Genomic DNA, 115,343 nt, shown 5'->3' on the forward strand with positions numbered 1-115,343 from the left:
TTTCTATTCTAAACAATGGTAATTTGCGTAAATCAAAAGGTTTTATAAAGTTCTCTATCACTATTTCTATAGGTTTTGTTTCCCTTCTGCTGTTTAGGCTAAACTCATAATCACTTACTACTTTTTGTACTATTTCACCATCAACAATTTCAAAATAAGTTCTTAATGCTTCATGTCTTAAAACTAACTTTTTAAATGTATCTTCTATTTTACTTTTATCAATAGAACCTTGAACTTCAAAAATGCAAGGCATGTTGTAAGCTACATTTTCTTTATCAAAGTCTTGAATTATATACATTCTCTTTTGTGATGATGATGCTTCATAGTATTCTCTTTTCTCTATTGTTTCAATACCTTGAAATATCCTATTTTCTTTTGATTCTATGCATTGAGCTATTTCTTTTATTGTTTGTAACATAAATATTTCTTTCATTGAAATTTCAACATTAAACTCTTTGTAAATTTTTCCTACTAGTATAGCTACTGTCAACGAATGTGCTCCAGTATTAAATATATTATCATTTATACCAATATTTTTAATTTGTAATACCTCTTCGAATATCTCCACTAGCTTTTTTTCTATTTTATTTGTTGGTGCTACATATTCATCTATACTATCTATTTTTTCTTCGATTTTTAATAATTGCTTCCTATCTATTTTTCCATTTGGAGTTAATGGCATACTTTGTAAATAAATAAAGTATGATGGCATCATATACTCTGGAAGATCTTTCTCAAGAAAATCTTTTAGCTCATAGCTGCTATACTTTTCTTCTGATTCATAATATGCACACAAATATTGATTTGTAATCTCTCCCTTAGCTAATACTACTGCTTCTTTTATTCCATCAAGTTTCTGTAAATTACTCTCTATCTCTCCTAGTTCAATTCTAAATCCTCTTATCTTAACTTGGTAGTCTATCCTTCCTAATAATTCTATATTTCCATCTGGTAGCCATCTTCCTACATCTCCTGTTGAATACATTTTTTCATTACATTCAAATGGGTTTAAGATAAATTTTTGCTCTGTTAATTTCTCGTTATTTAAATATCCTCTTCCTATTCCATCACCACTTATATATACTTCTCCTATAGCCCCTATTGGCCTCAATGTTAATCTTTTATCCAATATATATACTTTGGTGTTTTGAATTGGTTTACCTATATTTATCCTATCCTCATTTTCAATTTTTCTTATAGTACTCCATACAGTAGTCTCAGTAGGACCATACATGTTATATATGTCTAAACTGTATTTTTTCAACTCATTTAATAAAGTAATAGGTAATGTGTCTCCTCCAATAAGTAAAACTTTAACCTTTTCTAAACTCTTTCTAAACCTACTACTTTGTAAAAACAATTTCATTCTAGATGGAGTGCTTTGAATTACTTTTATATCATCTTTCTCTATTATTTCTCCAATCAAATCTCCATCTATACTTATATCATCTTTTGTTATGGATACCGTTAACCCTTTAGTAATTGGTAATAATGTTTCTAAAACAAAAATATCAAAGGATATGGTTGTTATGCACAATATACTTTCATGTTTTATAATGTTCGTTTCATTAGCTACACCTTCAATAAAATTGTTAACCTGCTTATGTTCTATCATAACCCCTTTAGGATTTCCAGTTGACCCTGATGTATAAATCACATACGCTAAATCATTGCTATTATTTAATACTATAGGATTATTTGAGTCTCTATCCACCTCAATTTCATCTATGTTAACAATCATACCATCATAAGTGACATGACTTTTCCACTTAGAACCTGTTATTACAATAGGAGCTCTACTATCTTCTAAAATAAAATTAATTCTATCTATAGGATAATTAGGATCTATTGGTAAATATGCAGCTCCTGATTTAAGTATAGCTAACATTGCTACAATCATATCTTCAGATCTTTGAAGAAATATACCAACTATATCATCCGATTTTACTCCTTTTTTACGTAATACTTTTGAAAGAGCATTTGCTTTTTGATTTAATTTATCATATGTTATCTTTCTGCCATCAAATTTCAGAGCAACTTTATTAGGAGTTTTTTTTACTTGTTCCTCAAATAGTTCTTGTATTGTTTTTTCCATAAAATATTCTTTCTTAGTTTCATTGAATCCTACTAATAACAATTCCTTTTCTTCTTTTGACAAAATATCAATTTGATCAATTTGTATCTCTACATTATTTAGTACACTCTCTAATATATTTTCAATATGTTCAAAAATTTTATTTGTTGCCTCATTAATATAAAACTCTTTATTATACTGAAGAGTTAAATATATTCCATATTCCTCCAATGAAAATATAAAGCTTAGTCTTCCATTTAAATTTTCTATTAACTTTTTATCTTGCAGATTATCCATTAAAAATACAATATCTGTTAATGGGGACTCTTTATCATAATTTACTTCATCCACTAAATCATATATTTTATTAATAGGATAACTTCCATTCTCATAAGATTGCTCTATGGTACTCTTTGCCTTTAATAATACTTCTTTAAAAGTATAAGTTCCTAAAATTTCTTCAAAAAAAGGAACTACTGAATTCATTACATTTTTATCTTCTTTTTGCTTAAATATAGGCGATTCTATAGCTATATATTTATTGTTTGTGTATTTATAAGCTAACACTACTAATGTTGAATATAAAAACATAAATATTTTCTCTTGTGAATTTCTGCATATTTTTTGTATTTTCCTAAAATTGTCTTCTTTTATACCATGAACGGTTACCTTATTAGTGTATCCTTCATTGCTTTCATAATTCTTAAAAGGCATTGTTGTTTTAATGAATTCATTGTTTAATTTTGATTTCCAAAACTCTCTCTCTCGTTGCATCATATTACTTACAATATCAATGTTTATATTTCTCTCCATATATACAAAACCCCATTTTATTTTAAATTTAACTTTATCCAAATTTAAATGCAGCTACTTATAATTTACACTTCAGATAAAGTAAAATTTACCTGAAGTGTATTTTTATTTTACTAAATTATAATTTTTTATATTTAAAAATCAAAATCATCATCTAATTCGATGTTTTCTATAGTTTCAAAGTCATTAACTACATTCATCTCAGATAATTTTACTTTTGAGTTAACAGCAATTTGACTTAACATATCTATATAATTCTTTGCAAAGGTTTCAATAGTTTCCTTTTTAAATAGTTGCTTATCATAACTTATTGTTGCATATATTCCTTCTCCTGAATCATATGCACTCATTGTCATATCAAATTTTTCTGCTTTGCTTTTTAATTTATACTCCTTTAATTTCATATCATTCATAATCAATTTGTTTTCTTTTGTGTTTTGCATTACAAACATAAAATCAAATAAAGGATTTCTACTTAAATTTTTGGGTATATTTAATTTACTTATTAAATCCTCAAATTGATAATCCTGGTTTTTGAAAGCTTTAAAAGTTTTATCCTTTACTTGCAACAAGTACTCTTCAAAAGTATCTTCATCTCTAATAGTAGATTTTAAAACTAAAGTATTAACAAACATACCTACAATACTTTCGAAATCATCTAAATTTCTTCCTGCTACTGCAGTACCTATTAGTATTTCTTTTTGATTACTGTATTTAGATAACAATATTTTATAAATAGACATTAATAAAATATTGAGTGTCGTTTCTGTTTTATTCATAATACTTTTTAAACTTGGTATTATTTCTTGTGGTAATATAAACTCTAAACTCTCTCCATTGTATTGCTTTATTTTTTGTCTTTGAAAATCTGTTGGTATATTTATTACTGGTGCTTTATCTTTTAACTCATTTATCCAATAATTCTGTTGATTTTTATATTCATTGCTCTTTATAAACATATTATGCCATTCAGAATAGTCTTTATATTGAATATTCAATGGATTTAAAACTTTACCTAAATATATTTGTGAAAATTCATTTGCTAGTATAGACATAGTTGTTCCATCTGCAATTATGTGATGGAGATCAAATACTAATATATGTTTTTCTTCCGTTATTTTTATAAGTGCAGCTCTTAATGTAGGTGCCTTACTCAAATCAAAAGGTCTAACAAAAGAATTAATTATGTTGTCTATTTCCTCATCATTATTCTTATTAGTTTGTTGTAAAGTAAAATTAATATCCTCAACGTTATATATCTTTTGGGTTATATTGTTATCAGCTTCCTTAAATGCAGTTCTTAAGTTTTCATGTCTCTTTATTAATCCTTTAATTGATTCTTCTACCTTAATAAAATCTAATTTACCATCAATTTGAAAAGCAACACTTATGTTATATGCAGTACTTTCCTTATCAAATTTTTGAACCATATACATCCTCTTTTGGGCCGAGGATGCTTCATAGTATTCTTTTTCTTCTGCTTTTTCAATTTTAAAATAAGGATTTTCTTCTGCACTTTCAATAATTTTGCTTAATTCTCTTATAGTTGGTGCTTTAAATAATTCATTTAAACCTATTTCCTTATTTAACTGCTTGCGAATTTTAGCTAATACATTCATTGCTTTTAGTGAATGTCCCCCTAAATCAAAAAAGTTATCATTTACACCTATATTCGATTTCCCTAGAACATTACTCCATATATTTGATAATTTGTATTCTAATTCATTTTCAGGAGCTTCATACTCATTTAATTTATCCTCCAAATTCGGCATAGGAAGAGCTCCTTTATCAACTTTACCATTGGATGTTAATGGAATATTTTTCAGATATTCAAAGTATGTTGGAATCATATATTCTGGTAATTTTTCTTTCAAATATTCTCTTAAAATTGATTTATCAATTTCTTTTTCACTTACTATATATGCACAAATATATTTTTCTTGTTTATCTTCTCTCACTATAACTAAAACTTCTTTAACATGCTCATGCTGCAATAATTTATTTTCTATCTCTCCAAGCTCTATTCTAAATCCTCTTATTTTAACTTGATTATCTATTCTTCCTAAGAATTCTATATTTCCACTTTGTAGCCATCTAGCTAAATCCCCTGTTTTGTATATCTTTGTACCTTGTTCAAATGGATTATCTATAAACTTCTCTAAAGTTAATTCTCTTCTATTTATATATTCTCTTGCAACTCCGTCTCCACTTATACATAGCTCTCCTGGTATCCCTATTGGTAGCAATTTATTATTCTTATCTAAAATATATATCTTAGTATTTTTTATTGGTTTACCTATTGGAACTAACTCACGTACATTTTCATCTCTTTTCCATATACTTGCACATATCGTTGTTTCTGTTGGTCCATAAGCATTTATATATTGAATCTCTCTAGGAATTTTGCTAACCATTGATTTTTTAGCTTCACTTCCAGCTGTTATAATTAATTCAACCTTAGATTCCTCAAAATCAATTTCATTCGCAATGAATGGTGGTAAAGTCAATACATTTATATACTTGGATTTTATATAATCATTTAATTTAGATGTATTCATTAATACTTCCTCAGATATAATATGCAACTGTGCTCCAAATAACAGCCCCATATAAATCTCATAAACAGAAGCATCAAATGCTATATTTGAAAATTGTAATATTTTTTTTGTTGAATCAATATTAAAATCATTTCTAAAAACATTTATTAAGTTAACTATACCTCTATGTTCTATAGCAACTCCTTTTGGCACTCCCGTAGTTCCAGATGTATATATTATATATGCTAAATCCCCGCATTCTCCTATTCTCTCAAGATTATCCCTATAATTATCAAATAATTCCTTATCACTCAAGTCTAATACTTCACAATCAAAACTCTTACCACGTATTAGATTGTTTTTTGACAATAAAATCGTAGCATTGCTATCAGATATCATGTAATCTATTCTGTCTTTAGGACATTTAGGATCTATAGGTAAATACGCACCACCAGCCTTTGATATACCTATTATACCTATTATCATCTCTAATGATCTCTCCACCATTATTCCAACTATTGAATTTTCCTTAACCCCTTTACATCTCAATATACTTGCAATACTATTTGCTTTTTCATTTAATTCTTCATAAGTTAATTTATCATTTTCAAATACTAATGCTATATTATTTGGAGTCTTCTCCACTTGAGATTCAAATAATTCTTGTATTGTTGTTTCTTTATTATATTCTAAATTTGTTTCATTAAATTCATGTAAGATTTGTTTCATTTCACTTTCTGGTAATAAATCAACTTCACATATCTTTATTTCATAATCATTCACTATCTTCTCTATTATTGTGCAATAATGATTTATTAATCTTTCTATTGCACCCTTATTAAAGAGTTTTGAACAATATTCTATGCTACACTTTAACGTATTACCTTTATCTAGCACATTTAAAACCAAGTCAAATTTAGATACTTTACTTTCAATATTGTATATTTTTAATAAAGCGTCGTTTAATTGAATACTAGTAACCTCATCACCATCTTCCATATTGAACATTACATCAAATAACGGATTCCTGCTCATATCCCTCTTTAAATTTAACTTTTCAATAATTTCTTCAAATTGATAACTTTGGTTTTCATATGCCATTAAAGAATTTTCCTTAACTTCGTTTAAGAAATCTATATATCTCTTGCTTCTTTCTGGCCTATTTCTTAAAGCTAATGTATTTACAAACATTCCCATTATATTTTGAAGATCAAAATGTGTTCTTCCTGATATTGCAGTTCCTATTATTATATCTTCCTGTCCACTATATTTTGATAAAAGTATATTAAAAGCAGACAATAATACCATATGCATTGTTGTTGAAGTTTCTTTTGAAAGTTTTCTAAGATCCATCGTAATCTTTTCATCAATTTGAAAATTTATACATCTACCTTCAAAACTTTGAATTGCTGGCCTCTCATAACTGTAAGGCAAGTTTAAAGTAGGCACTTGTCCACTAAATGCATCGATCCAATATTCTTCTTGTTTTTTTAGTTGTTCCGATTTTAAAAAATTGTTTTGCCATGTTGCAAAATCCTTATATTGAAATTTTAGTGATTCTAATATTTTTTCATCATATAAATCTACAAATTCTTTTGTTAATATCTCTACAGACACTCCATCTGATATTATATGATGCACATCTATAAGCAAGTAATGTTTCTCACTACATGTTATTAACTCAGCTCTAAATAATGGTGCTTTATTCAAGTCAAAAGGTCTTATGAAATTTTTTATAATCTTTTCTATATCATCATCTTGCTTCTTTATTAAATTAAATTCATAAAACTCATTGATTCTTTGTACTATTTCTCCATCTATAATATCAAAATATGTTCTTAAAGCTTCATGTCTATTTACTAATTGATATAAAGTTCTTTCAATTTTGTCTTTATCTATTTTTCCTTCCATTTCAAATATTATAGGCATATTATATGCAACATTAGCTTTATCAAAATTTTGAATCATATACAATCTTTTCTGAGCTGATGTTGCCTCATAAAATTCCTTTTTCTCTATCTTATCTATATTTAAATAAATAGTTTCTTTTGTTGACTTAAGAAGATGTGCTAACTCTCTCAGTGTAGATAGTTTAAATAGTTCCTTAAATGAAATTTCTCTATTAAATTCTTTATGAATTTTAGATATAAGTATTGTTGCTATTAATGAATTTACTCCTAATTCGAACAAGTCATCTTCTATACTTATATTTTTAATATTAAGTATTTCTTCACATATTTTTATCAACTTAATTTCACTCTCACTTAATTGTGTATTATCATACACCTGTTCTATTATTTGTAGTTTACCTACTGCAACTTTACTATCATTTAATGGCGGTATTTCATCTATTTGTACAAAATATGATGGAATTCTAGATTTTAAGCTTCTACTTTTTATATATTTTGCAAGTTTTTCAATATCAACCTTTTTATCTTTGTTACTTACAAAATAAGCTACTAAAATCTTCTCATTTTTTTCTTGAATATATACTTCCTTAATAAAACTTTGCTTTATATCTTCATTAAGATTTAAAATATCTTTAATTAAAGCTATATCAATATAATCTTTTTGTTTATAATTTTGTTTAGTACATATAAGCTCTAAGTTTCCATCATCTAAAAATCTAGCTATTTCTTTAACTTCATATAACTGTTTTTTGTTTGATAATTGTGTATTTTCAAAACACCCTCCCGATATACATAAGTTTCCTGGTACTCCAACTGGCATATCATACTGTACATCGTTTTGTATATAAATTTGATTATCATATATTGGTTTACCAATTGGTACTCTTTTTAATATTTCTTGAAAATTCCTATCATCCTTAAAATCATAGAATGTAATTGTAACTGGAATTCCTGATGGATTATAAGTGTACACTAACTTAATTTCACTTAGTGAACTTTTCTTAAAATCTTTTATGTGTTCATTTAATAATAACCCATCACTAACTGAAATTACCTTTATCCTATTATTTAGTTGAACTTTTTCTTTTAAAATACTTTTAAATATATCTGTAGTGATACATAATGCATCAACACTATATTCTTGAATTTGTTCTAAGTCAAACATATCATTATTATTCTCTAAAACAACTTCACATCCATTAAATAGTGCTGCAAATATTTTTTCTAATGTTATATTTGAACATACTTTTCCTATTTGAAGTATTTTATCTCCTGGTTTCATCATTAATACCTCTTTAATTGATATATATTGTTGACATAGTGCACGATGTGATATACTTACCTTCTTAATAGAATTTTCTTCATCTTTACCATATACTATAGTTGCTATATCATTAGGAGATACTCTGTTGTTTATTAACTCTACATTTTGGTTGTATATTTCTTTTTTGTTTAAATCTAGTAAAATTAAATTACAATTTTTATCTTCAATCTTATCTAATAGAACATAATCTGTTAATATTGTAGTAAACTTTTCACATATATTCTTTTCAGAATCTAAAATAGTATATGATTTACCAGATTTCAATACAGATAATATACCCACTATTATATCTAATGGATTTTTTAAATATATAGCTATCGTATTTTCATTATTCAACTCTAAATTAATAATATAATTAGCCACTTTACTTGAGCTATTCTCTAAATATTCATAAGTTAAATTTTTTTCTTTATATGATATAGCTGTTTTTTTACTATAATCTTTTGCTACTTGCATAAAAAAATCTTGAATACACATATTCTTATGATTTATTTCTTTTAATGATGTTCCATGAAATTCATAAGGTGTTATTAATGGTATATTAGAAATTTTATTTTGGTGATTTCTCATTCCTTGCGCCAATAAATATACTAAATATTCCATCCAATACTTAACCATATTTTCTTCAAATAAGTCGCCATTAAAACTATAATCTATTCTTATTTTCCCTTCTATTTCTACAATATTTATACTTATGTTATGCTTTACATATTTTGCAGGATATGCAACAAATTCTGTTTCCATATCCATATATTTTGTTTTATCTACAGGTAAATCCATATTAAACATAACATTCACATTAGGTATATTGGTTATTTTTCCTTGTTCCTTCAATTCGCTTAATATCTTTGCAACAGAATAACGTTGAATTTCATATACATCCATCATTTCATTCTTTATATAATTTACATACTCACAAAAATTCAACTCATTTTTAACTTCAACGCAAAGTGGAATCATGTTTACACACTGTCCCATCAAATCAGCAGCTCTCATTAATACTTGTCCAGAAGTAGGAATTCCTAACACTATATCTTTTTGTCCAGATAATCTATCCATTAACACAGCAACACCTGCTAAAAAAGTAACAAATACTGTATTTTTATTTAACTTACTAAAATTTTTGATCTCTTTAGTAAATTCAGCTCCTAATTCAATATAGTCATTTTTTCCTTCACAATTATTAAATTGCTTCTGCAAAGAACTTGTAGGTAATTTAATATCTGGTATTACCTTATTAAACTTCTTGATCCAATAAGTTTCAGCCAAACTTTTTCCTTCATTTTGACTCTCCTGCCACAATGTATAATCTCTAAATTGTCTAGCTTCTTTAGGTTTATAGTCCCTTCCATTAATCTCTGCAAGGTAAAACTCTTCTAATTCTTTCAAGAAAATATTGATTGACCACCCATCCGCTATAATATGATGAAAAATAGGAACCAATCTGTATCTATCATGACTTAACTTAATTATACATACACGGAATAACGGTCCTTCTTCAAGTATAAATGCTGTATTACTTTCTTTTTGAAACCATTCATCTATTTCTTTTTTCTGTTCTGATTCCTCAAGATTTGAAAAGTCTACTAATGATAAATTTGTTTTAATATATGGCAAAACCTTCTGATTCTCTCCATCTTCACATATAACAGTTCGAAGTGCTCCATGTCTATCTACTACTGATTGAAGTGCCTTATTCATAGCTTCAATATTCAATTTACCATGTAGTTCTAATACGATAGCTTCATTATATGCTATAGATTTCTCTCTACCAATCTGTGTAAGAAACCATAACTGTTTTTGTTCTTCTGTCAACTTAAATATATCTATATTGTCTTTGCAATTATTAGATTTTTTTAAAAAAAAACCTGCATTTTGCATCTCTCTTATACTTTCTTTAACAACCTTAATTATATAAGCTACATCCTCATCTGAATGAGATGTAGATAAAAAACAATTTCTCCCTTCCCATACATACACTCCCTTATCAAGCATATAATAGAATAGGAGCTCAATATTCTTTCTTGATGCAAATCTAAATAACGATCCAAAATGAACTAATTCTATAGGTACATCTTCTTCACGGAAAAATGCATTTAATTCTTCTGCCATCTTAGCAGTCTTATTATTTAACTTCTCTTGAAGTTGTGGCCCTTGTTCTTTTAAATATGTCAACATTGCTATAGAAGCCGCCATAGCAAGTGGATGATGACAAAAACTTCCTGCAACAAAAGTTCTTTTATCCTCATTTTGTGGATATGAATCATCTCCAAAACTCCACATGCCTCCATCAACAGAGTCAAGATATTCAGCCTTTCCTGCTACTACCCCTATAGGCATTCCGCCACCTACTATTTTCCCATAGGTAACCATATCAGCCTTAATACCAAACCATGCTTGAGCTCCACCTTGATGAATACGAAATCCTGTAATAACTTCATCAAATATTAACGCAGTTTTTGACTCTTCTGTTATTTTTCTCAATTCCATTAAAAACTCTTTTGGCTGAAAATCTGGACGTCTACTCTGTACAGTCTCAACCAAAACAGCTGCAATTTGATGCGCATTCATTCTTATTGTTTCTAATGCTTCTTCACTACCATATTCCAAAACTAAAACATCTTCTACAACACTATCTGGTACACCTGGTGCCATAGGAATTGCATGTGATTTTTGCCCTGATTTATCCATACTTGCTCTTGCTAGAATTCCATCAAAGGTACCATGGTAACTTGCTGAAAACATAACAATCTTAGAGCGTCCTGTACAGGCTCTAGCTAGTCTTACTGCTACCATTACTGCCTCTGTTCCTGAATTATAAAATGCTACTCTTTCTGCTCCTGTCAATTCTGAAATCAAGCTTGCAGCTTGACCAGCAAGTGATGTCATTGGACCAAGTACTCCTCCATTTTTTAATTCCTTCTCAACTGCTTCTATTATAAATGAAGGTTTATGTCCTAAAAGGTATGTTCCAAATCCCATCGATATATCAATAAATTGATTATCATCAACATCCCACACCTTACTACCATGTCCATTCTTAACAATGAGTTGATATACCATTTCTTTTATTGATGGTCTAAAACCTGCTACATTTCTATTATTAGCTAATACATGTCTATATTCTTGAGTAAGTTGTTTAGTTCCTTTTGTACGTTTAGTGTATCTTTCTATTAATGCACTTATATGCTTTTGTTGTTCAACTTTATCTGAAGTACTACCTTTTATGTTCAATTTTTGATATGGAACATAAGGTATGTTTATTTTTTCAGTTTCTTTTATTTTTTGTTTTTTATTAACTTGTTCCTCAATTTTTATCACTGGTTTTTCTTTTTCCTCTTCTATCTTTAAAGGATTTATGGTAGTTTCAACTTCACGTACATTGCCTTTTAACAATTCTAACTGTTGAGCCATAATCTGAAGTTGTTGATTTATTACATTCTGGATATCACTTTTAGCTGATACATAAGTTTCTTTATTATCAATTTGTATTTTTGTACTATTTTCATTATCAATTAATACCTCATTGCTGCTCTTTTCAATTATACTGTTATTAATTGTATTATCTATTTCTTCCTCCATTGTGCTTTCAAGATAAAGAGCTAAATTATAAGGGCTTGAAAGCTCCTTGTAAAATTTACTTATTGCTATTTCCTTCCCAAAAGTATCTTTAATTGCATTCATTACTTCAATCATATGCATTGAATCTAATCCAATCTCTTGGAAATCGCAATAAAAATCTATCTCATTAGGCATTAATCCAGTATATTCACATAAAATATCCTGTAATTTATCAAGAATACCGTCAAGTCTCTTACTATTCAATTTATTATTTTCAACATTAACTTCTTCCATAACCTTAATTTCCTCCTTACCATTTGCTGATTTGTTGTTATAACTTATATCATTGGTATTAACACTTTGTTCATTCATATTTTGTGTATTTATATTCCCATAATCTATCCAACATCTTCTTCTTTCGAAGGCATATGTTGGTAAACTCACTACATTTCTTTTTTCTCTGCTATAAAACCTCTCCCATTCGATATTTGCACCCTTAACATAAGCCTCACAAACAGAAACTATATATTCATAATCCATGCATTTTTTATTTATTTTAATATTAATATTACTGCTTAATTCATTAATTTCACGCTGTGTAAATTCACAAGTTTCTTTTACTGGTTTTATTTCTGGAACTATTTTATGTTTAGAATAAAACATTTCCTTATCATTAATCTTTTCAAGACACCCTATTCTTAATGATTGTATTTTTCTTATTAAATCTTTAATATCTTTTACAATTATAGCCACTCTATAATTATAGTGCCCTCTACCTATATTGGATGTATAACATATATCTCTATAATTTAAATTTTTAAAACTCTCTGTTGAATTTTGATATCTTACAATAAGTTGCTCAAGACTTTCTTGCGTTTTAGCTGATAAAATAAATACTTTAAAATTACTTTGATCATCACCTACACCATTTTCTAATTTAGGTGCTTCTTCTAAAACAAAATGACAATTTGTTCCGCTTATTCCAAAAGAACTAACACCACATCTTCTAATTGAACCATTATTATTCCACTCTTTTAAAGTATCATTTATATAAACGGGGGATGTTTCAAAATCAATTTCTCTATTTGGCTCATTAAAATTAATAATTGGAGGTATCATTTTATTTTTCAACGATATGGTAGCTTTTACCACGCCTAGTACACCAGAAGCATGATCTAAATGTCCCATATTAGTTTTTACAGAACCAATTGCACAAAATTGATTTTTGCTTGTATACCTTCTAAAGGCCCTTTGTATACCATCTATTTCAATAGGATCTCCTAATTTTGTGCCTGTTCCATGCGCTTCAATATAAGATATAGTCTCTGGTTCTATCCCCGCATTGTTCCATGCCTTAACAATAACATTTTCCTGTGACTCTACGTTTGGAGCTGAAATTCCAATTGAATTTCCATCTTGATTTATTGCATTCCCTTTAATAACTGCATAAATATTATCCCTATCTTTAATCGCTTTGTTTAAAGGTTTTATAACCAAAGCAATACATCCTTCTCCTGAACCTGTTCCATCAGCACTGTCATCAAAAGTTTTAGCTTTACCATCAAAAGCTTGTATACCTAAATTTAATTCTCCTTCAATCCTTAAAAGATTTATTCTTACACCTCCAGCTATAGCCATATCGCAATCACCATTTTTAATTGATTGACATGCTATATGCAATGCCACTAATGAAGAAGAACAAGCTGTGTCAATAGCCATTGCTGGACCCTTTAGATCTAACACATATGATAATCTACTTGCAATTATTGATGATAAATTTCCAGCAAACCCATTAGACATAGATTTAGGATCTATATCTAGTATCATCTTTTTATAGTCATATATCTCATCTCCACTAAAACCAATAAAAATACCTGTTTGTGTTCCTTTTAACCTTTTACCACCATAACCAGCATCTTCAAGAGCTTCAAATGAAGTTTCAAGAAATATTCTTTGATTAGGACTTATTAGATTTGCTTCTTTTTGAGTCACGTTAAAAAATCTATAATCAAACTTATCTATTTCTTTTAAATAAGCTCCTTTGCAATAATTACCATCTTTATTTTTTCCAATATATGCTTTATATCTATCCATGTCCTGTCTTCTGTATTTTGGAAATTCATCAATACAATTCAGTCCACACTTAAGATTTTGCCAAAATTCCGAAACATTTTCTGCATTAGGTAACCTTACTGATAATCCTATAATAGCTATATCATTTGAACTAATGTTATTTTTTTTATCCTTTTTAATACTCTCTAATAACTCTACCCCTAATTGTTTATTTATTTTTCCATTTTTAATTCCTTGAAAAATTAAATGAATACTATCACTCATCTTTTCCCTCCATTAAATTAAACATATTTACTACTTCATCTATATTTAATTCATCATTTTGAAGTTTACTAATTAAATCACTTACATCATCTTGCTCTATATCCTTACACTCACAATTCTCTATTTTATTTTGATTCACATATTCACATTTAAACTTTGATGCAATAAATTCTGATAACTTCGAAACTGTTGTGTAAGAAAATAAATCTATTAACTTAATTTTTCCTGGATACTCTTTATCAATTAGAGTAAATACTCTAGAAGCTAATATTGAATCCCCACCAATTTCAAAAAAGTTATCATATATATCAATCTCGTTAAAGCCTAATACCTTTTGCCAAATATCAGCGATACTTTTCTCAATTCCAGTATAGCTATAATCATTATTTTTTTCTTGTTCCATGGTCATACACTTATCTTTATTATCTATACTATTACTTATTTTCTTATACTTATTTAGATTAGCCTCCAAATCATCTGATAATTTGAATGGAAATAGATTCTTCAATTCCAATACATCACTCTCATAATTTAAATTTCCAACTATTACTTTTGATTCTGTTGAATTTATGACCTTATCAAAACAATTTATTGCCTTACTTGGTTGTAAAATGTTAAATAATTGTTTTTTCTCAATTATTTTAGCATCTTTAATTAAATTATCTTTATCCCATGCTGGCCAATTTATAGTTATAGTTCTCATACCTTGATTATTTCTAAATGAAGTTAATGAATCTAAAAAATAATTTGCAGCAGTATAATGACTACTTCCCACGCCTCCCATAAGTGTTATAACTGACGAAAACATAATGAAAAAATCTAATTTATCATCTTTTAGAGCATTGTTTAATATTAAAGTTCCTTTAACTTTAGGTAATAATACTTTTGTAAATATCTCTTCATCCTCTTCACAAATTGGACTTCCTGTAGCCCCAACACCTTCACCGGCACTGTGGATTACACCATTTATTCTTTTATATTTATTTCTAATTTCTTCACATACTTTAATAAACTTATTTTCTTCGCATATATCTACAGAAACACATTCAACTTTCGATCCATTTTTTTCTATTTCAATTATATCAAGAATTCTTTTTTTAACTTTTTCATCACATCCATCACTAATGATCTTATTCCATTCTAACCTACGTGGCATACTAGTACGATTTATTAAAATTATATTTATATTACCTTTAGAAGCTAAATATTTAGCAATTTCTATTCCTATCCTTCCAAGCCCACCAGTAATAACATAAACACCATCTTCCTTCACTGTAAAGTTATCTATGGTTCTATTTTCAATATTTAATTTATCAAGTACCTCGATATATCTTTTATTATTTCGATATGCCACAATGTAATCACTAGAATCGCTTATTATTTCATTAGTTAAAGAACTTGTATTAGTTAATTCATCTATATCTACACATCTACAATTTATTTGAGGATATTCCCATATAAGACTTTTAGTTAATCCAAATAAAGTAGCATTTTGTGGCTTTATGCATTTATCACTGTTTGTTATTTTATTAACAAATTCACTTAATATAATAATATTAATTTTTTCACTAACCCTACTTAAAGGTAGTGCCTTAAGCATGTAAAACAAGCTATAAACTCCCATGTCTTGTGTTTGTTCAAATTCAGGTAGAGTATTAATTGCTTCACATTCATTAATAGTAAAAGTGTGAATGATATAAGCTATATTATTTAAATCAATCTCTTTAAAAAGTTCTGAATAGTTATCTATAGTATTTTCAATTATATATTTATCATTACTTATCTTCTTAAACTTTTTTCCAAGTTCTACATCTATAACAGAATATTCTTGCATTTTTAAATCATATACAAGGTCATTAACCTTTTGTTTTCTACCTTTTAATAATAATATTTTCTTATTTAATTTAATATTGTTTGTTTGTTTAGGCTCATAATTTTCCCATATGGTTTTAAAGTAGAAATTATCATCATATTGTTCTAGTGTCTCATCACAACATGAAAGATTAATCCAACATCTTTCTTTTTTAAATGGATACGTAGGCAAACTTAGTTTCCTATTTCTTTCATTACTATAAAGTAACTCCCAGTTTACATCTGCTCCCTTTATATAAAAATCACATAATCTTTCAAGATCAGTTATACCTTTTTCATCTATATATTTTCGTATACTATCATTAGCTAAATTGCTTAGCTCATTTTGCATGTCAGTGGTTATATATTTAACCCCTTCTTTGCCATTATCTTTTGATCTCACGTCATGTTTCCCATAATACACATGACCATAATTTATATTTTCAAAAGCCTCTAAATTTAAAGCTTCTATTTTTTCTATAAAATCATTCTTTGATTTTCCAATAATAGCAATTCTATGTTTATGATGATGTCTTCCAGTATTCGCTGTATAACAAACATCATTAATATTACTTTCTTTCATACTATATATATAAGCCTTAGACCCCTTTAATAGATTTATAAGTGATTCCTTTGTAACTGCTGAAACAGTTAATATATTAAACTCATTTTCTACTATATTCCCTTCAACTTCTGGTGCTTCTTCTAAAACAACATGACAGTTTGTACCACTCATCCCAAATGAACTAACCCCACATCTTCTAGGAAATTCACCTTCTTTCCATTCCTTTAAAATATCATTAATATATAATGGTGATTCTATAAATTTAATTTTAGGATTAGGTCTTTTAAAGTGAACTATAGGAGGAATCATTTTATTTTTTAATGCTAATACTGCTTTTATCAATCCAACAATGCCAGCTGAACTATCTAAGTGCCCTAGGTTAGTTTTAACAGATCCAACTGCACAAAATTGAGTTTTCTTTGTATATCTTCTAAATGCTCTCTTTAACCCATCTACCTCAATTGGATCTCCAAGCTTTGTACCAGTTCCATGAGCTTCAATATATGATATTGTCTCAGGATTTATTCCTGACTCTACCCAAGCCTTTGAAATAACCTCTTCTTGCGCAACAGCATTAGGTGCTGTTAGACTTATAGAACTACCATCTTGATTTATTGCACTTCCCTTAATTACAGCATATATATTATCTCTATCCTTTATAGCTTTATACAAAGGCTTAAGTAATATTGCAGCTACTCCTTCTCCTCCACCCGTACCATCTGAACTAAAATCAAATGTCTTCGTCCTTGAGTCAGAAGATTCTATCCCTAATCTAACTTGTCTTATAGGCAATAAATATATCTGAACCCCACCTGCAATAGCTATTTCACATTCTCCTTTTCTAATACTATCACATGCCATATGGACAGCTACTAATGAAGAAGAGCATGTTGTATTTACAACCATGCTTGGACCTTTTAAATCTAAGATATAGGAAATTCTACTTGCAATTATTGCTGGTAGGTTTCCTGGTACTGAAATAGGTAAAGATTCTGGTTCAGCCTCTGCTATCATCCTCTTATATTCTGGATCACACATAGCTCCTACAAATACTCCCGTTTTAGTACCACGAATCTTTTTTCCTCCATAACCAGCATCTTCTATTACACTATAAGAAGTTTCAAGAAATAATCTTTGATTTGGATCAATTACACTAGCTTCCTTAGGTGATAATTTAAAAAACTTATAATCAAACTTATCAATCTCTTCTAGATAAGCGCCTTCTTCAAATTTTAACTCATTGATCTTGCCGGTTTTCTTTCTAAAATAACTAGAAATATCATCGGCTCTATTATCACTAATTGAACTTATACAATCTACTCCATCTCTAATATTTTTCCAAAAATCATTGACATTATCTGCTTTAGGCAACTTAGCTGATATTCCAATTATTGCAATATCATTTTTATTTATTTTTTTTATGTTACTCTTATTAATTTCAGATTTATTCAAATTGAAATCATCAAACCTTAGATTTTCCATACTCTATACCATATCTCCTTTTTATAAATTCTTGAAAAATATCCTGTGTATTTGTTTCTTTAAATATCATATTAAATCTATAAATTTGCTCTTCTATAGGTACATTCTTAGTTGTTAAAATTTTATATAATAATTCAACTGATTCATTCATTTCCTCTTGCAATGGTAATTCGCCGGTTTCATCTAACTTGCTTTGAATCTCTCCAATTCTGTTATATGGCTCTATGACACCTTCTTTATATTTATCTTCATTCCAATTTTTATTTTGTGTGCAAACAGCCATAGCTAAACATCTGCTTACAAAACTTATACTTTTATCATTCTTTCCACTCTTCCAAAAATTAACTAATAAGTCTTTATCACTTTTTTGGTTATACGAAAACATTTTTACAGAACTATTACTATCCTTAATCAAATTTTTCAATATACTTTGAGGTCCAATTTCTATACCAACTCTTGTATTTTCATTTTTTAAATACTGAATCGTATCATTCCACAAAACAGGTCTAATCATATGCTCAGTAAGATTATCAACTATACATTGTTGACTTAAATATGGTAATGCATTAATATTAGATATTACTTTATATTTTGGCTTATTAAATGAATATTGTTTTAGCTGTTCCTTATACATTGTTGCAGCCCTACTCATTAAAGGACTATGCATAGCAACTCCAGTAAATAACGGAGTAACTTTGGCACCAAGTTCAAGCAAACTATCCTCGACTTTTGTAACTATGTCTTTATGTCCAGAAATTGCAACTTGATTCTTAGAGTTGAAACATGAAATTGACGCTAATTTTCCATTACCAGACAATCTTGAACAAACTTCTTTTACAATATCGACTGAAATTTCATCTACAATTGTCATAGTGCCATCTTCAATATCGTTTTCTTTCTCTGCTAAAATGCTTCTCATTCTAACAAGCTTAAGTGCATCCTCAAATTTTATTGCCTCACTACAAACTAATGCAGAATATTCACCCAAACTATGTCCAGCAAGAAATTTAGGTTCAATACCAACCTGTTCCATATATACCTTAAAAGTTGCTATACTTACAGTCAATATGGCTGGGAGCATATTTCTTATTCTATTTAGCTCTAATATAGATCCGTCAAAACATAAATCACTTAATTTAAAATTTAAAATATCATTAGCCTCTTCAAAAATTTTTCTTGCCACACTAAATTCTTTGTATATACTCTTTCCCATCCCTACATACTGAGAACCTTGGCCTGAAAAAAGAATTGCCATTTTCTCCATAACATTTCTCCCTATTATCTTTTAACTTAGTTTATATGAAAATAATCCAAAAAAATTTATTTATTGACTATAAAATTTATTAAATTTATATAGTTTTGTACAAAATTCTCCATATGGTGACTATCAAAAACTTTACTATTATACTCTAAGTAATATATTACTCTCCCATCAATCTTTTCAACTGACATAACAATATTCAAGCTGTCAGAATTAATAAAATCTCTTGTAATATTTTCATTATCATAGAAAAATAAATATACACTTCTCTCATTTTGATAACTTATGGTTTTATTTACATATCCATTTTTATGATAAAATTCATTTTCTTTATTAATAGTTTTTCTTACTACTCCAAACATTTCTTTGAAGTTAGTAATTGAATCAAACTCAAATTTTACTGGTACTACTTTATCAATATCATAAATAGCTGTTTGTACAAATATATTACTTTCATTAGTTATCTTATAGAATAAATAAGCATATAAAGATACAAATATATCATTCAAAGTACTGTTTTCTTCTATAGCAATATTTTTCATTTTATCTATTGTTTCCAAATCTACTTCAAATTGAAATGATGATTGTTTACTCTGAGTCCAAGAAGTTGCATAATATTCTTCTGGTAAAATAAATGAATCTAATCTAATTACATTATTAGATTCACCTTTTATATTATTTCTTATAAAATCTCCTAACTGCCTAATTGTAGGATATGAGAATAAATCAGCAATTGTTATATTTACTTTAAACTCTTTTTCTATCATAGAATGCATATTAACTAACATTATAGAATTTCCACCCATGTCGAAAAATGGATCATTTATGCCTATTTTATTTATATGAATAAGAGCACTCCAAATCGCAACTAATTTTTCTTCTATTTCATCTGTTGGTGCTACATATTCTACTCCAATAGAAGCACACTCTAATGGATCTGGTAAAGCTTGTTTATCAATCTTTCCATTTGCTTTACATGTTAATTTGTAGAGTTTAACAAAATATGAAGGAATCATGTAATCTGGTAATTCATTTGCAAGTGCATTTCTTATTGAATCTATATCAATATTACCCTCACTAACCAAATATGCACAAATATATTTCATGCCCTCCTTATTTGTAAAGTCCTTAACTGCAACTTCTTTTACTTCTTTAATTTTTAATAACTGATATTCAATTTCTGAAAGTTCAATCCTAAATCCTCTTATTTTTACTTGCAAGTCTTTTCTTCCAATAAATTCAACATTACCATCTGGCAACCACTTGCCTATATCTCCTGTTCTATACATATAAGTTCCAGATACAAAAGGATTAATAACAAATTTCTCTTTACTAAGGTCTTCCCTATTTAAGTATCCTCTTGCAATTCCATCCCCAGAAATGCATATTTCTCCTTCGATACCTATAGGTTGGAGTTTATCATTTCCATCTAATATGTAAATATTAGTATTACTTATAGGCTTTCCAATAGGCACAATTTTCCTTTGATTCCATGGTGTACAATCAAAATACGTTACATCTACGGTAGCTTCTGTAGGACCATATAGGTTATGTAATGTTACATTATACTTAGCATTTAATTCTTTATTAAATTTAACAACTTGATTAACATTTAAGACCTCTCCACTTGAAAAAACACGTTTTAAACTAGATAATTTTTCTACACCATTATTTATGCTATATTCCAAAAATACATTTAGCATAGGAGGTACAAAATGAAGTGTAGTAATTTTATGATTACATATAGTATTTACAATGGATTGAGGATTCCTTTCCTCTCCCTGCTTGATTAAGCAAACTTGTGCTCCAACAAATGTCCACCAAAACAATTCCCATACAGAAACATCAAAAGTTATTGGAGTTTTTTGCATTATCACATCATTCTTATCAAGTGGATATTTATTTTGCATCCAATTCAATCTATTTATAACAGAGTAATGTTCTATCATAACACCTTTAGGGTTTCCTGTAGACCCAGAAGTATAAATAACATATGCTAAGTCTTTAGAAGAGTTTATTTTTTCTAAATTATCTTTATCACCTTGATATATATTATTATCATCAAGGCAAATAACTTCTAATTTTTCTTGAATCTTATCCTTTAAACTTCTTTGAGTGAGTAAAACACTTGCAGAACTATTTTCTATCATATACTTAATTCTTTCTAAAGGATAATCATAACCTATAGGTAAATATGCAGCTCCAGCCTTTAATATACCAAATATCCCGATAATCATTTCAAGAGATCGTTCTACCATAATTCCAATTACATAATTATGATTTTTATTAGGTTTATCTTTAATCTTATTTCTTATAAGTCTTGCAAGCTGATTCGATTTCTCATTTAATTCTCTATAAGTCAATTTGTTTTTTCCATATACTACTGCAATTGCTTCAGGACTTCTTTCTACTTGTTCCTCAAAAAACTCATGTATTAATTTCTGCTTATCATAATCTAATTTAGTATTATTAAAAACATTCAATATTAAATATTTTTCATCTTTTGACAATAACTCTACATCAGATAGTTTTATGCCAATATTGTTAATACATGCTTGAAAGCAACTTATGAAATTCTTCACTAAATTCTCCATAGTTTTTTTTGTATACACTTTTGCATTAAAGTCTAACTTACCTGAAATATTTGTTTCATTTCTAGAAAAAGCTATTTTTATATTAGTATTTAATGTTTCTATATTTTTGTCACTATGAATATTTTCAAGCAAAATAATTATGTCTACTAATGGATGTGTATTATGTATTACCTTTAAATCCAACTTATAAAATATATTTTCAATTGGATAGTTTTGATTCTTATTAGCTTCATTTATCTTATTTTTTACTTGTATTAACAACTCTTTAAAACTTATTTCTTTATCAATTTTACTTCTTATAGGAAGAATTTTATTGACCAAGTTTTCATCTATAAATTCAGTTAAAATTGGTACGCCTAAAATAATATCTTCTAATGCTAAATATTTATAAATTAATGTATTAAAAGCTGCAACTAAAATACTATGCAATCTTAAATCTGAACCATTACTAATTCTAAGAACCTTTGATGATAGCTCTTTTGGTATATCAAACTCCAAATACATTCTCTCATTATTACTAAAGCCATTCTCCTTGAAATCAAATGGTATTGAACTTTTCACAAGCTCTCCTTTCAAATTCTCCAACCAATAATTTTTAGCACTAATTAATTCTTGACTATCAAATGTATAAATATTTCCTCTATTCATATATATCCTCTTTCTTTTATAAAGTTTAAAATAACATGTTTTTTATTTACAAACTTATTTTTATAATAAAATCTTTTTCTTTAATATGCTTCTACTTTAAATAAACCTAAAATCTCTCATATTCTTATTAGTAATATATTAGTCAAATATAAAGTCATCATTATTTACTGCCAGCTCTTGATCTTCGTAACATTTTCTCACTTTTTCACCAAAAAAATTTTTTGATAAATTCTCTTCAATAAACAAATATTCAGTCATGTATTGTTCTATAGTAGCTTTAGGATATTTTATAATACTTTTTAAAATATTGCTGAAAAGATTAGATAATTTTCTTATATATGTTTCATTAAATAACTTATTGTTATATATAAAATCAATTTTTATATAATCAATCATTGATATTACAACAGTTAAATCATACTGAGTTGTTTCAAAAATTGATCTGAAGTTTAAATTTAAAGTAGTAGATTCACTTAATAACACTTTATCCAATGGATAATTTTGTATAACAATAACTGTATCAAATAGCTCCTTGGTTGGTTGTATATTTGCATAGCTATTAATATCACTTAATGATGTATATTCATATTCTTGTCTTACTAGTAATTTATTGAAATTTTCTTTTAATAACTCAAGAACTGTTTTGTTATAATCTATTTTAAATCTATGGGGTAATGTATTTATAAATAATCCTACCATATTTTTAATATTTTTTATTTCTGCCTGTCTTCCTGATACAGTTGTTCCAAATATCACATCATCTATAAATTTGAATTTATGTAATAGTATACCCCATGCAGTATATATAATTGTAGCAAAAGTTAATTTATGTACTCGTTTAAAGTTATCAATATTATTAACAAGTTCGTTATCAAGTTTAATACTATATTTCCAATTTTTACATTCATCATTTTTAATATTATTATCTTTTAAAAACTTTTTATCAAAATTTTTAAAATCCTGAAAATAATTTATCCAATATTTTTTTTGAGCGCTTTTATCTTGTATCTCTAACCATTTAACATATTCTTTAAATTTACCTTTAATCGGTTTTATTGGTTTCTCATTGTTCATAAAACTGCTATAAGCTATAATAAACTCCTTTAATACAATTCCTGTGCTCCACCCATCTAATAAAATGTGATGATAGTTTAAAATCATAAGGTATTTATTATCATTAAGTTTGCATAAACTAACCCTTAAAGGTTCAGTTGTAATATCAATTTTTCTATTTAAATCATTAATTAAAATATCATTTATAATATACTCATCATCTTCTAACTGATATGAAAAATCATACATTTTAATCTTTAATTCAAAGTTCTTCAGTATTATTTGTACTGGTTTTTTTATTTGTTTCCACCTAAAAATGGCCCTAAGCATTTCATTATTACTTACAACATAATTCCAAGACTTTTTAAATATTTCAACATCTACATCACTATTTATTAATATACTTAATTGTTGAAAATATTGTGTTGTATCATGTGTGTATATGTAATAAAAAAGCATTCCTTCTTCCATAGGAGTTAACGATATTACTTCTTCCACATTTTTTTTGTCGATTTTCTCCATATTTATTACAACCTCCATTCTTCTTTTATAGATACAATTTTTAATATATATCCACCTATGAACCCTTATTTTTTTATTAATTGTAAAATAATAAAAAATCCATATAGTAATAAGTATAAAATAGCTTTATATAGCTTTTAGAATACTTAAAATAAACCGAAGTGAAACTCTTACATTTGCACCTCGGCATTATCCAATTAAATAATCTTAATTTACACTCCTAATTATTTATATATAAAGTTTACTATACTATGGTGCTAAATATTCATCTGAATTATATGTGACGCTTTTAGGCAATATATAGGTAAGTTCTTTTATGCAATCAGGAATTAATAAATTAGATTGTTGTATATTTTCATTAAGACCTACTTTCAACTTTCCATTATAATAAAGTTCTTCTGCTGATTTTAATCCAGTAAGAAGTGGAACAAAATCATGAATTGTAGTGATTACTTCACAATCTATTTTTTCTTCTTTCATAACTTTTCCATCCATTGAAATTATATATGCCCCAGTATTACTCTCCAACTTATCATCTTTTACATAAATAGAAATTTCTCTTTTGGGTGGAAATACTATTAACTTTTCCAATAAGCCTCTAAAATCTATTATACGAGCCATTCTAGAAATCATCCTATTGTGAGACAAAAATCTATCATTTGCCCATATATTACTTATTAATATATCAAGCGGAAAATCTTCAGGAATACTTGAAAAATAAAAACTAGTTATTTCATTATCTATATTTAAAATAAAATTTTTAATTGCATAAAATCCATTTAAATTCATATATCTAAATGACTTTATATACATTCTAGTCTTTCCTATATTATACAGTGCATATGCTATAGGTTTGTCATTATCATCATATGCTACAACAATTTTTACTTCATAATCTAAAAATTTAATATCTTCATAACATTTAGGCCACTTCATTTCATTGTATCTGGAATTCTGCCAAAACCAATTACTAAGTTCTTTGTAATCACATTGTAACTTTTTATTTTTTGATAAAAAACCTGAACTTATTTTATAATTAAATTTGTAATCTTTTGTCTCATATAAAAAATCTCGTGGAATAAGTGTTGCATATTTATTTAATGCAAATTCAAATCCAAATTTTCTATATAATGAATCTCTAGCAGGATCTACAAGCATTAAAGGTATATTATTACTAAGACACTTTTTTGCATCATTTAACATTTGTGTAAATACAAGTCCTTTATTTCTGTACTCAGGTAATGTTGCTATCCCATCAATATAATGAGCCCTGACCTCTTTATTTCTTATAAGAACTTTTACATCCAAACTTAAATAAGTTGATATAAGTTTTCCATCATCTATCCATCCATATGCTTGATTCCATAAATCATCCTGACTAAAAAATCTCATACTGAATTCTTCCTCAAATGTTTGTGTATCTAAAAATGAATTTCTCCAAACTTTCAAGAATTCTTTATTAAAGTTTTCATTCAACCTAATTAATTCCACTTTAATAACCCTCCCTCTATTTTTATACTTCTAACTCTCTATAATGACCTTCATATATTTAGGAAATTTTGGCTCGAACTCCATATTATGTTCAAGAATAATTACATCATCTTTCTTACCTATTTCATGAAAACCTGAAAATTTGTACGTAATATACATCATACGATTTCTATCATTAGTTACAAATTCTGCACATAACCTTACATTATTTTTCTTGGACATACTTATAATATGATTTATAAGCACAGATCCCACACCTCTCGACATAACTCTGCACGACATTAATAAAAGCTTTATAGTCCAAACTTCACTTCCACATTCCACAAGCCCAAGACCTATTTTTCCATAAGTCCCATATTTATCACCTAAGCATGCCATAAGCAGCATATGATTATCTGACTTTCGAAATAAACTCAGCTCTTCAATAGAATAAGTATATCCTGTAGTATTTAACTGATGTGTTCTTAATGTTAATTCTTCTGCTCTTTTTAGATCATCATCTGTTGCTGGTGATATTTTAAATACCATATCTAAAGAAGATAAAAACTCTTCCTTAGGTCCGATAAAATCCTCTTCATCTTTTTTTCTATTAATATCATTTATATACATTTGTCTTCTATTATGGGAATCTTCCGTTATAAACCTTGGATTAAATTCAGGAGTATCAATTACTTTACTTATATCATTTACATTTATACACATTACTTGTGGTAATGAAAAACTTACCTCATCTAACTCATACTGCTGATCATCAATAAATGCAACTGTGTCTAATCCAATATTAATTAATTCTGCAATTTTTTTTATTGATGATGATTTAGAGTTCCAGTTTATCTGAGGATATAGAAAATATTCACTAATCTTTAACGCCTTTAGTTTGTCCATAGTTTGTATGTAATTATTTTTACTTGCTATAGACTGAATTATTCCTCTATTATCTAAAGTCTTAATAATGTCTATGATTCCCTCACATAATGTTACATTTTTATTTTCCAATAATATACCATCCCATAAAGTATTATCAATGTCCCAAGTTACACACTTTATTTTTTTTTCTTTTTGTTCATTCACCTTACTGTAGCTACTCATACTTACCCCCAAGTGATATATATCATTTTTAAAGGATTACCTTAAACCCCTCATGGCATTATTAGCAATTAAAATTTCGTGCATTTGAGATGTTCCTTCAATGATTTCATTAATTCTTGCATCTCTAAAATATCTTTCAATAGGATAGTCACTACAGCATCCATTAGCTCCATGAATTTGCAATGCATTACTTGCCACTTGATTTATCATCTTTGACGCAAAATACTTAGCTACCCAAGTTTCCATTATCGACTCTGGATCACAATTTTGCCTTAAATATCCTGACTTATAACATAACTGACGTGCAGCTTTTACATTTACAACCATTTCAGTTATCATTTTTTGTATAAGCTGATTGTCTTTTAAAGCATTCCCAAACTGCTCTCTTTTGCTAGCATATACAATACTATCATTTATACACGCTTGCCCAAGACCAACACTTCCCCATGCTATAGTATATCTACCATAATCTAGACTAGATAATGCAACGTGAGATAACCCTGTACCAATACTTCCAACTATATTACTTTTTAAAATCTTACAATTACAGAAGTTCAATTCACCAACCATCGATCCTCTAGCTCCGAGCATATCAATAATTGGAGTTATATTGAAACCTTGTGTGTCTCTCTCTACTAAAAATGCAGTTGGTTTCCCATCATATTTTGCAAAAACTAAAAATACATCCGCAATCTGTGCCATAGTAATCCATTTTTTAGATCCATTTAATACATAATGATTTTTATCATCAATAACTGTTGATTTTATACCTTGTGCATTACTTCCAATTTCAGGTTCACTCAATCCAAATGCACCAATACATTCCCCAGAAGCGAGTTTAGGTAACCATTTATTCTTCAACTCTTCACTAGCCCACTTCTGTATAGCTAAAGCAACCATACCATGAACAGTAATTAAATTTCTTACTGTTGTACATCCTCTTCCAAGTTCTTCATTAAGAAGTCCAATCGTGATTGCATCTGCTCCTTTACCACCATATTTTTCGTCTATCATTAATCCTAGATACCCTCTTATTGTAAGTTCTTTTATTATTTCTCGTGGTAAATATTGCTTTCTATCAATTTGCGCTGCTTCCGGAATTATAATCTCATTTACAAATTTATTGAACTCATCTTTATATTTTATCTGCTCACAAGTTAATTCTAATTTCAATATTCTCACCTCAATATACATAAAATGAAATTTACTTTAATATTACTTTAACTACTTTTCTTCTTCTCAATAAATTCTGATATTGCATTTATTGAACTAAAATTATTTAAATCAAGATCATTATTACCTATATTTATAGAAAATTCTTTTTCAATAAACATTACTAACTGCATTGCAAACAATGAGTTTACATATCCTAACTCATAAATATTATCTTCGTCATTAATTTCTGCTTTTTTAAAAAAATGTCCTAAAAACTCTCTAATTTTTTGTTTAATTCGTTCCATATTTTATCTCCTTCTTTAATAAATATTATACTTATAAAAACCTTTACCAGTTTTTCTACCATACAATTTAGCATCGACCATTTTTCTTAACAATGGGCAACATCTAAATTTAGGATCTCTATAACTTTCATATAAAACATCCAATGACTTTACAACAGTATCCAATCCTATTAAATCTGCTGTTTCTAATGGCCCCATTTTATGTCCATAACAGTCTCTAAATATATCATCTACTTGTTCTGGAGTACCAACTTGATCTTGTACAACGTATGCTGCCTCATTCATAAATAAATGTGAAATTCTATTAGAAACAAATCCGGGCAAGTCATTTACTAAAATACATCTTTTTTCTATTTTAAAAGCTATTTTTTTCGTTTCCTCTATAGTACTTTCTGAAGTGTAGTACCCTTTTATAACCTCTATTGTTTTTTTCATTGGTACAGGATTCATAAAATGGGCACCTATTACTTTATCTGGTCTTTCTGTTAGAGATGCTATTTTCGTTATTGATATACAGGAAGTGTTTGCTAAAAAAATACTGTTTTCATTACATATAGTATCTATTCTTCTATATATTTCTTTCTTAATATCAAAGTTTTCTGATGCATTTTCTACTATTATGCTACAATCTTTTAACTCATTATAATCTGTTGTAAATTCAATGCGGGAAAGTATTATATCTATATCGTCCAAATTCTCTTTGCTATTACACAACTTATATAGTTTTATATTCCTGGTTATTTCTCCCTTTGTTTTCTGAAGAATATCATTACTAATATCAACTAAAATAACCTTAAATTTGTATTGTGCGAAACTTTGAGCAACACCTGCCCCCATTACCCCTCCACCTATAATTCCAATTTTATTCATAATATTATCTACCCCTTATTGTTATTATTTATTTACCAACAAAAACATTATTTGTTACATATATATATTACTTTCATATTACTAATCTACACATGCTTATATATCATAATTTTTACTTATGGACATAGCTTCGCTCTTTCGTGAGCTATTACTCACTACAATAATACAATTCTATGGCATCCTCGGTTTATTAACGTGCCTAAGCATCGATTAACGCCCTTAAATTTTTTTATACTCATATTTACATCCAATTTACTTAACTAATTGAATATATTTTTTATTACATTTTCTAACTTATATTGCATATTATACTATTTAATTTCCTTATTTGTCAATTTTTAAAATATTTTTTTAAAATAACCAAATTTGCTAATATTGAAAATTCATATATCTCTAAATATTATAGATACTTTTCATTTAAATTATATTCTTATATAATAGTTTTATATTGTAATATTACATATTTATAACTAAATTTAATTTGCAAAATTAGGAGGATTACTTATTATGTATTGGTATGCTTTATTTGTACAAACTGGTAAAGAGGAGACTGTATCTAAACACATTAAAATGCATCTAGAGGATTGTATAACTACTCTTATACCAAAACGCATAGTCCCTGAAAAAAGAAATAACATCTGGCTAGATGTAGAAAAAAAACTCTTTCCTGGATATATACTTCTTTATACATATATGGACAACAAAAAATATCATATATTAAAACAAATTCCTTATGTTATAAAACTTCTTACAACTAGTCCACATTATCTCCCTATTACTGAAGATGAGATTTCCTTAATTTTAAATCTTGTTAACAAAAATGGAATTATAGAATACTCAAAAATATCTTGCCAAAATTCAATTATCACAGTTCTTGATGGCCCACTTAAAGGGTACGAAAGGCTGATAAAAAAATTATGCAAACATTCAAAAAGGATAAAGGTTCAAATTAATTTCATAAATAAAACTAAAGTAGTGGATTTAGGTATAGAAATAGCTAATACATCTAAATAGTAGCTGTTGAAGCCACTCAGGACATAAGTTCGATGAATTTTTTATTGAAATCTATAAAAGATATACTTAAAAACTAGTTACACCAATGGTTGAAAAGACATCCTTGCTACCATTTACGCTCAGCACCATACCTTTTAATTGCAACATACAAATGGGGTTTGAAACCAACACCTCAATGTTGGTTTCAAGAAGCCTTCCCTAATTTCTTATAAATCATGAATTGGCATTAAGCAAATTCTTCATCACCCACTTTATCACTTAACTGTAATTACTTTTTTGATACCTGGCTTTACATTATACATACAACTTATTTATTTTTATATTTCCAAATTCCATCTTTATAACCTTATCAGCTAAGTCAAAATACTGATCATCATGGGTTATTGCTATAACACACTTTCCTCTACCTTTAAGATCCGGAAGAAGAGTATTGTAAAAAAACATTCTAAACTCTGGATCTTGATCTGCTGCCCATTCGTCAAATAAATAAATAGGCTTATCTTCCAAATATGATACTAGCAATGCTAACCTCTTTTTTTGACCTGTTGATAGTTTAGTAGTACTAAATTTACCATCTTCAATTTTAACTTTTTTATCAAGCTGTAATACTTCTAAATATCTTTCTATTTCTTCTTTTTTTAGTTCCCACTTTATACCATAAAGCTTATCAAACATATAAAAATCTGAAAAAATAGTAGTATAGTTTTCACTCAATCTTCTTTGTTTTATAGACATACCACTTAAAGATATATAGCCTTTTGTTGGTTCATACAATCCCGTTAATAATTTAGCCAAAGTTGACTTCCCACTTCCATTCCCACCAGTTATAAAAGTTATCTCTCCAGACCTGAACTCATAGCTTATTGGTCCAACTTTGAAACCTTTTCCATCCTCTTTTTCATATTCATACTCTATCTCATGTAATTGAAGCTTGAGGTTATCCTTCCTACCACTCTTCTCACTACATAACTCACTATTGTCTAAAACAGATAGCTCATCAATTAAACTATTAATTCTCTTTAAACTTATTCTTACTTCTATGGCATTAGGTATGGTATCCAATATTCCATGAACGGGTCCTGTCATATATAGAAGTATAAAAACATAACTTGCAACGCTTGTACTTTCTAAATTCTTTAAGATTAATGGGAAAATTAGAGCTATAGCTCCTATCGCAATAGTAAATAATAATTCACCTATTACAAACATGTTTGCAAAAGCCAAGGATGATTTTCCTCTTTTAACTCTGTACTTATCACAAGTACTTTCCATGTCCTCTTGGAACTCGTGCTTTTTGTTTTTATTAAGACTTAACTCTTTAAATCCACCTATTAAATCATTAATAAATTTAAAAAATACACTTTGAAGATCTCTAGCCTCTTCTCCAATTTTATTTGCATACCTACCAACTAAATAATAGATACTTGAGATTGCTAATATTATTAATACTGCTAACAATAACGCATATATATTTATACATCCTAAATATATAAAGCAACATATAAGCGTAACTCCACTTGTAATTCCACTGATTAAAATATTTACGAATCTACTCATTGTTTCAGTATCATTATTTAAAGTAGACTGAATTCTTCCTTTTTCAATTTTTTCAAATTTATTATACGGAGCCTTTAATATATGCTTAACAATTTCCATTCTTTTTGAATAAACTATACTATTTGTTATGTCTATTAGTTTTCCTCTCATAATTTTTTGTCCATAAACATATAAGATTATTCCTAAAACAAAGTATATTAGAAGCTTAATCTTCATGTTATTACTACTATTTATAGACATATTTATTGTAAAAATTATAAGGGCATTTCCAAATCCACTTGCAACACTTAATAATGATAAAATTAATATAGGCTTATCATCTTTTTTTTTAAAAAAGCTTATTAATAAAGCATAAATATATGCCATCCAGATGCTTGCACAAAATAGATAAAGAGCAATTTTTATACTATGAGGAAGCCATACAAACACAAAACTCCATGATATTCCATTACCTAAGATATATGGAATTAAATAAATGCAGTATGTCACACCCAAAATAGATATTAAAGAAATAAATACCTTCAAAAAGGTTTTTATAGATATACTATTGAAATTTCTTTTTTTCGTTATTATTTCTTTAATTAATTTGATTATGAAATATAGTGTACTTATTATAATTAAACTTGCAAAAGCTATGATAAATATAGATATACTATCAGCTCTCTTGTTTAAATCCTTTATATTTATATTGTTATATTCTTTGCCATTTAGTATTCCACTAATCCCTCTACATATAAATTCTACATATTCTGAATTAGTGTTACTTAATACTGCTACTCCCTCTTTTTTTTCTGGTTTAAAAGTTATAAATGAAGAATAGTTTGGATTAGATCCACCATGAGAAATTTTTCCTCCTATGTCTTGATAAACATCCCATCCAGCAGCATATGATGAACCATAAGATGTTGGTGGAATTGTTCTATTTTGATCATGAGATTTTTCTATTAAGGTATTATCAAACTTAGATTCTTTTGATGTACTCATTTGAATCTTAAGCCACTTCGCCATATCTTTACCGTTGGTCATAATGTATCCAGCGGGTTTATTTCCTCTATAAACTGGTGCATCATAACTCCTTGGTTTTAAGAATCCTAACTTGTAACCCGTTGCTATATCCTTGCTAATATCTTCATTTTTAAATAAATAAGTATTATTTAGTCCAGATGTTTTTATTACATTTTCTTCTATATACTTTTCATAACTTAACCCTGAAACTTTCTCTATTATTAATCCTAATACATCATAATTTATTGTTGCATATTGATACTTTTCTCCTGGCTTGCTATCAAGTTCTATCCCAACAAGGGTTTTAACTGTCTGATCTATTGCATTATCTTCATTTGAAACAGGAACTTTATCTATAGTTTTAAAGGGTATTCCACTTGAATGATGTAGTAGCTGTTCTAAAGTTATCTTAGTATCTTCTCCTTTGTAACTCACCTTAAACCAAGGGATATACTTAGACACATCATCATTAAGCTTAATTAATCCATCTTGTTCCAACTTTAAAATTGCTAGTCCTGTAAAAGCTTTACTAGTAGATCCTAGTTCAAATAAGGTCTTATCTGTAACAGGAGTTTTATCCTCAATATTTGAATATCCAAAGCCTTTTTGATAAATGGTTTTATCATCTTTTACTATAGTTATAGATATCCCTGGAATTTTACCCTTGTCTATATTTTCTTCTATAAACTTTTCTATCTTAATCCTTTCATCTTGTGTCAATAAATCTATTGGTCCATTATTCTCTTCAGCAAATACTACTGATGATGATAATATTACACTTATAAAAACACTAAATATAACTAGTAGTTTATTTATTTTTTTCATAATACTAATTACTCCTTGCATAATTATTGCCTACTATCATTTCTATGCTCAATATAATCACTAATAAAAATGATAATAGTACATGAGTATGTGAATTTTCAAATTTAAATGTAATCAACTGCTTAGTCTGATTGTGCATTAATCAAACAACGCATCTAAATCATCCTGTGAAATATCAACAGCATCAAAATCTGATGGAGTAAATTCTTTTACATCTTTATTCATGCATTTTTCTTCAATTAATTTTAATGTACTTATATAAGTATCTATCAATTCTTGAATTGTATCTTTATTAAATTTATTTTTACTATAGTTAGCATTTATTTTTAATTCTTTATTGACTATCATGGCTACTATGTCAATTAGTGCTGTTAATGTATTTTCTTCGTCACTATCTAACCCAAATTCAATACTAGATAGGTCTAACTTTTCTTTATCCACAATATTATCCAAATCACCTAGATAGTTGAATCTTACAAGTTTATTTTGTAATTCATCTATTTGCTTTTTTAAGAATCTAAGAGTTCCGTAATTAAATCCTTGGTTCGGTATATTTCTAAGCTGTTCTTTTAAAGATTTTATGTTCCTTTCTGTATCATTAGATTCAACTTTGAAATATGCCGGATACATACTTGTAAACCAGCCTACAGTTCTTGATATATCAATGCCATTACTTATATTTTCTCTTCCATGTCTTTCAAGCTCAATTATCACGTCATTATTCTTTGTAATATTATTAATAGTAAGAACTAATGCAACAGTTAGTACTTCATTCAAATCCATACTATAAATTTCATTTACAACTTTCATTAAAGAATTTAGTGTATCTTCATCTAAAATCCTCTTCAGTTCTTGTGATGTTTTCACTACATCTTTACCCTTATTAAAATCTATTGGATAGTAAAAGTTACTATTAGAAATATTATTCCAATAAGGCATTTCTTTTTCAAAATCTTTTTTACTATAGTTTATTAGTTCATTTGCCCAGTCTTTAAATGAGTGATTTTTCATTGGTAATGATATTTCATTTCCATTTTCCAATTGATTTAATATGGTTGCAAAATCATTTAATATTACTCTCCAAGAAACTCCATCCATTACTAAATGATGAGCTGTGAATAATAAAGCTTGTTTTTTATCCCCTAAGTCAAACATAGTTACATTAAACAAAAGACCATTCTCTATATCAAAATTAACATTAGCTTTTTCAATTAAATTCTTAACCTTCTTGCATTGTTCATCATACCTGCATTCTCTTAAATCAACATATTGAACTGCATCCATATCACTTAAATGTTTGTCATTATAATATAACTTCCTAGATTTTCTATCATAATTAATTCTTAATCCATCATGATGCTTAATTAATTTATTCACAGCCATAGTAACTTTGTTTATATATAAAACTTGATTGTATTCTAATAATACATATTGATTGTATAAGTTCTCATTTTCAAATTTTTCATTAAAGAACCATTCTATAATAGGAGTATTTTCTATTTCACCATGACTTTCTTCTTGGCTTATACTTACCATTTCTTCATATTTCTCTATAGCTGCTGCTATTTCCTCAATAGAATCATAAGATAATATATCTTTTACTTTAATGGTTAATCCTATATTTTTAAGCTTTGAAGATATTTGAATAGCTTTTATAGAATCTCCTCCAAGTTGATAGTAGTTGTCATTCATACTTATATTTTCTATTCCTAATATCTCCTCCATAGCTTTGACTAATTCCTTTTCAGAAGAGGTATTATAGTTAACAAATTCCTTATCACCTGATATTGGCTCTGGAAGTAATGAATAATTCACTTTTCCATTTAGAGTCAATGGTAGACTATCCATAAATATAAAATTAGTTGGTAGCATATATTTAGGTAAGAATTTTAAAAGCCACTCTTTCAATTCTCTTTCTTTAACTTTCCTCTTGCTTACAATATAAGCATTTAGCAATTTGTTTTCTGATGAATCTTCTTTAAATACAACAACGGCATCTTTAACAAATTCATTTTCAGTTAAATGTCTCTCTACCTCTCCTAATTCAATTCTATGACCTCTTATTTTTACTTGATTATCAATTCTACTTACATATTCAATAGCTCCATTTTCTAGATACCTTGCCGTATCACCAGTTTTGTACATCCTTTTTCCTTTAATAAATGGATTTTCAATGAATCTTTCACAGTTTAACTCTTCTTTATTTAAATAGCCCCTAGAAACTCCATCCCCCGATACATAAAGTTCTCCTACTAAACCTGTTGGCACCACATTGAAATCATTATCCAATATATAAATTTGAACGTTATCAGAAGGTTTACCTATTGGTACTGATACTCCTTTATCTTTTTCTTCATTATATTTGTGTATCATACATCCAACTACTGTTTCTGTAGGTCCATATTCGTTACATATTTCTATATTTTTACCGAAACTATTGTAAATTTCTTTTGCTAAACTTACCTTTAAATCTTCCCCTCCAACAATAAATCTCTTTATATTGGAATAACTATTATTCATACCCTTTAATAGAGTTAAATGTGCAGGGGTAAGCTTTATAACTGTTGCCTTATTTTCTCTTAGTATTTTATATAAAACAAATTCTGTTTCATCATTATCATAAATTACAATCTTGTTTCCAAAAATTAGTGGTGTAAATATAGATGTTACTGTTAAATCAAAAGATATTGAAGAATATAATGCCATAACATCCTCTTCATCTTTTAAATACATCTTTTTAGCCCACCATATATAATTTGTAAGCCCTTGATGTTCAATCATTACTCCTTTTGGCTTACCAGTTGAACCTGATGTATAAATAATATAAACCAAATCCTGTAAATTACTTATGTTTACTAGAGTTTCTTTACTATATATATTTAAATTCACATCATTGATATTAGTTATATTTCCTTTAAAACAAATATCATTATTCACCTTAAAATTCGTTAATAACATGCTACTTTCAGAATTTTGAAGCATATAATTTATTCTTTCTATGGGATAACTAGGATCGATAGGTAAATAAGCTCCTCCTGCTTTTAGAACTCCTAAAATACTTACAATAAGTTCTATTGAATGAGTTTCCATGATTGCCACAATGGATTTCTTATCTATACCTTCTTTTCTTAAGTGATTTGCTAATTGATTTGACCTTTCATTAAGTTCTTTATATGTTAATGTTCTTTCCTTAAACTCTAATACAACTTTATTTGGAGTTTTCATTGCTTGTTCTTTAAATAATTCACATACTGTTTTCTTAGGATAACAGCTATTTGTTGAGTTTAATTCATACAGCTTATGGTTAATCTGATATTCATTAAGAAGTTTTACATTACTAACTGTAAGCTCTTCATTTACTATTACTTGATTAATTATATTAATCATAGATTCATACATCGTCTTAATTTGTTGCTCTGTGTATTCTAGTGTTTTATAATCAAAGTTTAGTGTTATATTATTATCTTGCCACTCTTTAACTGTTAACTGCAGTGAATAACTTTGATTTCCACAATAATACTCACTAATCTCTACTTTATTGCCATTAATATCATTAACATAGTTAGAATTATAATAATTTACACACATTTTAAATAAACCATCATATCCCTTCCTGTTTAACTCCAAATCCTTAACTAAAAGATCATAAGGATATTTCTGATTTAAAAAACAAAGTTTTAATTCTCTATTAATTAATTTTATTAAATTTCCTATATTTAATTCAGTATCTAATTCAAATCTAAAAGGTACTGTGCTTGTAAACATACCTACCATACCCTTTTGTTTCTTACCAGTCCTATTAAATACTGGTGTGCCTATTATCAAATCTTCTTTATATATAATTTTGTTTATATATATAAGTAACATTGCTATAAAAAAGGTGTTTAGTGAGTACTTTTTATCATCAACAAATTTCTTTATTTTATTTGATAACTCACTATCAATATTAAAGCACAGTCTCCTACCCTCTATGCTATTAGATGTTTTATATAAAAACTCTTCAGGTATATCATCAAACTTTTCTCTCCAAAAGTTTTTATTTTTCATAAACCTTTCTGATCTTAAATATTCCACTTCTTCCTTTATAAAATCTACATATGAGTAATATTCATCTAGGTAAATCCCTTCACTATGTATTAACTTACTATATATTTCACATATTTGTTTTTCTATAAGACTAATAGACCATCCATCAGATATAATATGATGAATCTTTAGTAATACCCCAGATTCTTTTTCACTTATTTTATATATTGCAAAGTAATATAATTGATTATCTTCCATATTAAAATTTCTTTTAAATAAATTTTCTGACCATTTTTTATATTCTTCTTTAGGCTTTTCATTCTTAGTAAAATCTAAAACATCTATATTTTCCTTTTGAAACGCATGAACATATTGGACTGGTTGTCCATCTCTTTCTGTGAATCTTAATCTTAATCCTTCATTGCTTTTTATTATAAGATTAAGAGTTTCCTGCATTTTATCAATATCTATTTTCTCATTTATGTTTAAGCATCCACCAATATTATGAAGTGAAGAGTTTAAGTTCACTTTGTCTATGTACCATATTCTTTTTTGTGGGTGAGTTAAATTATAATAATTCCTCTCATTACTTCCCATATCAATTCTCCCTTTTAATATTTCTATAGTAAATCTAAATAAATAATTAAATATCCGCTAATTCTATTAGTAAACCCGCATTATTCATAAGATATAAATTATTCTGAAAGTTTTCGTTGATTTTTCCATATCACAATTATCACTTTGAATTTAATTTTTTTACCTAGGTTAATTTCTCATCACCCATAAAACCTACTATATCTATTCTTTAATTTTTTCTGCTGCAATTTGTTGTAACCCTTCATTTCTATTCGTTTCAATATTACCTATTGATCTTATTTTAAAATGCCTGTTATTAATTAAGTCTGATTTATCATAACTCATAAGTTCTAAAAACTTTATATATATAGTTTCTTTCATGTCTTTAATAAATTTATTTCTGCTCTCTTCTTTATCGGTAGGCTCTGGCAATATACAATCTATTATTCCGAAATTTAGAATATCACTTGCAGTAAGCTTTAAATGTGCAGCTATTTCCTCTGCTTTTTTTGAGTCTCTATGTATGATTGCTGCTCCTGCTTCTGGTGAAATAACAGAATATGTTGCATTTTCTAACATATACACATAATCACCATTGCTTATAGCTAATGCTCCTCCGCTTCCACCTTCTCCATGTATTATGGTTATGATAGGAACTCTTATACTAGATATTTCCATAAGGCACCTTGCAATAGCTTCTCCTTGTCCTCTCTCCTCAGCTTCAACATCGCAAGCAGCTCCTGGAGTATCTATAAAACAAAGAATAGGCCTATTAAACTTTTCTGCCTGCTTCATAAGTCTCAATGCCTTTCTATAACCTTCTGGATGTGCACTTCCAAAATTCCTATCAATATTATCCTTTATATTCCTCCCCCTTGCTGTACCTACAATTGTTATTGGCAGATCTTTAAGATACCCTATACCACATATAAATGCCTTGTCATCTTTGAACTTTCTATCACCTTTAAGCTCTATAAAACCTGTAATTAACATATTTATATAATCCTTAAGCCTTATCCTTTCAAGCTTTCTTGCTGCTTTTACTTTTTGCCATGGTGTAAGTTTATCATGGCTTGATTTATAAGATAAGTTCTGATCATATTTTTGCATTTTAGGATATTTTAAATCCACTCTATTTAAGTCATTTTTATGAAACTTTAAAATATATGCCAACGAATTTCTTAAATCTCGTCTATCAATAATACAATCAATAAATCCATGATTTATCATAAATTCTGAGGTTTGAAATTCTTTAGATAGCTGCTGCCTTATCGTCTGCTCTATAACCCTTCTTCCTGCAAACCCTATATTTGCATTTGGTTCTGCAATTATTATATCTCCAAGAGTTGCAATGCTAGCAGTTACACCTCCAAATGTAGGATCAGTAATAACACTTATAAATAAAAGGCCTTTGTCATTGTGCTTTTTTATGGCAGTTGCAACTTTACTCATCTGATATACAGCTATTGTTCCTTCTTGAATCCTAACCCCTCCAGATCCAGTAAATATTACTATGGCTTCATTATTTTCAGTTGCCCTTTCTATTACTCTAGTTATCTTCTCACCTTCTACAATTCCCATTGACCCCATCAAAAATCTATAATCCATTATTGCAAAATAAACTGGATTAGCATTTATTGTTCCATACCCAGTAACAACTGCACTATTGCTTTTTAACTCTTTTCGCAACTCATCAATTTTTTTACTATATGTAGGAAAGTTCAGTGGATTGTTGCAATACATTTCTGTATCAAAATATTTAACTGATTCTGTATCAAAAATATTTTTTATTCTGGTGTTAATATCTAATTTAAAATGTTGTCCACAAATTTTACATACATTTAAATTTTCTTCCATATCATTACTATACATATGATTTTTACAATTGAAACACAATATTCCATCAACCATTTTACTATCTCCATATACTAATTTTTTTGATTTTGATTAGTTAATATTCCGCCAGTATAATCACATATACTCTTTTGTGGATATATTAACTTATAGTAGTTCTTATTATTCTCACTCATTTCCGTTCCCCTTTTGATACTTTTTTGCTTAATTAATGTACAATTTATAACATTAATTATGTTTTCAACATTATTATTTATAAAAAAATGATTGCCTTCGAAATTATAAACTTTAAAACCATTATCTACATGATTTTTCCAAGCTAGTATTTCTTCTAAATTTATAGAATCTTGTTTTCCATTTAAAATTGAAACATCACATTCAATTTTATCTTCTCTTTCTTTATAGTTATAATTTTCTAGAATCTTAAAATCACTTCGAATTACAGGAAGAAATATTTCAAGTAGCTCTTTATTTTTCATTAACTCTTCTGGCGTACCACCAAGTTCAATTACTTTTTTCATAAAATCATAATCAGGTAAAGTGTATGTATTTTCTTTTCTTCTTATAATACTTGGTGCTTTATAACCCGAAAAAAATATATGTCTGGGCTTTCTAAGCTTTTGCTCCTTTATTTTATAATATAATTCGTAGGCTAAAAGGCTTCCCATACTGTGACCATAAATAGCATAATCATCATTCATTATTTTATCTTTAATATTTCTCAATATATCTTCTACAGCTTCATCTAATGTTTCATAAAAAATCTCACTATATCTTTTCCCTCTTCCTTTAAGTTCTATTGATTCTAGCTGTATCGAAGGATTTAAATACTTTTTCCATTTATAATATATAACTTCCGACCCACCTGCATATGGTAAACAAAATAATATCATTGAAATATCTCCCCTACTTACTCAAGATTAAATCTAATATATTTATTAATTAAACTGTTCTGCTCTAATCGTATTATGTTATTAGAAATCTCTTTATTTAATGAACATACAGCTATTTTATAACCTAACTCTATATCAAATAACTTAAAAGTATGTTCCTTATATTCATTATTGCTAACCACTTTAATATTTTCATCTTTCTCTACTTCAATAGAAAATGACTTTAATGGTATTGATAGTCCTTGTCCACAACATTTAATATAACTTTCTTTCAAAGTCCATATTTCATAAAACTTACTTAAGCAAATATCTGAATCATTTTTAATAATATAATTAAATTCACTTATAGTGAAAAAACTTTTAGCTATCTCTTCATACTCAATATATTTTACTTCTTCAACATCAATTCCTATAGGCTTATCATCAATTGCACCTACTACAAACTCCCCAGAATGAGATATATTGAAATTGAACTTTGGATACTCTTTCAGATATGGTTTCCCATATTTATTTTTCTCAAATGTTATATTTTTAATACCCAATTCCTGAACAATTATAACCCTTATCAATATTTCACCAATTAATGCTCTAACTTTATCTTTTTTATTAATAAATTTTTCAATTTTACATTTTTTCTCTAAATCAATCAATAAACATAACTTATTTAACTTTTCTTCGCTAATATCTAAGATTCTCACAGCATAAATTTTCATAAAGTACCTCATTATATATATATTTACAAAAATAATATATTTTTGCTACTTCTATTAAATTTATTATATACCATTCCCACGAATTATGTTGTCATTTTATGTATGTTAATCGCCTTTTTTTGACGACAGCTTATTTCCTTTTTTTGAATTTTATAAATAATATTATTCTCGTTTTTTATTTTTCCACTATTTTTTTAATTGAATTTTATCATTGTACAAAATTTCAGTTTTCGAACTATTTTTATACTTATTTTTAAATAAATACTAAACATTATATAGCCAACAATACAAAATATTCTTTATATTAGTTTTATATAATATATAACATTCATTATCTCTATAAGTATCAAGCTATATAATTCAAATAAAATGCATACCCACACTCATGATGTTTAGAATTTTAGAACCTTACGTTTAAGTTAGTTTTATTTTCTCTTCTTCATTATTGCATTAAATTAAAACTCCTTTTTAAGAAAAAAACTCCTAAGGCAATCTCAGAAGTTATCTTTAATATGTTTCTTTTTTATAGATTTGATATATTTTAATTATTTATTTCTATATTATTAGCCATAATCTAATACACTCTGTTTTAGCATTCGGTATTATTTTAAAATCTATAAAGCCATGAATTACATTCTGATGACTTTATCAACACGCCATAATATGGAATCTCAACCCCTGGTAAATCCTCCATTTTGCTAAAACTTTTAACCTTCCCCTCCATGTATTCCTAGCCTTTTCACCAGATATATTAATCGAAATACTAGCTCCTTATTCTCCTAAACAAGTAATAATCTTTGGATTTGCAATAGCAGTTACTGTGTACTTACAAAAAAGTCTCATCAGATTTTAACTCTTAAAATAAAAAAGAGGACTAAGAGATTTCTCCCCAAGTCCTACTTTAATTCAATCATTATTTCAATTAATAAATCTTTATGAACCTATTGTGTTATCAACGTTAATCCTTTCCAAACTATTTTTTAATACTCTTTAGAAGAGAGCTATTGAAAATCTTTATTGATATAAGCTTTATTTGAAAAAAGCACAGATAAATCCCCTATTAAAAATATAAAAGATGTAGTGAAATTACCTATAAACCTATAAGATATTTATATTTTTAGTGTACATCTTCTTTTATATTTTTTATACTTAATATTGTTCCAATGATAAAGGATGCACATAAAACAGTAATACCCAAAGCATAATTTGTATAAGTTCTTCCATCTTCATGAGGACTTAATATAGTTGGAATACTCCATGGAAATAATGTGTTAAATTTTGTGTTTATGACTATAAGGTTAAGGGCAATAGCACTCACTCCAACTATAATTGTTGGAATTATGCTCTTATTATAAATACTTAAAAATGCTAATATTGGAATTAATGCAAAGTGCATAATAGCCATAAATATATAGGTTTTAGAGTAATATAGTAAAATACTAAGAGTTAAAGGTTCATGTTTTATTATCAATCCTAAAAACACTGATACAATAAATGAAGAAATAAGTGTAATAAAAATAAGAATAAACATAACAATAAGTTTGCCAACAAAAAATTGCATTCTACTTATTGGATAAGTAAACATACTGTTTACAGTATTTTCTTGATATTCCCTTGAAAAAATAAATCCTGCTAATATAGAAAAAAGTCCAATCCCAATCAATAAATTAATCATCATTTCAATAAGTGTAAAATAATCTTTCCAAATGACCATAGGGTATTTTTTATTAACTGCATACATTAAAAATATTAATATGTCGGGGCACAAAGAACATAAAGGAATACACCATAAAACTTTACATTTTCTTAATTTAATAAATTCAGTATTAATCACGGTTGGTAAACTTGCTAGTTTATTCATTTATGTCCCCTCCTATTAAACCAATAAAATAATCTTCAAGACTGTCTCTCGCTAAAGATATTTCTTTAACATCAACATTATTTTGTATTAGTATTCTATTGATGTTTAAAGTCCCTGTTAATTTTTCATAAATCTTAATGATGCCTGGTTCTGGAATTATATAATCTGTTATATTAAGTTTTTCTTCTAGCATAAATACTGCTTCTCTATCATTATTAACTTTCAGTTGGATATAATGCCTGTTTTTCTTTTTTAACGTTTGATAGTCTATCTCTTCAAGTAGCTTTCCCTTGTGTATTATTCCTACTTTTGTGGCTAATTGCTGAATCTCACTTAAAATATGACTTGATATCAATACAGTTATCTGCCTCTTCTGTGATAAATCAAGTATAAGTTCACGTATTTCTTTTATTCCCATAGGATCTAAACCATTTGTTGGTTCATCTAACACTAAAAATTCAGGATTATGAAGTAAAGCCCTTGCTATGCCAAGTCTCTGTTTCATACCCAAAGAAAAATCTTTTGTTTTTCTATTACGATAATCAAATAATCCAACTGTTTTTAAAGATTCTTCAATACAATTTTTGCCCGGTACACCCATAAGTTTTCTATGAATATCTAAATTTTCTACTGCAGTTAAATTTTCATAAAAACCAGGGAATTCTATAATAGAACCAACTCTTGCAAAAACCTGCTTTGTATCTTCACTTACCTTTTCTCCAAACAACTCAATACTTCCATCTGTAGGCTTAATTAGTCCCATAATCATTCTCATAGTAGTTGTTTTACCCGCACCATTTTCACCTAAGAATCCATAAATATCTCCTTTTTCAATTGTTATGTTTGCATTATCAACAACTCTATGGTCTTTGTACTGTTTTGTTAGATTATAGGTTTTTAATATACATTCCACTATCCTCTCCCCCTAAAAATAATTTATCATCATGTTCACAGGATACTATCTTAGTTTTACATAACCCTAACAAATACCTTACAAATACCTTAAATTATAAATAGCTAATATCACTAACGTAGTATGCACAAAATAGACTAGCATACTGACTTGTTATTTTTTGAATGTGCCTAAATCCTTCACTTTACATTAGCTGCTTATATAACGGTAACCCAAATGAAAAAGTGGTTTTCTCATTTGGTATGCTTTTGACTAAAACCTTTCCATTTAATCTTTCTATAAGTTTTTTAACTATTGCAAGACCTAACCCGCTTCCACGTAACTTTTCATTTCTTGAAGGTTCTGCCGTATATAATCTATCAAATATATATGGAATATCCTTTTCAGGAATACCAGCTCCCCCATTCCATATCTCTACCCAAACCATAGAGTTTTTCTCTTTCATCATTAAGCCAATTGTTTTTTGTTCTTTTCCATATCTAAGTGCATTAAGTAAAAGATTAGATAGTATTCTATCAATAGCTTTACTATCTCCCCATACAAATAAATCCTTTTCTTGTATCTCAATAATAGGTTCAATATTTTCCTTTACAAATTCCTGATAAAACTCTACTAATGCGTCTTTAACAATATTAGTCAAATTAATTTTTTCTAATTTAATTGGTACATCTTCAGCTTCTATTTTTGAAAGCTGAAAATATTGTTCAAGTAATGAATATAATCTTTGAGCCTTAATATATACTATATCAAGAAAATATTTTCTTTCTTCTTTGTCTAGCGTTGAATCCTTATGTAGTGCTTCTAAATACCCCAGAACAGAAGTTAATGGAGTTCTTAAATCATGTGATATATTAGAAATCATTTTTTTTCTTGATTCTTCAAGATATTCTTTTTTTTCAACAATACGTTGAAATTCATCTATTATAGAATTTAAGTTAACTCCTAAGTTTTGTAACCCCTTATTAGAGGAATATAAACGCAACCTCATATTAAAGTTACCATCTCTTATTTGCTCTAGTGACCTATTAATTTCGTCTATCTGATTAGAAAAATATATATTCTTAAATATTGAAATACAACATACACACATTAAAAAGATTATAAGAATTAACAAATATGTATTCATATTACTACCTTACACCTCGCCTAACTTATAACCTATTCCCCAAACCGTCTTTATATATTTAGAATTAGAGGAACAGCTTTCAATTTTATTTCTGAGACGGCTTATATGTACCATCACAGTATTTTCATCAGTAATATATTCTTCTTTCCAAACAGCATTGAAAAGCTGTGATTTTGTAAATACCTTATTGGGATAAGTCATTAAGAGCTTTAATATTTCAAATTCCTTTGCTGTGAGATTTATATGTCTTTCTCCCACTTTAAGTTCATAAGTATCTAAATTTAATTGAAGCTCCCCATGTTTTAATATTTCAGTTTTTTCAATTTCATTACTGTTATTAAATTGTAAATATCTTCTTAATTGAGCCTTAACCCTTGCTATAACCTCTCCTATATCAAAAGGCTTAACAATATAATCGTCTGCTCCTAATTCAAGTCCAAATATTTTATCTGTCTGTTCATCTTTTGCTGACAAAATTATTACTGGAATTGTACTCTTTTCCCTAATCTTTAGAAGAACCTCTCCGCCATTAAATTTGGGTAACATTAAATCTAATATGACCAATTGATATGTTTTATTTTCAAATTTATTTATAGCTTCCATACCATCAAAACTACAATCCACAATATACCCTTCTTTTCTTAAATAATTTGCAATAAGATAATTAATTTCTTTATCATCTTCAACTACTAAAATACATATATTCTCCATAATACTCCTTCCATCTCCATAGCTTGTATTTATCCCTATATTATCTTTCTTCATAAATATACTATACTACAAAATTACTATAATCTTAATTACCAATATCCAGACTTTCCACTTTTAAGTATATCCATTCCTGTTATTGCACTTAAAAAATTATTCATTTCTTTGATTGATTTTTACTAAAAAAGATTAAAAAATAAGAGGTAAATAACTATCAATGTGATTAGTTATTTACCTCTTACCTATTTTCTACAATTACATTTTAATTAAATGATGAGTTATAATAACTTCTAATAATTGTAGGTAGTGGTTCATAATATGCACTAGAATTATAATCATCAATAATATTACAAATTTTAGCATTATATACTCGTATTAAACCATGAATATAATCCTCATTTGGTTCCAATGTATTTAGCATTAACCTCTTATATACTTTTTCAACTTTAAAAGTTGATAAATAAGTTGTCATACTCCCCTTTAACCCCTATTTTAAAAGATGAATTATTTTGTTATTCATCAGTTTGCTTAACTAAATTATATTCAGCTGCAATTTTATCATTCATTACAATAACATCACTTTTCCAAATAGTATTGTGATATGATAACTTTTCCTTAAGCGCATCTGATAAAGGCATTAACCACTCTATTCTATGACCTTTAATTACAAGAATAAACCTAAATTTAACTTTGCTATTATCTAATTGAAAAAAATTATCATGTATTTCTCCATAATCATTATTCCTATTCAAAACAGCAGAATAATATAAATTAAAAGAATGTATAAACTTCTCATAAATCTCATCTATATACTCATTAAAACGAATAGTATTTTCTTTTACTGGTCTTGGTGAACTTGATTTTGCTTCAATAAAACTTAATTGATTTTTATCATTTAATAGAATGAATTCTACAACTTTTATTCCATTTCCTATTTTATTATGCAATTTAGATTTTTCAACTTGAAATATTTTATCATCTTGAAAATCACCAAAAGTCATATTAGATTCATTTACTTGAACCACTATTTCATCGCCCTTTCTACTTCATCTTTATAAAGTTGAATGAATGTATCCATAATTGTGTTATTTTTCAAATCTCCAAATTTCACATTATTTTCACATTCTACACCATCATCAGTTTTGTATAATGAGTAATACATAACAACATCATCATCAGAACGTTTAACATCAAAGTATTTTGCAAAAATATAATCATGGGTAGTAATAAAAATTTGGACACCATTTTTTTGTAATTCAAGTAATATTTCTACTAAATTAGGAATAAACTTAGGATTAATATTAGCTTCTGGCTCATCCCATAAAAGAACACTATGGCTAGTTATGTTTTCATTCATTAAGAGTTGCCATAATAATCCTATCTTTTTTAAACCTTCTGCTTCAACTGCAAAATCAACCATATCACCATTATCTTTTTTTATATAAAATTCTTCGTTTTCAAATACTACTTTACCTTTCATCATTTTTTCTAGCATTGGTAAAATCTTTAATGCAATTTTAGGTGGCTGTTTTAATTGCCACTGTCCAGCGACTTTTATAATATCAACCAATGTTTTATCGAATGGAAATTCACTGAATTTATCTGCCATTGATACAAATCCTTTTGAATGTGTAAGCATATCCTTTGCTGGAATAAACGTACATTCAACCTCTTTAGAAGGATATGCAATTTCATATGAACATTCGTCATCACTTCCAGCTGTTGTATTTATTCCATTAACATCAAGTTGTGATTTTCCCATTAAATAATTTTTGTCACACCTATTTTCAATTCCTGAAACTTTTAATTCTAATAACAATGGTTTTAGTTGTCTAACAAAAAAGCGATCATTTATGTTTGCAGCTTTAAAATATTTTGAAATATCATCTATATTTTTACTTTTAGCAATTTGAAGATTTGCATATATTGCTTTAATGAGTTGCGTCTTCCCAGTTCCATTTTCTCCAATTATTACATTTATACCCTTTGAAAAGTCAACTTTTAAATTCTCAAATATAGTAAAATTCTTCAGTTTAATACTCTCAATACTCATAATTTCTCACTCCTAATTACTTTTAAGACCATGTTTTTATATTATACTATCTATGTTTCTATTGTCTTTTTTTACTTTTAATCGTTTTAATAAAACTTAATTAAATCATTCTCCCTTAAATGCCTCTTGCATTAATTAATTGAAGTTATCTTATAATTGAGTTAACCTTAATTTCTAGCTTATCACCAGCATCTACTATTTTTGATAACATAAGTGGAGTTGGAATTTTAAACATAGCATCTCCTATATATTCACTTAAAATCATTGTTTCTTGCTTTTTTATCATGCCAATCACCTGCATTATTTTATAATCTAATTATAACATAAAGGACCTAAAAAATTGTTAAACAACAATTTTTTAGGTCTAATTTTCCGAAAGTCACTTTTTCAGCAGCCTCCTTACATCCATGCTTAGGAGTATTTAAATTAGGACCTGGTCAAACTCTGGAGATTCCCATTTCACGCATGTATCGCTGTACTGTAGGTCTGCTTATATAAAAAAAACCTATATTGTTAAGTATTACACATATGCGTCTAGATCCATAGAAAAGCCAGTGGGCATATATTTCATCAATCTTGTGCTTGATTTTCTATCTCTTATTCTGATACCTTCAAAGATTTTGGCAAGCTTTGAAACTTCTTCATTCTTCCATCTACAGACTTAGTTTAGGTATATATCATGCTCAGATGCAATCTGAGCTATGGACTTTTCTTCTTTTAATATTTGTATTACAACCGTTGCTTTAAATTCACCATTATATGACTTTCTCATATGCTAATTATTCACCTTAAATCTTGCATTTAAACTGTCTAGTTTTTGTTATCCATTATAGATTACACCTAAATTCATAGTTTTATTATAAGTGTCAAATTAGTCATAAACTCTTACAAAGGTAATTTTTTCATTTGTATGTTTTCTGCTAAACTTATAAAACCTAATTCATTATAAAATATTTCTGCATCATTTCCCACTGTAACATTTAGCCTAATAGCTGGATAATTACCAGCTGCTAAATTCAATATCCTTTTCATCATTTTAGTTGCTAATCCTTTTCTTTGAAATTTAGGATGTACAACAAAATCTAATATATAAGGCAATCCATTTACCAATCCGACTATACACGCTGCAATTAACTTTTTTGTTGGAGTATGATAAATTAATGTAGACCAATCATTAGGCACATTCATACATCTTATATGGTCAAAATACACATTTACACTTGAAACTTGAAAATCATAAGATTGAGATGAAATGTATGAAAAGTTACTCTTGCTATATGTTTCATAATATAGCTGTGCCATATCTTCTGAATGTTCTATTTTAGGATTTATTACTTTATATTCTTCTTCCCAATCTACATCAAATGTATTTGTTGCACAAACCATAAGTTTATTAATTATCTTAAGCTTATACCCAAAACTTTCATAATCCTTAATTGATTTTAAATCAGCATCAGAAACTTCGATATCTTCATTCCTGTCAGATATGGAATCAACATATAAACTTAATTTCTCAATCAATATTCTTTTATTATTGAATGGTGGTATGACAAATACACATTTAAGCATATTAGGTTTTATAAAAGCTCCACCTATTCTTTTATTATCTTTTATTACCCAATAACAGAAATCTACTTTTTTATAGCGATCAATTTCACCTTGAAAACTTAATGGCATCCACTCATTAAAATTACTCAATCTATAAATAGCATGATATCTTCCCCATTCTTCTGAATCGGCCTCACAAACTGTATATTCTTCTAAATTGCACATAAAAATTCCTCTCTCTCAATCATTTTATTATTTTTTCCTGAAATACCTTACCTAAAGGTAGCACGCAATTATGTACAAACATTCAGCTAATATATGTAAATATTTTGTCAATCTCTGAGTGGTTCTCAACAATGTTGATACAATTCTTATGCATGAATTTCTGCTATTCATACACTGCTGCACGGCAATTTTCAATTGGAATTTGATACTTATTTTCTTTTAGGTTTTAATGATATTCCTTTACTAAAAGCGGGATGATTACTATCTTTTTCAGATGTTATAATTTTCATTCCTTCTGGAATTGGCCAGTCAACCCCTATTTTTTTATCATTCCAAGGAATACCACTTTCATCTTCTGGATGATAATAGTCAGATAACTTATAAGCAAATTCAGCCGTATCAGAAAGGACTAAGAAACCATGTGCAAACCCTTCTGGAACATATAACATATTTTTCTTTTCAGCTGATAAAACAACACCAAACCATTTACCATATGTTTTAGATCCTTCACGAATATCAACTGCCACATCAAAAACTTCACCACTTGTGACACGTACTAGTTTTCCTTGCTGATATGTTTTTTGAAAATGTAATCCTCTAAGAACACCTTTTTTAGACATTGATTGATTTTCTTGAACAAATTCCATATCAAGTCCAGCTTCTTTAAAATCTTTAGAATTGTATGTCTCTAAATTATAACCTCTTTCATCTGAAAATATTTTAGGCTCTATAGTATAAAGTCCTTCTATATCCAAACATTTTTCAAACTTGAATTGTCCCATTTTCAACCTCCATATATTGAATTAAATCACTTTTTACAAATTGTAATTTGTTGAACTGAGCTACAATTCAAACAATTTATAAGTATTATACAAAATACTTCCATATATGTCAATTTACAAAATATTTTACTTGACAGTCCCTGACTTTGCATTTCTTCTATAGTCGGAATACAACCTTGCTTGAGATTTATTTGCTTTTTCACAGAAGTTTCCTCCTTTGCATGATGTTCTATCATATTATTAATATACCAGGTAGCCATATGAGTATTAACTACAATAAATTAAAATCCCGATTTTTTTAAAATTCGGGATTTCAATCAAATTATCTAACTGTAAATGTCATTAAATAATTCCATATTCTTTTAATAACTTTTCAATGTCTGTTCCTGCTACTTGTTTTAAAACTTTACGTTTAGCCATTGGTGGTAAATCAAGTTTTGGTTTTTCTCCATCTAATAAACATACACCTGCATTTAATAAATAGCGGATATCATATCTTGAAGAAAATACCTCAGGAACTCCTTTTTCAACTCCAGTTAAAACATATACTGCTTCCATAGCTGTGCGTCCTGAGTATTCTATAGTAAATACAGTATCACGGCCTGGATCATCCAATGTTTCAGCAAATTGTCCAAGGAAAGCAAAGTTTACTGCATTCTTTGGTACAACATATGGACGATCTCCAGCTGCACGAGGCATAAATTGAGATGTGATAAATGGCATCATAACAGGAACTGCACTGCATGACCCTGCTAATTCTTCAATTTTATCTGTCGGAACACCTATATGATATAACCATTCTTTTGTGATTTCCTTACCAGTACAATCTCTCATAGGTTTTTTAATATAATCTCCAGGAACATCAGAGAATAAACCATATACCCAAACTAGAACATCTTTTTCTGGTTGTCCATAATATTGTTCTTGACGGTTTATTGTCCAACTCATCAACCATGAAGAATCAAGAGCTGTAACTATTCCGCCTGTTACAGTGCGTCCGCCGTATGGTGAACGTTTTGTGATCTTTTCAATGTACTCAGGAACACGTTCATCATGACAAGTTACTGTACAGGATTCCCAATTAGATTTTTCTGTATCTGTACAGAATTTATCTGGATTTCCAAATTCATCTGATTGAGCTGCTATATTCCTCCATAGGTTCCAGCATCCTTCTGGCTCTCTATTAAATGGTGCAGGAGTATTGTCATCACCATATCCTGAACCTTCAGTCATAGAACCATTAGTGATAAATACTAAGTCATTTTCTGTTAAATCAATAGAGATATCTTTTCCAGTTTTATCTGTTGCAACTATTTTCTTTGCAACCTTTTTATCATCTGAGATTGAGAATTCAACGTTATTAACAGTAACTCCATATTCAAATTTAGCACCATGGTCTTCTAAATATTTAACCATAGGTTTTACAAATGAAGTGAATTGATCATGTTTTGAAAATTGTAAAGCAGAAAGATTTGGAAGTCCCCCAACATGGTGAATGAAACGATTCATATATAATTTCATTTCTAAAGCACTATGCCAATTTTCAAAAGCAAACATTGTTCTCCAGTATGTCCAGAAATCAGTGTTTAAAAGTTCTTCAGAGAAAATATCTTCAATAGATTTATTTTCAAGTTCTTCATCTGTTATATTTACAAAAGCAGCTAATTCTTTTGCCAAGTCTTGACCCAAATTGAATTTTCCATTGTCATAACGCTCACCTTGACTTTTAGTAATACGACAATTGCTAAAGTTTGGATCATCGTAGTTTGTATAATAAAAATGATCTAAAACAGTCATATTAGGGTCTTCTGTAGATGGTAATGAACTAAATAAGCCCCATAAAACCTCAAAATGGTGACCCATTTCACGCCCACCACGTGCTACATAATCCACATTTTGACGAACCTCTCCGTCCAAAGAGCCACCAGGAATGTCTAATTGTTCTAAGAAGGTAATCTTGCTGCCATCCATGTGAGCATCACGAATTAAAAAACAACCAGCAGCTAAAGCACCAATTCCAGTACCAATTAAATAAGCTTTTTTACCTTCAATTCCTTTAGGCTTTCTTGCATTTACTAAAGCATGATAACTTCCATTTGTAAGGGTAAGTCTATCATCATGTGTTTTTAATTTCATTATTATCTCCCTCTTTCTTAATTTCTTAATAGTTTTCCAAATCCTATTATTATATTTAGAGTGCTTCTATATTCACTCTACTAGCATGTCCATATATTGTAATAAATAATAAGTCCTCCCTTAAATTTGTGGATACTTATTATCTGTAAGATCTCTATAAATCTATAATATAGTTTTTTTGTGTCTTTTTCATTAGATAAACAAACTGCGGTGTTCGAATTTCGAACACCGCAGTTTGTTTATCTAATTTTTAGGCATTGAGGTTAAAATGTCTGATAAAAAAGAAATCTCCATATTGCTTTTTACTAGACATTTTAACCAGCACTTCGCTTAAGGGATAGCTCAATGTTTCCATCGAAGAGCTGCCCGATTCGTCTGATTATAGTATCAGGGTCTTCCTTCATTCCAGAAGCAATCCAGCGTAGTACCATTTCAGTGAGGGCACACTGATAAAAGGAAGCAATCAGTTTTCTATCTCCCGAAGAAGCTGAGATACCGTCACTTACCTTTTCAATATACCGAATCATGACATTTCCTGATACATTGTATATATAGTTCACTAATTCTTCTCTCTGCATGGAATTATATACATGATAAATAGCTGTTTTGTTTTCTAAAGCAAATTTAGTAGCCACAATAAAACTCTCCTCCCAGGAGAGTGTATCATTATATTCATCAATGACTGTCTGAAGTTCTGTTTGGAAGATCTCTGACAGAAGTGCATATACATCTGTGTAGTAATAATAAAAAGTATTTCTGTTGATCTCACATACTGTAGCAATATCCTTAACTGTGATTTTGTTAAGTGGACGTTCATTCAGCATCTTTATGAATACCTCATGAATCATTTTTCTAGTATATTGCTGTGCCAAGTCACCACCTCCTTAATACTTTATCTGTATTCAAAATTATAACACATGGTAAGTTATTTTCAAATAATTCATCATCATACGATTTATTATAATTCTCACTCCTTTAAAAAACCGCTGTCATCTAATCTATCAATACAACCACACACTTAAGCCCCTTGGTATATTTCCTCTCACAGAAAAATAAGGATTTCAAAGCATATTATCTACCAGCCAACATCTAGCAAAATTGATGCAATGCTCAGAAGTCCTTATTTACTGACTTTTCTGTCCTACTTATTTTAGCTCTTCTCTATCCTCACCACAGACTCCACATGCGTTGACTGCTAACGGTAGATAAATTCAAATATGTATGTAGCGAAGTTTATTTTATAATTAGACTATATTTAAAAACAGTGTTGATAATATTACAATTTTTAAAGGAAGCCATCTCTTCCCTTGAAAAACACAAGGTATTTAGGTGGTGTTGCAGTTTTATCTTTTTTAAGTGCAAAGTCAACGCCGTATTTTCTCGCCACTTTCTCAAAACTTTTGATGTTTTTCTCTGTAATTTCAATATTGTTCAGGCCTTGATTTTACTTGGCAAGGGCTTTTACACTCTGTTTTCCATGAGGGATTTTAGGGCTATCCCGACTTTTCTTTTGTGCCTCCAAAAATTTGTGTATAGCTTCTTTCAGCACACGTGCCGTCATTTTTGTGGTATTAATAGCCAACGTAACTGACCTATTTTCTATATCTTCCTGCATAAAAACTTGCCTCCTTTCGTAGTGTCTTAATATGACTTCTAAGGTGGAACAACCAATCGTCTAAGTAATTTTTTCTGTACCAACATGATCTCCTTTCTAATTTAAGGTATAAAAAATACGCCTTGAACCTCTGTTAACGAACAGTGTCATAGCGTATCAGGGCCTTCTACTAAAATCGTGATTCACAAGAGCTGCATAGTAATTTCCAATCGTTGATGGAGCATTAAATAATGTTGCTAACAGGTACCTTTTAATGTTCCGAATATAAGTGGTCGTCTTTTCAAGGCAATCAAATACATACTGAATATGCATACTGTCTATTCTCAGCAACTTTTCTTTCACAAGTTGTGCTGGATACTCATCGCCTGCAATATTAATGGTTTCCTTTGTGGAACATAGTATCTCTACCATCAGATCAATAATTTCATCTAACCGTTCATGGTCAAAACATTCTCTTATAATTTCGTATTCTAGATTCTCCAAAATCAATTCTTTTACTTCTTCTATACTCTCACATCCAATCGTATCGTATCCCATCTTTTTTTGTTTCACATCTTTTAATGCATATGGATTTGATGGATAAGGATTTGATCTATCTCTATTTAATAAATCAATATTTTCTAAATTAGTTTTTGATGTATTAGTATTTAATTGATTAGGTTTTTCCAAGACAGACTCACCCTGTTTTAGTTCTTCCTGCATAGGGTTTTCCTGTTCTGATTTTCCCAAGATTGGCTTTTCCTGTTTTGGTAAAAAATCTTTATTCTCAATATTTTGTGGTTGCTCCAATATCGTATATTCAGTACTAGTAAGTTGCCCTCTTTCATTTCGTATACGCTTTCGGATGACATAGCCACTTGCTTCAAGTTCTTTAACCGTAGCACTTATGCTATCAATTCCATCTTTACATATCCTAGAAAGCCCCTTCGTAGTGTAGTCCCAGTTCTCAGGTAAGGATAGCATAAGGGATAATAAACCTTTTGCTTTAAGAGATAGACCCGTATTTCTCAAATGATGATTTGCCATAACTGTATAATCCTTCGTCTTTTCAATCCTAAACACCGCCATAACTATCACTCCCTTTCTTATTTGAATTATTTATCATTCTTGTTGTTGCATTCTCTTTTTGTGCCAGCTTTCAAGTAACTTAATAATAGTAGATTCCATCTGTTGAGGTGTATAGCTTTTAGGAAAATACTTTTTGATTTTATCACCGGTAAGTGTTACCTTCTCTATTTCACCTTTCTTCTCTTCACTCATAATAGCACCCATAACATCAAGTGTTAATTTATCTTGAGCACTAAATTTTTTAAGTCTTTGTGCCTGTGAAAGAGATGGTGTTGCCTGTTCCATATCCATAGCTTCAAGCAAATCTTTTTGTTCCTCTTCTTTTAGATAAGATAACTCAACAGCAGGATTAAAAGCTATTTTCTTTTCATCTACAATTGTAAGTAATTCTGGTATAAGCTCGGTAAGACGAATATAACGATGTACTTGGTTACGACTTGAACCCGCCTGTTCTGCTACTAGATCAACAGATTTTTTACCGTTTAACTTGTGCCCAACTTGGGTACAAGTTAAATCTAACCTTGATCCTTGTCTTTTAATAGCTTCTAATTTCAACTTAAAGGCAAAGGCACGTTCACTTGGTAAGATACTTTCTCTCTGCAAGTTACTATCAACCATAATAATGGTTGCGGCATCATCGTCAATGTTACGGATAATGACTGGCATAGTAGAAATTTCAGCCAATTCACAGGCTCTTTTTCGTCGGTGCCCTGACACAAGTTCATATCCTCCCTCCTTACGAGGACGCGCAATAGCGGGCACAAGTACACCATACTGTTTTACACTTTCATCAGTATCAAACATCGCTTCATTGTCAACCACCTTAAAAGGATGATCTTTGAATGGAAATAATTCTATTAATGATACATCTATCACTTTTTCTCTGTTTTCATCAGCTCTACTTTCCGCTGTAGAAAATAACTCATCTACCGATGTCAGCCTTATGTTTTTGACGGAGCTTTTCAATTTTCAACACCTCCTTTGTAAGATTTCTGTACGCATCTGCTACTTTTCCTTTTGGATCATGAGAAAAAATACTTTTGCCCTCTGCACTACTTTCAGCAGCTCTTATAGAATGTGGAATATTTGTCCCAAATACATTAATACTGCTACCATAGGTTTCTCTAAGCAAAGAACATATATCTTTTGTAAAGTTAGTTCTACTGTCTACCATCGTTAGCAGAATTCCATCTATCTTTAGTTTTGGATTTATCTGCTTATGCACTTTGCCTATTGTGTGTAAAAGCTATTCTAAGCCTTTGGCTGATAAATATTGTGCTTGTACTGGAATAATTACACTATCTACAGCAGCAAGGGCATTGATTGTGAGCATACCAAGAGAAGGCATACAGTCAAGTAGGATAAAATCATACTGTTTTTTGACCGTATCAAGGTATTGTTTTAATATGCTTTCTCTGCTCATTATATTAACGAGAGATACTTCCATACCTGATAACTCAATATTAGCTGGAAGCAAATCAACCCCCTCTGTATGAGTTAATATACCTTCTTTGTTATTAAGGGGAGTGTCGGTAATTACCTTTCCCATAATTGTGGCAAGAGTTGTGGACAGTATGTCCGGCTGTGAGTTTCCCAAACTAATAGATAAGCTACCTTGAGGGTCACAATCCACAAGTAGGACTTTCTTCCCCTCCTGTGCAAGTCCTATACCTAAATTGGTACATGTAGTTGTTTTGCCAACACCACCTTTTTGGTTGGCAATGGCGATTACTTTAGCATTCAATTCTATTCCTCCTTTCAGATTTAGGGTATAAAAAAGGAGTTAGCTATATAAACTAACTCTTATCTTTAAGTACCTATTTAATTACAATATAAAAAGTATCCTACTCAATGACCAAACTACTTTTTATAATCATACTTATCCAATTATATATCTGATTTTACTCCTACAAGTGATGCTATATATATTTAAGACCATATTTATCTTCAATCTACCCTCTTTCCTTTTATAGATAACTATTTCTCTTTACCTGTATTCTTCCTCTTTTTCAGGGATTTTACCGTTACCCTCTCAAAGCTCAAATCTACTATATTAATATATATGAATACACTTTTATAAATAAAAATCTCCTAGATATTATAAGTTAAAACATTTCTCTACAAAATATCAACATATAATCCTGTTACTTACAGATTTTGCGCAACTAACGTTGTAACTATATAATCTTATACAATACCTATAAGGCTTATCCTATGATTATCCATTAACTATATTTAATCTTGTTATTGTGCTTGCTTCAAGAACTTCCTTTGTCTCAGAATCTTGAAATACTTTATAACATAAGTATCGAATCAAAAGTGATGCATCATCTGAAGAATTAATAATGAACTCTCCTCTTTCATTTAATTTTAAATTTAGGATTTCTGCGACCTTCTTTCGGTTGCTATTATCTTTAATACGATTAACTCGCTCTTCTTTTAACGTGATAAACGTCTTGGCCGATTTATATTGCGAAGCATAAGCTTTAAAATCATCTACATTTGAAATAGCCTCAGCACCTATAATCTCATCGATTGCAGCAATTTTAACTTTAGCCATTGTCTTTTCAAGGTCAAACAAAGTCTCAAAAGTATGATTGAATGTATACATTGTTCCGTCAATGACGATAAAATCTACGGTTAGGTATAACCTACAAATATCATCAGTAATCAGATCTAATTCATCATTAGCTGCAGTACTAAAAATAACTGACTTTCTATTTGTTAGTTTTGTAATAGGATTAGCACCCTTGATAAAGGTAACTGATTTTAATTCTTGATTAGTAGGTTGTCCTACTAAAATATACCCATTCAATTTACCTTCGATCTTATCATCTGAAGATGTAATAACAGAATTAACAAAGTTATTCCATTGAGCAGATATAAGTGGATTGTTTAATGATAGTTTATCACAAGTTATTTTAGTATTTTCACCATCATATTCTTGTACTTGGCTTATTGAATCAATTTGATATTTGCTGGTTGCAGACAATAAATTTGATGCATATGTAGACAAATAATTTGGATTTCTAAAGCGAACCTTGTAGGTCTTATAAGGCTGTTGCTTAGAACGCCTATCTATCTTAAAGAAATATAGCATCCACACATATTCGTTTATTCTCATTGATTCGCACATGTTTTTCAAAATGACTTTACTCATATTTATCCCTCCTTATTTATTTGTATATAGATATAATTGTCGAAATCCCAATATGAGATTTCATTATCCTCACAAAGTGTCAAGTCATCCTCGCTAATAATTAAGCTATCACAATAGATGTGTTTCCTATTCATAACATCACACTCAATGTCGCAGGTATACATTTTATATCCCTTAAATTCTAAAAGAATATTGGTGTAGATATTGTTATTTCTAATACAAAGAATAGCTAGTACTACAAAGTAGATAATAAACAGCACTATTTTTTGTAAATTGCTAAAATCAAATGCTATCATGGGCAGAATATAAGCAAGGAGAAACTCTGATGACAGTTTGTTAGCTTTTCTTGCTTTAATTATCTTTCCCTTTGGATTATTCCCAGAAAATTTGCAATCACTTAAAAAAGAATTGATTCCTCTTATGCTTATCAAAACAATTATTACTATAACCACAACACTTATGACTTGTAGCATGCTAGTTTCAAAGCAGGAAGAAATATTAGAATAGAAGGTCTTATCTATATTCCATACTTCAACTGACTGTTTTATTAAATCCCAGATATCCACCACAATTATTGAAAACCACAGAGGAATAAATGAGGTTACAAACATATCCCATCTAAATTTTCTCCACAAATGCCATCCCTCCTACTTATTTATCTACATCTTTTCTTGGATCAAAATTACTGTTCTTTATACCATTCTTCAGGTATCAAGTTATCAGATCCCCACCAATTTTCAATAACAGCATTCTTAAAATCTTCATCTGCTATATCAGCGTGGTCTACTATAATTACCTGTAAATGTTGATTTGATTGAGCTATCCTATCTATAATAAATCTATATAGGCTATTTACCATGGCCCAATCAGTTTTTTCTTCATCATGCTCTGAAGGAAAATATACCTGTGATGGTTGATCTATGAATAAAAATCTTGGAACCGGCCTATTAGCACTTATGAAATATTTTTGCAATGCAAAATATGTAATTAGGTGAACCCCTACCCAGTTAGATCCACTTCCAAGTTGTTTTAATGGCACAGGACGATCTGGCTTATCCACTACAACTGTTGCCTTATTCATATCTAGCCTATAAGGATTTTCACAGTGTTCTAAATCTAAAATTTTTGCCCATTCGCTCATATCCACTGAAATACGTGATAATGCAGACTGTTTACGATCTTCCAAATCATCTACATTAAGCAGTGTATTAATTTCCTCTAATCGTTGCTCATAGCCCTTTATAGTATTTTCACGATTTCCAGAACTCTGATCGTTACTCACACTTTCAAGCCATAAACTGATACGTCCAACAACCTTAGCTCGTCTTGTATTCAAATCCTTTAGCTGTTGTGCTGAGACATTTTGCAAATAAATACCCTCTATTTCAGCTTTAAAATTTCTTATCTCTTCTCTTAAATGTTGACGACTAGATTCCAATTCATCAATATATTTTCTCAACTTTGGCCTTTCCCGACTAACATTGGCAATGCTTAAATCTAGATTAATAATAGCTTTTTTCATCATTTCTATTTCAGGAATAGGAGTTTCAAGAGTTCCTGAACAAAATGGACATGCATTTGGATTAAAATCTATCTGTTCAAAAAGCCCTATGGATTCAAGGCGAGCTTTTTGATGTCCAACCTCTTTTGTATAACCTAATGCTTCACCTGCAAAAACCTTGGCATTATCAATATTATGGTTCACTTCTTCTAGTTCTTCCAATTTCTCATTTAAAACTGCCTGCAAATAACTTAATCTATTCATGCCCGTATCAACGATTGTAATGGCCTGCCACGTTCTATCAATAGTAGATAAGCATTCGAATATAGTATCATAGTCATTTAAATTCACTGTCTCTGATGGATTAAGAATACCTACTTGTTTTGCTTCGGCTATAAGAGAAATAGCTCTAGCCATTCCTCCACCTTGAAGCGAACGTTCTTCTTCTAATCGTCTCTTTTCTGTTACAATTTTTCTCTTTAATAATATTCGTTCGTGCTCGAGTGCTAATGTATCCTCACTTACTATACCTAGAAAATACGGAAGAGTATCTTTAATTGCTTGGGTTATAAAATCATCTGACTGCTTATGGAAAAGAAAATTTTTGGCTGCAATTTCATCTTGATTTTGAAAACAATAATATAACGAATGTCTAATGTTTGCAGCTAAAGCATTCCGTGTTTGTCCCTCAGGTGGTATATTAAGATTTTCTCCAATTCCTAATCGTCTTGATAGTGTTTCCTCTAATCCTGCCACATTTTCATTAGATGAAAAATCACATTTACAAGGCGAGATGATATCTTTGCCGATTTCGACGTAACAATACGAAGTAGTCTGTTGCCCTTGCTCTGGATTCTTACGTGCAACAAATACGCGTTCATCATCAAATTGTAATAATAATCCATACCAAGCTGTATGATCTCGTACTACTCCATCAGCAATATTACAGGAGTCACCTCCAAGGCAATAATCTATAATATCCCCTACAGCAGATTTTCCGGACTTTGATTTACCACAAATAACGTTAAGTTTACCAAGGTTAAATGGTATGGTTCTTTTTTGTCCTTTTTTTCCATATATAATAAGTTCTAGAATTTGCATTAAGGTGTCACCCCCAAACTAATATAAATTGTTTCTGTTTTACCCGCAGTAGCAAACCACTTTGCCACATTACCGCTTTTAAGTATACATTCTCTCACTTCCTCATCAATATATTTAGTTTTACTTAGAGCTTTCTGTGTTTTTACTGTTTCGATTTCCCCATTGACGTTGAGCATCAAGAAATTTGTTTGAAACAAAAATTCCATTGCTTCATTCGTAATACCAACAAGTTCTTTTGCTCTAACGTGAAAGTCAATTAGCAAATGAGGATATCGTTGTATCCAAACCAACAACTGAGTTCTGCTAGAAATAAGTTCCCTAGTCTTTTTATGTAATATAAGGGGTAAAATTAAATAGACTAACGGAACTGGAAATGCCCTCTTTGAGGCTATTTCATATTCCTTGACAGTGTTATAAATGATTCTTCCACAAAAAGCTGGATTCAATAAATATGCTACTTCTTTTGCTCTTTCGTTCCATTCTTTCATATCCTCACCTCTGTTCCAATAGATGTTTTAATCGTTCCATAAAATCATTATGCCATCCTACTTTCAAATTGTTTGATAACATATGATACGAACCTCGCATGACAAAAGCATCACTACACTTAGTTCTAATACGAATATCTTGCTTTTCTATTTCTGACAATAGTTCTTTTCCTTTTGCTCTTTTTCTATTTTCAGTAAGCTCTTCTCCGTATTCAGTCAAATCATCCTGTACCGAGTAAAATGCGTGTTCCCACTCATAGATGAGCCGTTCTTCATATTTATCTAATTCATTAAGATACAACAAATCATTTCTAATCCAGTTAGCTCTCTGTTGAAACGCACGATAATAATCTCTTAGACAAATCTGAATTCTATTATTCCCCAATCCAATTAACTTCAATTGTTCGTAAAAAATCCTATCCTCTGATGAAATATCATCCTCACTTATTCCATCAAAAATAAAATCATCGATTGGCAAGTTATCGTAAGCATATTCTTGAGCCAAAGTGACTATAAAAGATCGAATCTGGTTCTGTGAAAAGAATACTGGCTGTTCTGAGCAAAGAGCCTCAATCGACTTCTTAAACCACCACCCTTCTAATCGTTCCAAAACTAATGATTCATATTGGGGAAGGCTTGCATATTTAATCTCGGATTTAATATCATTTTCTACATCAATGATATTACAAGCTTTATCAATAATGTAAACACTTTTAAGAAGTACTTTGGCTTGCTCTTCCCCTAAAGATTTGAAAGCTCTATAATATGCCTTATGTGCTTCATTTGTCGATGTTTCACTAACACTTTTCAACCTCTGATAAGCCATATTTATATCTCGATCTTCAGTTTCTTTTAATAAATAAGCTGCAGAGTCAGAGGGTGCTTTAGCGGTAGTAATTATAAGGAACTTTGTTTTTATTGGCAGGTCAGGTATCTCTATAATTGAATCAATCCATACTTTTAATGTTCTCCACAAATCGGTACTGGAATCTGTAAGGTTCCCATGATTTTTTACATGATGCTTAAGTTGAATCAATACTTCTGGAGCATCATCTTTATGAAACGATACATCATCAAATTTTTCTATGCTAATTTGCGCTGATTCATCAGGATTTTGTAATAATAAATTTAAAGCATAACGTACTTGGTATATATAACCTATCATTTGCTCCGTTGCTTGATGTGACATATAATTCCCTCCTCATCCATAATATTTTTGTAATACCTGTAAATACCTAAATCTGTTTCACAAATATCCCTCAAAATAATTTATATAGATGCTAACTAATATTTCACCCTAAAGTCTAATCGTTTTTGTACATTGCTTAGTCCCTGTAATTAACACTTATTTTTTTCTCCATTACCTAACAACTTTATTTCCAAGTCTTCTAGCGCCTTAATATAGTCTTTTTCTACTTTATAAACATCACCACTATTCAAGACTTTATACTTTTTATACTCTTCTTTGTCCTTCACTTCAGCAGTCTTAGCACTTATCTTTCCAGCATGAGTGAGAATTTCATGCTTAGATAATTTTAGGAATCCATCAAGTGTCTCCATCCAATCAGACATATACATTGGAATTTTTCTTCTAGCCTGCATCTCTGCAAATTCTAAGTAAACTGATACCACACTATTCAAAGCAGCTAATTCATCTTCTGTACAGTAATTTTTTGCTACTAATGCGTCTGCCTGTGTAGGATATTCACCCTTGAAGCTGAGCATCCCCATATGTGGTTTATCCGCATCCACTGAGTAATAAATTTTTTCAGCAGCAGTTTGCCCATGTGCTGCCCAATGCATTTTATTTTGAACTGTCTTAAAAAATAACATTGAAGATTCCATTCGTGGATCATAATCTACACTAGTAGCATAGATATCAAGAACTTTTCTCCAAAATACTTTTTCTGATGAGCGAATATCACGTATGCGTTCTAACAGTTCATCAAAATACAGCCCACCACCATTATTTTTTAGGAGGTCATCATTCATAGCGAATCCTTTTTTCATATATTCTTTTAAGACATTACTAGCCCAAATTCTGAACTGGGTGCCTCTTAGAGACTTTACACGATAACCAACTGAAATAATGACATCCAAATTATAATAATCAACTTGATAATCTTTTCCGTCAGAAGCAGTGTAGGCAAATTTTGCCCATACTGAATTTTTCTCAAGCTCACCTTCTTTGAAAATATTTCTTATATGCTTACCAATTACACTTCTATCTCGCTGAAATAATTCTGCCATTTGGTCAATAGAAAGCCAAACTGTATCGTCCTCAAAAGTTGTTTCTATTTTAGTCAAACCATCTTCGGTTTGATACATTATGATTTCAGATTTCATATTCACGCTCCTTACATATTCTTCTTTTATTATACATCTTTCATCAAAAGATTTCCATTATTGCATTAAAAAGAGGCCAAGTTAAAGTGTCATTTTATTGACTCAGACTTAGCCTCTAGTATTATGATATTTTCTTTAAGGATACTATCTATATAATACTTAAATAAGTTAAATTAAAGCAAAATACTTCAATGCATCTTTGATTGCTTCTACCTTTTCAGGTGTTGGGTGATTTCTTGAATTTTTCAATTCCTCTACTGAATTTGGTGCATCATACATTCGTAATCCTAAATCTCTCTTTACTTCCGCAATATAGGCAGTATGCACTTTAAATCCATATTTACCCTCTACATACTCTTGTATCATTTTATAGGTAACTCTTTCGCTTGGCTTATACTCCTCAGCTTTTTCAGCTATTTTACCCACAGGAATTTTGCCGTCACCATTACCAAACTCCACATTTACGTTGATATGAGTATCTGCTTTTTTGTGGGAAAGAAGTACTACCGTCTCCACGTGACTACTATGAGGGAACATATCCACAGGTTGAACCTCATCTATAGAATATCCTAAGTCCCTAAGAACACATAAATCTCTAGCCAAAGTACTTGGGTCACAGGATACATAAACTACTCTCTTAGGACTCATCTTACCTATGGCTTCCAAAAGCTCTTTTCCACAGCCCTTTCTTGGTGGGTCCACAACAACAACATCTGCATAAACTCCCTTATCAATCATATATGGAATCACTTTTTCAGCTTCTCCAACGATAAACTCAGCATTATCCACGCCATTCTCCACTGCATTTATCTTTGCATTCTCTATGGCTGGCGCAACTATCTCCACTCCATAGACCTTCTTAGCATTCTTTGATAAGAATAAAGATATTGTTCCTGTTCCGCAATAGGCATCAAAAACAACTTCATTTCCAGTTAATCCTGCATACTCAAGAGCTTTCTTATAAAGCACTTCTGTTTGATCTGGATTTACCTGAAAGAAAGATAATGGAGATATATTAAAGTGAAATTCTCCTATATAATCTTTTATATTATCGCTTCCCCAAAGGGTTATACATTCCTCTCCAAGAACCACATTTGTATTCTTAGGATTTATATTTTGTATTATGCTTTTTATTCCAGTTATATTATTTCTTAAAAGTGCTATCAGCTCTTCTTTACCATTTAAATCCTTTGAAGCAGTTACTATAACCACCATGATTTCTTTAGTTTTATAGCCTTTTCTAACCATTATATGTCTTACTCTATTTTTCAAATCTGCTTTATCCCTTTTATCATTATGATCTTTTTCATCATAAGCTTTTATGTTGTTGTTTTTCATCCAGTGCTTAACTAGTTCAACAACCTTATCAGCCTCTTCATGTTGAATATTGCAGCTTTCCATGCTTATTATGTCATGGCTTCTTGGGGCATAGAAACCTACTTGTATTTCTCCATTACGCTCCCCAACTGGAAGCTGAACTTTATTTCTATATCTATAAGGATTATCATTCATTCCTAAAGTATCAAGAACAGTTACATCATTTATTCTTCCTATTTTACTTAAGCAATCCTTAACTCTATCTCTTTTGAATTCTAATTGTTTTTCATAGCTTAAATGCTGAAGACTACATCCACCACATCTTTTATATATTGGACATACAGCCTCTCTTCTATGTTCACTTTCTTCTATTATTTCAATAAGCTTACCAAAAGCAAAGTTCTTATTAACCTTAACTATTTTTATCTTAACTTTTTCTCCAATTAACGCTCCTTGTATAAAGATTGGAAAGTTATCTATTTTTGCAACTCCCTCTCCCTCATATCCTAAAGAAACTATATCTAACACATAATCTTTATTCTTTTCAACCAATATTAAATTCCTCCTATAATACTATGTATTTAAAATTTATCTTATATCCATCAACTATAACCATTCCAAAAGGCTACGGCCTTTTTAGTGACAAGTTTAAAGTGACAAGTGACAAATTGATGTTGAAAACCACTGGTTTTCTTTAATTATATTTTTTAATTTTAAAATCTTCTCAAGAAGATTTATCCGCAACTTGTCACTTGCCACTTGTCACTCAATAAAGTTCTCAATTTGTTTAAAAACTCCATATGTTTTAATTACTTAATCAAGTTATCCTCAGATTTAAACTTGCTTGTCACTTGCAACTAATAACTTGTAAATTAATAAAGTTATCTCATTTTTTACTTTACTATTGTATCACATTCCTTTATGATTTTGTTTCTTTAATGCTATTAAATATATACCGTCTTCTTATTTTTAATAATAATAATGTTCCCATACCAATTAAAATAATTATATCGTTATTAAGATTAATATCGTAAATTATTGCTATTAAAACATATGCATAAACCATTACAAGTAAAGTTAATACAAACATATCATTTATGCCGATTTTTTTTATTTGTTTCTTGTTAGGATTATACCTTTTAAGTTTTTTCACTATCTCCTCATTATAATAAGAGTAGTCTGAGTTTTTTATAGCTTCATACGCTGATCTTCCTTCTTTTTTTATTATCACTAAAATGAAAAGTGTAACAACTGATATGCTCATAATTATCATGGTGGATTCCTCCTTGTATTTATATATATTTGAAAACTGAGAATTGAAAAGACATGACCTTAATATTATGTGTTTTACATCTAATACCAAGTTCATGCCTTAATTAATCCTTTGAAGTAACTTCTCTTATATTAATAATATTGTTCTTATGTATAAAATATTATTGTTTTTTATATGTATTTTTTTCAATGTGCCTTATTGCAATAAAATTTTTCTAGCATTTCCAAGTTTACTGATTATATTTTGTAAAACTAATGGAAATTCTTTAAATTCTATTATTTTAATATTATTATCAAGTTTTTCATCAAAAAACCTATCAAATTCATAATATAGTCTTTTGGTTACCGCACTTTTATGTATAAAACATGGTTCTGAATCACAGAAATATTCAATACTTTTTTCAACTATAATACTTTCTGAGATTGGTAATTTATAAAGTTCTCCATCATATATAATAGAGCTATCCTCGCTTAATATCTTAATGATTCTTACCATTTTGCCCCCTCCTTATATCTGTATAAGTCACATGAAAGAAAACAACAAGTTAAATATACTAGCATACTGACTTGTTATTTTTTGAATGCGCCTAATTTCATCAAAGTGTAAAAACTACAAATAAACAAAACAAGAAGATTAATATTGCATTAAATAGTTTTATTAGGTATATCTTGTCCACAAAAAATGTTGATACTTTAAACATATCTGTTCCTTTATCAAGAATTAGTACAATTATTATTGGCGGTATAATAAAGGTTAAATCATATAAAAATAAATATAAAAAAGCTTGAAGTGAATATTCACTGCTTTGCTTTATCATATAACTTATACTAGCCAAGTATATTTGTCCTGTACACAAAAATTCTCCTAATGAAATAACTACACCTAATACAAAACTTATTATAATTAAAATTTTACCATTTTTATTTTCAAGGAAATTTTTTATTATATTATGATTAAAACGTCTTACATTCTTTGGCAGTTGATTTTTTATTTCACCAAATTTTTCTTTCCTTGCTTTGAAAAAATCATTCAGATTTAAGTAAATTATTATAGCAGAAAATAATATAACTAATATTTTAATTACATTATTATAAGAATTAAGACTCACCTTAGATATTGATGAATATAATAATGAACCTATTAATAAATATGCTATGAATTTACCTAAAATAAAACTAAAACCAAGTTTCTTTATACCAATATTTTTTACACTTATAAGTGAGATAAAAAATAATAGCATAGATATAGAACAAGGATTAAGTCCATTAATAAATCCTGTAAGGATAAATCCAAAGATGTTATATAATGATACTTTTTTTTCTAATTTAGCTTCATCCAATATTGGTGTTGATTCTATATTGTCATTATCTAAAATTTTTTCTATTACAGGTCTTATGTTAGATTCATCTTTAATATACTGGTTTGAGACAAATATTATTGGTACTTCTGAACTCTTTTCATTTAAATTATATTCATTATTGTACTTTAACAGCAGTTCAAAATTTTCACTTTTACTGATATCATAACTATACACGTTAATATTTTTGTATTCTTCTTGCAAGTTATCTAGTCTTTCTTCAAACTTGTTGCAATTATTGCATAATGGTACCTTGAAATATATTACATCTACTTCATTAGTCTTAGCATATGTTGTGTTTATGTTAAACATATTAAGGCATATTATTATAAGAAAAAATACCTTGAAAATGTTTTTTATTTTTTTACTTATACATATATTATTCATGCACTTATCCCCTTCAATTTTATTATTAATTGATGTAGAGCAAATCTTCTTTTAGAGAGTGTTACAGATGCTAGTCATCAGATAAAACTTCCAGGTAATCTATTTTTTGCTGTTTAATATATTTTCAACAATCTGTTTAAATTCGTCTTCTTTATAAACCCCAACCATTTTTTCAGTACCTAAATATAATGTTGGTATTACCGTAATATTTAGATCTTCTATTTCTTTCTTTATTTCCTTGCTATGATTTTTTCTTTCATTATATAAATCTTCCCCTAGGTAAGATTTTGAATCTTCCTCTGTTTGTGGATTAGTATACTTATCCTTTTCATTAAATATTTTATCTAATTCCTTATAATCCTCAGTAGAGAGTTTAGGAATGTTTAAATACATATTTTCATTTGTCAGCTTAAATATTAAAACAACTTTTTTATCGTTTATGTATTCTAATAGTGTATCCCCAATATTTTCATTAAGCTTTTTGCAATCTGGACAATTAAAGTCGGAGTATTCATATATTTTCACCGGAGCATTAATATCTCCAAAAATCATTCCCTTATCAGTTATACTATTAGCATTATTTTTTTTATTTAACTCTATGGGTTTTATGATAAAAACCCCTACTATTAATAATATAGCCCCCATTAAAATAAGAAGTTTATTCATTTTTGATTTACTCTTCACTGTACCTTACTTCCTTTAAATAAAATATTTTTTAAAACTGATAATATAATAATTATAAGGAATAGCCCTATTATTAAAATGAAATATGAAAATTTAATATTAAATGCATATCCATTATCTCCATTTTTAATAATCTCTATTGTATTAAAGAATATATTTCCACTTTCATGAGTAAACATTTTTGTTAGCATTGTTGCCACTGTTACCACTGGTAAAACTATTATGCTTAGAATAGCTGCTAAGGTATATGTGTTTTTACTAACTTTAACCATATGAATTCCCTCCATTTCTAAATTATTTTATTTCTATATCTCATTATCATTATTTGTTTAACAACATTTTTCCCATCTCCAGTAAATGGCAAGCAATGTATCAATTGAAGAATAAACATAGCTGCAAATATGTTAGCTTGTGAATTATATTGCCATTCTTTAAGCAATGTAGCACTTATTAAGTACATCAGTATCCCTAAAATTCCTGGAATCAATGGTCCTGATAATGATACAATAATATTAATTTTCGGATCTTTCTCTACAGGTCTTACAAATCTCACTCCAAAAGGACTTACCCCCATAAACCCTATGGTTTTATCTCTTTTTTGAATCCAAAAAGAATATACGTGAGATATTTCATGTAGGCTTGTACTTAAAATTAACCCAATAAAAGCAATCGTAACTCCTAATGAAAAATTTAAAGCTAACCTCACTGTAGATGAATTTTCGCTTGTTATATATATGATTTTGCTTAATATATAAAGAATCAATGTCCACACAAAGAAGATTCCTATTTTCTTAATTACTAAGTTATTTATGGAATTGAACGCTGAAAAAAAACTACTGTTATTTATAATTGTTCTTTCCTTATAACCTTTTTTATATTGTGCTATAAAATTTATTAATATCTTTTGCATCTTTTTATTAGAAATATATTTCCAATTTAAAAGATAGTTTTTATTTAACTCGTCTAAAAGATTGTTTACATCCTTATAAAGGACATCATAGTTTATTTTAAATTCTTTATTTGCTTCCTCAGTAATTTCGCTTACGCTTTTCCTTCCATCAACTAACTGTAGTATCTTATTTGTAGTTTCATTTATAGGAACTTTAGCATGTAATTGATTATCTAAAATATAGTCTTCATGTAATTCAACACTTTTAGCTAAATACGGAACTTTTTTTAAATTACTCATAATTAATCCTCCATTTAGCCACTAAATAAAAATTATAAAATAATACAATTATAATTAGTGCAAACATAATTATAAAAGATAATGTTGTAGTTATTGCTTGGCTAAGTATAATTGCTGCTGGTATCATTGTTAAGAATAGAACTACAAAAGCTAATATACCCATATATGGATTTTTTTTATCTACAGGAATTAATATACCTAAAATATACAATATCATTATGGAAGTAAAAACTATTGGCATACTAATCAATATAATATTTAAACTTATTGAAATTCCAAGTATTAAGGCAATTATAATTAAAAATAATGAATATGCAATAATAAATAAAGCTAATTCCTTTAAAAGTAATACCCTTAATAGCTGGGCTCCAGTAGCCTTGTACATTTTGAAGTAATTATTCTCATTTCCAAATGAATTTAATGCCACAGTACTACAAACTAAACTTACCAGTCCTATAACAATTGCATTTGATTCTAGATCTTGTAATTTCAATCTTGCTGCTATTGCTAAAAATAAAAACAATAATATGTTTGTAAAGTTTTCTTCATTCCTAAGTTGAACTTTAACCTCTTTTATCATTAGGGATATATTAAATCCTTTTGACATAGGTAAAAATCTTAGTATCTTGGATGAATTATTTTCTTGAACTTTTTCATTTAAAAATAGTGTACCAACTGCTACAATTGTAACACCTAAAATACAACCTACTACTCTAACATAGCTTACATCATCAAATAGTGTATTATTTAATACTTTCATAAGAATACCATTACCTAAATATAATAAATTATAGTCAAACTTAGTATATGAAGATAAAATTCTATCAACTGAAAAAGTTTCTATAAAATAATAGAATACAGCTATTAATAGAATTGAAAGAGTTATAACCTTTCTATATGCTAGCCCTATTTTAGATATAATAAATATACCAAAATCATATATTATAGAATTCAAGAAAAATATGAATATAGCCTGAATAATAAATGTCAACATAATCACTAATAATAAACCACCATTTAACCCATTCATAACAAATGAAGGTATTAGTAATAATATATTTAAAAAAAACTCAATTGATAAAATAACCAAAAAAATAGGCATTTTATATCCTAAATTTCTTTCAAATGTAGTAAGTGGAAACCAGTTTAGTTGCATTATAAATTCTCCTTGCTCCTGGGTCACTGATTTCACAAGTACAAATAATGATGTGGTCATTATTGACACGTTTACTAAAGTACCAGCTAATAATAAATACATTGACCTGTTATCTCCATTTATAAACGTTGATACTACAGGGTTTACAATAATATATCCAGCTACTACTGATAACAGCAATGTAAATACTATAAATAAACTCGCTCCTAAAACCTTACTTTTAGTGTTTAGTATTTTCTTTATATTTCTTTGCCATATCTTAAAAATCATTTTACAAATCATAAATGGCTTGGTCAATTTTATCACTCCTATTTTTATCAAGAGATGCTATAATAAATACTTCCTCAAGGGTGTCACAATTGTATTTTTTTTTCAATTCACTATTAGTGTCTTCTTCTACTTTTTCCCCTTTGGAAATTATAGCAATCCTATCACTTATATTATCAGCTAAGAGTAAATCATGGGTTGATAACAAAATACTTTTACCCTCTTTTAAAAGTTTAGTAAAAATCTTTTTTGTTATTATCATTGCCTCTACATCTAATCCTCTAAAAGGTTCATCTAGTACTATAAGCTTGCTTCCTATCATAAAAGCTGCAATTAACTGAAGTTTTTTCTTCATACCATGTGAATAGTTTGTAATAACTTCATTCATAGCCTCTTCCATATTGTATATTTGTATCAAGTTTTTAATTTTTTCTTTGTTTATATTTTTATACATTGATGATACAAAATCGATATATTCCTTACCTGTTAAAGCATCAATAAGTAATAATTCATCTGGTACATATGTAATGTCTTCTTTAAATTCTTTTTCACTATTTTTTTTGCCATTTAAGGATATTTCTCCTTTAGTAGGGGAAACAACTCCAAGTAAACAGTTAATTATAGTAGTTTTTCCTGAACCATTTGGTCCTACAATTGCAATTAATTCTTTTTCTTTTATATGTAAATCAAAATTTTTTATTCCCCAAAATCCATTGGAGTATTTTTTGCTAAGATTCTTTATTGATAACATTAGTTTCTTACACCTCCTAGCCAATTTTTAACTCTAATTCTTTAGTAAGATGAGTATGCAATAGAGTTTACATACTCATCTATTTAACTTTTCTATGTTTTTATTGATGTCGTTGTCTTATTTAAAATTTCTAAGTATTAAACGCTTGTCTATAAAGTTAATATGTCTTTTGAGTGAAATTTATTTACACTCGAAATTAACTTTTAATCCCCATTGTACTATTTCATAATTACCAGTAAAACCACCATATCCATTCGCAAGACACCATACTGACATACCGATGAACCAAGTAACACCTATAGCTAATAATACAGCCATAAATACTAGCACCCATGCCTCATCCTCAGTGTTTTCGATTAGGTTACAATCAATTGTAGGACATACATAATTTGTCATAGTTTTTATCCCCCTTTCTATTTATATATATTAGGAGACCATTAGTTCTCCTTATTTTAAATTTTGAAGAGTATCTTCTTATAAATCCCTCCAAAAACTTAAACAAAATTAGAAAATCCATAATTTAACTAACTGCTTCAACCAACTCTCATATTTATTATATGGGATAATCCTTACTAAATCTTAAATATGTAGTAAACACATGTTTTTAAACCTTAAACGCTTAAAAAGCTTATCTCTTTTATCATTAACGCTGGATATTTTGTCGTGAACGCTATTTATAGATCTTAGAATTTTTAAGCAATAAAATAAGAATGACTTATTTAAAAATCATTCTTATTTTACATACATATATTAAATATCATTTTTTATTAGAAATTTATTATGCTAAAACTTGAAGCAACTCCACTAATCCCCTTTATAAATTCCTTAATAAAATCCAACTTATTTTTTCTTTCTTTGTGGTTTTTCAATATCACAAAATATTAACCACCTTTTTATTTTTAATATCCCCGCTAGAACCAAAAGAACCACATAAAATGTAAGACTATCCAGTTTAATATCATATATAAGAACTATAATTCCACTAACAATTATAACTATAAACATAGCTACAAATAATAAATCATTTATTCCCACACTTTTAATTTGCTCTTTGGTTGGATTGTTCTCCTGTAAAATTTTTAGTTCTTTGTCTTTATAACGACTATAATCTGAATAACTAACAGCATAATAAGCAGGTATAAAAAGTTCCTTGTATATAAGAATTATTCCCCAAATAAATACTACCCCTACTATTGTATTTATTAACAAGCTCATAGCTTCTACCACCCCTTCACATTGCACTATACCTTGCTTTTTAAAAATATATAAAGATAATAACTAGTGTTATAAACACTAACTATCATCTTCATAATCTTTAACACACTCATATCCTAAATTAAAAATAAAAAAGTATATTTGAACTTTCTTAAAGTGTTTTTCATTAAGAAAGATACTATTGTATATATGAAAATTAAATCTATAATTTATATAAACCTTAAAGTTAACTATTACCTGAGAAATATTTTTTCACAGTTTTTTCTTATTTATAAGTTATTTTTCATGCTAATAATGTGATAATAACTCACTATTTAATTTCTAATTTTTAATATATTATATCATATTTTACCATATGTTAATATTAGCTAAACCTTAAAACTTCCTTAAAACTCCTATTTAATTCCAAATATGTGCATTGAAATTTTTAGTTTCTCTTATATTTTTGTATTTATTCCCTATTTATTACATTTAAGTTATGTAAATGTATTTTCCTGTTTCATTTCGCTTGTCCTATTGTGAATAATTTAAAAATAAGGATATAATATAATTTTATATCCTTATTTTGTTAATCGTTAAATTTTTTCAATGATTTTGTATCATTTTATTATTTATTTTCCTTAAATGTTTCACAGTATGGGCTGCCTACAGATGTTAATGCATTCTCATTAACAAAGACATCTTCAGCAATGCATTTTTTTTTATGATTATACATACATTTTTCAGCTGAACATAAAACTTCTGGTGCAATTTCAACTTTTTCTGTATTAAATGCTTGTGCAAAAGCTCCTCCTAAGTTTAAATTAGTTGCATTTTTTAAAGCCTCTGTTATTGTTCTTTCTCCAAAAGTTGAGCATTTTACATCTTCACTTTCTCTTGCTAAAACTCCAATCATATTTATAACTCTTGCTGTACAAAACCCCCCCATATTATTAACACATTCTTCAGCTCTACAAATTAATCTATTTTCCATAATCTCCACCCTTTCTTATATATTATAGTTTTTATTTTCCCCCTAATAAAAATGTATATACTTTTTACTTAGGCACATTCAAAAAATCACAAATTTTCTTTAATAACATTTTTTTTATTTTAGATTTCATCCTTAATTGTCAATTTTCAATTCTTAATTAAGTAACTCTCCAACCTTGTACTTCATCAATATTTATAGCTTATATTGATATCCATAAATAAAACTTGTTAACCGTCCCCTTTAAATTTTTTATTTTAAAGAGTATTATGTTTTTATGAGGTGATTTTATGCTTGATTTAACTCTTTTAGGTACTGGCGGAGGAATGCCTATGCCAAATAGATTTTTAGCTTCTCTTTTAATTAACTATAAAGGAAATAAAATTCTTCTAGATTGTGGTGAAGGTACGCAAGTATCTATGCGGATATGTTCTACTGGTTTTAAATCTGTAGATTTAATACTTATTACTCATACCCATGGAGATCATCTTAATGGCCTTTTAGGACTTTTGAGTACTATTGGTAATAGTGATAGGGTTGATCCTCTAACTATCATTGGTCCAACTGGGATAGTAGATGCTATTAATGGATTTAAGATTCTTGTACCCTATTTGCCTTATGATATTAATGTTATTGAGATAAAAGAAAATGAAGATTTTATTTATAAATTCAAAGAAGTGGAAATATGTGCCTTGTATGTAAGTCACTCTTCTCCTTGTGTTGCTTATAGTTTTTATTTACCTAGGAGGCGTAAATTTTTAAGAGAAAAAGCTGAGGAATTAAATATACCTACTAAGTACTGGAAAAGTCTTCATCAAGGAAATCCACTTAATTTAAATGGTAATGTTATAAATCCTGAAATGGTTCTTGGAGAAAATCGAGGTGGAATTAAATTTTCATATGTAACTGATACTAGACCACTTAATTCTATTAAAGATTTTATCTTAAATAGTCAATTACTGTTTTGTGAAGGAACCTATGAAAGTTTAGATAAATTAGATAAAGCTCTTAAAAATTTTCATATGACCTTTGAAGAGGCTGCAACCTTAGCCTTAAAAGGTAATTGTGAAGAACTAATATTAACTCACTTTTCACCATCAATACTAAATCCCGGGGATTATATAAATAATGCCCAAAATATTTTTTCTAACTCATATATAGGAAAAGATCATCAATCTATAATGCTCTCCTTCAATGAAAAATAATATTACTTTTACACAATCTAATAAAAAAGTGGCTACGCTATTATTTAAGTGGCAAATTAAAGAATGAAAAAGCGATTAAATAATAAGATGTTAACCATACCCAATTATTTAATTTCAGTAACATTCTTTAATACTTAAACATACAATATTATATTTGGTAAATATTGTTCAAGGAGATTATTGTATGAAAAATTTAACTTTATTTTGGCCTGAACTTGCTAATTATCACTTGACCAAAGATGTTGGCATTATTCCTTTTGTTCTTAGAAAATACTATGATTATAATTCATGTATTCTTGTAAATAATGAGGGCTTAGTGTATGACGATGCAAAAAAATATTTAGAAGATCTTCCAATTAAATATATAAATAATAATAATGATGTTCTCATAAAAATTCTTAAAGAAACAGATGTATTAATGGTTATTGGTATATATAATTTTAATTTAGATATGATAAATAGGTATAAATCTATACGTCCTGATGGTAAAATTTATCTTAAAACAGATATGAATATACATTGGCTTAATAGAATTAATTTGTCTGATTATATAGTAGATATTCTTAAAAAATGTGATTTAATTAGTACTGAATGTGAAAATATATGTAATATTATGAATAATGCTTGGCCTGTGAAAATAGAATGTATCCCTAATGGTTATTACAATTTTTCCAATTTAGACGGTTCAAAGGTCTTATTCAATGAAAAAGAAAATATAATACTTACTGTTGGCAGAATTGGTACTTTTCAAAAAGCTACTGAAATTTTACTCGATGGATTTAGGTTATGTGAGAGTGAAATACCTAATTGGAAACTAAAAATTGTTGGTACTATTGAAGAAAATTTTAAATCTTATATTGATAACTTTTTAAAATCTAATCCTCATTTAGATTCTAGAGTGGAGTTTACAGGCCCTATAAAGGATAAAAATGAGCTACAAAATATATATAGAAAATGTAAAATCTTTTGTTTACCTTCTCGTTGTGAAGGCTTTCCAATTGTTTTTCCTGAAGCGGCGCATAATGGTTGTTATATAATTTCTACTTGTATAGACCCTTCATATGATATTACAGACCATGAAAAATACGGCAGAATTTTCCCTTTAAATAACCCCAATTATTTATCCCAAGCTTTTATTGAAGTTTGTAATAATGAAGCTGAACTTGAAAGAGTTTGTAATGAAATACAAATTTATGCTAATGAAAATTTTGATTGGATAAAACTGTGTGGAAAAATAGATTCTTTACTTAATTCATAATAAAAGGATTTTTATCTAAACAATAAAATGGAGATCTAAGCAACTTAAGCTAGATGACTACACGGAATATTGTTCGTCATATATTTTGCTAATGCTTAGACCTCCATTTTATTTAGATAATTCTTTATTATTACAATATCAAATTTAATTCTAAGTTTTTTCAAGTAACATCAAGAAAAATATTATTTACTTTATCACTTGTCACTGAAATAAGTTATATTTTTAAATTTTAAATTGGTTTTTAAAAAGATTAACCCATTGACCTAGCGCCTCTTTATTTAAAGAATAATAGGTTTTATTGTCTCTTTTTTCTTCTAGAATCACATTATTAAGTGCTAAAACTTTTATATGATAAGAGATACTTGCTGGTGTTAAAGATAATCGTTCTGCAATTTCAAGAGAATATAGTTCTTCCTCTATAAGTAAATTAAGAATTTCTAATTTATCTTTATCCGCTAAAACTTTAATAACATTTTCAAACCACTGTATGTTGTATCCCAATAAATTATTTTGAACCTTATGATAATCTATTCCTATTCCTATATAAAGATTTTTAGGACTATTACAAGAATAGGTAAAATCAAAACTTAATATTGTTTTAGGATAAATATATATTTTTTCTATCTCATCTACATTAGCATCTATTTTAGTTAATATATCTAAAATTGCATTTAGCTCTTCTTTTTCTAATTTATTCTTAAAACTTATAGCCCATTTAGATCCTTCTTTTTCAAAATACTTTGTTTTCTTTTCTGTTGCCTTATGAACGTTCATTAAGAAATCATAAAACTTCCTTAAGTGTATATTCATATCCCTTATAAATAAAAATATATTCCATTTAAATTTTTCTTCAATGTCTAACTCCTTTAATGTTTCTATTATATACTCTTCTGTAATTTCTTTATCTTTTATCTCTTCATTAACTACTTCATAATCTCCAAACTTTATGTATAGAAGTATTTTTATAAATTTATCTAAAATTTCATCTCTCGTTACTGTTCTTATGTAAAGTAATGCTGTATTTATATCTTTCCCATATATAAGTTCTGTGCTTATTAAAGATGTTGCTATACAATAATCTTCTTTAAACTCTTTAAAAAAGAAATTTAATATATCCTTATCTAAAGTTTTCTCAACATCTTCTAAAAACTTTTTACCCTTATCATTTAAATATAGTCCATAGTCTCTATATGTATTTTCAACTTGATCTCTATTAGCTAAAAAATATAAGGTATCTAGTAATATGTCTAATTTTTGAATTTCTATATCTATAGTAAAATCCATAATTACTCCCCCTTTTTTCTTAGGCACATGAAAGAAAATAACAAGTCAAAGATTCCATGTATATTTTGTGTCAGACAAGGAAATGATATTGGTTCATATAATAAGACTATGGCTAATATCGCTAACTCAGTATGACACACAATAGACTAGCATACTTACTTGTTATTTTTTGAATGTGCCTTATATTAATTTTATCATACATGTAAGTAATATACATATACTTATTCTTAGGTTTATATACTTAAAAATTTGTCTAAACCTTATATATTCTCACTCTTAACTTGATACTTGCACATTTTAGCCTTCCTTAAGTTAAACTTGCCATCCTAATAAAATTGAGAGTATCCACATTTCAAATAGTAAATTATTTGTTAAATTTTTTTATCCATTTTAAAATTAACAAAACTTTAACATTTGTTTCTGTAAATATTGTTTGATTATAACAATATATTTTAACTACTCCTCATATATACCTACTTTTATTAATTTTTTCATGGAATAATACACTTTTTATAATTTAATTTTAGTTACCATCTTTAATAACATTTATTTAGAACGCATTAAACTTTTAAGAATATAACTGCAAATTTCTACTAATAATCTATTATTACATTTTATTTATAAATCTTTATTGGATTTTGTGTTGTTATAAGCTTAGGATCTTATATAATGAAGAATATATGGGAGTATTGCTTTATCAATTACTATATTCCTCAATATTCCCATATATAAATATAAGCAAAAAAAATGCACCTATACAGGTGCAATAGTATATTTGTAGAATCAGTTGCCATTTTTCGAATTCCACTTACTTAAATTAAAATTATATCATTATTTATTTACTAAATATACATCTTATATACCAAACTTTTCTATTTATTTATTAATTTTCTGTTAATTTCTTATATTTTCTATAATTTTTTTAGTTTTTAAAGTACATTCTTTAGTTTTTATACTCTCAATACTTATATCCATATTTTTATTATTCACATTACTTATACTTTCAACTATCCCTCCAGTAGATTTACTTACCTCATTAGATGCATAAGCTATTTGATCCATTTCTTCTACCATATCTGTAATAGTTTTTCCTAATATATTAGTCAATTTTTCAAACCTTGTAATTATATTATTAAAAGACTCTCCATCTTTTGAATACTCTTTGCCTACTTTCACCAATCCTTCGTAATTGGCCGTTACCTTATCCCTCGTAATATTTAAAATATCCTTAGAAGAATTTTGTAATTCTTTTACAGCTTTATTTACTTTATTTACAATATGCTGTATATGATTAACCTTTTCTGACGACTCCATAGAAAGCTTTCTAACCTCTTCTGCCACAACAGCAAACCCTTTTCCTGCATCGCCAGCTCTTGCTGCCTCTATAGCCGCATTAAGGGCTAAAAGATTAGTATTTTCAGCTATACCCAGTATACTTTCTGCCATTACTGAAATTTCTTTTACTACATCAGCGTCCTTCATTGCTTTTTCTAACTTTGCTTCTAATTCTTTGTATGAGATTTCTAATTCATTTTTAGTTGTTGAATTTTCTTTTTCAATATAATAAGCCTTTTCTTTAATCTTGTTTGATAATTCAACACCTTCTTGTATTTTACCCTTTATATCATCTATCTCATTTGTTATTTTAGAACTTGAATCAGTAAGTCCTTGAATAGATGAGGAAGTTTGTTCCATTGTAGCACTTATCTCTTCAGTTGTTGCCATTATATCAGTTATTTCATCCTTTATTTTACCAAATGAAGTTTGAATTTTTTCTGCTGAATCAACACTTTGTATATTTCCTTCCTTTATATCACTTATAAGATTTCTAAATCTGTCATTAGCTTTATTTAGTCCGTTGACTGCTTGTCCAAACTCATCTTGTGAATTTATTTTTTCTTCTACCGTTAAGTCGAAATCTCTTAACCCATTAGCATACATCATTACTATTTCTAAAGGTTTTTTGAAACTTCTACTTAAAAATATTGACCCTATAACACCTAGAACTATGAAAAATAATGTTATAGCAATGAAACTATTTTCTAATGAGTTTATAGATGCTAACACTTGATTTTTATCTGCTACAATGCCTAGGAACCATTCTGTTCCATCTATAGGTCCATAAGCTATTATATTTTCTTGTGCTTTTATCTTATATTCATCTACATGCTTTCCTCCATTTACCATCTTCTTTTCTATTAAAGCTATTTGTTTGAAAGCATCATCATTTTTACTATTTTCTATATCATTATCTTTTTTTACCACAAGATCTAAATCTTCATGAGCTATTTTTTCTCCAATTTTATTTATTGCAAAAGCATATCCATCATCACCTATTTTTGCCTGTTGTATTATTTTATTTATACCCTGTAAATCTATATTTGCTAATAATATACCCTTTAACTTTCCATTACTCTTTATAGGTGTTGCGATTGAGAACATATTCTCTCCCTTTGTTGTCACTATTGGATTGGAAACAGTTGATTTTTCACCTATCTCAACTTCTTTTAAATATCCAATTTCCATATCACTTAAAGAAAAATCCACTTTAAATTCATTTCCATTAGTAAATAATATTACTCCCTCTTTATTAACAAAGCTAAGTTCATTTATTCCTAATCTCTTACTTTCTTCATTTAATATATTGAAACTATCTTTGAATTCATTGTTTTTTATATCATCTCTAGCTGCAATAGACTCCATAGCCTTTACATACCCCTGTATCTCTCTATTAATTATGTCTGTTGAATCTTCCACCTTTTGTAATAAAGCTTCGTTAATATTTTTTGTAAGAATTTTTTTTGTTTCATAAAAAGCCAATGCTCCAAAAGTTGAACATATTAATAATATAAAAATACTAGATATTGCTATTACTTTGTATGTAACCTTCTTTTTTACAAAATTTATCCATTTCATACCTAATTTGCACTCCTATATTTTATTTATTTAGTAATTATAAAATACATTTTTAGACTCATTTTAACAAACATTATAATTTTACACTTTATATGAATTTTTATCCATACTTTTTCAAAAAAATAAAAGTAGCTTTTAAACTACTTTTATTTTTATATAATTATTATACTTCGTGTACTTTCATTAAGTTAGTAGAACCAACTTCATTTACAGCTACACCTGCAGTTATTATTACTATATCACCTTTATTTATGAATCCAGCATTTAAGCTTTCTTCTACAGATTTGTTTATTAATTCATCTGTATTAACTTGTTTTTCAGCTATTATTGGATATACTCCCCAGCTTAATGCAAGTCTTCTAGCAACTTTATCGTATGGAGTTATAGCAACTACTGGACATTGTGGTCTATATCTTGAAACCATTTTAGCTGTACTTCCACTTTGAGTTGCAGCTATTATAGCTTTTGCTCCAAGTTCCATTGCTGTTGCTGCTGAAGATAAACTTATAGCAGTTGGTATTCCTGGAACATGCTCTTTTCTTTTTTTAGATAATATTCTTTCATAATCTAAATCTTCTTCTACAGTTTCTGCTATCTTTGCCATAGTTTGTACAGCTTCTACTGGATACTTACCATTTGCAGTTTCTCCACTTAGCATTATACAATCTGTTCCATCGTATATAGCATTTGCAACGTCTGATGCTTCTGCTCTTGTTGGTCTTGGGTTTCTTATCATAGAATCAAGCATTTGAGTAGCAGTTATAACTGGTTTTCCAACCTTGTTACATTTTTCTATCATTAATTTTTGAGCTCCTGGTACTTTTTCTATTGGAATTTCAACACCAAGATCTCCTCTTGCTACCATTATACCATCTGAAATAGCTATTATTTCATCTATATTGTCAACACCTTCTTGGTTCTCTATTTTAGAGAAAATCATTATATCTTCTCCGCCATTTTCTGTAAGAACCTTTCTTATTGTTGCAACATCTGATGCTTTTCTTATAAATGAAGCAGCTACTAAGTCTACTCCTACTTCTACACCAAACTTTAAATCTGCTATATCTTTTTCTGTTATAGCTGGTAATTTTATTGAAACTCCAGGAACATTAACTCCTTTATGATTTCCAACCATTCCACTGTTTTTAACTAAACAGTTTATTTTATTACCTTCTACATTTTGAACTTCAAGTCCTACTAAACCATCATCTATAAGTATCATATTACCTTTAGTAACGTCATCTGCAAGACCTGCATAAGTTACTGAACATTTAGTAGCATCTCCTGAAACTTCTTCATTACAGTATATTGTAAATGTTGAACCTTCTGCTAATTCTACTTTACCTTCTGCAAAATTTCCTGTTCTTATTTCTGGTCCTTTTGTATCTAGCATTACTGCTATAGGTTTCTTATGTTTTTTAGCTAAAGATTTTACAAGTTCTATTCTTATTTTGTGCTCTGCATGATCTCCATGAGAGAAGTTATGTCTTGAAACACTCATTCCCGCATTCATTATATTAGCTAAAACTTCTTCCTTCTCACTAGCTGGTCCTATTGTACAGATTATTTTTGTTTTTCTCATGTAATACACTCCCTTACTATTTAAGTTATATATTGGGCTTTATTTTAATGTGATAACACCTTTGATATTGCGTATAACTCTTCATCGAAAGTTCTTTCTATTGATAATGCTTCATCTATATCATCATCTGTTATTTTACCTTCTCTTATTCCTACAACTCTAGCACTCTTACCTTCTAGTAATAATTCTACAGCCTTATATCCCATTCTTGAAGCTAATACTCTATCAAATACTGATGGACTTCCACCTCTTTGTATATGTCCAAGTATTGTAGCTCTTGTTTCTATTCCTGTCATTTCTTCAACATATTGTGCCAATTCATTAGCTCCACCAATACCTTCTGCAAGCATTATTAGATTGTGTAATTTTCCTTTTAACTTTCCTTCTAATATTACCTTACAGAGTTGTTCTTGATCAAATTCCTTTTCTGGAACTATTATTCCTTCAGCTCCACCTGCAATACCTGCATGTAAAGCTATATCTCCACAAGATCTTCCCATAACTTCAACTATACTTACTCTTTCATGTGAAGATGAAGTATCTCTTAGCTTATTTATTGCATCTAAAACTGTATTTAAAGCTGTATCAAATCCTATTGTGTAGTCAGTATAAGCAAGGTCATTGTCTATAGTTCCTGGTAATCCTATAGTTGCAACTCCTAATTTAGATAAAAGTCTTGCACCTGTAAAAGATCCATCTCCACCTATAACAACAAGTCCATCAACACCATATACTTTTAAAACATTAGCAGCCTTTTGTCTACCTTCTTCAGTTTTAAATTCCGGACATCTAGCAGTTCTTAATATAGTTCCACCCTTTTGTATTATGTCTGATACACTGTGTCTATCCATAGGGAATAATTCACCATTTATAAGTCCTGAATATCCTCTTTGTACTCCCATAACCTCTAATCCTTTATCTAGAGCAGTTCTTACAACAGCTCTAATAGCAGCGTTCATTCCTGGAGCATCTCCACCACTGGTTAATACAGCAATTTTTCTCATAATATATTCCTCCTATAACCACCGGGACACTCAAAGTCCCACCGGTATCAAAAATTTCCTAAATCACTTCCTAAACATTATACATTTTACATAACATTTCTTATTTTTGCAAACTATATTATAAGTATTTTTATTAAATGTAAACGTACTAAAACCTATAATTAGGTATATTTACTTTCCTTATTAATATTTTTTCAATTTTTACATAATATTTATGTGTTTTTTTATTATTTCTTATAACTAGAATTAGTTTATTTTAGTTCTTTGTTTATATTGTTTTCAAAGTATAAAAAAATATTAGAGAAGTTTTTTCCTTATTTAGGTTCAATCATGAATGCTTTCATATATGTAGCAAAATCTATATAATGTATCTTTAGAAAAGTTATTTTGGATTGTAAATTTATTCTTTTTATATTATTGGTAATTAATACTCATGCTTTAATATAACTGATTTTTTTTGTTTATATAGGTTCTAATTAATAAAATTAATGATTTCTAAGTTAGCTTACTAGTAATTACTAACATTATAATTTAAATGAACAAACTTTTTTAGAAAATATGTATTTCTTATTTTGAATTAGAAATAACCAATATTTAGTAGTTTCATAATATAATATTATTCCAATGATCAACCTCTCTTTGCAACTTGAATAAAATTAGCTACATAATTTTTCTAACATTGGCTTACGACATTATATTCCTTTTGATTAAAATTAATCCCAAAATAGGTATCAATAGATTAAATACCATGAATTAATATTTATATAGTAGTATAAATCTAATTATTAAGAGAATAATATTGTCATAAAGAATGTTTAAAACATTCTTTATGTTACACCAATTATACCAAAATTCAAAGCCCCTTAAACGTTATGTTTTCTCCTAACATTACTAACCGTATCTCTTTATTATTAATAGTATAAGAACTTTTAAAACAACTGTAGCTTATTTTTTGATACAGTTGTTTTTTGTTCTAAGCTTCAGAGAGAGTTAGGTATTTCTATTAAACAAACTCCCTCTGAATCTAAAAACTTCTTGATTTTACACTTCAGAATTCTCAACTATTTTTATACATTCTTCCCCAAATGTAGTTCTTAGTAAAGTTAAAACATCACTATCTAAATTAACCCACATTTCCTTTGAAAGCCTAAATGCTTTTCTTTCTTTTTCAGCAAATAAAATTACTGGATTGGAGCCATTAAAAGGAATAAGCATTTCTCTTAATGATCCCTTTATTTTATTTAAAGTCATAACATCTGAAACCTTTATATAGACTTTTGTATCCCCTACTTTTTCTAGAGGTATTATATTTTCACATATAAGTTTAGGAGGCTCATCCTCCCTCATCATAAGTCTACCGTCAATAACTACCATTTCATCAATTTGAAGCATTGGTGATAGTTTTTCGTAAGATTTTGGAAATACCAATCCATCAATAGCGCCTGTTAAGTCTTCTAGTTTTATAAATGCCATAAAAGCGTTATTTCTAGTTATTTTTCTTGAAAATTCTGCTATTATGCCTCCAACCTTAACTCTTTGGCCATCCTTCAGTAAGTTCTCACCTTCCCCTATACTTTTTTCAATAATATGGTCTAGGTTCTCACCTTCGTCTAAAGTTATATGTTCAAAGGTTTCCTTATAATCTTTAAAAACTTTTTCTATTGTGGTTGAAGTTTGATATTTTAAGCTTATCTCATATTCTTCTAGAGGATGCCCTGTTAAGTATAACCCAGTCATTTCTTTTTCCATTGACAACTTATACTTTTTCTCAAATTCTTTGATATTTGGATATTGTATAGTTACTGCTTCAGGACTTGAATCTTCCATAGCTGCAAAAAGTGAAACTTGACCATCTATATTTTTTTTCTTTTGATTTGCTAGGCCATCTACCAATTTTTCATAAACAGCTAACATTTGTGATCTATATACCTTAAAACCATCAAATGCTCCAGATTTTATTAAACTTTCAACTGCCCTTTTATTTATAGTAGACAAGTCAACTTTATTACAAAAATCATATAAACTAGTATAGCCATCTTTTTCTTCTCTAGCTTTTACTATGCCTTCAACTACATTTAATCCAACATTTTTTATAGCTCCCATACCAAACCTTATGGTATCACCCTTTACTGTAAACTTAGTATAACTTTCGTTAATATCTGGCGGTAAAACCTGAATACCTAAACTCTCAGCAAAATTTATGTAATAAGCTACCTTTTCATTTGTACCCATTACACTATTAAGCATGGCTGCTATATATTCCACTGGATAGTATTTAATAAGATATGCAGTCTGATATCCTATTACTGCGTAAGCTGCAGCATGTGATTTATTAAAAGCATAAGAAGCAAAGTCCATCATTTGATCAAAAATTTTACTTGCAATTTCTTTACTTATACCATTTTTCACACATCCTGGAACTTCAATTGTTCCATCTTCATTTATAATTCCATTTATGAAGTTTTTTCTCTCTTCCTCCATTACCTTGTGTTTTTTCTTTGACATAGCTCTTCTAACAAGGTCACTACGACCCATTGAATACCCTGCTAGTTTTCTAACTATTTCCATTACCTGTTCCTGGTACACCATTACACCATAGGTTACATTTAGAATATTTTCAAGTTGTGGAGTTAGGTATTTTACATTCTCAGGATTTTTCTTTCCTGCTATATATTTAGGAATTTCAGCCATTGGACCTGGTCTATAAAGACTTATTCCAGCTATTATATCCTCTAAACAGTCTGGCTTTAATTCCTTCATGAAACTTGTCATTCCCGGAGATTCTAGTTGGAATACACCCACTGTTTTTCCTTCTCCTATTATTTTATAAACTTCTTTATCATCAAAATTTAAAGCATCTAAATCAACTTTTGCTCCCCTATTATCCTCTATCATTTTAACAGCATCACTCATTACGGTAAGGGTTCTTAGACCAAGAAAATCCATTTTCAAAAGTCCAAGTTCCTCTAATGTTCCCATGGTAAATTGAGTAACTATACTTTCTTCATTTTTTTGAAGTGGTACAAACTCAACTAAAGGTTTAGATGCTATTACAACCCCTGCTGCATGAGTTGATGAGTGCCTTGGTAATCCTTCAAGACTTCTACTTACATCAATAAGCTCTTGAACTCTATAATCTTTTTCATAAAGATCTTTAAGTTCTGGATTTATTTCTAAAGCTTTTTCTATTGTTATGTTCAGCATAGTAGGTATCATTTTTGCTACCTTATCTACCTCACCATAAGAATAATTCATAGCTCTACCAACATCTCTTATACATGCTCTTGCTGCCATGGTTCCAAAGGTTATGATCTGGGCAACACAGTCTTCTCCATATTTTTCAACAACATAGTCTATTACTTCTTGTCTTCTCTCATAACAAAAATCCGAATCTATATCTGGCATACTGACTCTTTCAGGATTTAAAAAACGTTCAAAAATCAATCCATACTTTATAGGATCTATTTTAGTTATCCCTAGAGTATATGCAACTATTGATCCTGCCCCACTTCCTCTACCTGGTCCTGTTGGTATCCCATTATCAACAGCATACTTTATAAAATCCCAAACTATAAGAAAATAATCTACATATCCCATTTGATTTATTATGTTAAGTTCATACTCTAATCTATCTACAATTGTTTCTATTTCTTTATTATTTTCTTTTACTTTTTTTATTTCTTCTATATTAAGTTCACTATTTTTAAATGACTTTAAACAATCATACCTTTCAACCAACCCACTATAGCATTGGTTTTTCATATATTCATAATGATCTTCTCCATCTGTCAATGGGTAATTTGGAAGTTTTGACACATGAAATTCATAATCAAAATTACACTTCTCAGCTATTTTAATTGTATTTTCTAAGGCTTCTGGAACATACCCAAATGTATCCCACATTTCTTCTGGAGATTTTAAGTAAAACTTTTCCCATGGATATTTCATTCTGTTTTCATCATTTACTGTTTTTCCAGTCTGTATACATAAAAGAATATCATGAGCCTTAGCATGTTCCTTTTCTATATAGTGAATATCGTTGGTTGCTACAAGAGGTATATTAAGCTCTTTTGAAAGTTCTACTACTAAGCTATTTACTTTTTTTTGCTCTTCCATACCGTGGTTTTGAAGTTCTAAATAAAAATCCTCTCCAAAAGTATCCTTATAGAAACTAGCCGCTTCTTTGGCTTTTTCTAGTCTTCCATTATTTAAATGCTTCTGGACCTCTCCACCAAGGCAAGCACTTAAGGCTATAAGACCTTCGCTATGTGCTTTCAGGAACTCTCTGTCCGTTCTAGGCTTATAATAAAACCCTTCTATAGAGGCATAGGATACTATCTTCATTAAATTTTTATATCCTTCTTCATTTTTAACCAATAACACTAAATGATAATTTTGATTTTCTGGATCATTTGTTTTTATATGCATAGATTTTGGAACTATGTATACTTCCGATCCAATTATTGGCTTTATACCTTGTTCTTTTGCAGTTTTATAAAAATCCACACATCCATACATAACACCATGGTCAGTTATTGCTATACTGTCCATACCTAGTTCTTTAACTTTTTTAACAAGATCAGTTACTTTACCTGCTCCATCTAGTAGTGAAAAACCAGTATGGACGTGTAAATGACAGAATTTCTTATTTTTATCACTCAATCATTTTTCACCTCCATAATTAAATCCTATATTTAATTATACATATTACACATCCCAATGTATACTTATCATATAATTATTTATATTGAAAAGTGGCTATTCTATTCTTTAAGTCGCAAGATTTCATCCTTTATTAAATTTTTCAAGTCCTCAACTTTAAGAATTAGTTTTTCAAAGCAGGGCAAAAAAAATTAAGGTCAACCTAAAAGATTGACCTTGTTTTAATTTAAACTTTAAATTTACCTGTAGTTTTCACCATATTTTCTGTTAATGTTTCTAATTTTGAGGCAGAAATTGCCACATCTTCACTCGAACTGCCAAGCTCTTCTGCCGATGCTGATACTTCTTCTGTTGTTGCTGCTATTTCCTCTGATATTGAGGATGCACTTTCTATCATCTCAACTATTTGGTTTTTATCCTCAACTATTGAATTATTCTCCTTAGTTATATTATCTATTTTTGGTCCTATTTCTACAACTAGGTCTGCTATTTCTTTAAATGCTCCTATAGACTGTCCTATATTTTCAATTCCTTTATTAAGCTCATCACTCATAACATCACTTTTATTAGCAATAATTTCAGTATCATTTAAAACACCATTTATTACATCAGAGATGCTTTGAGATGATTCTTTACTTTGTTCTGCAAGTTTTCTTATTTCATCTGCTACAACTGAAAATCCTCTTCCTGCTTCCCCTGCCCTTGCTGCCTCTATTGCTGCATTAAGTGCTAAAAGGTTAGTTTGATCTGCAATTCCATTTATAAGATCTGTAATGTCATTAACAGTTCTTATGTTATCTCTCATTTGGTTCGTTGATCCTACAAATTCTTTAAATGATTCATTAAGTACTTTCAATGCATTTACTAACCCTGCCATATCTTTATTGCTTTTCTCAGCTTTATTATTAATGTTTTTAGCCATTACATTTACAGTCTCAATCTCTTTTGTACAATTGTCTAATTTTTCATCAAAGATATTTAGTATAACACTTATTTTAGTCAAATCCTCAGCTTGTCTACCACTACCTTGAGCTGCATCTTCAATTGCTGCATTTATGTTTTCAGTTGCTCCCGTAAATTGCTTTGCAACTTCTGTTAATCCAACAGTTTGTTCATCAATAACATCTGAACTTTCCTTTATGGACAAGATCATACTTGCCATTTCATTCTTAGTGTATTCTATTGATTTATAAATATCTGATATTTCATCATCTACTTTATATTCTCTATTATTAGGTGTAAAATCTCCTGTTGCAAGGAGTTCCACATCATCTTTTACTAGATTAAGTCTAGAAACTATTGAACGTGAATCAATATATCCTATTATAATACCTATTATTATAGAAGCTATAGCTGATATAATAAGTCCTATTTTCAAATTATTAAGCTTAGATAAAATATCTTTTTCATCACATGTAACTGCAACATACCAAGTACTTCCTTCTATAGGTACATAAGCTATATATTTATCTGTTTTTTCATATTTGTACTTTGAGCTTCCTTCTTCACCTTTTTTCATTTTTTCTTCTATAGATGCTAGAGGTTCTAATGATTTATCTTTTTTAGATTCCTCTATAGTATTGCTCATATTTTTAACTAAATCCACATTTTTGTGAGCGATTACATTCCCCAAATCATTGATTACATATGCACTTCCAGTTTCCCCAAATGAAATTTTATTTACAATATTAGATAAGTCTACTCCATCTTTTATTATAATCAATACCCCCACTATTTCTTCTCCATTTTTTAGTGGGTAACTGTATGCTATTTCTAAACTATTATCAGTTTTGCTTTTAAAAGGATCCGTCATTATTCCTTCACCTTTAATTGCTGATTGAAAATACTCTTTTTCTTTTATGTTTATGTTCTCATCACCTATTGTGTTAACTGTAATGTTCCCATCCATATCCACAATACCAATCATTTTATCTTTATTTAATTTTTGGCTATCACTTAAAACTTCTAGCTTTTCTTCATAAGTCACATTGGGGTTTGTTAATGTTTTATTTTGTGCAAGAGTTTCTATGGTAGCAAAAGTAACCATAACACTGTTTGATATATTTTCTCCTGTACTTTTAGCAAATTCTTTCATTAAAATCTGAGAGTTTTCAACAAGAGTTTTTTTACTTATCACATATGCGCTTGACGAAAGAATAATACTTAAAACAAAAATTACAAATATACTTCTAAGTATAAGCTGCCTGTTAATTCCTTTAAATTTTTTCATATATTATGCACCTCTTCAAATTTATATAACGTATTCTATATATTCTTATTATATACATATTTGCACATCTGTTTGTTTATTTTTTGTAAATATGAACTTGTATATCCTACTTTATATCCTAATGCATATTTTTTATAATACTAATTTTTCGCTTTATGTGTTTTTTTATTATTTTGAACACATTTCATTAACAACTTGATAAAATTTCGTTAATACCATTAATTTATTAAATTTAATTGTTTATTAACATTTTTTATTTTTTACTTTCCTCACCACTTATTAATCACTTCTTAACTTACAAATAAGTACTGATTAATAAGTGTATATCATGTATTTATTTCATATAAGCAAATTCAACTTGAATCTAAAAATTATTTGATAACACTTATTTACACTATAAAAAAGTTGAATTCAACATCTTGAAATGCTAAATCCAACTTTTTTAAATTATATTCTATATTTTGAACTCATCAACCTTTGATAATGTTTCTTGTGTAAGTTCTTGAAGCGTACTTGCCGCTGCTGCTACCTCTTCACTTGATGCTGTTAACTCCTCTGTAGAAGCTGATATCTCTTCTGAAGTTGCTGCTATTTGTTGTGATATGGATGTTGAGTTATCAACCTTATTGATTATAACATTCTTATCATCAAATATTTCTCTTGCCTGCTCATTTAAATTTTCAATTTTAGGTGACACATCTAAAACTGAATCAGCTATTTCTTTAAATGTCATTATGGCATTTTCTATATTTATCATTCCATCGTTTAAGTCATCACTTATAGAAGTACTTTTAACTGCAATATCATCTGTTTCATTTAATACATTTTTTATAACAGTATAGATATTTTCAGACGACTCCTTACTTTGTTCTGCAAGTTTTCTTATTTCTTCTGCAACAACAGTAAATCCACGACCTGCTTCTCCAGCTCTTGCTGCTTCTATAGCCGCATTTAATGCCAACAAATTTGTTTGCTCTGCAATTCCATTTATTATTGCTGTTATATCATTAACTTCTTTTATGTTATTTTTCATACTATTTATTGATTTTAAAAACTCTGCAAAAGAACTATTTAATCTTCCAAGAGATCTTGCTAAATCTCCCATTCCTTTATTACTGTCTTCTGCCTTGTTTGTTATACCTTCTGTTACAGAATTTATATCCTGAATTTCGTTTATCATATTATTTATCTTTTCATCAAAATTTTCTAATATATGTTCAATTTCTAAAAGTTCATCAGCTTGTTTAGTGTTTCCATCTGCTGAATCTTGTATTGCTAAGTTGATACTTTCAATTGAACTTGAAAATTCTTCTGATAAAGCTGCTAATGAATTAGAGCTATTATCAACCTCTTTAGAATTACTTTTTACACTAGTAATCATTTCTCCTACAGAAGTTTTAGTGTATTCTATAGATTTATAGATTTCACCAATTTCATCATTTTTTATTTTATCAATTTTACTTAATGTAAAATCTCCTTGTGAAACTTTATTAATTATATTTTTTAATTGAATTAATCTCTTTTCAATAGCACTAGAGAATTTATAAAGTATTAATATTCCTATAGCTATAGCTACTAATGTCATTAAAATTAAAGTTATAATTAATTTATTTAAAGATGATAATAAATCCTTTTCTTGAATAGTAACTCCAACTGACCATCCTGTAAGTTTTACCGGTGTGTACGCCATATGCTTCTTCTCACCATTCCACTTGTATGTACCTACCCCAGTTTCCCCTTTAATCATCTTTCCTTCTATTTCTGCAATAGCCTTTAATGATGAATCCTTTTTAGAATCTTCTATGGTATTAACTTTATTTTTAGTCATTGTATTTTGTGTATCTGCTATTACTAATCCATTCTTATTTATCATATAAGCAGATCCACTATTTCCAAACTTAACATTTCCTACTATGTTTGAAAAATCATCTCCACCTCTTATAACTACTAATACCCCAACTATATTGCCATCTCTTTTTATAGGTGCAGAATAGGCTACTTCTGCACTACCATCTGTGTTACTTTCAAAAGGGTCTGAGATAAACGACTCCCCTTTTAAAGCAGCCTTAAAATAATCTCTATCAGCTATACTAGTTTTAACCCCAGTAGTAGATAACAAATCACCATTAACCTCTGTAAGTGCAACCATTTTATGTCCATATTTTTCCTGATTGCCCTTTAAACTCTCAAGTTTCTCCTCAATAGGTATATTGGGATCAGATAAAACTGGGTTGCTAGCCAGCACCTCTGTAATTGTAAGATACTTCTCTAATTGTCCTTGTATATGACCAGATGATTCTTTAATAAATTCCTCTAGTAACACAGATGAATTGCTTATTAAGCCCATTTTGCTTATAACAATTGCTCCTCCTGATAACAAAACACTTAATAAAACTATAATTACAATACCATTTGTTATAAGTTGAGATTTAATGCCTTTAAACTTTCCCATAAAAAATTCCTCCCCAAAAATATATAAGTAATATTTTTAAATTACCAATTAACTTATTTTAGCACAAAAATACATAAATTTAACTATTGGTCTTTCATTTTTAATAATTATTTAAGTTTATTACAAATTTAAATACAAATTATTATGAATTCTTTATTTAAAAGTAATTTGTTTCGATAAAATTAATTCTTTTCCGAATTTTTTCTATCATTACTCCCTAAAAATTCTTGTTTTAGCCTTATTTAGTACTAAAACTGAACATATTCAAAATAATATCATCTTGAACCTCCTAAAATTGACTTTTTCATTTAGAACTTAGAATTTATCGTTCTCAAAATAAGTTGTCTTAAATTATTATTAATTAAAAAGTATGTGAATTAAAGCTTGTTGCTTTCAATCACATACTTTTTATTTTTATTGTTAAATTTTGAAATTACTAACTTCTTCTTTTAATTTTTCTGTTAAATTTTTCAAACTATTTGCAGACTTAGCAACATTGTCACTAGAAGTTGTAAGTTCTTGAGTGGAAGAAGCTATTTCTTCTGTTGTTGCTGATATTTCTTCTGCTATGGATGAAGAATTTTCTACTTTTTCAAGTATTGTATTTTTATCTTTAACCATTTCCTTTGATGAATCATTTATTGCATTTATCTTAGGAGATATTTCTACAACTAAATCTGAAATATCCTTAAATGATAGAATTGCATTTTCTACATTAACTAATCCATTGCTTAATTCATCATTCATTACATTGCTTTTACTTGATAAATCTTCAGTTTCACTTAGTACATTACTTATAACATTATATATGTCCTGTGAGGACTCCTTGCTTTGTTCTGCAAGCTTTCTTATTTCATCTGCGACAACTGAAAAACCACGTCCTGCTTCTCCTGCTCTTGCTGCTTCTATTGCTGCATTAAGAGCTAAAAGATTAGTTTGTTCTGAAATGCTATTTATCATTTCCGTTATGGCTGTAACAGTTTGTATACTTTCTCTCATTCCATTTATTGATTTTAAAAACTCATTAAAAGAATTCTTAAGTACTGCCATAGATTTTGCTAATTGTCCCATATCTTCATTACTATTTTTAGCTTTTTCACTTATATCAGAAGCCATATTATTTACTTCTTCTATGGCAAGGATTGAATTATTCATTTTTTCATCGAACATCCCTAATATATTATTTATTTCTGTAAAATCCGTAGCCTGTGTTGAGTTCCCCTCAGCACATTCACTTATTGCATAAGATATATTTTCAGATGATGCTACAAATTCGTCTGAAAGAGATGCAAGCATTACTGCATTGTCTTCCATTGCAAAAGAATTTTCCTTCACAGACTCGATCATATTACCAACAGATTTTTTTGTATCTTCAATAGCTACATATATATCCTTTATTTCATCATTTTCATTATCCCTTATTTCATTTAAAGTGAAATCTCCTGTTGATAATACCTCTACCCTTTCTTTTAAATTAACTAATCGCCTTCCTATTTTATTAGCAAACATATATGCTAAAACACAAGCTAATGCTATAAATAAAATACTTATACCACCTAAAGTTCTAACTAATCCTGAAAGACCAGATAACATATCCTTTTCTTCACATGCAACACCAATAGACCACCCTGTTAATTTTATTGGTGAATATGCAATAAATTTCTTTTTACCTATATAAGTATAGTTTCCAGTTCCAATTTCTGCTTTTATCATTTTATTTTCTATTTCTGCTAAACCTTCAAGTGACTTATCACTTTTAGCATCATTGATTGTATTATTTTTATTCTCAACCAAAGATGAATTTCTATGTGCTATCACTGTTCCATCTTTAGATAATATATATCCACTCCCTGTTTCACCAAAGCTAATTTCATTTGATATTTTAGAAAAATCATCTCCATCTCTAATCATAGCTAATACTTTAATAATATTACCATTCTGATCATATATAGGCATACTATATGCTATTATCAGCTTATTATTGACCTTATTTTCAAATGGTTCAGATACAAAAACATTTCCTTTCATAGCTTCTCGAAAATAATCTCTATCAGTTAAGTTAAAATGATTTCCATCAGTGGCAACAATTGTATCTCCATTTGTATCTATAAGCAATAATTTGTTATGATTATATTCTTTTACATTTTTCTGCAAAATTTCTTCTTGATCTTCTAATTTAGCATCTAAACTATGTATCTCTTTACTCATTGATAAAGTTTTTAAGATATCTATATTTCTTTCTAGCTTGTTAGTTATACTTTCTGCCGCTTGCTGTGAAAATTCTTGTAACAAAAGACTAGAATTTTTTGTTAGTGAATTTTTGCTTAAAAAATAAGAACTTGCTGAAAGAACTAGCCCTAAAACTATAACTACAATCAAACTTCTACTTATAAGCTTTGCCTTTATTCCTTTTAATTCTTTAGTTTTTTTCATAATTCATCCCCCCATATTTTTAAAGTTCAGTAAATAGTATAAAATACCATTTACTTACAATGTTATATATCGATTGAATGGATTTAAACTTTATCCTTAATTTATCAGTTGACCTTATATTTTCAATTTTTCTATATATTATTATTAAACACTGTTTTATTTACTTTAAAATAACTTAAATGTCTTTAAATTATTTCCTTATAGTCAAAAAATTGTATAGAGATCCTATTGTTCCTGAATTATTTTTATGATAACATGGTTCTATTTTCACCTTGATATCTTCCCACCATTTTATTTTCTTTAAATGGAATTCTATATTTTCTATAAAATCCTCTCTAGCACTGACCCCTCCTCCAATAAGTATTTTTTCTGGATTCAAAGTTCCTGCTAAATTAAATATTCCATAAGCTATTCTTCTGTACCATATATCTATTATCTTTTTAACTTCAACATCATTGTTCCCCTCATTAAATATGATCTCACCCTCTATATTTACCTTACTATCTATATTTTTTAATTTTTTATACATGTTAATAAGTCCTTTTGTAGATCCTCCATCACTTATTATTTCCATACCTTCATTGTGCATATTCATGCCTTCTGTAATCATAAATCCAAATTCTCCACCCATAAATCTACTTCCTCTAATCATGGATCCATTAGCAAATATTCCCCCGCCTATCCCAGTTCCTATAATCATACATACAAAGTCACTGCATTCTTTTCCATTACCTGTGAATTTTTCAGCTAAAGCAACGCAATTAGCATCATTTTCTATTTCAATCCTTAATTTACATTTGTTCTCTAAAAATTCCTTTATACTCATTCCTTCAAGAAATCTTAGAGCATAACATAGTGATACTTGTCCCTTATATGCATTCACTATACCTGGTATACAAAGTGATACTCCACTTATATTATTTTTTATTTTATGTTCCTCTATTAAATCTATAATAGACATAAAAAATCTTTCTTTATCTTTTGTTTCTGTATTATAACTATTTAATAAAACAGCCTGTCCATCTTCTAATAAAACCCCATATTTCACCTTAGTACCACCAATATCAAAACATAAATATTTATTCATAACTTTATAACCCCCTTTATTTTTTAGTGACAAGTCGTGGTTGAAAATCTAACTTTTAAAATTATTTATTAGTTTTTTAACATTAAAAATTACAAGCTCCTACTGAAATACATCCACCAATAACTCCTGCTCTAAAAATACCATTGTTATCTTTTTCAAAATAATGTTTTACATCTTCACTAAACTCTTTTTTTTAATTTATATATTCGTTTTTATTTTAGATTTACTTTTTCTATATTATTAATAACTTCATTTGGTGTAATTCTCATTTTTTGGGTGTATTTTAGGTAAAATTAAACTTAAAGCACATCTAAACAAACTAGATTTTTCTACATTTTCATTAGCCATTAAGCCCATTTTTTAATTTAAAATTGCTTTTTAAGACCTTCAGATCCTATTATAAACTTATAATTCTTTATAGTTTATTCTAAACCTAGCATTAATGATGCTATCACTTTTTGTGAATTGAGAACTTGTTTAAATGACAAAATCATAGTTACCATTTAATCTTCTAATTTAAACCAATATAAAAAAAACAATTTCAAATTAGAATATTCTGAATATTGTACTTGTAATAACTCCCTTAAATCATACATTAATTGCTTAGGCACATTCGAGAAAATAATAGACAATCATACTGGTCTATTATTTTTTTGAATGTGCCTTACTCAAGGGTGTTTATTTCACCTTTTAATTTTGACATTAACGATTACGTTCTAATTGGCAATTGTGTTTAAAAATATTCTCCATTTCATAAATCTTCTGGTGAAGATTTTATCCAACATTATAAATTATTAATTCAAAAACGCTTACTTCCCAAATACACTATAATATCATAAATTAATAATCCCCAGCTACAGATCCTTCTAACAAAGGCTTTAAATTCTTTAATACATAATTCACGTGATAATCACTAACTTGATATCTATCCATATCTTCCTTTGAATCAAATTTTGTTATTAATATAACATCATAACTTCTTTCACTGTGAACGGTATCAACACCAACCTCTAAATACTTTAGCTCATCTATTTTTCCTTCCATAGAAAGTAAAATATCTCTAGCTTTTTCTGCCTCTTGTCTATCTTTTAATTTAAACATTACAATATGAGTAAACATTTGTATTCCCCCTATTTTAAATACTTTATTATTAAGTTAATATTTTTTAATTTTAATCATTAACTAATTGACTCTATTCAGTTATTCTTATTGCTGATAAAAGTCCCTTTCCTATTAACTCTTTTTTATTATTTAATATATTACATGACACCTTAGAAAACACTCTTCCCATATCAAGTATTTCAACTTCTATTGTTATTTTGCTATCTACTTGAACAGGTTTCATAAAATAAGTACTTACATTATCAACAGATACACTTAAATTATTATGTTTCAATGTATCGATTGCAGTAGCCGTTAAAAGCATATTTAAAGCACTCCATGAGGCCGTTCCTACATTGTTAAGTATTTTTGCAGGTATATTTCCCTCATATATTCTATAATTATTTTCATTCCTACACTTAAAGTTTTTAAGTAAAGTATCTTCTAAACATTCACAATAATCACTGTGAGTATTCATATATTCATAAGCCTTTATAACATCTTTTCTTGTTATAACACCTATAAGTTTTCTTCCATCAACTACAGGACACAATTCTATATCTTCCCATCCCATAATATGAGCAGCGTAAGCTACAGTAGTTTTAGGTGTAACAGTTATTGGATCCTTTATCATTATAGACTTTATACTCTCATTATTATTTGAATTACGTGGTAAATCTTTTGGTGTCACAATACCTACCACCTTCATATCTTTATCTACTACAGGATATCTTATATGAGTAGTCTCACTAACTAGTTCATTCCATCTTTCTATTGTGTCATCAATATTTAGATAAGATGGTTTTTCCCTCATTATATCCCTGATTAAAATGATTTCTCTTCTAATTTTATTTTCAGAAATAGCTCTATTTATCATTGTTGCAATTGAGAAAGTATCATTATTACATGATATTATAGGTAATTCTTTTTCATCAGCCAATCTTTTAACTTCCATGCTACATCCAAAACCACCACTAATTAATACTGCAGCATTTTGTTTTAATGCACATTTTTGAATTTCTTCCCTGTTCCCAACAATAACCAAACTATTAGGTGAAACATATTTTTCAAAGGCTTCTACTGTCATAGCTCCTATTGCAAACCTGTTTAATGTTTTGCTTAAGCCATGTTTTCCTCCTAAAATTGTTCCATTAGTTATCTCTAAAACATCTGAAAATGTAAGATTTTTAAAACTTTTTTTATCCGGTTTTTCAACTCTAACAGTACCAACCCTAGGAATGGTACTTACTAATCCTAGGCTCTCACATTCCTTTATTGCTTTATAAGCAGTACCTTCACTTACATCCATTTCTCCGGCAATAAATCTTACAGATATTTTATTTCCTGGCTCAACTGATTTTATATAGGAAATTATATCTTCCTGCTTAGACATACAGTATTACCTTCCTTCTTTTCTTAATTCTTCTGCAATTTTTTCTATTTTTCTTAATCTATGATTAACACCTGATTTTCCAACTGGAGGTTCTAACATTTCTCCAAGTTCCTTTAAAGACTCATCTGGATATTCTAGTCTTAATTCAGCTATTTCTCTTAGATTTTTAGGTAACCTGCCTAAGCCTATCTCATTTTGTATAAGTCTTATGCTCTCAACTTGCCTTACAGCTGCATTTACTGTTTTACTTAAGTTTGCAGTTTCACAATTCACAAGCCTGTTTACATTATTTCTCATTTCTTTCATTATTCTTATATTTTCAAGCTGGAGCAATGCATTATGAGCCCCCATTATATTTAAAATATCTACTATTTGTTCCCCTTCTTTTATGTAAACTATATAACTGGATTTTCTTTGTATAACCTTAGAATTTAATCCAAATTTATTTATAATTTTACTTAAATCCTCTGCATATTCTATGCTATGAGTCACAAATTCTAGATGATAAGTTTTTTCTGGATTACTTATACTTCCTCCGCCTAAAAACGCACCTCTTATATATGCTCTTTCTTCTTGTTCATTTTTTGCAAGATGAGGATTTATTCCATAATCTAATGACATCATTCCATCCTCTTCTTTTAAAATTCCTGTAAGCTTTAACAGATCTTTTACGCCCATATCTTCTGTTATCATTACAATATATATGTTGTTTTTCTTTAAAGAATTGCTTTTTTTCACCATTAGCTTTGCATGAATACTTAAATGCTCTTTTAAAAGCTTAAACATCAATCTAGCTGTTGCAGGGTTTTCAGTGGTTACCTTAAAACTAACCTGCATTCCACTAGTAAATGATAAAGTACCACTTACCTTCATTATTGCTGATAATTGTGCAATGGCTTCATCTTTCGATAATCCCACATACCTACATAATTCTCCTTTTACCTTAGCTGAAAATGACATCTAATTCTACACCTACTCCTTATTATTGTTTTGTTTTAATCGTTCTGATAAATAGAAGTATTCTACTATTTTCTTTCTGTCATAGAATAATTTCTTATCCATTATTGTTTCTATCAGAATTGCTGCTAAATTATCTGCATCATGTCTTATTAAATTATTTTTTACTTTCACTAAGTTTCCTTCTACAACTTCAACATTTAATTTGTTTAGCATTTCTTTGTCTATTGTTACTAAATTTGATCCATCTAAATGATATTTTTGCTTTAGTTCATCATCTATATCCCCAATATTTGCAACTACATAATCAACAATTCCATAACCACCATGCTTGTATATAGCTGAAATATGATCAGAAACTGTAAATTTATCAGTTTCTCCTGGTTGAGTCATTATGTTAGATATATATATCTTTATTGCATTTGTTTTTTGAAGAGCATTTGATATATCTTTAATAAGCAAATTAGGTATAACACTTGTATAAAGACTTCCTGGCCCAAGTATTATTGCATCTGCTTCTTTTATAGCTTCAACTGCTTCCTTTAAGGCTTTTGCTTCCTTTGGCTCAATAAACAATTTGTCTATTGGGCTCTTTTGTTTTAATGCCTCTTCCGGGATTAAGGATTCACCTATAATTATATTTCCATTTTTAAGTCTTGCTTTAAGTACCATATCCTCTAACGTAACTGGCAAAACTTTTCCTGTTACAGCCAAAACAGAGCTCATTTTTTGAACAGCATCTTCAAAATTATCTGATATACCGTCCATAGCTGCTAAAAATAAGTTTCCAAAATTTTGTCCCTTTAATCTACCATCTTTAAATCTATATTGTAAAAGCTCCTCCATTAGTGGCTCTGTATCTGCTAATGCAAGTATGCAGTTTCTTATATCTCCTGGAGGAAGTATTCCTAAATCTTCTCTTAATGCTCCTGAACCACCACCATCATCACCAACAGTTACTATTGCCGTAACATTTGATGTGTAGTATTTTAGTCCCCTAAGCATAGTAGATAACCCAGTTCCCCCACCAAGAACTACTATTTTGGGCCCTTTTATTAAAAGTCTTTTTTCATACATTAGATTTTCAATTTTTCTAGAATCTAATGAGAATTTCAAATAACCCTTGTTTATAAGTGCTATTATTGATTTTATTCCTTCAGTTACAGAAATATAAAGTATAAATATTCCTGTTATATTTAAAAAAGCAAAGAAGCACTTATAGAAAACATTATACCATCTATAAGTGATCATCTCATTTAAAGCAAATGCTATTACAAGAATTCCAACTAAAGCAAGAAGTATCCACCTCTTGACTTTTATACCAGGTTTTAGCCAGTCGGATAACCTCATAGTTTAACTCCACCTTTATTAATATCTTCATTTATATCTCTGTGCTCTACACTAACTCTTCTTCCTTGTTTTCCAAGAATCTCATATATAGCGTTAGCTATAGCCACTGAACGGTGTCTTCCCCCTGTACATCCTATAGATACTATAAGCTGTCTCTTTCCTTCCTTCTCATAACTAGGTATTAAAAACTCTAGCATATCTTTTAACTTATCTACAAATTCTCTTGTTTCATTTTGACTTAATACATAAGACTTAACTTCTTCATTTTCTCCCGAAAACTTTTTAAGCTCTGGTATATAAAATGGGTTAGGAATAAACCTTACATCAAATACAAGATCTGAATCCACTGGTATCCCGTACTTAAATCCAAAGGATAATACAGTTATTGCAACCTCTCTTTCTATTTGACCCTCTTCTCCATAAACCTCATTTATTTTTTCTCTTAAGTCCTTTATTTCAAGCTTTGAAGTGTCAATTATTATATCTGCTCTATCTTTTAGTTCTCTTAATTTATGCCTTTCAAGACCTATACCTTTTATTACCCTTCCATCTGGAGCTAATGGGTGTTTTCTTCTACTTTCTTTAAATCTTTTAACTAAGACTTCATCTGATGCATCTAGAAATAATATTTCATATTTAAACTCATTATCTTTTAAATATTTTAGACTTTCTACTAGCCCATCAAAGAATTTTCCCCCTCTTATATCCATAACTAAGGCAACTTTCTCAATCCTACCATCACTTTGAATACATACCTCTCCAAACTTGGATATTAATGTAGGAGGTAGATTATCTACACAAAAGTAACCTAAATCTTCTAAATTTCTAACAGCTTGAGTCTTTCCTGCTCCTGATAGCCCTGTAACTATAACAAATCTCATACATCCGCCTCCATATAAATAAATTTTTCTAATCTTAAGATATATTAGTGTCCTAAACCCCAGTTGAAACTAATAATCCCTTTATAAAGTCATTAAAATAAATTTAATCTAAGTATTTTATATAACTGTAACTTAAATTAATATTATATATATTTTAAAACAATGTTCCACTTTACCCTATATTATAGCATAGTAGTGTCTATATATGTATTACAAATTAGCAATAGAGTTTCTTAATCATATAATTAAATGTTTGATTATATTACATATAAACTATAAAACCACTAGTTAAATTAGCTTTTAATTGCCAATTTAAGATTTATTTTTTTATTATTCAGTTTAATATTCATTTTTTGTCATATATAGTATATAATTTACAATATATACTTTATTTCAAAGGTGTGATAATTTATGATAAATTTTACTTGGTTAGATATAACCTTAAGAATTTTACCTGAATCATTGTTATTAATATGGTGCATGTATATTTTTTCAAATAAAAGACTCAATTTATATAAATGGCTTATATCAAGTGTATTAATTTGCTTTTTATTCACTATATCTAGATTTATGATTGGCTCATATATTGTTCACGTCATATTTAATATAGTATTTTCCACTATAGTATGTATTAGAATTAATAAAATTAATATTCATAAAGCTATTTCATTAAATATAGTATATTTTCTTTTAACTCTCATCGCCGAAAATATAAATTTTATAATCCTATGTAGTTTTTTTAATTTAAACTATGATGAAATAAGTTATTCTAGAAGTCTGAAAACTATATATGGATTACCCTCATTTATAATTATAGTTATAATTATATTTTTATCTTACAAATTTAAATTTAGAAAATCAAATAAAAATTGTGCAAAATTCAATAATAAGGATGTAGATAATTATGTTTAGTATTGAAAGTATAACAAAAAAAATGTCTAATGTTATCTCTGAAGAGCTAAATCTTGATAACAATAAAAAACAAGTATTAAATTATGGTGGATTTGCAATAGTACATATATTTATATCTATTACTTTAACAATTATACTTGGACTAATATTTAATGTTGTAGTTGAAGCCTTAATCCTTTCATTTTCTATAAGCATTTTAAGAAAATTTTCTGGAGGAGTTCACGCTTCTACCCCCAATAATTGCCTTATACTTGGAAATTTTGTTTGCATATTTTGCGCAATTATAGTAAAATTTGTTATAATAGGAAATGTAGCGGAACCCAATTTAATTTATTTAGATTTATTAGGATTTTTATGGTGTTATTATATACTTTATAATTTGTCTCCTATAGACAACCCTAATAAACCTCTACGAAATAAAAAGAAAAAATTAGCATTAAAAAAGAAATCTATAATTACTGTTGTTGTTTACCAAAGCATAGTTTTAATTATGGTTTTATATTCACCTAATGAATTGGTAGGATATTCTACAGCATTACTTTTAGGAGCATTATGGCAATGTTTCACCTTAACTAATCCATGTTTTAAAGTAATAACAACTTTAGATTCTTTTTTAAATAAATTATTTTAATTATATAAGGGGGTATTTACTATGAATAGTAAAAAAGCATTATTAACTTTAGCTGAAAAAACTTTAACAAAGGTGGCACAAAATGTTTCATCTAGTGCATGTTATTTTGGAATGTATCAACCAGAAGAACCAGAATGCTTAAAAGAAGACCAAGACGAAGAATAATTTTAAGTCTAAAATAAAAAGGGTACTACAGTTTATTACTGTAGTACTCTTTTTATTTTAGACTTTTATTTAAATCCCCTCACCATTACCTTATAACATTAGCTCCAATTTGGGACTGTTAACAATTTAAAGAACATCATTTAGAACTTGTACCAATTTTCTATTTTGTTCTTTCGTACCTATACTTATCCTTAGCCATTGTGGCATACCTAATAGGAAACCTGGTCTTATTATAACACCCTTTTTTAACATTGCTTCATATACTGGTTTATCATCTCTATTTATATTTACCATAATAAAGTTTGTATTACTATTAACATATTCTAATTTCTTTTCTTCAAAATACTTTGATAAATATTCTCTCTCTTTTCTATTTTCATCAACAACTTCTTTTAAGAAGTCCTGATCTTCTAATGCTGAGACTGCAGCTACTTGTGCAAAAAGGTTTACATCAAATGGATTTATAACTCTATTGATATATCCTACTAGCTCTTCATTAGCAATTCCGTATCCACATCTTAATCCTGCTAATCCATAAGCTTTTGAAAAAGTTCTAAGTGTTATCATATTTGGATATTGATTTAATATTTCTATTGAATCCGGGAAATTTTTATCTTCTACATATTCTATATAAGCCTCATCCATAACAATTATTACATTTTTAGGTATTCTATCTAAAACCTTTTGTAAATCTTCTTTTGTAAAAATGCTTCCAGTTGGATTATTAGGGTTACACATCCATATCATTTTTGTTTTATCAGTTATAGCATTTACCATAGCATCAACATCAAGTCCATTATTTTTCATAGGAATTTTTACACATATTCCACCCATAAGCTTTATATTTGATTCATATCTTGGGAATGTAACTTGGGCTATTATACTTTCATCTCCTGGATTTAAGAACGTTGTGCATAAAACTTTAATTAAAGAATCTGATCCCCCACCACAAAATACTTGACTTACATTAACATTGTAATGATTAGCCAAGGCTTGTTTTAACTGAAAATTACCTGAATCAGGATATAAAGCTGTATTATTAATTAAGTTGTACAATACTTTCTTTACATCAGGAGAACATCCTAATGGGTTTTCATTTGATGCAAGTTTTATTACTTCTTTTAATCCTAATTCTCTTTTTACTTCACTTATTGGTTTACCTGCAACATATTTTTCAGTATCTAATACCTCTTTCCTAATAATTCTTTTCATAAAAAGTCCAGAGAAACTCTCTGGATTCACCCCCCTTTATACGCTTCATATTTTAAATTTTCTTTATTTTCACAATATTATATTACCTTCAATGCTATATATTGTCAAGTTTTGAAATTTTTTTCTAGTTGTTAGCCGTCCCTGCTTTTTAATCCTTAATAACAGATTATTTTTCCGTTATAGCTAAAATATTTTCAAAAAATATTAATATAAAAAATCTACTGCTAAATTTAGCAGTAGATTTTTTGTTTAATCTTCACCTATTATTCTAATCTCTGTATGCAACTCAACATTAAAGTTTTTCTTTACTGTATCTTGAACATGAGCTATTAAATCTAATATGTCCTTAGCTGTTGCATTACCTTTGTTTATTATAAACCCTGAATGCTTTTCTGAAACAGCAGCTCCTCCAATAGATTTACCCTTTAATCCTGAATCCTGTATAAGTTTACCTGCAAAGTACCCTTCTGGTCTTTTAAATGTACTTCCTGCCGATGGATATTCTAATGGTTGCCTTTCTTCTCTTCTTTTAGTTAATTCTCTTATTCTTTCATCTATTGATTTAACTTCTCCTTGCTTAAGTTTTAATTGAACACTTAAAACTACATATCCCATTTTCATTATGATAGATGTTCTATATCCTAATTCTAACTTCTCTTTACTAATTTCTATTACATTACCCTTATCATCTAGTGCTGTAATCATATCTATTACAAAGCTCATTTCCCCGCCATAAGCTCCAGCATTCATAAATACAGCTCCACCTATACTTCCAGGTATTCCACAAGCAAATTCAAAGCCTGTTAAGCCATGGTTTAAAGCTTCTCTTGACACATCTTTAAGTTGTGCTCCACATTGAGCTCTTACCTTATCTTCTTTAACTTCTATATCTGTCAAAGAGGTTAACTTTATAATAACCCCTCTAATTCCACCATCCTTAACCAAAAGATTAGAACCATTACCTATAATAAAATAAGGGACTTTATTTTCTCTACAGTAATCAACTAGTTGTATAATTTCCTCAATAGTATTTGGAATAACCATCATATCTGCTGGCCCACCAACCTTAAAATAGACATGATTTTTCATAGGCTCATTTAATAGAATATTGTTTTCTCCAACAATTTCTTTTAATTTTGATGCATGATTTTCTATATAATTCATTTTTGTACTCCTCAACCCTTATTTATTAGTTTAAATTAAAACTAAATATAGTATAAAATATTTATATAAACTTAATCAAGATATTCTTGCATATAAATTTACATATCTTTTAATTTTCCCTTTAATTTTAAATAATCTATTATCTTATGTCTATTTGTATTCATTATAAGTTCCTCTGGCATTTTTACTGCCTTAAGTATTTCCTTTGAATTATCAAGTATACCTATCTTAGTGCAAAAATGCGAATCACTTCCCATTACAACTTTAACACCATATTCTTTACATAATAGAGCTAGTCTTAAACAATTTTCTTCACATCCAGGTCTAGATCTAAAAGAGCTGTTGTTTATTTCTATTATTTTATTTTTTTCTTTTGCTTTTAATACAACCTTTTCTTGATCTATATCAAAAGCCGGATTTCCTGCATGACCTATTATATCTACATTTTCATTATCCATAGCTCTTAATAGTGCCATAGTATTATCTTCTCTAGTTCCTGGTCTTATACAAACATCATGTAAACTTACAAGCAATAGGTCTAATCTATTTTGAATTTCTTCTGATATATCTATATTCCCTTGAAAATCTATTATATTAGCCTCACAACCACGTAATATAATTAAACCCTCTACAACTCTAGGAACTGCTCTTAAACTATTAAAATAAAACTGATGAGGTCCCCCTGGCATTTTAGGTCCATGATCTGTAACAGCTAGTACTTCTAATCCATTTTTCTTTCCATACTCTATATTTTCCATCAAAGTGGAATATGCATGACCACTAACATATGTGTGAGTATGTGTATCTATAACTGATTTCATTATTTTTCATCTCCTATAAAAAAGTTTATTATGCTTTCAGCAGTTTTTCTATCTATGGATGGAGTTTCTAATAACTCTTCCAAAGAAGCTTTTTTTATGTTTTCTATAGAACTAAATTTAGTTAATAGTTCTTTTCTTCTCTTTAAACCTACATTAGGTATTTCCTCTAAAATAGATTTAAATGTTTTTTTATCTCTTAAAGTTCTATGATATGTTATTGCAAATCTATGAACTTCATCTTGAATTCTTGTTATTAACTTCATAGCATTTCTTTTTTTACCAAATCCAACTTCTCTATTATTATATATAATTCCTCTAGTTTTGTGCTTATCATCCTTAACCATACCTGCAACAGGTATATTTATACCTAGTTCTTCTAGGACTTCTAATGCTATATTTACCTGACCTTTACCACCATCCATAAGAATCAAATCAGGAAAAACACAAAACTTACCTGAAATTAAATTTAAGTTTCTTTCTTGTATTTCTTTAACTTCCTTTAACCCATGTTCAAATCTTCTTGTCAGTATTTCCTTCATAGAATCATAATCATTAGGGCCTATAACAGTTTTTATCTTAAACCTTCTATAATCACTATTCTTAGGTTTTCCCTCTTCAAATACTACCATAGAACCAACAGAATCAAAACCCTGAATATTAGAAATATCAAAAGCTTCTATTCTATGTGGTATTTCTTCTAATTCCAAAAGATCTGTAAGTTCAATCATTGATACCTTATGAAGTTCTTTATCTTGAAGTAATTTCATTCTAAATTTTTCTAAAGTATTTTTTGCATTTTTTTCGACCATATTTAGAAGTTCCTTCTTCTCACCTTTTTTAGGAACTTTTATATTCACTTTAGCTCCTCTTTTTTGAGTTAACCATTGCTCAATAAGCTCTTCTTCTTCAATACATGGTACATATATGTTTTTGGGAATTTTAGCCGTACCACCATAAAAGCTCTTTAAAAATTCTTCTATTATGTATTCTTGCCTATCATTTATTGTGTTTTCTAATATAAAATCTTCTCTTCCTATTATTTTTCCTTCTCTATTAAAGAAAACCTGAACGCAAGTGTCTTTGTCATCTCCATATATATTTATAAAATCCTCATCATCTCCACTACCTAGGAATACCTTCTGTTTCTCTGATATCTTTTCTATGGCTCTTATCCTATCTCTAAGGCTAGCTGCCCTTTCAAATTGCAAATTCATAGATGCATATTCCATATCTATCTTTAACGTATTAATTATATTTACATTCTTGCCATTTAAAAGATTTATAATCTCATTTATTGTATTTCTGTAATCCTCTTTACTTTGTAATCCTGCACAAGGGGCATTACATTTCTTTATATGATAATTCAAGCATGGTCTAATAAATGGTTCTTTCCCTGAAAAACTTTTCCTACACGTTCTTACTGGAAATACCGTTTTAATAAGCTCTAAAGTTTCGTAAACAGCTGCTACATCTGTGTATGGTCCAAAATACTTATTTCCATCCTTAACAAATGTTCTACTTACAAAAACTCTTGGGAACTCCTCATTTGTTGTTATTTTAATGAATGGATAGTGTTTATCATCTTTGAGTAAGATATTATATTTTGGCTTATATTTCTTTATAAGATTACATTCTAATATAAGTGCCTCCATCTCTGAATCTGTAACTATATATTCAAATTCAGCTATATGAGAAACCATTACTTTAACTTTTTCAGACTTATTTTTAGAATTTTGAAAATATTGTCTCACTCTATTTTTTAAAACTTTTGCTTTTCCAACATAAATAACCTCACCTAAAGAATTTCTCATAATATAAACTCCAGGCTTATCTGGAAGATTTTTTAACTGATATTCAAAATCAAACATTTTATCCTCCTAACTAGTGACGATTAACATCTCTAAATTAAAGTTGGGGACGGTTAACATTTTTCTGTTATATATTATACTCTAATTTACAATATATTTAATTACATAAAAATTACTCTTTGGGACGGTTAACATTTAAAACTTTATATATTTAAGTTTTAAATGTTAACCGTCCCTTTAGTTTGAAAGTTGTTAACTGTCCCTAAACAAATAAAAACCTCATTTTGAAATAAAATGAAAGGTTTTTATTTAAAGTATTTTATTTTCCTAAAGCACTTCTCATTATTGTTGATGCTGCTTGTGCTGCAGCAACTCCACCAACTCCACCATTTTCAATTATAACAGCTATACTTATCTCTGGATTGTCGTATGGTGCAAATCCAATAAACCATGAATGTGGCTTAGCTGGTTGACCATTCTTATCCATATAATCAGCAGTTCCTGTTTTACCTGCAGCATTAAGTCCTGAGAATAAAGATGCATCTACTGTACCATTGTCTATAACTGATTTCATATATGTTTTTAAAGTTAGTGCTGTATCTTTTTTCATAACTGTATTTAATGGTTTAGAATCAACTTTACTCACCAATTCCCCATTAAAGTTTAATATTTCATTAACTATTTTAGGTTCCATCATAACACCATCATTTGCAACAGTTGATGCAACTAGTGCCATTTCCATTGGAGTAGCTAAAATACTACTTTGTCCTATACCACTTTGTGCTATATTACCTTTTTCATTTGCCTGAAGTTTAGGGAATATACTATTTTCTATATTTATTCCCTCAGCTGATATTGATTTATTAAAATAAAATTTTTCAGATGTTTCTTTTAATTTATCATTTCCAAGCTCCATTGCTAATGTACCAAAAACAACATTACTTGACTTTCTAAAAGCATCTGCAAACTTTATTGGACCATTGGCTGCTCCGCCAAAGTTACTTAAAGACTGCTTTGAATTAAACTCTATTTTACCATTATCCTCAAAAACTCTATCTTTAAGTCCTGGCATATTTTCTAAAGCTGATGTAGCTGTAACAACCTTAAATGTAGATCCCGGAGGATATAATCCTTGGGTTGCCCTATTTATAAGAGGAGAGTCCTCTCCTGTTATTTCCTTATTATTTATTTTAGTGTATATATCTTCTAAATTATTAGGATCATATGTAGGTTTTGATACCATTGCTAAAACTTCTCCAGTTTTAGGATTTAATACAACAGCAGAACCTTTATTATTACCTATAGCATCATATGCTGCTTTTTGAATTTTATAATCTATAGATGTTTTTAGTGAATTTCCAACTTTATTCTTATCTTGATCATTATTAAATGCTTTCTTTATATCAAATTCTTTTATAGCTTCTTTTATATTAAAGAGAGTATTTTTAGTATTCATTAACTGGTCATCATACTTACTCTCCAGTCCTGTTATTCCATATCTAGGATCTACATATCCTAAAGCATGTGAAAACAATGGACCATCTACGTATGTTCTCTTTTGAGTTAGAGTATCCACTCTTTCACTCTTAGTAAGCTCTTTTCCATTTCTATCATATATAGTTCCTCTAAGCACTTCATTTCTCTTTGCCCACAATCTTTTGTTCTGAGAATTATCAGCTAATCCAGGTGCCTTAAATGTTGTGAAATATGCTATATATGTTATTAAGGCCAGAAAACAAAAGAGGAATACTATAAGAACTTTTTTTACACCGGTAGTTAAATCATCTTTCATTTTAACCCTCCTCTGAAATCTTCTGTATTATCCCCATTGCAAAGAAGCTTGTAAGCATTGATGTTCCACCATAACTTACGAATGGTAATGTTATACCAGTTAACGGAATAGCATTCATAACTCCCCCTACTATAACTAAAACTTGACTTGCAAACATTGCGCTAAATCCAACTGCTAAAAGCTGTGAAAATTTATCATTAACATAAATTGCCGATCTCATACACCTGTAAAACATAAGGAAAAATATGATTAGTATACCAAATCCCATAATTAAGCCTAATTCTTCACATATTATAGCAAATATATAATCTGTAGTTACTACTGGTACAAATTGAGGATACCCTTTGCCAAGTCCTGCCCCAAACAAACCACCTGATGCTATTGCAAACAATCCTTGAACTACCTGAAACCCTTGATCATTAGCATATTCAAAAGGATCTTTCCATATTTGAACTCTTACTCTAACGTGACTAAACAATTTATAGCTAAATACAGCTCCAACACATGAAAGTAAGAATGTTGTTATTATATATTTAAGTTTACCTGTAGATAAATATAGCATTGTTACTGATATTCCAAAAAATATTAATACTGATCCCAAATCTTTCTGAAGAACCATAAATCCTAAAGAATACATAACCACTAAAGCTGGTTTTATTAAAGATTTAAAATTTCCGTCATAATCTTTTAATGTTGAAGCTAGATATGCTGTCAAAAACAATTTTCCTATTTCTGATGGCTGAAATCCTATTGGTCCAATTTGAACCCAGTTTTTAGCTCCATAAATTTCCACACCTAATCCTGGAACCATTGCCATAGACATAAATATTAATGTACCTATAAGATATAGTTTTTTATACTTACTAAAACTTTTTAAGTCTGGTAATAAAACAACAATTAGTACATATGCTATCATTCCAACACTAAACCATACTGTTTGTTTTATAGCAACTGATGGATCTATCCTATATAACATTACTATTCCTATCATACTTAATAGAAATATAAAAAGTAATATATGCTTATCTCCATCTGAAAAATATTTTCTTATTATAAAGTGAGAATAGCCCAGTAATATAACCATTGCTACACCTAATATAATAGCTCTTTTATCAACCTCGCCTTTTAAAATACACAAATTACCAAACATTGCAAAAAGCAATATATATACAAAAAGCAACATCTTTTTTTCATCTTTTAAGCTACCCACTAATTTCACCCACTATCCTATAATTTTAAATGTGACGCTTCCTACTCTTATTTTATCTCCCTCTTCAACATATCTCCTACCATTTATCATATCTCCATTTACAAATGTACCATTTGTAGAGTTTAAATCTTCTACTATGCATTGTTCATTCCTGATATAAATCTTTGAATGATGTCCTGATACATATTGGTCGTTAAGTATAATGGAATTATCATCTTTTCTACCCATGGTTATTTCATTAGTTATTGGTATAATAGCGCCTTTTTTTAAAGTTTGATTTTCACCTGGGTCCATAACCTCAATACCTAAAGAAGCTTTCTTTAATCTCTTCTTTCTCCCACCATTCTTAACATCTTTAGCCATTATTCTTAATGACAATATTATTATTGAGTATAAAATTACAATAAATACTATTGTAAATACAAAAGTCATTATCTTACTCATTCTTTTCACCTCTTAAAAAACCTTATTTAGAATATCGTCCATATTATTATACCATCAATTAAAATAAAAAATGTTAAAAAAACATTTAAAAATAATACATTAAACAAATGTAAGGTTTTCTTAAGAAACTCCCTTAGTTGGTAGTTGGGGACGGTTAACAAGTATATCTTATCTATTCAAAATTAAATAATAACTTAATTGTAAATCAAACTAAAATATAATTTTAGTTTTAATATCATCTATTCAAAAAGCTTCAAATATCCACAAATTTATTTATTATAAACAAAAACTATGTACCATCGTAAATTTCTTATTTCAATAAGCCTTCATGTCTAATATATTATAAAAACACGCATCATATCCTGTGAAATTTCACTATTATTAATGCTAACTATAAAAATCATTGTATAATTATTAAAGTTTAATATATGTTAGTTAGCTTGTCTATATGTAATTTTTCAATTTCAATAAAAATATCTGTTTATTCTTAAATAATCTTATCTTAACTTTATAAAACACACATGCTGATTAACTATTAAAGCTACCAAAAGCAACTTATAATTTTTTTGCCTTTGGCAGCTTATTTATAACTCTTAAATATATACATTCATTATAATGTATTTTTTAAGTAATGTCCTGTATAAGAACTTTCTGTATTTGCTACATCCTCTGGAGTTCCCTTACAAAGAACAGTTCCTCCCTTTTCTCCGCCTTCTGGTCCTAAATCAATTATATAATCAGAACATTTTATGACATCTAAATTATGTTCTATAACAATAACTGTATTTCCATTTTCAACTAATCTTTGAAGTATAAATACCAGCCTTGAAACATCATCTACATGAAGTCCTGTAGTTGGCTCATCTAAAATATATAAAGTTTTTCCAGTACTTCTTTTTGATAACTCATATGCTAATTTTATTCTTTGAGCCTCTCCACCTGATAATTGAGTTGACGGCTGGCCTAATCTTATATATCCAAGCCCAACATCCTTAAGGGTTTGAAGTTTATTTTTTATTCTAGGTATATTTTCAAAGAATTCTAATGCTTCTTCCACAGTCATACTTAGAACATCATCAATTGTTTTACCTTTATATTTAACCTCTAGAGTTTCTCTATTATATCTTTTTCCTTTGCAAACCTCACACGGAACATAAACATCAGATAAAAACTGCATTTCTATTTTAATTATTCCATCACCACTACAAGCCTCACATCTTCCACCCTTTACATTAAATGAGAATCTTCCCGGCTTATATCCTCTCATTTTTGATTCTGGTGTTGATGAAAAAAGTTCTCTTATAATATCAAACACTCCTGTATATGTTGCTGGATTTGAACGTGGAGTTCTTCCTATAGGACTTTGATCTATATCTATAATTTTGTCTATATTCTCAAACCCTTTTATTTCTTTAAACTCACCTGGTATTACTTTGCTTTTATTTATTATTTTACTTAATCCTTTATATAAAATTTCATTTACAAGTGTACTTTTTCCTGACCCTGATACACCTGTAACTGCTGTTAATGTTCCTAATGGAAATTTCACCTTTACATTTTTAAGATTATTTTCTTTAGCCCCTATGACTTCAATATCCATGCCATTTCCTTTTCTTCTCTCTTTAGGCACTTCTATTTTCTTTTTTCCTGTAAGATACTGTGCTGTTATTGATTTTTCACAACTTTTAATTTCTTCTAAAGTTCCAGCTGCAATAATTTCTCCACCATGTTCACCAGCCCCTGGTCCTATATCAACAACAAAATCTGCTTCTTTTATAGTATCTTCATCATGTTCAACTACAACTAATGTATTACCTAAATCTCTTAAGTGTTTTAGTGTTGATATTAACCTATCATTATCTCTTTGATGCAATCCAATACTTGGTTCATCTAAGATATATAGAACACCTACTAAACTTGAACCTATTTGAGTTGCTAGTCGTATTCTTTGAGATTCTCCACCTGAAAGAGTTCCTGCTGTCCTTGATAAATTCAAATAATCTAATCCTACATCTATTAAAAATCTTAGCCTTGAGGAGATTTCCTTAAATATTTGCTCACTAATAATCTTATTTTTTTTTGATAATTTTATGGTGTTCAAAAATTGTAATTCATCCCTTATCGGCATATTACAAAAGTCAATTATATTTTTTTCACCTACAGTTACTGCCAATGCTTCTGGTCTTAATCTAGCTCCCTTACATTTAGAACAATGGTTATCACTCATGAACATTTCAATTTCTTGTTTCATTGAGTCAGAATTAGTTTCCATATATCTTCTTTTTAA

At 28.6% G+C, this 115,343-nt stretch carries 75 protein-coding genes and 3 pseudogenes (1 of these 78 running past the window's edge); 5 read left to right on the forward strand and 73 right to left on the reverse strand.

Annotation, left to right across the window (positions count from 1 at the left end; genetic code table 11):
- The 11 genes from BM119_RS08485 to BM119_RS08535 all read right to left on the reverse strand — a co-directional run.
- On the reverse strand, positions 1-2,887 hold a 2,887-nt coding region (locus BM119_RS08485; protein WP_143087310.1), incomplete at its 3' end, for a non-ribosomal peptide synthetase.
- Positions 2,888-3,021: 134 nt separating this feature from the next.
- On the reverse strand, positions 3,022-14,556 hold the full coding sequence (locus tag BM119_RS08490; protein ID WP_090040569.1) for a non-ribosomal peptide synthetase: 11,535 nt from the start codon (positions 14,554-14,556) through the stop codon (positions 3,022-3,024).
- Positions 14,549-18,454: an SDR family NAD(P)-dependent oxidoreductase gene (locus BM119_RS08495; RefSeq protein ID WP_090040571.1), complete on the reverse strand. Its 3,906-nt coding sequence runs from the start codon at positions 18,452-18,454 to the stop codon at positions 14,549-14,551. Before BM119_RS08495 ends, BM119_RS08490 begins: the two co-directional genes overlap by 8 nt.
- On the reverse strand, positions 18,435-19,718 hold the full coding sequence (locus BM119_RS08500) for an ACP S-malonyltransferase (protein ID WP_090040573.1): 1,284 nt from the start codon (positions 19,716-19,718) through the stop codon (positions 18,435-18,437). Before BM119_RS08500 ends, BM119_RS08495 begins: the two co-directional genes overlap by 20 nt.
- 56 nt (positions 19,719-19,774) lie before the next feature.
- Positions 19,775-22,957, reverse strand: a complete 3,183-nt coding sequence (locus BM119_RS08505) for a non-ribosomal peptide synthetase (RefSeq protein ID WP_090040575.1) — start codon at positions 22,955-22,957, stop codon at positions 19,775-19,777.
- Positions 22,958-23,095: 138 nt separating this feature from the next.
- Entirely contained in the window at positions 23,096-24,532 is a 1,437-nt protein-coding gene (locus BM119_RS08510; RefSeq protein ID WP_177199363.1) for a condensation domain-containing protein, read from the reverse strand.
- A 249-nt stretch (positions 24,533-24,781) separates the two neighbouring features.
- On the reverse strand, positions 24,782-26,023 hold the full coding sequence (locus BM119_RS08515; RefSeq protein ID WP_090040579.1) for a GNAT family N-acetyltransferase: 1,242 nt from the start codon (positions 26,021-26,023) through the stop codon (positions 24,782-24,784).
- A gap of 30 nt (positions 26,024-26,053) precedes the next feature.
- Entirely contained in the window at positions 26,054-27,112 is a 1,059-nt protein-coding gene (locus BM119_RS08520; protein ID WP_090040581.1) for an HAD-IIIC family phosphatase, read from the reverse strand.
- A gap of 36 nt (positions 27,113-27,148) precedes the next feature.
- Positions 27,149-28,294 (reverse strand): acyl-CoA dehydrogenase family protein, encoded by a 1,146-nt coding sequence (locus tag BM119_RS08525; protein ID WP_423231002.1) that lies wholly within the window; start codon positions 28,292-28,294, stop codon positions 27,149-27,151.
- Positions 28,295-28,332: 38 nt separating this feature from the next.
- Positions 28,333-28,572: an acyl carrier protein gene (locus BM119_RS08530; protein ID WP_090040585.1), complete on the reverse strand. Its 240-nt coding sequence runs from the start codon at positions 28,570-28,572 to the stop codon at positions 28,333-28,335.
- Positions 28,573-28,587: 15 nt separating this feature from the next.
- Positions 28,588-29,442, reverse strand: coding sequence for a 3-hydroxyacyl-CoA dehydrogenase family protein (locus BM119_RS08535; protein WP_090040587.1), 855 nt, complete (start codon positions 29,440-29,442; stop codon positions 28,588-28,590).
- Positions 29,443-29,949: 507 nt separating this feature from the next.
- Here BM119_RS08535 and loaP point away from each other — a divergent pair.
- Positions 29,950-30,456 carry an antiterminator LoaP gene (gene loaP / locus BM119_RS08540; RefSeq protein ID WP_090040588.1) on the forward strand — a complete coding sequence of 169 codons (507 nt, stop codon included), beginning with the start codon at positions 29,950-29,952 and terminating at the stop codon, positions 30,454-30,456.
- A gap of 294 nt (positions 30,457-30,750) precedes the next feature.
- Here loaP and BM119_RS08545 read toward each other — a convergent pair whose 3' ends face one another.
- The 40 genes and pseudogenes from BM119_RS08545 to BM119_RS08740 form a co-directional block, all read right to left on the reverse strand.
- Positions 30,751-33,843, reverse strand: coding sequence for a cyclic peptide export ABC transporter (locus BM119_RS08545; protein ID WP_090040590.1), 3,093 nt, complete (start codon positions 33,841-33,843; stop codon positions 30,751-30,753).
- 138 nt (positions 33,844-33,981) lie between these two features.
- A complete protein-coding gene (locus BM119_RS08550; RefSeq protein WP_090040592.1) occupies positions 33,982-38,466 on the reverse strand; it encodes a non-ribosomal peptide synthetase in 4,485 nt (1,494 codons plus the stop codon).
- 201 nt (positions 38,467-38,667) lie between these two features.
- Positions 38,668-40,356 carry an acetyl-CoA carboxylase, carboxyltransferase subunit beta gene (gene accD / locus BM119_RS08555; RefSeq protein ID WP_090040594.1) on the reverse strand — a complete coding sequence of 563 codons (1,689 nt, stop codon included), beginning with the start codon at positions 40,354-40,356 and terminating at the stop codon, positions 38,668-38,670.
- A gap of 17 nt (positions 40,357-40,373) precedes the next feature.
- Positions 40,374-41,192, reverse strand: a complete 819-nt coding sequence (locus tag BM119_RS08560) for a thioesterase II family protein (RefSeq protein WP_090040596.1) — start codon at positions 41,190-41,192, stop codon at positions 40,374-40,376.
- A gap of 17 nt (positions 41,193-41,209) precedes the next feature.
- The gene (locus tag BM119_RS08565) at positions 41,210-41,905 is read right to left on the reverse strand and encodes a 4'-phosphopantetheinyl transferase family protein (RefSeq protein ID WP_090040598.1); all 696 of its coding nucleotides are present in this window, start codon (positions 41,903-41,905) and stop codon (positions 41,210-41,212) included.
- A 1,117-nt stretch (positions 41,906-43,022) separates the two neighbouring features.
- The gene (locus BM119_RS08570; RefSeq protein ID WP_090040600.1) at positions 43,023-43,766 is read right to left on the reverse strand and encodes an ABC transporter permease; all 744 of its coding nucleotides are present in this window, start codon (positions 43,764-43,766) and stop codon (positions 43,023-43,025) included.
- A complete protein-coding gene (locus BM119_RS08575; RefSeq protein WP_090040602.1) occupies positions 43,759-44,679 on the reverse strand; it encodes an ABC transporter ATP-binding protein in 921 nt (306 codons plus the stop codon). The genes BM119_RS08570 and BM119_RS08575 overlap by 8 nt, the downstream gene beginning before the upstream one ends.
- Before the next feature lie 184 nt (positions 44,680-44,863).
- The gene (locus BM119_RS08580) at positions 44,864-45,667 is read right to left on the reverse strand and encodes a sensor histidine kinase (RefSeq protein WP_177199364.1); all 804 of its coding nucleotides are present in this window, start codon (positions 45,665-45,667) and stop codon (positions 44,864-44,866) included.
- Between the two features lie 147 nt (positions 45,668-45,814).
- Entirely contained in the window at positions 45,815-46,516 is a 702-nt protein-coding gene (locus BM119_RS08585; protein ID WP_177199369.1) for a response regulator transcription factor, read from the reverse strand.
- Between the two features lie 259 nt (positions 46,517-46,775).
- Positions 46,776-46,985: a hypothetical protein gene (locus BM119_RS08590; RefSeq protein WP_177199365.1), complete on the reverse strand. Its 210-nt coding sequence runs from the start codon at positions 46,983-46,985 to the stop codon at positions 46,776-46,778.
- 40 nt (positions 46,986-47,025) lie between these two features.
- Positions 47,026-47,538: a hypothetical protein gene (locus BM119_RS08595; RefSeq protein ID WP_090040606.1), complete on the reverse strand. Its 513-nt coding sequence runs from the start codon at positions 47,536-47,538 to the stop codon at positions 47,026-47,028.
- Complete coding sequence (locus BM119_RS08600) at positions 47,538-48,566, reverse strand: AAA family ATPase (RefSeq protein ID WP_090040607.1); 1,029 nt, start codon at positions 48,564-48,566, stop codon at positions 47,538-47,540. Before BM119_RS08600 ends, BM119_RS08595 begins: the two co-directional genes overlap by 1 nt.
- 145 nt (positions 48,567-48,711) lie before the next feature.
- Entirely contained in the window at positions 48,712-48,852 is a 141-nt protein-coding gene (locus BM119_RS19825; protein ID WP_177199362.1) for a hypothetical protein, read from the reverse strand.
- A 151-nt stretch (positions 48,853-49,003) separates the two neighbouring features.
- Positions 49,004-49,153: a helix-turn-helix domain-containing protein gene (locus BM119_RS20580; RefSeq protein WP_090040730.1), complete on the reverse strand. Its 150-nt coding sequence runs from the start codon at positions 49,151-49,153 to the stop codon at positions 49,004-49,006.
- Positions 49,154-49,451: 298 nt separating this feature from the next.
- On the reverse strand, positions 49,452-50,339 hold the full coding sequence (locus BM119_RS08610; RefSeq protein WP_090040608.1) for a GNAT family N-acetyltransferase: 888 nt from the start codon (positions 50,337-50,339) through the stop codon (positions 49,452-49,454).
- A 209-nt stretch (positions 50,340-50,548) separates the two neighbouring features.
- Positions 50,549-51,121, reverse strand: coding sequence for a dTDP-4-dehydrorhamnose 3,5-epimerase (rfbC, locus tag BM119_RS08615; protein ID WP_090040610.1), 573 nt, complete (start codon positions 51,119-51,121; stop codon positions 50,549-50,551).
- Between the two features lie 342 nt (positions 51,122-51,463).
- The gene (locus BM119_RS08620) at positions 51,464-53,257 is read right to left on the reverse strand and encodes an oleate hydratase (protein ID WP_090040612.1); all 1,794 of its coding nucleotides are present in this window, start codon (positions 53,255-53,257) and stop codon (positions 51,464-51,466) included.
- Positions 53,258-53,571: 314 nt separating this feature from the next.
- The gene (locus BM119_RS08625; RefSeq protein ID WP_090040614.1) at positions 53,572-54,129 is read right to left on the reverse strand and encodes a TetR-like C-terminal domain-containing protein; all 558 of its coding nucleotides are present in this window, start codon (positions 54,127-54,129) and stop codon (positions 53,572-53,574) included.
- A 425-nt stretch (positions 54,130-54,554) separates the two neighbouring features.
- Positions 54,555-54,872, reverse strand: a pseudogene (locus BM119_RS08635) (PcfB family protein); the annotation flags it as partial.
- 156 nt (positions 54,873-55,028) lie between these two features.
- Positions 55,029-55,940 (reverse strand): DUF6017 domain-containing protein, encoded by a 912-nt coding sequence (locus BM119_RS08640; protein ID WP_090040616.1) that lies wholly within the window; start codon positions 55,938-55,940, stop codon positions 55,029-55,031.
- Positions 55,941-55,973: 33 nt separating this feature from the next.
- Positions 55,974-56,906 (reverse strand): ParB/RepB/Spo0J family partition protein, encoded by a 933-nt coding sequence (locus BM119_RS08645; RefSeq protein WP_090040618.1) that lies wholly within the window; start codon positions 56,904-56,906, stop codon positions 55,974-55,976.
- Positions 56,863-57,684 (reverse strand): annotated as a pseudogene (locus BM119_RS08650) (ParA family protein). Before BM119_RS08650 ends, BM119_RS08645 begins: the two are co-directional and overlap by 44 nt.
- Positions 57,685-58,158: 474 nt before the next feature.
- The gene (locus BM119_RS08655; RefSeq protein ID WP_090040620.1) at positions 58,159-59,100 is read right to left on the reverse strand and encodes a Kiwa anti-phage protein KwaB-like domain-containing protein; all 942 of its coding nucleotides are present in this window, start codon (positions 59,098-59,100) and stop codon (positions 58,159-58,161) included.
- 2 nt (positions 59,101-59,102) lie between these two features.
- Positions 59,103-59,735 (reverse strand): hypothetical protein, encoded by a 633-nt coding sequence (locus BM119_RS08660; RefSeq protein ID WP_242948380.1) that lies wholly within the window; start codon positions 59,733-59,735, stop codon positions 59,103-59,105.
- 47 nt (positions 59,736-59,782) lie between these two features.
- Entirely contained in the window at positions 59,783-61,702 is a 1,920-nt protein-coding gene (locus BM119_RS08665) for a DUF3732 domain-containing protein (RefSeq protein WP_090040622.1), read from the reverse strand.
- On the reverse strand, positions 61,702-62,190 hold the full coding sequence (locus BM119_RS08670; RefSeq protein WP_090040624.1) for a three component ABC system middle component: 489 nt from the start codon (positions 62,188-62,190) through the stop codon (positions 61,702-61,704). The genes BM119_RS08665 and BM119_RS08670 overlap by 1 nt, the downstream gene beginning before the upstream one ends.
- Before the next feature lie 4 nt (positions 62,191-62,194).
- Positions 62,195-63,379, reverse strand: coding sequence for an ABC-three component system protein (locus BM119_RS08675; RefSeq protein ID WP_090040626.1), 1,185 nt, complete (start codon positions 63,377-63,379; stop codon positions 62,195-62,197).
- Between the two features lie 149 nt (positions 63,380-63,528).
- Positions 63,529-64,536: a virulence RhuM family protein gene (locus BM119_RS08680; protein ID WP_090040628.1), complete on the reverse strand. Its 1,008-nt coding sequence runs from the start codon at positions 64,534-64,536 to the stop codon at positions 63,529-63,531.
- 168 nt (positions 64,537-64,704) lie between these two features.
- The gene (rlmD, locus tag BM119_RS08685) at positions 64,705-66,405 is read right to left on the reverse strand and encodes a 23S rRNA (uracil(1939)-C(5))-methyltransferase RlmD (RefSeq protein ID WP_090040630.1); all 1,701 of its coding nucleotides are present in this window, start codon (positions 66,403-66,405) and stop codon (positions 64,705-64,707) included.
- Positions 66,406-66,772: 367 nt separating this feature from the next.
- A complete protein-coding gene (locus tag BM119_RS08690) occupies positions 66,773-67,126 on the reverse strand; it encodes a hypothetical protein (protein WP_090040632.1) in 354 nt (117 codons plus the stop codon).
- A 195-nt stretch (positions 67,127-67,321) separates the two neighbouring features.
- Positions 67,322-67,621, reverse strand: a complete 300-nt coding sequence (locus tag BM119_RS08695; RefSeq protein WP_090040634.1) for a hypothetical protein — start codon at positions 67,619-67,621, stop codon at positions 67,322-67,324.
- A gap of 100 nt (positions 67,622-67,721) precedes the next feature.
- A complete protein-coding gene (locus BM119_RS08700; protein ID WP_090040636.1) occupies positions 67,722-68,870 on the reverse strand; it encodes a cytochrome c biogenesis protein in 1,149 nt (382 codons plus the stop codon).
- A gap of 99 nt (positions 68,871-68,969) precedes the next feature.
- Positions 68,970-69,536: a thioredoxin domain-containing protein gene (locus BM119_RS08705; RefSeq protein ID WP_177199366.1), complete on the reverse strand. Its 567-nt coding sequence runs from the start codon at positions 69,534-69,536 to the stop codon at positions 68,970-68,972.
- Between the two features lie 14 nt (positions 69,537-69,550).
- Complete coding sequence (locus BM119_RS08710) at positions 69,551-69,826, reverse strand: hypothetical protein (RefSeq protein WP_090040640.1); 276 nt, start codon at positions 69,824-69,826, stop codon at positions 69,551-69,553.
- Positions 69,827-69,843: 17 nt separating this feature from the next.
- Positions 69,844-70,743: a PqqD family peptide modification chaperone gene (locus BM119_RS08715; RefSeq protein ID WP_090040642.1), complete on the reverse strand. Its 900-nt coding sequence runs from the start codon at positions 70,741-70,743 to the stop codon at positions 69,844-69,846.
- Positions 70,736-72,169 carry a hypothetical protein gene (locus BM119_RS08720; RefSeq protein WP_177199367.1) on the reverse strand — a complete coding sequence of 478 codons (1,434 nt, stop codon included), beginning with the start codon at positions 72,167-72,169 and terminating at the stop codon, positions 70,736-70,738. The genes BM119_RS08715 and BM119_RS08720 overlap by 8 nt, the downstream gene beginning before the upstream one ends.
- A 1-nt stretch (position 72,170) precedes the next feature.
- Positions 72,171-72,917, reverse strand: coding sequence for an ABC transporter ATP-binding protein (locus tag BM119_RS08725; RefSeq protein ID WP_090040646.1), 747 nt, complete (start codon positions 72,915-72,917; stop codon positions 72,171-72,173).
- Positions 72,918-73,097: 180 nt separating this feature from the next.
- A complete protein-coding gene (locus tag BM119_RS08730) occupies positions 73,098-73,313 on the reverse strand; it encodes a hypothetical protein (protein WP_090040648.1) in 216 nt (71 codons plus the stop codon).
- Positions 73,314-73,757: 444 nt separating this feature from the next.
- Complete coding sequence (locus BM119_RS08735) at positions 73,758-74,132, reverse strand: hypothetical protein (protein ID WP_090040650.1); 375 nt, start codon at positions 74,130-74,132, stop codon at positions 73,758-73,760.
- Between the two features lie 607 nt (positions 74,133-74,739).
- Positions 74,740-75,105 carry a DUF1540 domain-containing protein gene (locus tag BM119_RS08740; RefSeq protein ID WP_090040653.1) on the reverse strand — a complete coding sequence of 122 codons (366 nt, stop codon included), beginning with the start codon at positions 75,103-75,105 and terminating at the stop codon, positions 74,740-74,742.
- 287 nt (positions 75,106-75,392) lie between these two features.
- On the opposite strand from BM119_RS08740, the gene BM119_RS08745 reads away from it, so the two are divergent.
- Both BM119_RS08745 and BM119_RS08750 read left to right on the forward strand, forming a co-directional pair.
- Positions 75,393-76,307 (forward strand): ribonuclease Z, encoded by a 915-nt coding sequence (locus tag BM119_RS08745; RefSeq protein WP_090040655.1) that lies wholly within the window; start codon positions 75,393-75,395, stop codon positions 76,305-76,307.
- A gap of 184 nt (positions 76,308-76,491) precedes the next feature.
- Complete coding sequence (locus tag BM119_RS08750) at positions 76,492-77,565, forward strand: glycosyltransferase family 4 protein (RefSeq protein ID WP_090040658.1); 1,074 nt, start codon at positions 76,492-76,494, stop codon at positions 77,563-77,565.
- Between the two features lie 222 nt (positions 77,566-77,787).
- Here BM119_RS08750 and BM119_RS08755 read toward each other — a convergent pair whose 3' ends face one another.
- The 14 genes and pseudogenes from BM119_RS08755 to rapZ all read right to left on the reverse strand — a co-directional run bounded on the left by BM119_RS08755 (position 77,788) and on the right by rapZ (position 102,897).
- Positions 77,788-78,849, reverse strand: coding sequence for an ArsR/SmtB family transcription factor (locus BM119_RS08755; protein WP_090040660.1), 1,062 nt, complete (start codon positions 78,847-78,849; stop codon positions 77,788-77,790).
- Between the two features lie 894 nt (positions 78,850-79,743).
- Positions 79,744-81,765 (reverse strand): methyl-accepting chemotaxis protein, encoded by a 2,022-nt coding sequence (locus tag BM119_RS08760; RefSeq protein ID WP_090040661.1) that lies wholly within the window; start codon positions 81,763-81,765, stop codon positions 79,744-79,746.
- 166 nt (positions 81,766-81,931) lie between these two features.
- Positions 81,932-83,347, reverse strand: a pseudogene (pyk, locus tag BM119_RS08765) (pyruvate kinase); the annotation flags it as partial.
- 44 nt (positions 83,348-83,391) lie between these two features.
- Positions 83,392-84,351: a 6-phosphofructokinase gene (pfkA, locus tag BM119_RS08770; RefSeq protein ID WP_090040665.1), complete on the reverse strand. Its 960-nt coding sequence runs from the start codon at positions 84,349-84,351 to the stop codon at positions 83,392-83,394.
- Between the two features lie 1,041 nt (positions 84,352-85,392).
- Entirely contained in the window at positions 85,393-89,013 is a 3,621-nt protein-coding gene (locus BM119_RS08775) for a DNA polymerase III subunit alpha (protein ID WP_090040667.1), read from the reverse strand.
- A gap of 226 nt (positions 89,014-89,239) precedes the next feature.
- Positions 89,240-91,243: a methyl-accepting chemotaxis protein gene (locus BM119_RS08780; RefSeq protein WP_090040669.1), complete on the reverse strand. Its 2,004-nt coding sequence runs from the start codon at positions 91,241-91,243 to the stop codon at positions 89,240-89,242.
- A gap of 454 nt (positions 91,244-91,697) precedes the next feature.
- Positions 91,698-93,695 (reverse strand): methyl-accepting chemotaxis protein, encoded by a 1,998-nt coding sequence (locus BM119_RS08785; RefSeq protein ID WP_090040671.1) that lies wholly within the window; start codon positions 93,693-93,695, stop codon positions 91,698-91,700.
- Positions 93,696-94,115: 420 nt separating this feature from the next.
- Positions 94,116-96,128 carry a methyl-accepting chemotaxis protein gene (locus BM119_RS08790; protein ID WP_090040673.1) on the reverse strand — a complete coding sequence of 671 codons (2,013 nt, stop codon included), beginning with the start codon at positions 96,126-96,128 and terminating at the stop codon, positions 94,116-94,118.
- Positions 96,129-96,318: 190 nt separating this feature from the next.
- Positions 96,319-97,215: an ROK family protein gene (locus BM119_RS08795; protein ID WP_090040675.1), complete on the reverse strand. Its 897-nt coding sequence runs from the start codon at positions 97,213-97,215 to the stop codon at positions 96,319-96,321.
- An 840-nt stretch (positions 97,216-98,055) separates the two neighbouring features.
- Positions 98,056-98,334 (reverse strand): Dabb family protein, encoded by a 279-nt coding sequence (locus tag BM119_RS08800; protein ID WP_090040677.1) that lies wholly within the window; start codon positions 98,332-98,334, stop codon positions 98,056-98,058.
- A gap of 73 nt (positions 98,335-98,407) precedes the next feature.
- On the reverse strand, positions 98,408-99,709 hold the full coding sequence (locus BM119_RS08805; RefSeq protein ID WP_090040679.1) for a DRTGG domain-containing protein: 1,302 nt from the start codon (positions 99,707-99,709) through the stop codon (positions 98,408-98,410).
- Between the two features lie 6 nt (positions 99,710-99,715).
- The gene (gene whiA / locus BM119_RS08810) at positions 99,716-100,669 is read right to left on the reverse strand and encodes a DNA-binding protein WhiA (RefSeq protein WP_090040681.1); all 954 of its coding nucleotides are present in this window, start codon (positions 100,667-100,669) and stop codon (positions 99,716-99,718) included.
- Between the two features lie 12 nt (positions 100,670-100,681).
- Positions 100,682-102,016: a gluconeogenesis factor YvcK family protein gene (locus tag BM119_RS08815; protein WP_090040683.1), complete on the reverse strand. Its 1,335-nt coding sequence runs from the start codon at positions 102,014-102,016 to the stop codon at positions 100,682-100,684.
- Positions 102,013-102,897 (reverse strand): RNase adapter RapZ, encoded by an 885-nt coding sequence (gene rapZ / locus BM119_RS08820; protein WP_090040685.1) that lies wholly within the window; start codon positions 102,895-102,897, stop codon positions 102,013-102,015. The genes BM119_RS08815 and rapZ overlap by 4 nt, the downstream gene beginning before the upstream one ends.
- Positions 102,898-103,801: 904 nt before the next feature.
- Between rapZ and BM119_RS08830 the strand changes: the two genes are divergently transcribed.
- Positions 103,802-104,440 (forward strand): accessory gene regulator ArgB-like protein, encoded by a 639-nt coding sequence (locus BM119_RS08830; RefSeq protein WP_090040690.1) that lies wholly within the window; start codon positions 103,802-103,804, stop codon positions 104,438-104,440.
- 21 nt (positions 104,441-104,461) lie between these two features.
- Positions 104,462-104,605 carry a cyclic lactone autoinducer peptide gene (locus BM119_RS08835; protein WP_090040692.1) on the forward strand — a complete coding sequence of 48 codons (144 nt, stop codon included), beginning with the start codon at positions 104,462-104,464 and terminating at the stop codon, positions 104,603-104,605.
- A gap of 126 nt (positions 104,606-104,731) precedes the next feature.
- Here BM119_RS08835 and hisC read toward each other — a convergent pair whose 3' ends face one another.
- The 8 genes from hisC to uvrA form a co-directional block, all read right to left on the reverse strand.
- The gene (gene hisC / locus BM119_RS08840) at positions 104,732-105,817 is read right to left on the reverse strand and encodes a histidinol-phosphate transaminase (RefSeq protein ID WP_090040694.1); all 1,086 of its coding nucleotides are present in this window, start codon (positions 105,815-105,817) and stop codon (positions 104,732-104,734) included.
- A gap of 249 nt (positions 105,818-106,066) precedes the next feature.
- Positions 106,067-106,981 (reverse strand): UDP-N-acetylmuramate dehydrogenase, encoded by a 915-nt coding sequence (gene murB / locus BM119_RS08845; RefSeq protein WP_090040696.1) that lies wholly within the window; start codon positions 106,979-106,981, stop codon positions 106,067-106,069.
- 98 nt (positions 106,982-107,079) lie between these two features.
- The gene (locus BM119_RS08850) at positions 107,080-107,802 is read right to left on the reverse strand and encodes a phosphatase (protein WP_090040699.1); all 723 of its coding nucleotides are present in this window, start codon (positions 107,800-107,802) and stop codon (positions 107,080-107,082) included.
- Positions 107,802-109,670 (reverse strand): excinuclease ABC subunit UvrC, encoded by a 1,869-nt coding sequence (gene uvrC, locus BM119_RS08855; RefSeq protein WP_090040701.1) that lies wholly within the window; start codon positions 109,668-109,670, stop codon positions 107,802-107,804. The genes BM119_RS08850 and uvrC overlap by 1 nt, the downstream gene beginning before the upstream one ends.
- Positions 109,671-109,929: 259 nt before the next feature.
- Entirely contained in the window at positions 109,930-111,402 is a 1,473-nt protein-coding gene (locus BM119_RS08860; RefSeq protein WP_090040703.1) for a peptidoglycan D,D-transpeptidase FtsI family protein, read from the reverse strand.
- Between the two features lies 1 nt (position 111,403).
- A complete protein-coding gene (locus BM119_RS08865; protein WP_090040706.1) occupies positions 111,404-112,612 on the reverse strand; it encodes an FtsW/RodA/SpoVE family cell cycle protein in 1,209 nt (402 codons plus the stop codon).
- Positions 112,613-112,624: 12 nt separating this feature from the next.
- A complete protein-coding gene (locus BM119_RS08870) occupies positions 112,625-113,056 on the reverse strand; it encodes an FHA domain-containing protein (protein WP_090040708.1) in 432 nt (143 codons plus the stop codon).
- A 610-nt stretch (positions 113,057-113,666) separates the two neighbouring features.
- Positions 113,667-115,343: the 3' portion of an excinuclease ABC subunit UvrA gene (gene uvrA, locus BM119_RS08875; protein WP_090040710.1), read on the reverse strand. 1,152 nt of this gene lie beyond the right edge of the window; the window shows 1,677 of its 2,829 coding nt (coding positions 1,153-2,829); the start codon falls outside the window, past its right edge; it ends in the stop codon at positions 113,667-113,669.

This window comes from Clostridium frigidicarnis (assembly GCF_900111985.1).
Classification (GTDB): Bacteria; Bacillota; Clostridia; order Clostridiales; family Clostridiaceae; genus Clostridium_Z; species Clostridium_Z frigidicarnis.

What these genes read in the sequence shown, in the direction of transcription:
- BM119_RS08490 (WP_090040569.1), bottom strand. Translation starts at nt 14,556, where the DNA reads ATGAGTGATAGTATTCATTTAATTTTTCAAGGAATTAAAAATGGAAAA.
- BM119_RS08495 (WP_090040571.1), bottom strand. Translation starts at nt 18,454, where the DNA reads ATGGAAAATCTAAGGTTTGATGATTTCAATTTGAATAAATCTGAAATT.
- BM119_RS08500 (WP_090040573.1), bottom strand. Translation starts at nt 19,718, where the DNA reads ATGGAGAAAATGGCAATTCTTTTTTCAGGCCAAGGTTCTCAGTATGTA.
- BM119_RS08505 (WP_090040575.1), bottom strand. Translation starts at nt 22,957, where the DNA reads ATGAATAGAGGAAATATTTATACATTTGATAGTCAAGAATTAATTAGT.
- BM119_RS08510 (WP_177199363.1), bottom strand. Translation starts at nt 24,532, where the DNA reads ATGGAGAAAATCGACAAAAAAAATGTGGAAGAAGTAATATCGTTAACT.
- BM119_RS08520 (WP_090040581.1), bottom strand. Translation starts at nt 27,112, where the DNA reads ATGAGTAGCTACAGTAAGGTGAATGAACAAAAAGAAAAAAAAATAAAG.
- BM119_RS08530 (WP_090040585.1), bottom strand. Translation starts at nt 28,572, where the DNA reads ATGGAACGAATTAAACAAAAAATTAGAGAGTTTTTAGGACATTTTTTT.
- BM119_RS08535 (WP_090040587.1), bottom strand. Translation starts at nt 29,442, where the DNA reads ATGAATAAAATTGGAATTATAGGTGGAGGGGTAATGGGGGCAGGTGTT.
- loaP (WP_090040588.1), top strand. Translation starts at nt 29,950, where the DNA reads ATGTATTGGTATGCTTTATTTGTACAAACTGGTAAAGAGGAGACTGTA.
- BM119_RS08545 (WP_090040590.1), bottom strand. Translation starts at nt 33,843, where the DNA reads ATGAAAAAAATAAATAAACTACTAGTTATATTTAGTGTTTTTATAAGT.
- BM119_RS08550 (WP_090040592.1), bottom strand. Translation starts at nt 38,466, where the DNA reads ATGGGAAGTAATGAGAGGAATTATTATAATTTAACTCACCCACAAAAA.
- accD (WP_090040594.1), bottom strand. Translation starts at nt 40,356, where the DNA reads ATGGTTGATGGAATATTGTGTTTCAATTGTAAAAATCATATGTATAGT.
- BM119_RS08560 (WP_090040596.1), bottom strand. Translation starts at nt 41,192, where the DNA reads ATGATATTATTTTGTTTACCATATGCAGGTGGGTCGGAAGTTATATAT.
- BM119_RS08565 (WP_090040598.1), bottom strand. Translation starts at nt 41,905, where the DNA reads ATGAAAATTTATGCTGTGAGAATCTTAGATATTAGCGAAGAAAAGTTA.
- BM119_RS08570 (WP_090040600.1), bottom strand. Translation starts at nt 43,766, where the DNA reads ATGAATAAACTAGCAAGTTTACCAACCGTGATTAATACTGAATTTATT.
- BM119_RS08580 (WP_177199364.1), bottom strand. Translation starts at nt 45,667, where the DNA reads ATGAGGTTGCGTTTATATTCCTCTAATAAGGGGTTACAAAACTTAGGA.
- BM119_RS08585 (WP_177199369.1), bottom strand. Translation starts at nt 46,516, where the DNA reads ATGGAGAATATATGTATTTTAGTAGTTGAAGATGATAAAGAAATTAAT.
- BM119_RS08590 (WP_177199365.1), bottom strand. Translation starts at nt 46,985, where the DNA reads ATGACAACTTATTTATCAACTTTTAAAGTTGAAAAAGTATATAAGAGG.
- BM119_RS08600 (WP_090040607.1), bottom strand. Translation starts at nt 48,566, where the DNA reads ATGAGTATTGAGAGTATTAAACTGAAGAATTTTACTATATTTGAGAAT.
- BM119_RS19825 (WP_177199362.1), bottom strand. Translation starts at nt 48,852, where the DNA reads ATGATAAAAAAGCAAGAAACAATGATTTTAAGTGAATATATAGGAGAT.
- BM119_RS08610 (WP_090040608.1), bottom strand. Translation starts at nt 50,339, where the DNA reads ATGTGCAATTTAGAAGAATATACAGTTTGTGAGGCCGATTCAGAAGAA.
- rfbC (WP_090040610.1), bottom strand. Translation starts at nt 51,121, where the DNA reads ATGGGACAATTCAAGTTTGAAAAATGTTTGGATATAGAAGGACTTTAT.
- BM119_RS08620 (WP_090040612.1), bottom strand. Translation starts at nt 53,257, where the DNA reads ATGAAATTAAAAACACATGATGATAGACTTACCCTTACAAATGGAAGT.
- BM119_RS08640 (WP_090040616.1), bottom strand. Translation starts at nt 55,940, where the DNA reads ATGGCGGTGTTTAGGATTGAAAAGACGAAGGATTATACAGTTATGGCA.
- BM119_RS08655 (WP_090040620.1), bottom strand. Translation starts at nt 59,100, where the DNA reads ATGAGTAAAGTCATTTTGAAAAACATGTGCGAATCAATGAGAATAAAC.
- BM119_RS08665 (WP_090040622.1), bottom strand. Translation starts at nt 61,702, where the DNA reads ATGCAAATTCTAGAACTTATTATATATGGAAAAAAAGGACAAAAAAGA.
- BM119_RS08670 (WP_090040624.1), bottom strand. Translation starts at nt 62,190, where the DNA reads ATGAAAGAATGGAACGAAAGAGCAAAAGAAGTAGCATATTTATTGAAT.
- BM119_RS08675 (WP_090040626.1), bottom strand. Translation starts at nt 63,379, where the DNA reads ATGTCACATCAAGCAACGGAGCAAATGATAGGTTATATATACCAAGTA.
- BM119_RS08680 (WP_090040628.1), bottom strand. Translation starts at nt 64,536, where the DNA reads ATGAAATCTGAAATCATAATGTATCAAACCGAAGATGGTTTGACTAAA.
- BM119_RS08690 (WP_090040632.1), bottom strand. Translation starts at nt 67,126, where the DNA reads ATGATAATTATGAGCATATCAGTTGTTACACTTTTCATTTTAGTGATA.
- BM119_RS08695 (WP_090040634.1), bottom strand. Translation starts at nt 67,621, where the DNA reads ATGGTAAGAATCATTAAGATATTAAGCGAGGATAGCTCTATTATATAT.
- BM119_RS08700 (WP_090040636.1), bottom strand. Translation starts at nt 68,870, where the DNA reads ATGAATAATATATGTATAAGTAAAAAAATAAAAAACATTTTCAAGGTA.
- BM119_RS08705 (WP_177199366.1), bottom strand. Translation starts at nt 69,536, where the DNA reads ATGAATAAACTTCTTATTTTAATGGGGGCTATATTATTAATAGTAGGG.
- BM119_RS08710 (WP_090040640.1), bottom strand. Translation starts at nt 69,826, where the DNA reads ATGGTTAAAGTTAGTAAAAACACATATACCTTAGCAGCTATTCTAAGC.
- BM119_RS08715 (WP_090040642.1), bottom strand. Translation starts at nt 70,743, where the DNA reads ATGAGTAATTTAAAAAAAGTTCCGTATTTAGCTAAAAGTGTTGAATTA.
- BM119_RS08720 (WP_177199367.1), bottom strand. Translation starts at nt 72,169, where the DNA reads ATGATTTTTAAGATATGGCAAAGAAATATAAAGAAAATACTAAACACT.
- BM119_RS08725 (WP_090040646.1), bottom strand. Translation starts at nt 72,917, where the DNA reads ATGTTATCAATAAAGAATCTTAGCAAAAAATACTCCAATGGATTTTGG.
- BM119_RS08730 (WP_090040648.1), bottom strand. Translation starts at nt 73,313, where the DNA reads ATGACAAATTATGTATGTCCTACAATTGATTGTAACCTAATCGAAAAC.
- BM119_RS08735 (WP_090040650.1), bottom strand. Translation starts at nt 74,132, where the DNA reads ATGAGCTTGTTAATAAATACAATAGTAGGGGTAGTATTTATTTGGGGA.
- BM119_RS08740 (WP_090040653.1), bottom strand. Translation starts at nt 75,105, where the DNA reads ATGGAAAATAGATTAATTTGTAGAGCTGAAGAATGTGTTAATAATATG.
- BM119_RS08745 (WP_090040655.1), top strand. Translation starts at nt 75,393, where the DNA reads ATGCTTGATTTAACTCTTTTAGGTACTGGCGGAGGAATGCCTATGCCA.
- BM119_RS08750 (WP_090040658.1), top strand. Translation starts at nt 76,492, where the DNA reads ATGAAAAATTTAACTTTATTTTGGCCTGAACTTGCTAATTATCACTTG.
- BM119_RS08755 (WP_090040660.1), bottom strand. Translation starts at nt 78,849, where the DNA reads ATGGATTTTACTATAGATATAGAAATTCAAAAATTAGACATATTACTA.
- BM119_RS08760 (WP_090040661.1), bottom strand. Translation starts at nt 81,765, where the DNA reads ATGAAATGGATAAATTTTGTAAAAAAGAAGGTTACATACAAAGTAATA.
- pfkA (WP_090040665.1), bottom strand. Translation starts at nt 84,351, where the DNA reads ATGAGAAAAATTGCTGTATTAACCAGTGGTGGAGATGCTCCAGGAATG.
- BM119_RS08780 (WP_090040669.1), bottom strand. Translation starts at nt 91,243, where the DNA reads ATGAAAAAATTTAAAGGAATTAACAGGCAGCTTATACTTAGAAGTATA.
- BM119_RS08785 (WP_090040671.1), bottom strand. Translation starts at nt 93,695, where the DNA reads ATGGGAAAGTTTAAAGGCATTAAATCTCAACTTATAACAAATGGTATT.
- BM119_RS08790 (WP_090040673.1), bottom strand. Translation starts at nt 96,128, where the DNA reads ATGAAAAAAACTAAAGAATTAAAAGGAATAAAGGCAAAGCTTATAAGT.
- BM119_RS08795 (WP_090040675.1), bottom strand. Translation starts at nt 97,215, where the DNA reads ATGAATAAATATTTATGTTTTGATATTGGTGGTACTAAGGTGAAATAT.
- BM119_RS08800 (WP_090040677.1), bottom strand. Translation starts at nt 98,334, where the DNA reads ATGTTTACTCATATTGTAATGTTTAAATTAAAAGATAGACAAGAGGCA.
- BM119_RS08805 (WP_090040679.1), bottom strand. Translation starts at nt 99,709, where the DNA reads ATGTCTAAGCAGGAAGATATAATTTCCTATATAAAATCAGTTGAGCCA.
- whiA (WP_090040681.1), bottom strand. Translation starts at nt 100,669, where the DNA reads ATGTCATTTTCAGCTAAGGTAAAAGGAGAATTATGTAGGTATGTGGGA.
- BM119_RS08815 (WP_090040683.1), bottom strand. Translation starts at nt 102,016, where the DNA reads ATGAGGTTATCCGACTGGCTAAAACCTGGTATAAAAGTCAAGAGGTGG.
- rapZ (WP_090040685.1), bottom strand. Translation starts at nt 102,897, where the DNA reads ATGAGATTTGTTATAGTTACAGGGCTATCAGGAGCAGGAAAGACTCAA.
- BM119_RS08830 (WP_090040690.1), top strand. Translation starts at nt 103,802, where the DNA reads ATGTTTAGTATTGAAAGTATAACAAAAAAAATGTCTAATGTTATCTCT.
- BM119_RS08835 (WP_090040692.1), top strand. Translation starts at nt 104,462, where the DNA reads ATGAATAGTAAAAAAGCATTATTAACTTTAGCTGAAAAAACTTTAACA.
- hisC (WP_090040694.1), bottom strand. Translation starts at nt 105,817, where the DNA reads ATGAAAAGAATTATTAGGAAAGAGGTATTAGATACTGAAAAATATGTT.
- murB (WP_090040696.1), bottom strand. Translation starts at nt 106,981, where the DNA reads ATGAATTATATAGAAAATCATGCATCAAAATTAAAAGAAATTGTTGGA.
- BM119_RS08850 (WP_090040699.1), bottom strand. Translation starts at nt 107,802, where the DNA reads ATGAAATCAGTTATAGATACACATACTCACACATATGTTAGTGGTCAT.
- uvrC (WP_090040701.1), bottom strand. Translation starts at nt 109,670, where the DNA reads ATGTTTGATTTTGAATATCAGTTAAAAAATCTTCCAGATAAGCCTGGA.
- BM119_RS08860 (WP_090040703.1), bottom strand. Translation starts at nt 111,402, where the DNA reads ATGAAAGATGATTTAACTACCGGTGTAAAAAAAGTTCTTATAGTATTC.
- BM119_RS08870 (WP_090040708.1), bottom strand. Translation starts at nt 113,056, where the DNA reads ATGAGTAAGATAATGACTTTTGTATTTACAATAGTATTTATTGTAATT.